We start from the raw sequence: 115,343 nt of genomic DNA on the forward strand, positions 1-115,343 counted from the left end.
TCAGAGGGATGTCAAGACCTGGTAAGGTTCTTCGCGTTGCTTCGAATTAAACCACATACTCCACTGCTTGTGCGGGTCCCCGTCAATTCCTTTGAGTTTCAGTCTTGCGACCGTACTCCCCAGGCGGAATGCTTAATGTGTTAACTTCGGCACCAAGGGTATCGAAACCCCTAACACCTAGCATTCATCGTTTACGGCGTGGACTACCAGGGTATCTAATCCTGTTTGCTCCCCACGCTTTCGCGCCTCAGCGTCAGTTACAGCCCAGAGAGTCGCCTTCGCCACTGGTGTTCCTCCACATCTCTACGCATTTCACCGCTACACGTGGAATTCCACTCTCCTCTTCTGCACTCAAGCTCCCCAGTTTCCAGTGCGACCCGAAGTTGAGCCTCGGGATTAAACACCAGACTTAAAGAGCCGCCTGCGCGCGCTTTACGCCCAATAATTCCGGACAACGCTTGCCCCCTACGTATTACCGCGGCTGCTGGCACGTAGTTAGCCGGGGCTTTCTTCTCAGGTACCGTCACTCTTGTAGCAGTTACTCTACAAGACGTTCTTCCCTGGCAACAGAGCTTTACGATCCGAAAACCTTCATCACTCACGCGGCGTTGCTCCGTCAGGCTTTCGCCCATTGCGGAAGATTCCCTACTGCTGCCTCCCGTAGGAGTCTGGGCCGTGTCTCAGTCCCAGTGTGGCCGATCACCCTCTCAGGTCGGCTACGCATCGTCGCCTTGGTAGGCCTTTACCCCACCAACTAGCTAATGCGCCGCAGGCCCATCCACAAGTGACAGATTGCTCCGTCTTTCCTCCTTCTCCCATGCAGGAAAAGGATGTATCGGGTATTAGCTACCGTTTCCGGTAGTTATCCCTGTCTTGTGGGCAGGTTGCCTACGTGTTACTCACCCGTCCGCCGCTAGGTTATGTAGAAGCAAGCTTCTACATAACCCCGCTCGACTTGCATGTATTAGGCACGCCGCCAGCGTTCGTCCTGAGCCAGGATCAAACTCTCCATTAAAGACCAACCGAAGTTAGTTTATAGAAAGAGCGATGAGCTCATGTTGAAACTGACGAGATAAAAATATCTCTTGTTTGATTTTGCAAGCAAAATCGTTTTACTCACTCGTTGTTCAGTTTTCAAAGATCAAACATTCATTGTCCGCCTCGGCGTTTCTTTCAACCCCTCAGCAACTTTTATAGTGTATCATATTTCCTAGAGTTATGTCAACACTTTTTTTTCAAAAGTGTTTTTCGCTCTTTTTGATAACACTTGAAGCGACAAGAAATAATATATCATACTTTCTTTATATTGTGCAACTGTTTTTTTAAAATACTTAGTTAAGTAACAATACACTCGATATAAAGCTCTCTTTGCAGCATTAGGTTAATGATTTCCCCATCCACTTGAATCAACGGACGAGTCGGATGATCTCGATCAGCAAATATAATTTCCCCTGTACGGTTATCATTGAGGCGCACCTTGGTTCCATTATTGAATTGGGTTAGCTTATGAATAAAAACTTGTACGACACTTGGGTCCAGCTTTCCAAATGATTCTGACTTGATTTGCTCTAGAACCAGATACGGTGATTGGGCAGGCCGGTATGTTTTCTCTAGAGTCATAGCATGGAATACATCAGCCACTCCAACGATTTTAGCGTAGATGTGGATTTGTTCCCCTTTAAGACGCAGTGGATATCCAGTACCGTCCACTTTCTCATGATGCTGAAGAGCTGCCAAACGCACACCTTCGTTAATAGCTTTCACATTTTTAAGTAGCTGGTATCCTAGTGATGTATGACTACGTATTTCTTCTTGCTCTTCCCACGTTAGTTTGGAGGGCTTGTACAGAATGGCCGGGTCCATTTTAGCGTTTCCTATGTCATGAAGCAATCCAGCAAAAGCCACCTGCATCCAATCCTTTTGAGGTAATCCGATCCATTGTGCAATGGAGTAGGAAGTAAGGGAGGTTAGCACGGCGTTGTGAAAAATATAGTCCACTTCGATCATGGCAGGCGGAGTATAGGTCATTACATTATAGCGCTGAATGTGCACCAGTAAGGACTCCAATTGTCCTCGCAGTTCATATATAGATAGATTAGAGACGAGTACCGATTGAAATGCGTTCTTAACGAGCATCACCATTTTGTCATACTCATCCTGAAATTGTTCAGATTCATCTCGCCCATCTAACGAAGGTCCTTGCGATTCAGATATTCCAGATCGAACAGTCGTAGACTCGCCACTGGATTTTGTAAGATCATCCGTTCCTACCTCAACTTGCTGGATCAGGAACGCCTGTAAAATCTCCAAGTCACGCGGTAGCAGAATGCGCCCTTTTGGTAGCAGCAAGCTGCCCATTTCTGTAAATACATCGCTTTGCAATCTAAGTCCTGCTTTTAATTCGGGTACGGGTACAGTTGTCATGGTCAACCTCTCTGTTCTCACAACAGCTGCTCCAGCTGCCAGTTATGATGTCATTATATTACTTGGGATTGATCCTGTACATTCATTTTATGCCACTTAAAGCATACTTGTCTGAATTCGTTAGCCAGAAAAAGAAAAAGGCTCCCCGACCAAATAGTCAGAGAGTCTCTTCCATCTAAAATTTAATAACTATTGTTGTTTCCATATGCAGGCTCTTATTCGCCCTCAGAAGATTCTGGGTCGTTACCTTCCGTATCTTCTGTATTCATTTCGAGAGTTGGTTCAACAGATGATAGAGAGGAGCCCTCTCCAGCTTCCCCATCCTCTAATAATTCTTCAAGCAGTTCATCCTGCTCCTCATTCTTGTTTGCTCGACAAACAGTTGCAACCGAATCATCATCGCGAATATTAATCAGCCTTACCCCTTGTGTATTCCGACCCATCGTGGAGATTTCCCCCATGCTAGTCCGAATCAAGGTGCCACTAGCTGTAATGATCATCAGATCCTCTTCGGTTTTTACAACCTTGAGACCGACAACCGGACCATTTTTATCCGTAACATTAATCGTCTTGATCCCCTTACCTCCACGGCTTTGGATACGATAATCCACAACAGGGGTACGCTTGCCATAACCTTTGGCCGTTACAATCAGGATATCCAGGCTGGTGTCTACAATATCCATACCTATTACAGCATCACTCTCATCAAGGTTGATCCCTTTAACCCCTGTAGCACTACGGCCCATAGACCGTACATCACTTTCAGGGAAACGGATAGACATGCCTTGTGCTGTACCAATAATCATTTCCTGCTGTCCGTCCGTCAGCTTCACTTCGATCAGGGCGTCATCTTCACGCAAGTTAATGGCAATCAAGCCACCTTTGCGGATATTTGCATAGTCGTCAAGAGGTGTCTTCTTTATAATTCCATGCTGGGTCGCAAAGAATAGATAGCTATCCTCCACAAATTCCTCGATTGGAATTACCGCATTGATCGACTCACCCTGTTCAATCTGAATCAGGTTAATAATCGGTGTCCCCCGGGCAGTCCGGCTTAGATCAGGAATCTCATAGGCCTTAATCCGATATACCTTACCCTTGTCGGTAAAGAATAACAAATGATGATGTGAATTCGTAATGAACAGATGCTCTACGAAATCCTCATCTTTGGTATCCATACCCACTACACCACGACCACCGCGTTTTTGACTGCGATAAGTAGTAACAGGAAGGCGTTTGATATATCCTGTATGGGTTACAGTAATAATAACATCTTCACGCGGAATGAGATCCTCATCCAGAATACTCTCTTCACCCACTGTAATTTCAGTGCGACGTTCATCAGCGAAACGTTCTTTAAGTTCATTCAGCTCTTCGCTAATAATATTGAGTACCAGATGCTCGTTCGCCAAAATCTCACGATATTCCGCAATCTTTTGTATTAGCTCGTTATATTCGTTCTCGATCTTCTCACGTTCCAAACCGGTTAAGCGTTGCAGACGCATATCTAGAATAGCCTGAGACTGTTCAAGAGTGAGCGAGAAACGCTCAATCAGTCCTTCACGAGCTGCTTCTGCAGTTTGGGAAGAACGAATCAAGGCAATAACTTCGTCCAGATGGTCAAGGGCAATGCGCAAGCCTTCCAGAATGTGTGCTCTAGCTTCGGCTTTTTTCAGATCAAATTCTGTCCGGCGACGAATAACCTCGACCTGATGTTTGAGATAATGATACAAGACATCCTTCAGGTTCAAAATCTTCGGTTCGTTGTTTACAATGGCAAGCATATTAATACCAAAATTCGACTGCATGGCCGTATGTTTAAACAAATTATTCAGAACGACATTCGGGTTCACGTCTCTACGCAACTCAATAACAACACGCATACCCGTACGGTCCGATTCATCCCGAAGATCCGTAATGCCTTCAATACGTTTGTCACGTACTAATTCGGCAATTTTCTCGACCAGACGAGCCTTATTCACTTGGTAAGGCAGCTCATGCACGATAATCCGTGCTTTATTGCCAATCTCTTCTATGGTGGTCTTCGCACGCATGGTCACAGATCCGCGGCCAGTCTGGTACGCCTGACGAATACCAGAGCGTCCTAAAATATAACCTGCTGTCGGGAAATCCGGCCCTTGAATATAATCCATAAGTTCCATCGGCGTAATGTCAGGATTTTCGATTAGTGCTTGTACACCATCGATAACCTCTCCCAAGTTATGCGGAGGAATATTGGTAGCCATCCCGACTGCAATTCCGCCGACGCCATTCACCAGCAAGTTAGGATAACGTGCAGGTAATACAACGGGCTCGCTCTCTTCACCATCGTAGTTCGGCATAAAATCAACGGTCTCTTTGTTCAAATCACGTAGCATTTCCATGGCAATCTTGGACAACCGTGCTTCGGTGTAACGCATCGCAGCCGCCATATCTCCATCCACGGAGCCAAAGTTACCGTGTCCATCCACCAACATATAACGCAAGGAAAAATCCTGCGCCATCCGCACCATCGTATCATATACAGCCGTATCACCATGAGGGTGATATTTACCGATAACTTCGCCGACAATTCTTGCCGATTTTTTGTAAGGCTTATCTGGCGACATGCCTAGCTCGGACATCGCATACAAAATACGACGGTGTACCGGCTTCAGTCCGTCCCGCACATCAGGCAAGGCACGGCTAACAATAATACTCATGGCATAATCCATAAAGGATTCGCGCATTTCCACTCCGATATCCCTATTGATGATTTGCGAGTTATTTTGATCCGCCATGCTGGTCCTCCTTCTTATCCTTCAATACAATGCTCTCTATGTGAAAAGCCTAACAAGATACTGCCTATACACTCCGCTCTCTGCGCAGGATTTTGGCTGAAATCCTCATCTGTGTAATTATATTACTTTCACAAAAAGAGCACAATTAAACGCATCTGTCCTCTTTACAGCGTAAATCCCTCGTCATTCTCTTTCTGCGAGTAGCAGATTGCTATCTCTTGTACAACTCACAAGCCCTGATTATAACAAATTCCCCAGAGCTGGGGATTAGCCCCCACCCTAAGGGCCTTTTCCACATACAATACGTATACGGTCAGGGTTCACTTAGCAAAATTCCGAAAAACGCCGTATTTCTCTATTATATCATTGTTTTACGCGCTTGTCCTTTAGTTTCCCTTGTTTTGTCAAAGTGTTGCGGATTCCAAGTACATGACTCATATTTCGAAAAGAAAGGGATGAGATTACTTGTCTATTCAGCGAGTATCCAGTAAGTGGACCAAAACAAATGCCATTCTCCCCAATCCGACATTGGCCGCTTATGTACCGGAAACACGGTTGTACACATTTGATCACTTGAACGAAATGTTGGCTGTGTATGGTACTGTCTATATTAAGCCGGATAACGGTACTTATGGAAAAGGGGTTATGCGGGCAGAGAGGCTGACAGAGCCGCTTCCACCGACAGAAGAAGGAATTATCGAAGATAGAACTTGGTATGTGCTTCGCTATGAAGTAGATACCTTCACCTTCGAAAGTCTAGAAGATCTGCATAAAGTGGTTTCTTCCCGCATACGAAAACGTCCATATCTGATCCAGCGTGGAATTCCACTTCTTCAGCATGAAGCACGCCCTTTCGATCTGAGGGTATTAACCCAGATGAATTTGAGACACCAATGGGAAACAACGCTTATTGTAGGACGCGTAGCTGCTCCTGACAAAGTCGTCACCAATCATCACAGCGGTGGGACAACGCGCTTTTTCAATGAGCTAGTCGCTCCATACATGGATGTAAAGGAAGCTGTACGACTGGAGCAAAAATTATCAAAAATGGGCGAACGGGTAGCCTGGCAGTTGCAAAAAAAATACCCACGTTTAAGGGAAATTGGATTAGATGTGGGACTGGATCAACAAAATTATCCGTGGATTCTGGAGGTTAATACGAGACCAGCAATTAAGGTGTTCTCTTCCCTTCCCAACAAAAGCCTCTATCATAAAATATTCAGATATGCAGTAGGCTACGGCCGGTACTCTTCATCCACGGGTAAAACCATACGCTCTAAGAAAAAAGCCTAAAACAATGAGTTCAAATATTCAAATACACCCGGGCTGGTTAATGAGAAGAAAAGGGACGCCCATTTGGGCGCCCCTTGGAACTCCTACAAAATACTACCTAATGAGCACGTAAAACAGCCACTAGGAAGGAACATCACACATTAAAAATCAAGATTTTTCACGTACTTCGCATGTTCTTGGATAAAGTCACGACGGGGTTCTACATTATCACCCATCAAGGTATTGAACAGTGTATCAGCCAGCATCGCGTCACTGACAGTTACCTGAAGCATAGTACGACTCTCAGGGTCCATTGTAGTTTCCCAAAGTTGGGTCGCATTCATCTCACCCAAACCTTTATAGCGCTGTACATTGTATTTCGCGTTTTCTCCAAATTCCCTGATGATCTCATCACGTTCCGCCTCGGAGTTCGCATAACGTACAACTTTGTTACGCTCCACTTTGAATAGTGGTGGCTGAGCTATATAAATATAGCCTGCATCAATGATTTTACGCATGTACCGATAGAAGAACGTCAGCAACAACGTACGAATATGGGCACCATCGACATCCGCATCAGTCATGATAATGACCTTGTGATAACGGGCTTTGGCGATGTCAAAGTCGTCTCCGATCCCTGTACCCATTGCTGTTACCATAGACCGAATTTCATCACTGGACAAAATACGGTCCAAGCGTGCCTTTTCAACATTCAGGATTTTACCGCGAATCGGCAAAATAGCTTGAAAGTGACGATCACGACCCTGCTTGGCCGATCCTCCTGCTGAGTCACCTTCGACGATGTACAGTTCACTAATCGAAGCATCCTTAGAGGAGCAATCCGCCAGTTTGCCTGGGAGCGAACTGATTTCCAGCGCACTTTTACGACGTGTAAGCTCACGCGCTTTACGCGCTGCTTCCCGGGCACGTGCTGCTTGTAAGGATTTATCAACCACCCGGCGGGAAACAGACGGATTTTCCTCTAGGAATTCCTGGAGTTTCTCTGCGAATAGGGATTCGACAATCCCTCGCACCTCACTGTTACCCAGCTTTGTCTTGGTCTGACCCTCAAACTGTGGTTCTGGAATTTTGACGGAGATAATCGCCGTCAATCCTTCACGCACATCGTCACCAGTCAAGTTGGCGTTGTTGTCCTTAATCAAGCCATTTTTACGTGCATAATCGTTAATAATCCGGGTTAATGCACTCTTGAAACCTGATTCGTGAGTTCCGCCCTCATGGGTGTTGATGTTGTTGGCAAAAGAATAAATATTCTCGGTATAGCTGTCGTTATATTGCAATGCCACTTCGACTTGAATCATATCACGCGAGCCTTCGACATAAATCGGCTGTTCATGCAGCGCTTCTCTTTTTTGATTCAAAAATTGCACATATTCACTGATTCCGCCCTCGTAGTGAAATGTATCGCTGGCGCCCGTCCGTTCATCAGTCAAGCTGATTGCAATACCTTTGTTCAGGAAAGCCAACTCACGAATCCGCGTCTGGAGCGTATCATAGTCATATACGGTCGTTTCTGTAAAGATTTGATCGTCAGGATAAAAAGTCGTTTGGGTACCCGTCTCGTCTGTGTCACCGATGACTCTGACATCATACTGCGGAGCACCACGATGATATTCCTGCTCATACAGATGTCCGTCCCGTTTAACATGCACGATCATTTTACTGGAGAGGGCATTTACTACGGATACACCAACCCCGTGCAGACCACCGGATACCTTGTACCCTCCGCCTCCAAATTTACCACCTGCGTGAAGCACGGTCATAACGACTTCCAGCGCAGATTTTTTCATTTTGGCGTGTTCACTTACTGGAATACCGCGACCGTTATCTGTAACGGTAATGCTATTGTCTTCGTGAACGACAACTTGAATGCTGTCACAGTAACCCGCCAGCGCTTCGTCAATGCTGTTGTCCACAACTTCCCAGACCAAATGATGGAGACCTTTGGCGCTCGTGGAGCCAATATACATCCCGGGACGTTTCCGAACCGCTTCCAGGCCCTCAAGGACCTGAATCTCGCCCGCATCATAAGACGGTTGATTCATAGACATGCCTTTCACCTACTTCTATAGATTCTATGGTTAAGCATTGGCAACAAACTGGTTTGCCCGCTTTTTGAGTGTTGTTGAGGAGATGGGGGAATAATACACCGTATTCTGAGTCACTACGATGGACTTGGCTTCCTCTTCGCCAATCATCTCGACATGCTTTTGCTGTTGGGCGTGGTTCACGTATTGCTTGGAGATTTTAGAGGATTTTTCAATCGAGATATCGAAAATAGCCACAAGCTCTGAAGAGCGGATGATTTTTTCTCCACCCAGATGAATATACATAGCGGTCACTCACTCCTTAGTGTTCCACATGCCCGTCGTGGACGTGATAAATATTGGCATCCTTGAGTCGTTCTGCGTTCAAAGTCTCAACCCCGGTTGCCGTGATAAAGGTCTGTACCTTGCTTTGGAAAGTCTCGATCAGCTGAGTCTGACGATAGGGGTCCAGCTCGGACAAAACATCATCCAGCAGCAGGACAGGATATTCACCAATTTCTTCATGAATTAACTCTATTTCGGCCAGCTTCAAGGACAGGGCCGTCGTCCGCTGCTGCCCCTGCGAGCCATACGTATGCACTTCTCTGCCGTTAATGGCAAAGGCCAAATCATCACGATGGGGTCCCGCCAAAGTCATGCCACGGCGGATTTCCTGTTCCCTCATTTGGGATAACTTTATCATAAATCGCTCCAATAAGACAGCTTCATCTTCTTCCTCTGGCTCACTGAAGGAGGGAACATAGGTTAATTTTAACTCTTCTGTCCCACCTGCAATCCCTTCATGAATGGCCTGAGCCCACTTTTGTAGCTTTGTTATAAATTGTTTCCGCTTTTTAACAATTTTAACACCATGCTCAACAAGTTGCTCATTCCATACCTCCAGCATCAGCTGTACTGAAGCCATATCCTTACCCCAAGCTTGCTTGAGCAGGTTATTTCGCTGCACCAATACTTTCTGGTATTGCTGCAAATGATACAGATATCCTGGCGCAACCTGTCCAATTTCCATGTCAAGAAACCGGCGGCGAACCCCCGGTGTTCCTTTGACGATTTCGAGATCCTCAGGTGCAAACATGACCACATTTAACGAACCGATAAAATCGCTCAGTTTTCGCTGCTCCAGTCCGTTGATCTTTGCTTTTTTGCCTTGTGTGGATAACGCGAGATCCAGTCTGATTTTCCCGTATTTTTTATCCACATCCGCAGCTAGGTGAGTGGAAGTAGCCCCGAAAGAGATTAACTCTTTGTCGCGGGACGTTCGATGACTTTTGGTTAAAGCCAGTACAAAAATCGCCTCTACCAGATTCGTTTTGCCCTGCGCATTTTGTCCGATCAGCAAATTAACGGGCCCAAATTCATTCAGCTCCAGCTGTTCATAGTTCCGGTACTGCTGCAAAACAATGTTGTTCACAAACACATAGGGTCCCCCTTGTTACTCCGTACCTAAAAGGAGTCCTTGCCACCCAGGCGATCATGCTCCTGCTGTAACTTCGAAACTTCCGTTGTCCTCTACTTCTACGGTATCACCCGGGTACAGTTTTCTTCCACGACGTTCTTCCGGTTCACCATTCACACGGACTTGTCCCTCTTGCAGCAGGGCTTTAGCCATGCCTCCTGTGGATACACAATCGGCTAATTTTAAAAATTGATCGAGCTTGATGTATTCGGTCTGTATAGATATCTGTTTCAAGGCTTGTTCATCCTTTCGCTTGTCCTCGGGTGGGTTAAAGCTAAACGTCAGTTGGTTGTGCGATATGGCAGGATGATATACAGCGCATTGCTGGAATCTGCCGGTTTTAAAATAATGGGACTCATAATGCCGGTAAAAGCAATCGTCAGCTGCTCGCTATCAATCACCTTGAGCACGTCGAGCATGTATTTGGAGTTGAACGAAATTTTGAGCGGCTCTCCCTCAAATTTGGACACAGTTACTTCCTCACGCACTTTGCCAAGCTCAGAGGAACTAGAGGAAATTTCCAAGCCGCCATTTTCCAGCGACTGCATTTTTACAATATTCGTTTTTTCCTCACGGGACAGCAAATAAGCACGGTCAATTGACTCACTTAAACTTTTTGTATCCACAATCAGTTCTGTTTTGTAGGAGGTCGGAATAATTCTAGAAGTATCAGGATAGGTGCCGTCCAAGATGCGGGAATAAAATAGCACCCGATCTACTTTGAATAATACCTGATTGTCCGCTACTACGATATCCACAAGCATATTTTGGTCTGGAATAATTCTGCTCAGCTCATTCAGCGTTTTGCCCGCAATGACAACATTGCTAAAGCGCAAGCCTTCAGACGTCTCCAAATGAGCGCTGCGGGTGGCAAGGCGGTGGCGGTCCGTTGCTACAAACTTCAGTTCCCCCTCAGCCAGATTCCACAACACGCCGGTTAAAATCGGTGTCGTTTCGTGGGTGGAAATGGAGAACACCGTCTGTTTAATCATATTTTTAAGTAAATCTCCTGGCACAGAGATGACTTGATTTTCTTCAATGTTGGGAAGCACCGGGAATTCTTCAGGGTCCAAGCCAACAATCTGAATTTCAGTTGCACCCGACGAGATAAAGGTTTGGAATTGGTCTTTTACCTCCATACGGATTTCCTGAGACGGCAACTTTTTGATAATTTCGACAAAGAATTTGGCTGGCAGCACAACACTACCGGGTTGTTCGACCTGAACGACAGTTTGGTCACCATCCTCCATCGGAATAAAGGATTGAATGGAGATGTCTGTATCGCTGGCGGTCAGCGTTACTCCCTGGTGATTCACATCCAGCTTAATACCGCTCAGAATTGGAATCGTAGTCCGACTTGATATCGCTTTGGATACATGTTGTATAGCCTCGTTCAAAACATTTTTCAGAATGCTGATCTTCATAAGTTCCTCCTACGGGTTTTAATCCTTCAAGCACGCGTTGACGCGGGCCTTATTTAGGTGATGTATATCTTTAAAATATATTAGTAATAGTAATAGGCGCACTGAATATGTGGATAAGTCACTGTAACCCTAATAAAATCAAGCCTATCCACATGTGTATAAATTGTGTATAGGCTCTGAACTTGTTCAGGTTGGATTTTTGATTTTTTCTATTAGGTTGTTGATAACTTTAAACAGATCCTGATCCACTTGAATGGATTTGGAGATTTTTTCGTGCGCATGAATGACAGTCGTGTGATCACGCCCACCGAAAGCTTCGCCGATTTTCGGCAAAGAATAGTCGGTTAGCTCACGAGACAGGTACATGGCAATTTGTCGTGGAAAAGCTACAGCCTTCGTCCGCTTACGCGCTTTAAAATCCTCCAGCCGTAAATTGTAAAATTCCCCGACTTGATGCTGTATATCCTGAATCGTGATCATTTTTGGACGGCTGGACGGGATAATGTCCTTCAACGCTTCAGCCGCAAGATGACTTGTTACATCCTGATTTGTTAAGGAAGAATAGGCGACAACGCGTATTAGCGCCCCTTCCAGTTCACGGATGTTCGTATCAATTTGATTAGCGATATACATCATGGCCTCATTGGGAATATCCAGGTTTTCCGCCCGCGCCTTTTTCCGAAGAATAGCAATTCTCGTCTCCAGATCCGGCGGTTGAATATCCGTAATAAGTCCCCATTCGAAGCGAGAGCGCAACCGTTCTTCCAGCGTTGGAATTTCTTTAGGCGGCCGATCGCTTGAGATTATAATCTGCTTGCGTTCCTCATGAAGCGCGTTGAACGTGTGAAAAAATTCCTCCTGCGTCGATTCCTTGCCCGCAATGAATTGAATATCATCAATGAGCAAAATATCAATGTTGCGATATTTATTCCGGAAACTTTCCCCGCGGTTGTCCCGGATGGCATTAATGAATTCATTCGTAAACTTCTCCGACGATAAATAAACGACCTTGCTGGTCGGATTGTGCTCCAAAATATAGTGCCCGATAGCGTGCATCAGATGCGTTTTCCCCAGCCCCACACCACCGTATAAAAACAGCGGATTGTAAGCTTTGGCCGGCGCCTCGGCGACGGCCAGCGATGCCGCATGGGCAAAACGGTTCCCCGATCCGATGACGAATGTATCGAATGTATATTTGGGATTCAGCATATGGGACACAGCTTCTTCATGAACGACCGGCTGCTGCTGAGGTTGTTGCTGAAGGTCGACCTCGGCGGGCTTGTTCTCTTCAATAACGAACTTGACCTCTAGCTGTTTGCCCAAAATTTCATAAACCGTTGCTCCGACTAGCTTGGTATAGCGGCTTTCAAGCCATTCCACGGCAAAAGTTGTCGGTGCAGAAATCACAATGGAGTGGTCATTTAGTTTCGCTGCCTTGGTAGCCTTAAACCAAGTGTCGTAACTCGGCTTACTCAGCTTGGTTTGTATAATGGATAGAATTTGCTGCCATAGTTCAGAGGTATGGCTGTCCACAGACGTCACTCCTTTTAAATCCTGACATTTTACCGAATTAAGCTGCAGAGAGCTGCTCTCGGCGCTTCGGCAAAACGCCTAAAATCCCAAAAATGTTGTTGAAGGCCATAAAAAGACATACCGCCGCCTAAATCATGCGGCAGTGTGGTGAGAGAACGCAGCACAAAATGACCCTGAAAAATAGCTAATGGAAATTCCGCTGCTGATCAGCAGAAGAGAGGCGATATTTCTCAGGAGGGAATGTGCGGCACGATCCGTTCTCTTGATCCCGAAGGCCAAAACGGGACTGCAATATGTCGAAATCAAATGAAAAATGTAGAATATATCCCCAGAATCCCAAATCCGCACAAAAATAAAAAGATGGATAAATTGAACTTGTTCACAACTTTATCCACAGGGTGTTGATAATATGGAGGGTAAAACAACATATTCACATTCAAAAGTAATATCATCATAGCAAAAGAAGCCTTGTATTTCAATGACTGGTGGTTATTTATCCACAAATTCAATCTGTTGTGTACAATTTTTATTCACAACACAAGATATTGTTTATAATTTGTTCAGTTTTCGACAATAACTCTTTTTTACTCTAAAATGTTATGCACAGGTTATGACCATTTAAATCACAATTCAGTTCTTTTTGTGGATCTGTGTATAACAGCTGTTGCCTTTTGGTCACAGAGGCTTATTTTTCTGTTGAAAATTTCCGGTAACGTTTCCGACATTATTTTTGAACGAACCCGATAACGTCGATCTGAAAATAGGATGGATTCAAGTCACAGAATGAAGAAATGTAAAAAGAGCAGTTTTTGGAGGAGTGAAAACTACAAATAGAATGCTGATAACGGAGGAGAGGCGAAAGAAATTTTATGAAATAAGGGAATAAAAGAGTGAGGTGAGTGAGCGGGGGAAGGGGAGGAGGCTTCCTGAATGCGAAAAAGAGGGAGAGGATTCACAAGTACATTGACTTTGGCCGCTATTTGTGGTTAAATGTACAAAGGTGTTTTTTGTGGAGATTGCTACGTTAGGTATATTCCATATAAAACGTATTCCTTGTAAGGAGGTGCAGCACAATGAGACCGACTTTCAGACCGAATGTCAGCAAACGTAAAAAAGTTCACGGCTTCCGTAAAAGAATGAGCACGAAGAATGGCCGTAAAGTTTTGGCAGCTCGTCGCCAAAAAGGTAGAAAAGTATTGAGTGCGTAATGCGTGCATAAAGACCACTACGGTGGTCTTTTTTTTCATAATTGAGGTATTCAGGGATCGGCCCCCTTCTTCTATTGTTGTGAAAATGTAGCGAAAGTAGAGGGAGAAGTCCAGCATCCTGTCCTATATTAGATGAAGCTTTTAAAAACGGATATAAAATAAGCGAGATTACCATGTTGGAATGTTGTCCATACTTCTTACTATATAAAAGGTAAAGGTAAGCTTACCGACATGTGTAAAAGAGATGAGCAAGGAGAAGCGCCGTGCAAAAAAAATTGCGTCTACGAAACCGGGCGGACTTTGGGCGCGTATACCGCCATGGCAAATCTTTTGCCAACCATCAGTTTGTGGTGTACTGGTTCCGCCGCAGAGAGGTAGAGCAGTTCCGCGTCGGAATTTCGGCCAGCAAGAAGATCGGCAATGCAGTAGTTCGCAACCGGATGCGTAGAATCGTTAAGGAAATTGTGCGCCATCATGAACATGAATTGGTGGAGCAGATTGACCTGATTTTTATCGTTCGTAAAGGTGCGGTTACAATGTCGTATCAAGAGCTGGAGAAAAGCGTGCTGCACGTTCTACGCAAAGCCTCGCTGCTCAAGTCTTCACGCCGATAGTCAGTATCTTTGTCCTACAGGATATGGTATGATTTACGTTGGAATGGATTGGTTAAGAAAGGGGTTATGAAGTGTCGCGTTTGAAGACTCAACGGGGAAAATGGTTCCTCCTGATTGCCTTATTGGCACTTGTTGCTGTGCTGTCCGGATGTGCCCAGACGGCCCACAATTCTTACACGACGGCAGACTTGGCCAATGGATCAGTTTGGCAAAGATATGTCGTTTACTGGTTTTCGTATGCGCTAGATACATTTGCCCAATGGTTCTCTGGAGAGTATGGCCTGGCCGTACTGGTTCTGGTGATTATCGTGCGAACCATTATTTTGCCGCTTACACTCAAGCAAGTACGTAGTTCCAAAGCTATGCAGGCCATTCAGCCGCAATTAAAAGAAATCCAAGCGAAGTACAAGGATACGCCTGAAAAAGTCCAGCAAGAGACGATGAAGTTGTTCCAGGAAAATAAAGTCAACCCGATGGCTGGCTGTCTTCCTTTGGTAGTACAGATGCCCATTTTCATCGCGCTTTATAATGCCATTTATTATAATTCGGCATTGCGGGATCATGACTTCTTGTGGCTCCAGTTAGGTAAACCGGATCACTTGTTTATCCTGCCGATTTTGGCAGCGATTACGACATTTGTCCAAACTTGGATGATGATGAAAATGAATCCGACGCCGCAGCAGGGACCGATGCAATTTTTGCTGTACGTCTATCCGGTGCTGATTCTGTTCATGTCGTACAACTTCCCATCCGCTTTGCCGTTGTACTGGTTCTACAGTAATATTTACACGATCATTCAAAACTATTTCCTTTATCGGAATAAGGATAAAGAAGCAGCACTTGCGAATGTGAAAACAGCCAGTCTCGCGAAAACTGGTTCCTCCAATAGTAAGAAAAAAGGTGGTAAAAACACGAAGGGGGCTAAAAAGTCGAGATGACGAAAGTCGTGACATCAGGAAAAACCGTTGAAGATGCTGTAAGACAAGGACTCTCCCAGCTGGGAGTAAGCCGTGAACGGGTAACCGTAAGCGTGTTGGAACAGCCGTCAAAAGGATTCCTGGGGTGGCTCGGGGTCAAGAAGGCGAAGGTGGAGCTTACGCTGCTCTCTGAGCCGTCTCCTGAAACCACACACGCGGCTGAACTTCATGTATCGGCTCAAGCACCTTCTAGCGTGGGACAGGCTTTATCAAAAGAAACTAGGCCTGTTGCACAGGAAGCACAGATGAACACGGAAGCACCCTCGGGACATATAGATGCTTATGAAGAGGCGGTGCGTTTCATCCGTGAAACAGCAGCAGGAATGGGACTGGACGTTAAAGTCGATGTCCGCCACCGCAAGGATGAAAGTACACTGGATATCTCCGGTCCGTCGCTCGGTATGTTGATCGGCCGCAGAGGACAGACGTTGGATGCATTGCAGTACCTGACGAATATCGTTGCCAACCGTCATTCTGACAAGTTCATCCGAATTGTGCTGGATGCCGAGCAATTTCGTGCACGTCGGCAAAAAACGCTGGAGGATTTGGCAGATCGGTTGGCGAACCAGGCTATTCGTTATGGCAAGGAAGTGGTACTGGAGCCAATGCCGTCACAGGAGCGGAAGCTGATTCATGCCAAGCTCCAACAGCATGCGCTGGTTAGAACATACAGCAAGGGGGACGAGCCCAATCGGCGCGTCATCATTGCTAAAAAATAATCCGACGCAATGGCTCTCTGCAAGATGCAGAAGCCATTGCTTTTTTTCTTATATTTCTCGCTGAAACGGCTGCCGTCCTTGATGAAGGACGGCAATGTCGTTTCTACTTGATAGGAGGTAGAAACTTTATGCTGAGTGATACTATAGCTGCCATTGCAACGGCTGTCGGCGAGGGCGGCATTGCGGTTGTACGAGTCAGCGGTCCAGAAGCGGTCACAGAAGTGGAGGCTTTGTTCCGTAGTAAAACACCTCTAAGCAAGGCTCCAACTCACACAGTACATTATGGACATATTATAGATCCTCAAAGCCAGGAAAAGGTGGAGGAAGTTTTAGTTACAGTGATGCGGGCGCCACGCTCTTTTACGACAGAAGATGTCGTAGAAATCAGCACTCATGGCGGGGTCGTAGCCGTCAAACGGGTGATGGATTTACTATTACTGCAAAATATACGTCTGGCTGAGCCAGGTGAATTTACGAAACGTGCTTTTCTGAATGGTCGTATTGATCTGAGTCAGGCGGAGGGCGTCATTGACTTAATCCGCTCCAAATCAGATAAAGCTTTTTCGGTGGCTTTGAAGCAGGTAGATGGACAACTGTCCCAGAATATTCGTCGTCTGCGTCATGTCTTGGTGGAGACACTTGCTCATATTGAAGTGAACATTGATTATCCTGAGCATGATGTTGAATCTTTTACATCTGACTTAATCAAGGATAAAAGCAGTCAGGTTATGACGGAAATTGATCGGCTGCTGCATACGGCGGAGCAGGGAAAGATTTTGCGCGAAGGGCTGACTACAGCGATTGTTGGAAGGCCAAATGTGGGCAAATCGTCACTGCTGAACACATTGGCTCAGGGCGAGCGGGCCATTGTGACCGATATTCCGGGCACAACTCGTGACGTTATTGAGGAATATGTGACGATTAATAGTATTCCGCTCAAGTTGCTGGATACAGCAGGGATTCGTGAAACGATGGATGTAGTGGAACGGATCGGAGTAGAACGTTCGAGAACGGCGGTTAGTGAAGCGGATCTGCTGCTCATCGTTATTAACGCCAACGAACCACTGCATGAGGATGAAATGGCATTAATGGAACAAATCCGCGGTAGACAAGCGATCGTCATTATGAATAAAATGGACTTACCGGCCCAAGTAGACCGGGATTTGTTGCTGCGTTATGTTCCCGAAGAGCTTATCGTACCGATGTCTGTGAAGGAAAATGAGGGAGCGGACCGACTGGAGCAGGCGATATCCAAGTTATTCTTTAGTGGCAAGCTGGAATCAGCGGATATGACATATGTCAGCAACGTACGGCATATTGCTTTGTTGAAGAAGGCGCGCCAATCGCTGGTAGATGCCTATGAAGCAGCTGATCAATTTGTACCGATCGACATGATCCAGATTGATGTAAGACTGGCATGGGAGCATTTGGGTGAGATTGTAGGCGATACTGCGCATGATGCGTTGATAGATCAAATATTTTCACAATTTTGTCTGGGCAAATAGAACATTCAAGTATGGCTGGTATAAGCCTGCTATCGTTATAGATATACAAGAGCATATTCGGCGTGAAGACCGGAATGTATAAGGAGGTAAGAAAGGTATGGGTTACCAAGGAGGCGACTATGACGTAATTGTCGTAGGCGCGGGCCATGCGGGTGTAGAATCAGCCTTGGCAGCAGCACGGATGGGCTGTCGCACGTTGATGATCACAATTAACCTGGATATGGTCGCGTTCATGCCCTGCAACCCGTCTATTGGCGGTCCTGCAAAAGGGCACGTGGTGCGAGAAATTGATGCACTGGGCGGCGAAATGGGTCGGAATATCGATAAGACATTTATTCAAATGAGAATGTTAAATACTGGTAAAGGTCCGGCGGTTCATGCATTGCGTGCACAAGCAGACAAGTTCTCTTATCAGCATGCGATGAAGGAAACGATGGAAAAGGAACCGAATCTCACCTTACGCCAAGGTATGGTTGAAGAGCTGATTATGGAAGACGGCCATTGCGTAGGTGTAATTACGAAGACGGGCACAGAGTATCGAAGTAAAGCAGTTGTCCTAACCACAGGCACTTATCTGCGCGGAAAAATCATTATGGGCGAGCTGATGTATGAGAGTGGTCCGAACAATCAACAGCCTTCGTTGAGATTGTCTGAGCATTTGAGAGAGCTGGGTTTTGATCTGGTTCGATTTAAGACAGGAACGCCACCACGTGTGCACAAGGACACGATTGATTTTAGCAAAACGGAAATACAACCGGGTGATGATCAACCGAAGTTCTTCTCCTATGAAACGAAGTCTTCGGATAATGAACAGCTTCCTTGCTGGCTGACATATACTTCAGTAGAAACGCATCAGATTATTAATGATAACTTGCACCGTGCGCCCATGTTCTCTGGTCTGATTGAAGGAACGGGACCACGTTATTGCCCATCTATTGAAGATAAAGTGGTACGTTTCAGTGATAAGCCTAAGCACCAAATCTTTTTGGAGCCTGAAGGTAAAAACACATCTGAATACTATGTCCAGGGCTTGTCGACCAGCTTGCCAGAGGATGTGCAATTAGCTGTGCTGCGTTCGATTCCGGGGATGGAAAAGGTAGAGATGATGCGCAATGGCTATGCTATTGAATATGATGCAATGGTACCTACGCAGTTATGGCCTACTTTGGAAACGAAGAAAGTTCCTGGCTTGTTCACAGCAGGCCAGATTAACGGTACCTCCGGTTACGAAGAAGCTGCGGGTCAAGGGATTATGGCGGGGATTAACGCAGCTCGCAAGGTGCAGGGCAAAGAGCCCGTCGTACTGGACCGTTCGCAAGGCTACATCGGGGTTCTGATCGACGATCTGGTGACGAAGGGTACGAATGAGCCTTATCGCTTGCTGACGTCGCGTGCAGAATATCGTCTGTTGTTGCGTCATGATAACGCGGACCTGCGATTGACTCCGATCGGGCATGATATTGGCCTAATTACGGATGAACGATACGAGCGCTTTTTGGATAAAAAGCAAAAGGTAGAGCAAGAGATTGAACGTTTGCGCTTGGCGAAGGTTCGTCCGGTTGATATAAATGAGATGCTGGAGCAAGGCGGATCTGCACCAATACAGGATGGCAGTAATTTGTTAACGGTGCTACGTCGACCAGAGATCAGTTATGCGCAAGTAGCACAAATCTCACCTTCACCTATAGCTCTTACTGAGGAAGAACAGGAGCAGGTGGAAATCCAGATTAAGTATGCGGGCTACATTGAAAAGCAATTGATGCATGTGGAACGTCTGCAAAAGATGGAGAAGAAGAAGCTCCCAGAGGATATTGTATACAATGAAGTTCAAGGACTGGCCATTGAAGCCAAGCAGAAGCTTGAAAAGATCCGTCCGATGTCGATTGGCCAAGCATCCCGTATTTCGGGTGTAACTCCTGCGGATATTTCCATTTTGCTGGTTTATCTGGAGCATTATAACCGCGTAACGGCAGCAAGGGGATCATAATGGACGCGATACAACAGCAATTTAAGCAGCGGCTGGCAGAGCATAGTATTGTGATTAATGACAGTCAGTTAGAGCAGTTTGAAACATATTACCGTGTGCTGGTTGAGTGGAATGAAAAAATGAACCTGACGGGTATTACTGAGCGCGATGCAGTGTACACCAAGCATTTTTATGATTCTCTTTCCCTGGCCTTTTATGTTCCGTTAAATGATGTGGGAAGCTTGGCTGATATTGGATCAGGTGCAGGTTTTCCAGGCATTCCTTTGAAAATATGCTTTCCGCAGATTCAGTTGACTATTGTAGATTCATTGAACAAACGTATACAATTCTTGGCCCATGTGGTAGAACAGTTGGGTTTGGAAAATGTTGAACTGATTCACAGCAGGGCAGAGGAATTGGGGCGTAAACCAGGATACCGCGATAGCTATGATCTAGTGACAGCCAGAGCGGTTGCTCGTCTCGCTGTATTGAATGAATTTTGTCTGCCGTTTGTCCGTGAAGGGGGACACTTTGCCGCGATGAAGGGTAGTGATCCTACGGAGGAAATCAAGGAAGCTTCCTACAGTTTGAAAGAGCTAAAGGGAAAAATCAAACATGTTCAGGCTTTCCAGCTACCCGTTGAAGATGCAGCCAGACATATGATTATTATTGAGAAAAAAGCGGCTACACCACGGAAATATCCACGTAAGCCGGGTACTCCTTTGAAGACGCCGTTAGTGTAATTGTTTGAAAGAAAGTGAATGTTTCACGTGAAACATTCACTTTCTTTATGGCTGACAGACTCTTTACATAAAAGACACTTTGCTAACATGCGTTCTTGCTTACATGGGGGAAGAAGATGGATAGATAGTTGTCAAAGAGGATGCATAATTTATTATCTGATCCTTCCGAAAAGCTGATAGAGACGATAGGATTATGGCTGGAAAAGTGATAGAATAGAGATAATCGTTTTAATGTAAGTTGACTGCTCCCGTACCCATGAATTCAGATATACATATAGGGCAGTGGGACAACAAATGTCAGGGGTGTACGTGGAGTGTACCCGCTTACGGCGCTGTTTCATATAAAAGGGTCTACGATCCGCGTAAGGAACTGTTTTTCACGAAGCGCTGTTAGTATGGTGCTATTATGAAATTAGGTGGTATTATACGGAATGAAAGAACAATTTTCCAAGCTATTTGGTTTGACGGAGCGATCTACTGGGGACGAAATAAAACAAATTCCAGTTCGGGATATTGTCAGCAGTCCTTATCAGCCCCGTACCATATTTGACGACGAGAAGATTGATGAGCTATGCCAGACCATTAAGACGCATGGTGTAATTCAACCGATTGTCGTTCGTTTCCGTAATGGACAATATGAGATTATAGCAGGGGAACGTCGTTGGAGAGCTGTCACCAAGCTGGGTATGGAAACTATTCCAGCCATTGTTCGTGAGTTTAATGATTCACAAGCTGCATCCATCGCGTTGATTGAAAATCTTCAACGGGAAGGGTTAACTGCGATTGAAGAGGCTGTAGCTTACCAAAAGCTGATTGATCTACATCAGCTCACCCAGGAAAGCCTCGCTCAACGACTTGGCAAAAGCCAATCCACTATTGCTAACAAGATACGGTTGCTTCATCTGCCGGAGAGAGTGAAAGAGGCTCTAATGGAACGGAAGGTGTCCGAGCGTCATGCTCGTGCATTATTGTCATTAGAGACTGAAGAACTACAGTACAAGGTTTTAGATGAAGTCATTGCCAAGGAACTCAATGTGAAGCAGACAGAGGCACGAGTTGCCTTTTATAAACAAGTATCCACCAATAAGAAATCGAAGCGGATTTCCTTTACCAAGGATGTCCGGCTTGCGCTGAATACGATTCGTCAATCCATTGATATGGTGTCTGGCTCAGGCTTGGATATCAAGACCAAGGAATCTGATCATGAGGATCACTATGAGATTGTCATTCAAATTCCCAAACGTAAGTAAGGGATGAAGCGTACAGGCGGCAGCAATTGCCGCTTTTTCTGTCTAACGCCGAATAAAACCGCAGCATACTCAATTCTATTCTGAAATTGCCGTTATCCGTAAGTTAAGGACTAAGTAACGTCTCCATAGAGCGCTTTGTAGTTATGGAGTGTAGCAGGATTCCGATTAAATTATGAGGTGAATGAAGTGTCAAAAATAATAGCCGTAGCCAATCAAAAGGGCGGAGTAGGCAAAACAACTACTTCCGTTAATTTGGGCGCCGGACTTGCTTCCCTCGGCAAAAGGGTATTGCTCGTGGATATCGACCCGCAAGGTAATACAACCAGCGGTGTGGGTATCAATAAGGCGGACGTGGCAAATTGCATTTATGATGTACTCATTAACGAGGTTGATCCTAGCGAAGCTATTATGAGTACACAGGTTGAGGGATTGGATATTATTCCGGCAACCATTCAGTTAGCAGGCGCGGAAATTGAACTGGTGCCGACCATTTCTCGCGAATTGAGATTAAAAAGATCGCTTCAACTCGTTAAGCATAATTATGATTATATATTAATTGATTGCCCGCCATCGCTGGGTATTTTGACGCTTAATTCATTGACGGCTTCCGATTCAGTCATTATTCCAATCCAGTGTGAATATTACGCATTAGAAGGATTAAGTCAATTGTTGAATACCGTGCGATTAGTGCAAAAACATCTGAACACCTCACTGCAAATTGAAGGTGTGTTGTTAACCATGTTTGATGCCCGCACGAACTTGGGTATTCAGGTGATTGAAGAAGTGAAAAAGTATTTTCAAAGCAAGGTTTATCAGACGATTATTCCACGCAATGTGAGACTCAGCGAAGCACCATCACATGGCCAGTCCATTATTACGTATGATCCCCGTTCCCGTGGGGCAGAGGTATATATTGAGTTGGCAAAGGAAGTGGTATCTTATGAGTAAACGGTTGGGAAAAGGACTTGATGCACTCATTCCCTCCCTTATGGTCAATGAAGAAGATAAGGTTGTTGACATTCCGCTCAGCCAGTTGCGTGCAAACCCGTACCAGCCTCGAAAAACGTTTGATGAAGAGTCCATTAAGGAATTAGCCGAATCCATACGTCAACACGGTGTTATCCAACCTATTATTGCACGTAGTGTATTGCGAGGATACGAAATCATAGCCGGGGAAAGACGTTTTCGGGCGTCTCAATTTTGTGGGAATCCGACTATACCTGTAGTTGTTCGCAATTTTACGGATCAGCAGGTGATGGAAATTGCCCTGATTGAGAATTTGCAGCGTGAGAATTTGAATGCTATGGAAGTAGCAGTAGCTTATCAGGGATTGATGGATCAATTTTCTTTAACTCAGGAAGAGTTGTCCATGAAAGTGGGAAAATCACGTTCTCATATTGCCAATTTCCTTCGTTTGCTCGCATTGCCTGAAGAAGTTAAAGATCATGTTTCACGTGGAACATTGTCTATGGGACACGCTAGAGCTATTGTTGGGCTCAAAGATCCAGACATGGTAAAACAGTTAGCACAGCAATGTATTGAACAGCAGTGGAGTGTTCGCGAACTGGAGGAAGCTGTACAGCAGTTGGATCATAAACCTGGTGAGGCGAAAGCCAAAGCAAAGGTACGAAAAAAGGACCCCTATATTGACCATATGGAAGAGTCCCTGCGTGAACGCTTTAAAACAACTGTAAAGATCAAGCACAATAAGGATAAAGGCAAAATTGAATTGAATTATTACAGCCAGCAGGATTTGGAAAGATTACTGGAGCTATTACAGTAGTTTGTTGAAATATGGACATGTCTCCTTGAGCAAAATGGAAAGTGAGATATGTCTTTGCTTTGTCTGGAATTGCAGGAATTAGAATGGTTTTGATGGATAAACTAATAGCCTTGTGTTATTTGTTTCGCTGTTCTCAAACGTATAAAATATAAGTATGCAGGTACATGATTTTTGAGGTAGAGGAGTAGAAGCAAGCATATGGCTGAATTGAATGGACTAATCATGGAACAGCTTGCCGGAATCGTTGCAGGGATCGTGCTTATTTTGCTCATCCTGTTGATTGTTATTATCGTGCAGGGTGCAAAGCTGAAGAAGATGCGGCGAAAGTATGAAACCATGATGGCAGGCAGCGGTGTCGAGAATTTGGAAACGCTGCTGATTGATTTGAAGGTACAGATGGATTCGATTGAGGATGAGCAGGAAACCCATCGTGCAAGTATGAAATCACTACGCAGCAAACTGACTGGCTTGAAGGGACATATAGGCATTAAACGCTATAATGCCTTTGGTGAGAGAGGAAGTGATTTAAGCTTCTCTCTGGCTATTGTAGACGACAATCAGGATGGTATGGTATTAACCGGCATTTATAACCGAGATGGTTCATATGTGTATGCCAAGCCTCTAGAAGCGGGACAATCCACCTATTCCTTATCACCTGAAGAAAAAGAAGCCGTTACTCTTGCGCAGCAAGCAGGACAGAACGGTAATGCCACTCCTTAATCGCGGAGTATAGGCTACCAGCAATGATATCTGATAATTTCATTACCAAATTTAGTCTTGTATTTTGTAGCACGAAGTATTCCATGAAGCCGCCGACGTTAACGATACCAGTCAAATGGATATCGCCGACCGGCGGTAATTCTTTATTTACACCTGCTCCTGGCTTGAGAGGGCCTTCTGAAACCTGAATGCATCCAACACTGGAGGTTTGTCCAAGACATGCATCTATACCAATGATATAAGGCTGTTCATACCGGTCTTGTATACTGTTTAGCGTCGTTTGCAGGTTCATGGCATGTACAGGCTCCTCTAATGTACCGTATAGGTTAAACAGAGGGCTTTTGTAGCGTGCTAAATGCGTACCTACGAGCGGACCCAGGCAATCTCCAGTAGAACGGTCGGTGCCGATGCAAATAATGACGATATTTTGCAGACTCGGTGCCTGGTGCAGATGGAACAGCAGACGATGGATGATGGCTGATTGGATCCCGGGGTCTGTGTGTGATATTTTTAAGCTTAGGGGTTCTTGCCCCGGAATGAAGTCAGATGGATGAGTCATGGAATCTTCCTTTCGCTCTGTAATGGAGTGTGCGGGTTACGCTCGCTGTACCTTGGAGAATAACAATTAGCCTGCGGGTAACATTTATGCTCAAGATAGTAGCTAGTATATGGATAAACTTGTGCTTTTATACTCGAAGGAAGTAGATTATTCATAGCCATATGTTTAAAGTCAGTAGATAAGCTTATATAGTAGGAAATAGAATTCGGGAAGCAGGAAGAGTAGTTCCCTTGTTTAAGGAGGAGTACAGCATGACCTTAATACATTGGTTGGCCGGTAATGTAGGTACGGATGACGTAGTGAAAGATGCGATTCAATGGAAGGATGCTGTATGGAAATGGCTCACTGATAGTACGATGTGGTCGACCCTTTTGTTTGTGATTTTGAAAATAGCGATTATTTTTATCATCACACGTATCTTTATTCGAGTTATTAATAAAATTATAGATAAGTCGATGCAACAAAAGGGAGATAACGGCAGGTTCCGATTGAATACAAGACGATTAACGACTGTTGGGGAACTGTTGAAAAATGTAACTAATATTGTATTTAATTTCATTTTGATTATGCTGGTGCTATCGCAAATGGGTATTAATCTCGGCCCTCTGATTGCTGGAGCTGGAGTGCTTGGATTGGCTGTTGGTTTTGGGGCACAGAGTTTGGTTAAGGATGTAATTACCGGATTCTTTATTATTTTTGAAGATCAATTTGCCGTAGGAGATGTCATTCAGACAGGTACTTTCAAGGGTACAGTAGAAATGATCGGGCTGCGTACAACCAGACTAGTGAGCTGGAAAGGTGAGGTGTACATTTTACCAAACGGCTCAATTACAACGGTAACGAACTTCTCCATGTCCAACGCGTTAGCGGTAGTGGATGTGCCAATGAAGGCCGAGCGTAGCCTAGAGGAAGCAGTTGGTTTGGTAAAACAGGCAATCCAAGGTATTGAAGAGTCCAACGTACAGATACTTAATATACCGGATGTGTTAGGGGTTCAGTCCATGACCACCTCAGAGTATATTGTGCGTGTTGTGGCAGAATGTATGCCGAATACAGGGGCCGTGGTAGAGCGTGATATTCAGAATAACATCAAGAAGGCCCTAGAGGATGAGGAACATCGTCAGGCAGCCTTGGAGACAGCGATAACCCTAGAAAAAGAAGATGAACAAGGAAGAAAAGGGGGAGAGAAGGGTGGAGCGTAAGTCATTTGAACTAGGGGACATTGTACAGATGAAGAAGCCTCATCCGTGTGGAACAAATGAAATGGAAATTATCCGCATGGGGATGGATATTCGAATCAAATGTGTCGGTTGCCAGCATAGTGTGCTGATTCCGCGTGCCAAGTTCGAAAAGAATATGAAGAAAGTGCTGCGATCAAAGGCTAATGCCGACGAGCAAAACACAGAAGCAAATTGAGCCAAGAAAGATGAATGGCGATGAACTAGAATCAGCTTGCGTCACAGTTGCAATGATGATATAATTATCCTTGCTGCGGAAAGGTACCCAAGAGGTCTAAGGGGGCTGACTCGAAATCAGTTAGGCGTCGCAAGGCGTGCGTGGGTTCGACTCCCACTCTTTCCGCCACTAACTTCATTAAATAAACCAATCTCTTACGTCTGTGACGTAGGAGATTTTTTGTTTGTGGAATAAAAGGTCAACAGAGTGTGATAAAGTGAAAAGCACTAAGATAAACCATGAGGGTAAGATGGAAGAAACGATTACAAATCTATTGGGGAATGAATAAGGCGTTATAGCAAAAAAATGCTCCTGACAGCAGAGAAACATTGCCGTTAGGAGCACTTTTTTGTTATAGCTGGTTAGGCGGGTAATGATAGCGTTTTGTTTTTTTTGAGCCAGAGATCATCAGAAGGATCGCTGCAATCAAATGGAGAGCCCAGCCTACAAAGGGTATCCAGGCCAGCAAAGAAGTGAGTACTCCCCATACGGAGCCGTAGATCGCCTCCTGATTGCGTAACGACAGGATAAGTGTTACTGCGTGTAGGACAAGCATAAATCCCAGAGCCGAGTAGCCGGTCCCCATGACAATAGCTCCCCCCACAATCGGTACGGCAAGCACCAATTCGAATATACCTGATATCCACTTTAATATTCGAGAATAGCTCATCTTTAAACCTCCGTAGATAGTAGGTCTTTGTACTTGGATATATTCTAGCAGAAGGAGCTGAATTAATCTGCATTTTACCAGGATATGCAAAAAGTCCGATAATGCAACAAAGGAGGACCACAAAGGTCCTCCATCGTAGGCGATACATTTTTAACAGGATACGATCTGTCCAATCACATCATGAAACTCGGTGTACTGACAAGCAATACCGTGTTGAAAAGACAGTGTCCTTTTACACAAACCTAATGCTTCTAATGCCCGGAATGGATCTCCTAACAGTTTGTCCGGCTACGTCATCCAACGGAACCACACCTCTCTGTTGTATCGCCTAATCATAATATGGCCAGGATTTCGAGGAAATATACATTAGTGGACACGAGCTTTCGTTTTTTTCTTCCATTTGCGATTATGGTTGGCGGTCTCGGGAAAAGAATCGCCTCTTTCCAGCGTTACTTGCTGTGGGTTTTGGATTTCAGTATGGAAGCTCTTTTCTCCGACCTCCATGTATACGCCGTCGTTTGGGGCCTTATCCCCTGGTTCGAACTCAGTCTTTTCACCCATACGGTGGTGCCTCCTTAGATAAATGAATTTGAACTGCAACGGTTATTGTGCGCTGTCTTGAACAGAAACATGCGAAATCGGGTATACAGATAGTGAGTGAATTAAAGGATTTCCTTTATATATGCGAAATTTTTGATGTTCTATAAAATTGTATAAAGCTAATGATATGCAGTGTATTTAGCCGTGTTAGGCTTGTGTATTGAATTTGTAGGTTGCATTCAGTTGCTCGATTTGGTAAACTGTTTTAGTGCGAGCTTAGGCTCGTTCCTTGCTCTCAACTGAGATTGAGGGCCTTATGTCCATAAGGAGGTGTAAAGAATGCGCAAATATGAAGCGATGTATATTATTCGTCCTGACATTGAACAAGAAGCTGTTCAAGCGACAGTCGATAAATTCCAAGGTATCATCTCTAACGGCGGTGGCGAAATTACGAGTCACGATGTAACTAAACGCCGTCTTGCGTATGAGATCAAGAAATTCCGTGATGGTTCTTTCGTTCTGGTAAACTTCACAGCAGAACCTGCTGTTGTTACTGAGCTTGAGCGTATCATGAAAATTTCTGACGAAGTAATTCGTTATCTCATTACGAACGACGTAGCTTAATTATTGTACGTGATTATGTAATGAACAACGCTCAAAGGAGGGGATTGGATTGTTGAACCGTGTCATTCTGATCGGTCGTTTGACCAAAGATCCAGAGCTGCGCTATACACCGTCTGGTGTAGCAGTAACCCAGTTCACCCTGGCTGTAGACCGTCCGTTTACGAGTCAAGGCGGCGAACGGGAAGCGGATTTCTTGCCGATCGTAACCTGGCGTCAGCTTGCTGAAACATGCGCTAACTATCTTCGCAAAGGTCGTTTAACGGCTGTTGAAGGCCGTGTCCAGGTGCGTAATTATGAGAACAATGAAGGAAAACGTGTATACGTGACTGAAATTGTAGCTGATAATGTGCGTTTCTTGGAATCTAACCGCGATGGCGGTAACGGTGGCGGCAATAGCGGTGGAGCTGCGCGTGAGGAGTCTCCTTTCGGAGGCGGTAACAGCAATAGTGGACGCGGGAATAATAACTCGCGAAACAATCAGGATCCTTTTTCCGATGACGGAAAACCGATCGATATTTCGGATGATGATTTACCATTTTAATTGGGAAAGGACTGACAAAGAATGGGCTTCAGACAAAGAGAAGGCGGAGACGATAACAAAAGACCAGCTCGTCGTGGTGGTCGCAACAAACGTCGTAAAGTATGTTTCTTCACTGTGAACAAAATTACTCACATTGACTATAAAGATACAGACCTGCTTAAAAAATTCATCAGCGAACGTGGAAAAATTCTTCCTCGTCGTGTGACTGGAACAAGCGCGAAATATCAACGTATGTTGACAATCGCTGTTAAACGTTCCCGTCAAATCGCATTGCTTCCTTACACTACTGAATAGTAGTGGGTGGAAAAAAGAGACGTTCCCGATCCCGGGAATGTCTTTTTTTGTGATCTTTTATATTGACAACAAGTGCCATCTATTGTAACTTACTAATAATACAATCCATGTTTACCCATAAACTATAGTATACCTTTTAATGGCTTGTGAAATTGCAAGCTCCTCAACTCGCCAGAGTAAACATTTCGGCCTTCCGGAATGTTATTTTATATTACATGCAATCTTATTTTTTGTCATTTTCCACAAGTGAAATTCATAAAGTTTACATAAATAGATATTTTGCATTTTTATATTACATAAAAAAAGATATTGACGTGATATTATTTTACACTTAAGATAAACCTTAATAAAAATGTAATGGTTGTTAACGCACAAAATTGACCAGAGGTCTAAAACACGTGTTTACGTTATTAAAGAGAGTAAGGAGGATGTGCAAACTTCATTTTCAAACCTCAAGCTTTAACGAATCACCGCAGGAATGAGACAGGCTGTTAAATAAAGAACCGACTAAGGGGGATTAACAGGATGATGCAGACGAAGAAATGGGTTTCTTTGCTTATGATGCTTACGATCGTTGGTGTTCTGTTTGCAGGATGTAGCGGAGGTGCCAATGAGGCACAGCCACAGCAAGGCAATGCGGGCAATAAAACAGAGGGAAATGAAGCAAGTGCACCTGTTACGGAGGGCGTTATTAAAGCAACTGATCTGTCGCAAAACCCTCCGGGAGCGACTAATCGGAAAGATAACATTGTAGTAGGTATGACATCACCAAAAGGGGTATTCAACCCGCTATTCTGGCAAACGACTTACGATTTATATGTAGTCAGAACAGTATTTGATTCCTTCTTACAGGTGAAGGCGGATGGTACATATGAAAATAGTTTGGCTGAAAAGGTTGATGTATCGCCGGATGGTCTAAAATACACATTCCATCTGAAACCAGGTGTGAAGTATAGTGACGGCACTCCAGTAACCGTGAAGGATTATGCTTTTGTACTCAAAGTGCTGCATGATCCGAATTATGATGGAGAAACCGATGTATTGTCTTTTAAAATTAAAGGCGGTAAAGAATATCACGATGGCAAAGCAAATGATATCTCGGGGATCAAGGTCATTGATGATAATACAGTAGAGGTCACCGTTACAGAAGCAACAGCGTATACAAAGGATTTTCTGGGTGAGCAATACTTCATGCCAGAAGCTTATTATGGAAAAGGGTTCAAAAAGGGTAACCTGGACAGCATCAAGGCGCTTAATAATAAGCCGATCGGCTCTGGTCAGTATGTACTGAAGAGCTTCTCCCCAGGTCAACAAGTCGTATTGGATGCGAATCCAAACTACTTTAAAGGCGCACCTAAGGTGAAATCGGTTATTTTCAAAACAACAACGGAAGAAACGAACCTGTCTATGCTACAAACGGGCGAAACGGACATGGACAACATCACAGTTACGGAAGACAATGTAGAGGAATTAAAGGCTCTAGGCTTCTTGGACGTGAATATTATGCCGACAAATGGCTATGGATATATAGCGTTTAATCACAAGGAAAAGAAATTTCAGGACCCTAAAGTACGTCAGGCTTTAACTATTGGGTTAAACCGCAAGGAGATTGTGCAGGGCGTGTATGGTCCATATGCGAATGTTATTAACATTCCACAATCTACAGAATCTTGGTCTTATACGGATGAAGGTATCAACAAATATGAATTTGATACAGCTAAGGCGAAGGCTTTGCTGGATGAGGCAGGCTGGAAGGTTGGTGCTGACGGAATCCGTGAGAAGGACGGCGAAAAGCTGACCATCAACTTCTCTGCGACTGCTGATAATCCAGTAGTAGAGGCCTTGCTACCGATCATGTCCAATAACTATAAGGAGCTAGGCATCAAGCTGACTTCCGAAACTTTAGATTTTAACGCCATTATGGATAAAAAGGATACAGGCAAGTTTGATATGTTCTTCGCGGCTTGGGGCTTAACTCCAGACCCGGATACAACGACTTTTATTACGAATGGTGCACAAAATGATATCGGCTATTCCAATAAGAAGGTCGATGAACTAACGCTTGCTGGTAAGCATGAGCTGGATCAAGAGAAACGCAAACAGATTTACAAACAGCTCTATCAAGAGTTGAACAAGGATCTGCCAACTATTTTTATGTACCAACGCAGAGATATGTGGCCAGTTAATGGACGTGTAACCGGCTTGGAAATTACACCATACAAAGATTTTGAGTTCACTCTGCATAACGCTCAGATCGCTCAATAAGGGTTGCCAATCGTATGCTCAGCTCTCACGAGCTGGGCATATCACTTTATTCGTCTGGAGGAATGAATATGAAGCAGTACATTATTCGAAGACTGCTGCAACTCATCCCCACACTTATTGGCATATCCATTATCGTATTTGCGATTTCAGCCATGGTGCCGGGTGATTATATTACAGCCAAGCAGAACCCGAATATGACGGCCGAAAAGGCGCAGCAGCTACGACATATCTACGGGCTGGATAAACCAGAATACCAACGCTATTTTATATGGGCCGGTAATATGTTAAAGGGGAATATGGGGGATTCATTGCAGCATAAGCAGCCGGTAACGAAGGTCATTGGCAATTATGTATGGAACTCATTTATTATCGCTTTTTTTAGTCTTATTTTTAGCTGGTTGATTGCGGTTATTGCAGGGGTATTTTCAGCCAAGTTCCAATATTCGTTATTCGATAAGTTTGTCACATTATTCATTTTCTTATGTATGTCGCTACCTTCATTTTTTATTGGTCTATTGGTCATCAAAATATTTGCCCTGGAGTGGGGAATTCTCCCGGTTGGGGGCATGACCACAGCAGGGATGGAGCCAGGTTCATGGGCTTATATGGTAGATGTCCTCAAGCATATGTTCCTGCCGACACTCGTACTTACGATGCTGAGCACAGGAAGCCTGACCCGGTATTTCCGTACAGGCATGTTGGAGGTCATTCGTCAGGATTACATTCGTACCGCACGCGCCAAAGGCCTGAAGGAACGTACGGTTATTTTCAAGCACGCACTGCGCAATGCACTGATTCCAGCCATCACACTACTCGGCTTCGAGCTTCCGGCCTTATTTGGTGGAGCGATGATTCTGGAGAAGGTATTTGTGTGGCCGGGTGTGGGTCAGGTCTATCTGGAGTCGATCAGTATGCGGGATTATCCGTTTATGTTGGGCTTCACGATTTTCCTAGCGGTACTTACGCTTATCGGTAATTTGCTCTCTGATGTATTGTATGGCATGGCAGATCCAAGAATTCGCTTGAAGTAGGAGGGATACTATTGTCCGCAGAAACAGTCACGATTGAAACGAATCAAAAGGCGGCGATCCGTCCTGAAGCGTCTCCATGGAGAATCGCCGTTCGCCGTTTTAACCAAAACCGTCTGGCTTTGGCTGGTCTCGTTATATTAATTCTGATGGTTACCATTTGTATATTTGGACCGATGATTTCACCTTATCATTTAGATGATTACAAGCTAGCTGACAAAAATTTATCGCCTAATGCTAAGTACTGGCTTGGGACGGATAAGTTTGGTAGAGATATTTTGCTGCGTACGATGCTGGCCGGCCGTATTTCCTTGACGGTGGGGCTAGTTGCCACGTTTATTTCGGTCATGATCGGAGCGACGTTGGGTGCGTTGGCGGGATTTTATCGTAAAGGCGTGGATACGGTTATTATGCGGATTGCCGATATTTTTATGGCACTCCCTACATTACCGCTGCTTATTATTTTAGGTGCTGTTCTGTCGGATTTGAAGGTCGATCCGTCGAATCGCATTTATTTTCTGATGCTCATTATCGGGATTCTGAGCTGGACGAGCTTGTCCCGTCTGGTCAGGGGGCAGATTCTTACGCTGCGTGAACAGGAGTTTATGCAGGCGACGGAAGCGCTAGGTTTGAGAGACCGCCGCAAAATATTCCGACATTTGCTGCCGAACACGATTCCTACCATTATTGTTACGGCTACGCTTGGAGTAGCGGGTGCGATTATTACAGAATCTGCGCTCAGTTACTTGGGGATTGGCGTTGTGCCGCCCACACCTTCGTGGGGAAACATGATATCAGCTGCGAATAACCTGATTGACTTCCGCAAACGGCCTTGGATATGGGTCCCACCGGGAATGTGTATTCTCATTACCGTTGTAGCGATTAACCTGATTGGCGACGGTTTGCGTGACGCGCTGGACCCTAAAATGAAGAAGTAGGAGACGAACGTTTATGGAAAATGCTTTGATTGAATTTCGTAACCTGAAAACCCACTTTCATACCTCTAACGGAACTGTCAAAGCGGTCAATGACGTCAGTTTTAAAATTCGTGAGGGTGAAACGCTCTGTGTGGTAGGAGAATCAGGCTGCGGTAAGAGTGTAACAGCGATGACGATGATGCGGTTGATTGATTCTCCCCACACCTCAGACGGACAAATCTGGTTTGAGGGCAAGGACCTCCTAAAACTCAATAAAGGTCAAATGCAGCAGATTCGCGGCAATGACATCTCGATTATTTTTCAAGAGCCCATGTCTTCTCTGAATCCCGTGCTTACGATTGGGGAACAGATCACGGAGCCATTGCTGATGCACACATTAATGAGTAAAAAAGAAGCACATGCTCGGGCAATTGAGCTGATTAATTTGGTGGGGATTTCACGTTCAGAGGAAATATTTCATTCCTATCCTCATGAATTGAGTGGCGGTATGCGCCAGCGGATCATGATTGCCATCGCATTAAGCTGTAATCCGAAGCTATTGATTGCGGATGAACCAACAACGGCACTGGATGTTACGATTCAGGCACAGATTCTGGATTTAATGCGGGATTTGAAGGATAAGCTTAAAACGTCCATTATGCTCATCACGCACGACTTGGGCGTCGTGGCAGAAATGGCTGATTATGTAGTTGTTATGTATGCTGGAAACGTCATTGAAGAGGCGCCTGTCATTGAGCTGTTTAAAAATCCGCAACATCCATATACTCAAGGCTTATTAAAGGCGAAGCCCGTCATTAATCAGAAAATGGACCGACTCTATTCCATCCCAGGACAGGTTCCAAACCCAATTGAGCTGGGAGAAAATTGTCATTTTCATGATCGGTGCGCCCATTGTATGCAAATTTGCAAGGATCAGGCTCCTCCCTTGAATGAAAAGGAGAATGGTCATAAGGTTGCCTGCTGGCTATATGAGAAAGAAGGAGGGCAACGGATATGAACGAGCCTTTGATTCAAGTGGAAGGGCTGAAAAAGTATTTCCCGATCACAGGCGGAATTTTTCAGCGTACTGTCGGACATGTGAAAGCAGTCGATGACGTATCCTTTAACATTCATAAGGGTGAATCCTTCGGTCTGGTAGGAGAATCGGGTTGCGGCAAAAGTACGATTGGACGTACGATTCTCAGATTGATGGATAAGACAGAGGGATCGGTACGATATAAAGGCGAAGACTTGCACGCGTTAAACAAAGAGCAGATCCGTGCGCTTCGTCCGAAGTTGCAAATCGTCTTTCAGGACCCTTTTAGCTCACTGAATCCGAGAATTAAGGTCGGTGAAGCCATTGGAGAGGCGTTGCTGGATCACGGGTTGATTGATCGTAGTGAGCTGCGGAAGAAGGTCAATGAAACGCTGAACATTTGCGGGCTGTCCTCGTATCATTATGATCGGTATCCGCATGAGTTCTCTGGCGGTCAGCGCCAGCGGATCGGGATTGCACGGGCTTTGATTTTGAATCCTGATTTTATTGTGGCTGACGAGCCGGTATCTGCTCTGGATGTGTCTATTCAGGCCCAGATCATTAACTTGTTAAGTGATTTGCAGCAGGAACGCCAACTGACCTATCTGTTCATCTCGCATGATCTAAGTGTAGTCGAGCATCTGTGTAGCCGGATTGGTGTGATGTATCTGGGTTCAATGGTAGAGCTTTCCTCCAAGGAGGAACTGTTCAGTAATCCGCTTCATCCGTACACGAAGGCGCTGCTATCGGCAGTACCGATTCCCGATCCCACGATCAAGAGACAACGGATTGTGTTGAAAGGAGACATCCCATCTCCGGCCAATCCGCCTTCAGGATGCAAGTTTCATACACGTTGTCCTATGGCAGAAGCACGTTGTAAAACAGAGACTCCGGTATACCGCGATGCGGGCGATCAGCATTTTGTAGCCTGTCACTTTGCCTAAAATATAATAATTAGGAAGCAAAATATCCGTCATTCTGAAAGCATAATTGACGGATATTTTGGCGTGGAATAAAAAAGGTAAAAAAATTGTATCTTTTTTTCGAAAAATTGCAGACAAAATGGATTTTTCATCGTCTAATAAAGTATGGAGGTTATTACGATGATGAAAAAACATTGGTTACGTTGGGCTATTGTCGTCCCGGTACTTATTATATTGATTTTTATTACGCTTGGGCCCCGCCTGTTGATCGGAAAGCCGAATGTGGATGCAGAGGCTGCGGTGCTGATGGACATGCATACTGGGGAATTGCTGATGGATGTGAATGGTGATACGCCTATGCCTTCCGCAAATATGTCCAAGCTCATGACTGAGCTATTGGTGCTGGAGGATATTCGGGCCGGACGGTTAGGCTGGAATGATGAAGTGCGAATTAGCCGTTACGCCAGTACAGTAGGCGGTGTGAATTTGTCCCTCCGGTATGGTGAAAGGATGACCGTATCCGAATTGTTCCAGAGTATGGTTGTGTATTCAGCGAATGATGCCGCTGTCGCGTTAGCGGAGCGTTCAGCAGGGAACGAATCAGCTTTTGTGAAGCGTATGAATGGGAAAGCTGCCCAAATCGGGTTGTCATCCGATAGTCGCTTTAGCAATGCGTCTGGGGCAGGTCAGAGTGAACTGGGGCCGAATCACCCTGAGGATATTCAGGGAGAAACGAAAATGACAGCAAGCGACACGGCAAAGTTGGCCTCCTATTTAATTACGTCACACCCGGAGATTTTAAGAACGTCCAGTCGTACGCAAATGGAGTTGAAGGATAAAGGCATCTACATTAGTAATACGAACTGGATGCTGCCTTCCTTGGCTGGACCGTACTCTTACGCGGGAACGGACGGACTGAAAGCAGGGTACACAAGCGATGCTGGATACTGCTTCACGGGCACAGCTGAGCAGCATGGAAGACGGCTAGTTGCCGTGGTGCTGGGTGCACCGAGCAAGGAAGAGCGTTTTGAGCAGACACGGAAGTTGTTCGATTATGGTTTTTCCCTGTCGACTTCTTTCCCGGTGAGACTGCAAAATTTGGTGAAACTGGCTCCACATTAAGGCAAAAATGACTTTGAAAGCTACATAGGATACGGATACAAACATGAATTGGGGCTTTGACCGTGAGGTCGAAGCCTTTTTTGGTATGAATTCGAGGAGCTGACCACGCCATGACACTTTTGACAACAAGGTAGTAGACCTTTTATGCTTTGAGGGGAAGTTTCAGCTTCATGTGGGACCAATTTGGTTTAATGAAGAGATGGGATTTGTGACGGAAAGAAGGAAGGTACCTGTTATGGAGAGAAGACATAAGAGAAGGACCAGTGGAAAGCCCAAAAAGAAAAAGAGGTTTACCGCTCTATATATTTCATGTATTGTTTTATTTTTGATTGCAGTGGGAGGCTACCTGTTCCGCAAACAGCTGACACTGGTGGCTTTTGATTGGTTTGTATCACCGACGTTGGAAAGCAAGCTGGAGAAATCCTATCAGCCGCGACAATCCGGGGAACAGCAGCAGCAAGAGACAGTAGCTTACCGTAAGGAACCCTTTTCGGTGTTGTTACTGGGTACAGATCAAAGGCCAAATGAAAAGGCGCGTGGTCGTTCGGATACGGTTATGTATGCAGTAGTACGGCCCGCGGAATCGCGTGTGCTTTTGGTTTCCATTCCAAGGGATACGTACGTACAGATTGCCGGACATGATCCGAATCGCGATGGCGAGGATGATTTTGATAAGTTGGGGCATGCTTATGCGTTCGGAGGCGAAGATATGTCCATGGCTACAGTAGAGAAGTTGATGGAGCATAAGGCCGATTATTATGCTACGATTAATTTCCAGGGTATTCAGGAGGCGGTGAATGCAGTGGGTGGAGTTGTGCTTCCAATCGACAAGCCCATTGAGAATAAGAACCCGCTGCATATCAAGTTCCGTATTGAGGCGGGCAAGCCGCTTTATAATGGTGAAGAAGCCATGTATTATGTTAGATATCGGGAAGATAGTGACTTCAACCGTACAAAACGGCAGCAAATATTTTTGAACGCTATGGCGGATAAGCTGCTGAATATCAACGGAATTACCAAGATCCCGGAGCTGCTCGATATTATGGGAGCCAATTTTAAAACCGATATGGAACCTACTTTTATTACTGGGCTTGGCAAGCAAGCTATTTCGCAGGGGAATCCACAAATTTCAAGTTTTACGATTACGGGGGAAGGGTTCAAGAAGAAGGGCCTGTATTATGACCGGGCTAATGAACAGGAACTTGAATATGCCAGACTAATCATTGCCAACTGGCTAGATTCCGATACAACCCCGCAGACGCTGAGGCTTCCCGACAAGCAGGACATTCAGTGAATAATCAATGGATTTATATTTGATTTTGAGGGGGATTCGTTTCTCATGAATATCGCTTTTTTCTTGCTTCCCAAACAGGAAGTTGCTTGTGTAACGGCGGATGCTACTTTACGGCAAACGTTGGAACGGATGGAATATCACCGTTTTACAGCGGTTCCTATTTTGGATAAAGAAGGTAGATATACAGGTACGGTTACAGAAGGTGATCTGTTGTGGCATATGAAAGAGTCTGAGGGGAAAATCACCTTTGAAAACGCTTCTAAGTTCATGCTTAAGGACGTTCCGTTGCGGGTTACGATGAAGCCCGTATCCATTGACGCGAACATGGAGGATTTAATTAATTTGGCGAAGGTGCAGAACTTTGTGCCCGTTGTAGATGATATGGAACGGTTTATTGGCATTGTACGTCGCAGCCAGATTATTGAGTATTGTGAAAAATTTGTGTCCAGGGAATCGCTAAATACTTCAAGCTAAAATAAGCAGCAAAGCTGGTCCGAAAATAACGATTTACCCTATGGGGTAACAGTTATTTTCAGAATAGGATATGCTATAATGGAGAATAAAGCTTTTTCAGAGGGGTGTGACTCTTCATCATATGCCTAAAGAAATGGATGTAGTTAAACGAGCCAAGGTTATTGAATGGCTTAAAACAGAGGTGCTTGACCAAGTCTCCCGTCTGTTTAAGGCGATGTGGGAAGGCAGTACAGCCCGCATCGGTGATTGTTTGGCGAGTTTGGTGATGAGCAGTTATATTTTGGGGAGGCGCCTTGGAGTGTCTTACCGTGAATTGGATGATCTACTCATCGACAAGCTAAGAAAGCACAGAAAAGAAGGACACCAGCTGGAGGATTGGTATCAGGACATTTCCGCACTGGAAGAACATATGCGTAAGAGGTGAAAACGTTGAAATTCCGCTTGGCAACTGTAGCATGGAGCATCATTTATTTGCTTCTGCTGCTGACTCTATTGACACCATTAAGAATCATTACCGTATTTTTGCTGATTGTGCCTGGCGCTGTATTGTTTTCATCGCTGCCTTTCAAAGGATTTCTGGTCCACGTCATACCGGTGCTGTTAATTATAGCGCTACTCGATGTGTATTCGCTGCTCCCTGCGATTTATTTTCTGATTCCTTCAATAATGATGGGACGGATTTATAAAAAGGGAGGACCTGCTTTTCAAGCGTTGATGACCGGAATGGGCATTATTTTAGCCGAGTTGTTGGTTGTTCTGTTTATCGCTACGTATTCCTTTGGATTTGATCTTTCGCAGTACCTTCGTGATCAGGCTGCGATATCGGCAAGTATTGTACAGCAGGTTTTGAGTACTAATCCGATGTTTTCAAACATGAATTGGACGGCAGAGGATACGCAGAAACTCGGCACAATGCTGATTGGAAAAATTCCGTATGTGCTGATCGTGACCTCGTTCATATTGGCGGTAATTACGCATGCTTTGGCACGTCCGGCATTGAGCAGTCTCGACGTACCGGTACGCAAAATGAAGCCTGCCCGCGAGTGGAGGCTACCGCGCGCGCTGATCTGGTATTATCTGCTGGCAATTGTAATTGAATGGATAGCAGGGTCTTCCGATAGCAGCTGGATTCAAATGGTTTCCATTAGTATGCTACCGCTGATTCATGCATGTTTTATTATCCAGACGATTGGTTTTGTATACTTCTGGACGCATAGCCGTAAAATGAGCCCGGTGATTGCGTTGCTGCTGTCGCTCGTCGTTCTGGTGTTCCAGCCGCTCCGCATTATAGGTATTATTGATTTGGCCTTTCCGCTGCGTGAAGCTATTACAAGATCAAAGAAATAGGGTGAACAGTCATGCCTAAATTTCTACAAAAACGCTGGCACGGCTATCAGACGGTTTGGGCGTTTTTACTGCTGCTGGTGCTTGTCATATGTATTTCCATGTACAACTGGGAACTGGGTGTGATAGGACTGCTGCTGTCATTCTTGCTCGGCGGGCTGATGCTGAAGACGGAATTGGATTTTCGTCGGGAACTGAATCAATATATCAGCGGTCTTTCCTTCCGGATCAAGCGGGTGGAAGGGGAAGCGATTAGTGCATTGCCGTTCGGCATCATTTTATACAGTGAAAATCGAACGGTAGAATGGCACAATCGGTTTGCCGGGGAGATGTTCGAGGAGCAATCACTGATTGGTGAATCTCTTCAAGATTTGTTTCCTCAACTCGCAGGTGCTCTAAGCACCAAGAAGGAAACAAAGGAGCCTGCTCGTGAGCTGAAGGTGGAGCTACAGCATGATGAGCGTCATTATCAGTTTCTGATTGTGCCCGATGAGCGTCTGATATATTTGTATGAAGTCACGGAGTTGGCGGTGCTACGCAAGCAGTATGAAAACGAGCGGTTGGCGCTCGGTATTGTCATGCTCGATAATATGGACGAAGCTGCTCAGGGGATGGACGATCAGCAGCGCACCGCGCTTATTGCGAAGGTGTCAAGCGAGATTACATCCTGGGCTAATCAGTACAATATTTATTTGCGTCGATTATCTTCTGAGCGTTATCTCATTATGCTAAATCATAAAGCGCTTCAGGAGCTGGAGCAAAGTCGATTCGTCATTCTGGATACCGTAAGGGAAATGACAGCGGATTTGAAAGTACCGATGACACTGAGTATTGGCTTATCCTTCGGTGCAGAGAGCATCAAGGAGCTAGGGGAGCTGGCCCAATCCAGTCTAGATATGGCGCTTGGGCGTGGAGGCGATCAGGCAGCAGTGAAGGCGGGACAACGCCTATCCTTTTACGGAGGCAAGTCCAATGCTGTCGAGAAGCGGACCAGAGTGCGTGCCCGAGTCATTGCACATGCGCTGCGTGATCTGATGCAGGAGAGCGACCGCGTGCTGATTATGGGACACAAAATACCGGACATGGATGCAGTGGGAGCGGCCATCGGTGTGTGGAAGGCTGCGGCGCTTTACAATGTAGAGGCACATATCGTACTGGATAAATCCAATCCGTCTATCGACCGAATGATGGAGCAGGTAAACAAGGATGAGAAGTTATCGCAAGCGCTCCTGACGCCAGAGCAGTCGCTCCAGCTAATGACTGAGCACAGTCTGCTGGTCGTGGTGGACACGCACAAGGCCTCCATGACGATTGAGCCGCGTCTAGTGCAGACGGCCAGTCGGGTGGTGGTTGTCGACCATCATCGTCGGGGTGAGGAATTTATTAACGATTCGGTTCTGATCTACTTGGAGCCCTATGCGTCATCGGCCTGTGAGCTGGTGACCGAGCTGCTGCAATATATCCATGAGAAGGTCCAACTGACACCGCTGGAGGCAACATCACTGTTGGCAGGGATTACGGTGGATACTAAGCATTTTTCCCTGCATACAGGCTCGCGTACATTTGAGGCAGCCGGCTTTTTACGGCGTAGCGGGGCAGATACAGTTATGATCCAGCGCATGTTAAAAGAGGACCTGGATGAATATATTGCTAAGGCGGAAATTATTAAGCATGCTAAAATGATATATGGGCATATCGCAATTGCGGTAACTGAGCCCGGACAGAAAATACCGCAGCTCCTGATTGCTCAGGTGGCGGATTCATTACTCAATATGACGGATGTACTGGCCTCCTTTGTGGTCAGTGAACGTCCTGACGGCCTGGTGGGGATCAGCGCCCGTTCACTCGGACGCATGAACGTACAGGTCGTCATGGAACGGCTAGGCGGCGGAGGACATCTGACGAATGCGGCGGTTCAGCTGGATTGCCCGCTGGAGGAAGCTAAGCGCAGAGTGGTCGACGTGCTGGCCGAAATTGATGGGGAAGAGGGGTTATTTGAATGAAAGTGATATTCATTAAAGATATGAAGGGCCAAGGGAAGAAGGGGCAAATTAAGGAAGTGTCGGACGGTTATGCAGCGAATTTCCTGTTGCCGCGTGGTGTTGCCCGCCCAGCGACAGAAGGAAATATGAAGACGCTGGAAAATCAGAATGCTGCGGAGGAAAAGCGTAAGCAAGAGGAAAAGGAAGAGGCGCAAGTGCTCGGCAAAAAGCTGGAAGAGACAACGGTTCAGCTCAAGGCGAAGGCTGGTGAAGGTGGACGGCTGTTCGGCGCGATTACAAGCAAGCAAATCGCGGAGGCAGTAGCTAAAACTGGCATCAAGCTGGACAAACGCAAAATTGAGCTGGAAGAACCGATTCGTACGTTGGGCGTGACTCAAATGACCGTTAAGCTTCATCCTGAGGTCAAAGCTACGCTGAAAGTACAGGTGACTGAAGAATAATTATGGGCGGCGAATTTTTTGATCGGATTCCTCCGCAAAATCTGGAGGCTGAACAGGCGGTTATCGGGTCTATTTTGCTCCAGTCTGAAGCACTGATTACCGCAATGGAGCGGGTGCAGACCGAGGACTTTTATGATAAGGCTCATCAGATGATTTACGAAGCAATGATTGAGCTGGGTGAATCCGGACAGCCGATTGACTTGGTTACGCTGACCTCGAAAATTCAGGACAAGGGACAGCTAGAGGATATCGGCGGTGTCAGTTATCTGGCGAAGCTGGCTCACGGGGTGCCAACAGCGGCTAACGTGGATTACTATGCCCAGATCATTGAAGAAAAAGCGATGCTTCGTCGCTTGATTCGTGCAGCTACACAGATTGTGAGCGAAGGCTATAGCAGTGGCGAGGATGTCGCTGGTATGCTGAGCGATGCTGAGCGCAAGATTATGGAGATATCCAACGGGCGCTCAGGTAGTGGCTTTATTGCCATCCGCGATGTCGTGATGGAAGTGTTTGACCGCGTTGAATTGCTGCATCAGAACAAGGGCAATACGACCGGAATTCCGTCTGGATTTGTTGATTTGGACAAGATGACGGCGGGTTTCCAGCGCAATGACTTGATCATTGTGGCCGCCCGTCCATCCGTAGGTAAAACAGCGTTCGCTCTGAATATTGCGCAAAACGTTGCAGTTCGGGCAAAAGAGACAGTAGCCATCTTCAGTCTGGAGATGTCGGCCGCTCAGCTCGTGCAGCGGATGATTTGCGCCGAGGCCAATCTAGACGCGAACGTCATGCGGACAGGTGAATTTAAAGGCGACGACGATTGGGCGAAGCTGACGATGGGCATTGCAGCCTTGTCAGAGGCAGAAATCTATATCGATGATACACCCGGCATCACTGTGGCTGATATCCGTGCCAAATGCCGCCGTCTTAAGGCGGAAAAGGGACTGGGTATGATCGTAATCGACTACTTGCAGCTGATCCACGGACGAGGCAAAGCAGGCGAGAACCGGCAGCAGGAGGTATCGGAAATTTCACGGACATTGAAACAAATCGCTCGTGAGCTTGAAGTGCCTGTAATTGCCCTCTCCCAGCTGAGTCGGGGTGTGGAGCAGCGTCAAGACAAGCGGCCGATGATGAGTGACTTGCGGGAATCGGGTTCTATCGAGCAGGATGCTGATATCGTGGCGTTTCTGTACCGGGATGATTACTATAATCAGGAAACAGAAAAGAAGAATATTATTGAGATTATCATTGCCAAGCAGCGTAACGGCCCGGTCGGTACGGTAGAGTTGGTCTTTCTCAAAAATTATAATAAATTCGCTAATTACGAGCGTGCCCATTCGGATGCGTTCGCCGGATAACATATTAGTATCATTAGAAAAGGCTCTTTCGACGCGGATTTCGCGATCTCGAAAGGGTCTTTTTTTATATAATTCACGTATTTTCATATAAGGAATGAAACTCTCAATTACGAACAATAATATTTTCATGTAATATAATGTTCGCTTTTTATTTGACTTTAAAAAATGGTGCTGTTACACTTATAGTGCTGCTTCAACGCAGTGGGGAGATCATTACGCCCGGGGCTTTCCGAACCTACGGAATGTCTGCGACGGACGTTTTTTCCTGCTGTCCGAGAACGCTCCATATCTGCTCGCTCAGGCGGTTGAAGTCGGATATGCGTAGTGTGTCAGCTCAAAATCAGAGTGTCTGTGGGCACTCCACGGAGGAATGAAACATGTCAACTGTAGTCGTTGTGGGAACACAATGGGGAGACGAAGGCAAAGGTAAAATCACGGACTATCTGGCGGAAAGCGCTGAAGTGGTGGCCCGTTACCAAGGCGGAAACAATGCTGGTCATACGATTCTCATTGACGGTAAAAAGTACAAGCTGAGCCTGATTCCATCCGGCGTTTTTTATGAAGATAAAAAGTGTGTTATTGGCAACGGCATGGTAGTCAATCCAGCCGCTCTTATTGAAGAAATTACTTACATTCATGATAATGGCTTTTCTACGAAAAATTTGGTCATTAGTGACCGTGCACATGTGATTATGCCGTACCATATGACGCTGGATGTGCTGGAAGAAGACCGCAAAGGTCCTAACAAAATTGGTACTACCCGTAAAGGGATTGGCCCTGCTTATATGGATAAAGCTGCACGTAACGGTATTCGTATTGCTGATTTGCTGGATGCAGAGGAATTCGAAAAGAAGCTGCGCCATCAAACGAAAGAAAAAAACCAAGTGATTGAACAAGTATATGGCGGCGAGCCATTGGATGTAGAAGCAATACTGAAACAGTATCTGGAATATGCTGAATTTATCCGTCCTTATGTAGGCGATACGTCTGTCGTGTTGAATGATGCGATTGACGCAAATCAAAAGGTACTGTTTGAAGGTGCGCAAGGCGTTATGCTCGATATCGACCAAGGTACGTATCCATACGTTACGTCCTCCAACCCGTCGGCTGGCGGCGTATGTATTGGTTCCGGTGTGGGACCATCCAAGATTCAACAAGTCATCGGTGTAGCTAAATCGTACACAACTCGTGTAGGTGATGGACCCTTCCCAACTGAGCTGAACGATGAAGTCGGCGATTACATTCGTGAAACAGGTCATGAGTACGGTACGGTTACAGGTCGTGCTCGTCGTGTTGGCTGGTTTGACAGCGTCGTTGTGCGTCATGCCCGTCGTGTCAGTGGGTTAACGGGTCTTTCCCTGAACTCGCTGGACGTATTGACTGGCCTGAAAACGGTGAAAATTTGCACAGGTTACAAGTACCGCGGTGAGGTGATTACGCATTATCCGGCTAGCCTGAAAATGCTGGCGGAATGCGAAGCGGTATATGAAGAAATGCCAGGTTGGAGCGAAGACATCACTGGCGTGAAAACGCTGGAGGAACTGCCTGAGACTACACGCAATTACGTACAACGCGTGTCTGATCTGACAGGTATCCCAATTGCTATTTTCTCGGTTGGGCGTAATCGCGATCAAACGAATCAGGTGCTTCCGATTTATTTGTAGGACAAGAATAATATAGCTATTGATATACGTTCAAAGAGAGAGGCTGTTAGCAGCCTCTCTCTTTTTTTATTCTGTGAAGTGTTAAATGGTTCCTTCCCCTTTACATAATCTTATCTTCCTTGTCGATTTGTGATAACAAACCCTCTCTATAATCCAAATAGAAAAGAGATTCGGACGTCTAGACGTCTTGAGAGGGATGAATTATGAACTGGTATCTTCGCTCACTCGGCACACGCAAAATTGTGGAGTTCATTGTGCTTATCATTTTCGTCATTTTTTTCCTAGGTCCTCTGACCAATCTTCTCCTTTTGGCGGTTTCGGGAAAATGGCAGTATCCTGCACCGCTCCCGCAGAGCTTGTCACTGGAATGGTGGAAGTTTGTACTTACCCAGGATGATGTACTCAGCTCGATTTCTCTATCCTTCCTGATTGCGATTACCGTTACGGTCTGCTCCATTATCGTATGTATTCCTGCTGCTTATGCCTTTGCACGAATTTCTTTCCCGTTCAGTAAATGGTTCCTTTTCTCATTCCTGCTTACGCATGCTTTTCCGAAAATGGGTTTGTATGTGTCTATTGCCGTACTATTCTACCAATTCGGGTTGATGAACACCTTTGCAGGCATTGTGCTTATCCATATGGTAAACACGCTCATGTATATGACCTGGATTCCATCCTCTGCCTTCCGCAGCGTACATCGTGCACAAGAGGAGTCAGCGCGGGATGCTGGAGCCGGACCATTTCGGGTGTTTTGGAAAATCACATTTCCTATGGCGCTGCCCGGCATTGTGGTCGCCTCCATTTTTACCTTTCTTGCTTCACTGGATGAAGCACAGGGGACACTCCTTGTCGGAACGCCGGACTATAAAACAATGCCAGTCATCATGTATTCCATCATTGCTGATTATCCGAGCACAACGGGTGCTGTTTTCTCAGTCATTCTTACCCTGCCAACAATCATTCTGCTATTGGCAGCCAAGCGTTTTGTAAGTGCGGATGTCCTGGCAGGCGGATTTCAGGTGAAATAACGTAATTGGTCAAAAGAGGAGTTTGTAAAATCCTGAAAAAGGAGCCTAAGCTAATGCCCATTCAATTATCCATTCAAGAGTTAACCAAGCGCTTCAAGACAGGAGACGGAGTCAAAGGCATTTCACTTGACGTGATGAAGGGAGAGCTGGTGACACTGCTGGGACCTTCCGGCTGTGGTAAAACAACCGTGCTTCGCTCCATTGGCGGCTTTTTGGACCCGGACAGTGGCGACATTCAGATTCAGGGTAAAAGTGTACTCAAGCTGCCGCCCGAAAAGCGTCCGACAGCTATGGTGTTCCAAAGCTATAATTTGTGGCCGCATATGACCGTGTATGACAACCTGGCTTTCGGGTTGAAGATTCGAAAGGTGAAGAAGACAGAGATTGACCGTCAGGTGAAGGAAGCGCTAGCGCTGGTTCGGCTAGAGAGCGCAGAGCGTAAAACGCCGGGACAGCTCTCGGGCGGTCAGCAGCAGCGGGTAGCACTCGCTCGGGCTCTGCTGCTAAAGCCTGATGTATTGCTGCTGGACGAGCCCTTTTCCGCGCTTGATGCCAAATTGCGTATGGAGATGAGAGAGGAGCTGCGCGATATCCAGACCCAGACAGGGATGACGATGGTGTTCGTCACCCATGATCAGGAGGAGGCGCTGTCCATTTCCGACCGCATCGTCGTTATGAATGCGGGCCGAATTGAGCAGCTCTCTTCACCGCAGGAGATCTATGACAAGCCACAGTCACTTTTTGTAGCAGGTTTTATTGGCCGGATCAATTTATTAAAGGGGGTGAGTACAGGTCGCAGTGTCTCTGTGAGCGGAATACCGTTTGCACAAGAGCATGAATACACGGGTAAATCCATGGTTGGTGTAAGGCCAGAGGATATTGTTCTGACGACGGAAGAAAAAGGTTCTCTAGCCGGAACGATCAGACAAGTGATGATTCTCGGGCATTATGCGGAAGTTTCGCTTGATAGCGGTACCCATCATCTGAAAATGTTTGTGCCGCGTGAACGAGCGACCGAGCTGCGCAGTGGAGAGCACATCAGATTCAGCTTCAGTAAAATTGTTACTTTTCCAGCAGCACAGTGAAGATTCACGATCAACCTCTATATCGCATCAATGTCCATCACGAACGCATCATCTGGTGATGCTGCGAACTTGTGCAACTATCTAAAGGAGGCAACAACGTGTTTGGGAAAAAGAATATGGGTCTGGTTTTGGCAGGGGTACTTAGTTTATCGTTGTTGGCTGGCTGTGGAAACGGCGGTAATGCCGCTACGGCTATAGGGGAAGCCAAGTCTACCAAAGCGGGAGCCGCTACCGGAACGACGGAAATCTCCCTGTACACTGGAGGGTCTCTGAACGTTAAAGAGCTGTGGGAAACGTTAATCAAGGACTTTGAAGCTAAAAATGATCACGTTAAGGTCAAACTGGTGTATTTGCCAGCAGGAACCGGAGGTGCATCTACACTGGACCGTCTGATCGCAGCCAAGAAAAGCGGACAAACCGATACAGATATCGACCTGTACGAAGGCAGTCTGGATGACATCACTAAAGGGGTAGGCGAGAAACTGTGGGAAACGGTGGACGCTGCCAAAGTTCCAAATTTGAAGAATGTGGATGAAACGTATCTCAAGCAAGTGAATAATCAGGCCATTCCATACCGTGCCTCTTCGGTTGTCCTTGCCTATAATAGTGCAAAAGTAGCGACACCTCCGAAAACAGCCGACGAGCTGTACACGTGGATTCGCCAGCATCCGGGCAAGTTCGCCTATAATGATCCGTCCACGGGTGGATCAGGCAGCTCGTTTGTGAACACGGTTATCTATAATTTCCTTCCGCCAGAGGCGATGAACAGTGATGATCCGGCAAATATGAAAAAATGGGATCAAGGTTTCTCACTGCTCAAGGAACTGGGCCCTTCAATGTACCAAAAAGGAGTCTATCCTAAGAAGAACCAAGGTACGCTTGATATTTTAGCAAGTGGAGAGGTTGACATGGTTCCAGCTTGGTCTGATATGGCGCTCGAACAACTGGCTAAAGGGCTGCTTCCAGACACGGTGAAGCTGACACAGATCGACCCTGCTTTTACAGGTGGACCCTCTTATCTGATGGTTCCTTCGCTTTCCTCCAAAAAAGAAGCAACTCAGGAATTCTTGAATTATATACTGACGCCTGAAGCGCAAACGGTGGTTATTAATAAAATGTACGGCTATCCGGGGATTAAGTGGAATCTGATGCCAACGGAACTGCAAGAGAAATTCAACAGTGTATCTTCTGGATACCGCAGCTTTAATAGCGGAGAGCTTCAGCAGGAAATCTACAAACGCTGGCAAAGTGAAGTAGCGGGCGGTTGAGCATGAGTTCATTGTCCAAAAGGGGGATGCTGGGGCTTGCTCTGGTCATCCCGTCTTTTCTCATTTTGCTGGTCGTCGTTATTATTCCGATTCTTTATGCCGTGAAGGAAAGCTTGATTGATCAATATGGAACGGGCTACGGTCTGGCCAATTATATTCGGCTGTTCACGGAACCTGCCATGCGTAGAAATATCATGTATACGATTAATGTCACGTTAGTCTCGACGGCCCTTACTCTGGTCATCAGCTATGCTTTGGCGATTTATCTGAGATTCGGCAAAGGAGTTGTCGTGAAGTGGATAGGCCGCTTGTATTTTATTCCGATGTTTGTTCCCGGTGTAATTGCAACGTATGCGATCATTACCATGTATGGCAATCACGGTTGGGCTGCACGTCTTTTGCTGCCGCTCGGCATTGAGACGATTCCGAGGATTATTTATGACTACAAAGGGCTGGTGCTGGCTAATTTGTGGTTCAACATTCCGTTCGCAACCATGCTGCTCAGCTCGGCACTTGCCAGCATTCCAAACGCCGTCGTCGAAAGCGCCAGAGATGCCGGAGCCAGCACGATGCAGCTGTTTGGGCGCTTTATTTTACCCCTTTCCTACAAAACGATGTGGGTTGCGGTGACCTTCATTTTCATGGGAATCATGGGAAGCTTTACGGCTCCCTTCCTGATCGGTGCCAACTCACCACAAGTGCTGGGTGTTGCGATGCAGCAGGTGTTTTCCAGCTATCAGGAGACGCATACGGCCAGTGCAATGGCGGTGTTTATGTTTTTACTGTGTTCTTTTATGGGCTACTTTTATATTCGGACAATGGTGAAGGATGCGGATGCTAGCTAGACCGCCGTTATACACTAAGGAGGTTACAGGGATGAACAGCCAAGCAGAGGTGCAAATTACCGGGTTTAGTGGGCGAGTGTGGGAAAAGGATCTGCTGGATTGCGGTTATCGGATTGCCTTACACAAGGCGGAGGTTGAGCTCAGCCCGGGAAACGGGTTCCGGTTTAGGTTCTCCATGCCAGAAGACGGATACGCGGAGCTTGATCTGTTCGCCAGATCAGACAGTGACTGGGCTGCGACAGATCGAGAATCTGCCTTCGTACGCCTCTACCTGAATGAAGCCTATAATCAAGATGTCATTTTGTACTATGGCAGCAGTCAGGGAGTGTATACCCGTTTGTTGGGACATCTAAAAGAAGGCGATTATGAGGTCTATGCTGAATTTCGCGAACTGGAATCGGCTCCGCTTGTATCTCGAGCATGGATCGATGGGGTTGAACTGCGCTGCGTGGCTGATTCCTCTCCAAGATCGCTGATTTATCGCCATACCCCGCTTTTATATGGCCGCAATCTCTCACATCCCTATGAGAATCGCTTTACGGATACACCGCTTGTTTTGTTCTATTCCGTGGAAGGGAATGAGGAGAAGACAGTCATCGAATATCAGATGATGTTCAGCCATGAAGATGAGGGAACGCCCGCGCCGCTGCTTATGAGCAAATGGGGAAGAACGACCGATATCGAATGGATGTACCGCGTCGAGCTGGATGCGGAAGGCAATGTTCTGGAAGCTGTTTTCCAGGGGGCACATCATATTACGACTGCGTTTAATGGCAATTATGATCTGGGTGGGCATCCTGTTCTCCAATCCGCAACAACTAACGGAAACTTTAAGGATGACATCACATCGGACTATCGTTTTATGCTGCCGCCTGCTTTCCAGTGGAAACCAGAGGAAGAGCCACGTGAGGCGGTCATGAGCCGTTTTCCTTTTGCCTATCAGGTCACTGGGTGGGAGATGGAACGTCAGCAGGAGCTGGAAATACCGTCACAAGCCTCTTCCATTACACTTGCACACCAGCGTAGCTATGTGTTTATCCAGACTTCCAAACGCCCCTTACGGGATTCAGACAGAGAATTGTCTCCAGGGTTCAAGCCTGGCTTCAATCGGCGCGAGGAAGATGCCTGTGTCGATGTCCAGCTTCGCCTTCACGGCTCGGAGCAGTGGTATTCATCGTGCCATCATGATCTGAGACTCGGGGATTTTAGAGCCGCTTATGAGGGGGCAGAGTCACATTTTTCTACCACGATCAAGCTGTCTGGAGAGGCTGTGCTCGAGGATATAGCTGAAATCAGAGCCGTATTGCTGGAAGGCGGTGCGGACAGCATGGAAGTAGCCGGCCTGTGTGCTTTTACGTTAAACGAGGATAATCTCCCGCAGTTCCCGGGTATTCGTACAGACCGGGTGATTAAGCTGACGCGGCTTCAACCCGTGGGTGTTTTATGGGCGGCAGACAAAGACATGTCGGGTGATGAAGAACATCCTGTGAATGATATGGTAAAGCATGTTGTGGATGAACTGTCTAGCCAGGATGGGGAGTCATGAGCAGACTGCTGTATGTGGAGGGAACGGTCGACAGAACCTGCACCCAGAGCCATATTACGTACTCCTTCCATATTCCACAGCCGACTGAAACGATTCGTATTCACTTCTCTTACACGCCTAAGTTATTGGAGGATCAAGAGCAAGCACGAGGAATCATTGAGGAAAGCATGTGCAAATACGGATACGACGAGCCGGGGCATTCATCCGATCTGTGGAAGAAGTATATCCCGCTGCAAAATTTATTAACGCTGTCTGTCGATGATCCTCTCCGTCACCGTGGAAATGCGCACCTTCCCGAGATGCAGCAGGAGCATTGGCTCGGTTCGTCTACGGCTTCGCCGGGATTCCTCGCAGGAGATAATCCGGCGGGCATGTGGCGGATTACGGTCAGTCTGCATGCCGTTGTAACCGAGACGCTTGCCTACCAAATTCATGTATTGGGGGAGGAAGCAGCATATGCTTAAATGGATTCCAGCTGAGCTTCACACCCATACGCTTCACAGCGACGGAAAGCAAACGCTGGAGGAGCTTGTTCAAAGCGCAGTGGATCTGGGACTTGAGTGCATCGCTATGACGGATCACAACACGCAATCGGCACTTGCGGATCAGGAACAGGTTCAGCGGCAGTTTGGTCTCCCGATCATTTCAGGGATGGAGTGGACGACCTTTTACGGGCATATGCTGACGCTTGGGGTTGACCGCTTTATCGACTGGCGTGTGCTGGGACCAGATGACATCCATGAGGGGATTCGGCAGGTGCATGAGCAGGGAGGCATTGCAGGGATTGCCCATCCGTTCAGGATTGGAAGTCCGATCTGTACGGGGTGCTTTTGGGAATACACGATTCAGGATTGGTATGAGGTGGATTATATAGAAGTCTGGTCAACGCTTATGCCATCTATTAAGCGGGATAGCCAGCGGGCGTTTGCCATGTGGACCGATTTGTTGAATCAGGGGTATCGCATCACTGCGGTAAGCGGTCGGGACTGGCATGTATCTAAACCGGATGATGCGCTTCCGGCTGTTACGTATCTGGGGGTTCATGATGAAGCAGAAGAGCGAGAAGGCTTAGCAGACCGGGCAGTTGAGGCGATTCGCCACGGTTCAGTGTCAGTTACGATGGGACCGTTACTGACGATGTGGGCACAGATTAAGGGCAGAGAACATCGTTATCCCATCGGCGAATGCATAGAGCTGACTGTAGAAGATTCACTATCTGTGACGGTTCAATTGGATGTGGAAGCAAGAGCAGCCCATTACAACCTCAAGCCTCAGAATCTTCGTCTTCTGCTGACAAGTAGTCACGGAATATGCTCCGAGATTCAGATCCCTGCTCACACAGGAGAATATACGCTGTCATTGCAAGATCCTCTAGGTAAGGGCTGGATACGAGCTGAGCTTTACGGCTGCATGGAAGACTGCGTGATGATGATTGCTTTTACGAATCCGATTTATATGGCTTAACACAATAGAAAGGCTGGGCTTCGGACGGTGTCAACAAAACAAGAGAACATAAAGCAGCTTATAGAAGAATATATGAAGGTTAATCAAATGGGTCCGGGGGATCGGCTGCCGTCGGAAACTGCACTTTCCCAATCGTTTCGTGTCTCGCGTACGACGCTACGGGGAGCTATTCGCCAACTGGAATCGGAAGGTAAGCTGCTTGTAAAACACGGGAGTGGCACGTTTGCGACTTGCCCGCTGCCGAGTATTCCAAGCTCCCTCGACCGCCTGTACAGCATCGGGGACATGATTCGTTCGGCAGGGTTACGGGAAGACGAGCAGCTAGAATCCATTCAGAGAATCTCGGTTTGTCCTCCTGATATTGCCGAACAGATGAGATTTTCCGAGAATGAGCCCATGATTGCTCTAGAGCGTACACGCACTGCCAACGGAGAGGCTGTAGCCCACTCTATCAACTGGATGCCAGAGAAATTAGCCGGACCCATTCTGGAAGGAGACTCTTTTTCAGGCTCGCTTTTTCAGAATCTTGAGTTCAAGGCGGGGGTGCGAATCGTCGGAGCGTATTCCGAGCTTACCGTTCCCAACTATGACGATGCACATATGACGCGTCTGTTGAAGCATCCACAGGCCACGGTATTATTATTAAAGCAGCTTCACTATGATGAAATGAACAGGCAGGTGCTGTATTCTCTGGATTATGTCCGCAGTGACATTTTCCGTTTCTGGGTGCGTCGTACGCGCTGATTCAATCAGAAGGTGGCATCTTCTATTGAATTGTGCTAGTTTTACATATTCCATGGGTTAAAAATCGTCATATCTCGTCAATACTGATCTATATGCACTTCATGATGATACACACATGGCAGGATGCGTATAAGGAGGTAACGGGATATGAGGTGGCTTGGATGGCTGCTCAAAAAAGGAATGACAGTCGTGTTGGTTAGCGCACTAACGCTGGCAGTGACAGGTGTAGTCGTTAATGCTTATGTTCAATCGCTGCTGCGGCAGTTTAACATTCAGCTTGATCATCAGCCCATATGGGGATTGGGTTGGCTAAAGGGCAGTGCGGGTACGGACCAAAGCACAGACACGGGGAAGAACAAGACGACAGGAAGTGGCTCGGGAAGTGTAACACCGCCTGATGATGCGTTGCCTGTCATGGGACAGGGCTTAGAAGAAAGCGGAAGTGAGGCTGGTGGCGCAGCCAATGGCAAGGCATCTCAGGAGGGTGCCACGTCGGCGGGAACATCAGGAAATGAGTCTCGGAAGCAGGCAGAAGGTACAACAGCTACACCTGAAACAAGTATTGAAGGCCATGATTTGGTTATTACGCCCGACCATTTGACGGAGAAGAAGAACAATTTACCAGCGGCACAGAAGCAGGAGATTTTTGCGATTCTGATGAATAAGCTGCCGCCGGAGGAGATGCAGAAAATATCAGCTGCGATGGAAGGCGGTCTCACCGAGCAGGAGCTTCAGGATATTCAGCAGGTGCTTGCAAAGTATTTGACCAAAGAGGAATATAACAAGTTGATGGATTTGCTTAAATGAGTATTTTGCAAAATCCTGAATAAATAACGTTGAATTCAGGGGCAATGTGTATGCTCAAAATAGGACTGTAGAATCCGCGCCATGCGCGGATTTTTTTGCGTGCCAGGAAGGAATTGGAGTGTAGTTGAATTCTTTGTAAAGGCTATGTTAAAGTAAACAGTGTTGTAAAAAGGTTAAATTTTTGAAACCTTTTACGCAACTATGCAATGGTAGATAGCGACTAATATCATAGATGCTTGTGAATACAGGCTAAATTCATAGTGTGAAAGACCAATAACGAACGCATTTATATAGAGATAAGATATGCTGAAAAGGAGAGAGTCATGAAGGTTTTGAAGGAGCAGGATTCACCAGACAGCAGGAATGCAGATTCAAACGTTGCAGACAAGCCTGCTGTGGAAGCGGGGAAAATAGCAAAGTGGTGGAGCGGTCGGAGAAAATGGTTGAGCTGGACGGCAGGCGGTGTGGTGATTGCAGGCAGTCTTATTTTTGCGAGTAATCAGTATGTCGGAGCTAACACAGTTCCTTATTATAAAGTGTATGTAAAAGGCGTCGAGGTCGGAAATATCTTGAATGAGCAACAACTTAAACAGCTGTACGCAACGAAGAGCAAACAGTATAAGGATAAGTATCCCGGCGTCGATATGGTGCTCAATACGAGCGCGGTAACGACAGACATTGAGAAGGCATATAAAGCGGATATCGACAGCGCAGCCACGCTGAAGAAGCTGGATGGTATGCTGACAGCGTATGCCAAAGGGGTAGAAGTGAAGGTCAACGGACAGACGGTTGGCATTGTAAAGGATAAAGCGACTGCACAGGCGGCTTTAAAGCAAGTACAGAAGAAGTACACACCTGTGGGTGAGGGTACATCTACAGGCATCAAGGGGCTGGTTCGCAAAACATCCGTGGGCAGCAGCCATGCGAGTGCTAGTACTAAAACCCCTAAGGCATGGCTGGAGTCTGCCAGTATCCGTGAGAAAATCGCGTATGAGCCTGTGAAAGCAGACCCGAACAAGGTGCTGACAGAGGCTGAAGCAGTCAAAGTGTTGACTGAGGGGCGTGAGGCTCCTATCACGTATACAGTGCAAGAAGGCGATTCTTTGTCGTCGATTGCAACTAAATTTAATATGACCGCTTGGGAGATTAAGCAGAACAATCCCGGCTCGCGTGAGCTATATTTGCAAATTGGAGACGAATTGAAGCTCACTGCTCCTAAGGCTCCGGTTACCGTGCGAACAGTAGAGAAGGTCGTCGAACAGATTGCCATCGAGCCTGAGGTTGAGATTCGCCAGAGCGATGAACTGAAGGCAGGAGTTACCAAAGTGGTCAGACCGGGACAAGCAGGTCTTAAAGAGATGGACTATCGTTTGACCAAGGAGAACGGTGAGGTTGTGCAAGAGGAATGGCTCGGTCAAAAGGTGCTGCAGCCGTCTGTTACTGAGGTGGTTCTTAGAGGAACGAAGGTCGTGGGAGAAGGCTCAGGACAGTTCGCTTGGCCGGTGTCCGGCGCATCGATGTCGAGTAGCTTTGGCGCACGCTGGGGACGTATGCATGAGGGTGTCGATTTGGTCGGTAGCGCTGACATTCACGCATCAGATGAAGGTGTGGTAACATTTGCAGGTCAGCAGAATGGATACGGCAATGTCATTATGATCGATCATCGCAACGGCTACCAAACCGTGTACGGGCATTTGAGCAGCATTGGCGTTCATGTAGGACAGGTGGTTCAGCAAGGCGAGTCGATCGGGGTCATGGGGAACACAGGACGCTCGACCGGAACGCATTTGCATTTTGAAATTCGTAAAGATAATACGCCACGCAATCCAATGACGTATTTAAGATAGGCTGGATGTTTATATCGAGAGTTACATGATTTATGAGGATCAAGGGGAAAGGCCATGTTTTTCTGCATGCTTAACAGTAGGTGCAGGCATGGTTTTTTTCTGCGTAAAGAAAAGGGTCTGGAGAAGTAAGGGAATGGCGCACGGGTATGATAGAATAGAATAAACATCTTATAGGTACTGACAAACGAAAGTTAATTATAGATTATGATCCGTGAAGAGAGGTGAACGCTATATGCAGGGAACGATTCTGGTAGTGGATGATGAACAGCCCATCGCTGATATTTTGAAATTTAATTTAGAAAAAGAGGGCTACCAGGTGATTTGCGCCTTCGATGGAATCAGCGCGGTGGATATCGCGGTCAAGCAGCAGCCTGACCTGATTCTGCTGGATCTGATGCTGCCGGGCATGGATGGCATGGACGTATGCCGCGAGGTGCGCGGGCATCAGCTCCAGACGCCGATTATTATGCTGACCGCCAAGGACGGCGAAATCGACAAAGTGCTGGGGCTGGAGCTGGGCGCGGACGATTATGTGACAAAGCCGTTCAGCACACGGGAATTGCTGGCACGGGTGAAGGCACAGATGCGCAGACAGCAACGCGGCGGGGCGGGCACGTCGGAAAGCCGACCGCAGGAGGATAAGCAGGGGCTGCGCGTGGGTGACCTCTTTTTTGACACGGATATGTATACAGCTTACAAAAACGGAACACCGCTTGATCTGACGCACCGCGAATATGAGCTATTGTACTATATGGCGAAGAATGCCGGAAAAGTCATGACGCGGGAGCATTTGCTCCAGGCGGTATGGGGCTTCGAATACTACGGGGATGTACGGACAGTAGATGTGACCATTCGGAGGTTGCGCGAGAAGATTGAGGAGAACCCGAGCAAGCCGGAGACCATCCTGACGCGCCGTGGTCTTGGATATATCGTTAGCGGGGGCAAAGGTGGCCTGCGGGCATGAGATGGCTGTCTTTCTTTCGTACCATTCATGCAAAGCTGATTATTATCTATGTGCTGCTTATCTTGGTGGCTATGCAGCTGATTGGGGTCTATTTTGTCAGCTCGATGAAGAACTCTCTCACGAGTAATTTTACGCAGGATTTGCAAGCACGGGCGGAGATGCTGTCCGTGCTGGCGGAGCAGGATCTGAGTGGCAGTGACGGTAAAATGGAAGAAGACAGCGTGGAAAGCCTGCGTGCACGCGTAAATAATTTGTTTGATTTCAGCGGCGCGGAAATTCAGGTGCTGGATGCCAGCGGCAAAGTGTTAATTACTTCCCAAGGTTCACACGCCGATTATGTTGGACGCAAAAATACGCAGACAGTGGTCAGCCGCGCACTCCAAGGTATCCGTGATAACGAGGAATACATGGTGGACGAAGATAATGTCCGTAAGAAGGTCGTCGCCAAGCCTGTTATCAGCCAAGGCAAGATTGTCGGCGCGGTGTACATCGCCGCTTCGATGACCGAGCTCTACGATACGATGAAACGCATTAACAATGTGTTTCTCTCAGGTATGCTCATTGCGCTGGCGCTAACGGCTGTGCTGGGCGTGGTATTGGCCCACACGATTACGCACCCGATTAAGGTGATGACACGTCATGCAACAGAGGTTGCCGAGGGCAAATTCGATCAGCGGATGCCTGTATTTGGGGATGATGAGATCGGCAGGCTCAGCGTGGCCTTTAACTATATGACAGGCCGTCTGCGTGAGGCACTGTCTCAAAATGAAGAGGAGAAGGAGAAGCTCTCCTCCATCTTGACCAATATGAGTGACGGTGTGGTCGCTACTGATGACAACGGCCGGGTCATTCTGGTCAACCGTCGGGCCAGCGCCATGCTGGGCGTAAACGAGAACGAAATGACCGGCAGGCATATCGCGGTACTGCTGGGGATCGACCCGGAGGAAACCGAGGCCCTGTATAGCGGATCTTCGGCCTCCACGCTCTTGCAGCTGGAGCCAGCCGGTCAGGATGAACCCATCGTCATCCGTGTGACATTCACGCCGATTCATCGGCGGGAATTTGGCATTACGGGAACGATTGCCGTGCTCCAGGACGTGACGGAGCAGGAGGAGATGGAGACGACACGGCGGGAATTCGTAGCGAATGTATCACATGAGCTGCGCACTCCGTTGACGACCATCCGCAGCTATGCTGAGGCGCTGGATGACGGCGCGATGGCTGAACCGCAGCTCGCGGAGCGTTTTGTAGGCGTGATCCGCAATGAGACAGAGCGTATGATCCGGTTGGTTACGGATTTGCTGCATCTGTCACGGCTCGATTCCAATGAGGCACCTTTGCGGATGCAGCCTGCAGATGTGATGGAGATGCTGGACGAGGTCGCAGATCGGTTTTCTTTTCAAATGAAGCAAAAGCACATTCGCTCAGGGATGTTCGTAGAGCAGGGAATCGGTAAGGTCGTGATCGACCGGGATCAAATTGAGCAGGTGTTGGACAACCTGATGTCCAATGCATTGAAATATACGCCAGATGGCGGGAGTATTCAGATCGAAGCTCGCCGCAACAGTGAGGGGATGCTATCCATTTCGGTACAAGACACCGGAATTGGTATTCCCAAAAAAGATCTGGACCGGATTTTTGAACGGTTTTATCGTGTAGACAAGGCGAGATCGCGCAATATGGGTGGCACGGGACTGGGGCTGTCGATTGCCCGGGAAATTGTAAAGGCGCATGGGGGCCAGATTTTTCTGGAATCGGAATACGGTCAGGGAACCTGTACGACCTTTACGCTACCCATGTCGAGTGAAGGGAGGGAAGCACAGTGAAGGAACGTTTGAAGTCCTGGACGCTTATTTTGCTGGTTGCTTCCAGCCTGGTACAGACTTATTTTTTGATTTACCGCCTTCCAGGCAGTGATTCTGTACTCACTTCAGAAACGAACTATGTCAAAACCGAAAGCATGGGGCAGGAGAAAAAGATTGAGAACCTTGTGTTTCCTGATAAAATGCTCATTCATCAAGGTGAGAAGAAGCATACCGTTTTTTATCCGGGTGTTACTTTTTACGATTTAATTTATACACGGCTGGAAAGCCGGAGCTTTAACAACTTCCAACGTCGAAGTATCCAATCGGCGGACTGGGCGCAGATTCGCAGCGAAAATGAAGGCATCGAATTATCCTTTTCAGGCGGAGTCCCGGTTTCATTACTGGAACGGGTCATGCGTCTGACGCCGGATTCGGTGTTTCAGGGAGAGACGATTAACCGCATTTGGATCTATATAGACGAAAAAAATGCCAAGCCACACGCGCTCTTTTTCAGTGCCAGAGGCGATGTGGTGTATGAGGCGAACCAGTTCGATATGACGGTAGAGGATATTCGGCAGCATGTGAATTTCGGTGAAAATGCCCCGTTGTACGAGCTGGTGGATAATCAGTACTACATTCCCGTGAATGACCTGGAAACAGTGCAGCCTGTGGTGTATGCTGGGTTGTTTACGACGGAGCAAATGCAGCGGAACTTGTTCTTCGATCCGGGGATTACGCGCAATATTCAGGAGAAGGACGGCTCACAAATTTACACGGACAGCAAGCGTAGTCTGCAAATCAAGCAGGAGCAACGATGGATGAGCTATACCGATCCCAGTGCGCCAGGGGCAAGTGGAAGCAGTCCAATTAGGGATGTACTGGCCGCAGTTGATTTTGTGAATCAGCATGGCGGTTGGGATGCTTCATATCAGCTGAAATTGAGAAGCAGTGATGAAAATCGTACGACTGTGATGTTTCAGCAGTATTATGGTGCTTATCCGGTGCTGGACACACCATCGTTCCGCTTTGGTACAATTTCGCTGCAAATCCAGCAAGAAACGGCTTCTGTCTATGAACGTTCGTTGCTGTACCTCAAGGGAGGAGAGCAATCCTCGAAGAAGGTTATGCTGCTGGGTGGCGAGCCCTTGAAGAAGCAACTGGAGACTGTAGCAAAAGGGAAGACGATTCGTGATCTGACTCCCGTGTATCAACCGGAGCTGACCAATGATGGATTGAAGCTTGCTCCTGAGTGGCGCGTTACGCTCAGTGACGGTTCTGTTGCAGAAATTCATGCTGTCCCTGTAACGACAGCATCCAACACAACACAAACGAAGCCAGACCGAGAGACAAAGAGATGACAGGAAGGGGGAACGGGAATGGATTGGAGCCGCGCCAAGAACGTATTGATTTGTACATTTTTGCTGCTCAATGTGGTATTGGGTTACCAATTGTGGCATGATGCGCAGGAAACAGCAGGGCCGAATCTGGATTTTACTTCATTGGATGAAAATACGCAGCGTTTAATGGAAGAGAAAAGCATTCAGGTGTTGGCTCCGATTCCCGGCGATACCCCGCAGCTGCCTAAACTTTCTTACACATACGTTCATAGTGGAGAAAAGGATGATCGTGTGCAGCTGGTGAAGCCGGTGGACAGCAAACTGGTATTTACCCATGACGCGCTAGTTGAGGCATTGGAGCCACAAATCAAGGATATCGATAACTTTCAGTATGATCCGCTGGATGTTCAGGAGGAATTGGCATCCGGACAAGCAGATGCTTTTGTACTTCATCCGCTGGTTCAAGGCAAATGGCCGCTATTTAATGTGAAGCTGGCTCTGTTTTACAGCAATCAGAAGATTACAGGGTATCGCAAAATTAAGGTCGATCTCCAGCCTTCGGATGAGGCAAAGAAAATGCTGCCTGCGTCCAAAGCACTGGCAAGGCTGATCGATGGCTATTTGCCGCGTGATACGATTGTGAAGGATATCCGGCTCGGTTATTACGGACAGACCTTTAACTCCGATAGCCAGGTGGCTGCCCCCGTGTGGCGGTTTATGCTGGACAACGGGAAAGGTGTGTATTATGTGCAGATGAACGGAGATGTCATTAGTCCAAAGACAGAACATACAGAAGGGTCTTGAACAGATATGGGGATTTCATTTACCGTGCTGTCGAGCGGTTCGACCGGCAACGCTACCGTTGTGCGGAACGAAGACACGACATTGCTCATCGACGCAGGTCTCAGCGCGAAGCGTATTGACGAATTGCTGAAAGAACGCGATCTGAGCGGAGAAGAGTTGGATGGTATTTTGGTCACGCATGAGCATTCAGATCATGTTAAAGGACTAGGCGCCATGGCGCGTAAATATAATTTACCTATATATGCTAACGAGAAGACATGGTTTGCCATCAGCAATGCTGTTGGGCAAATCGCAGACGATAACCGCAGAATATTGGAGACAGGCGCAACGCGGGAATTTGAATCATTACGCGTGGAGTCTTTTGGCATATCCCATGATGCGGCTGAGCCTGTAGGGTATAGCTTTTATGATGGGGCAGAGAAACTCAGTGTAGCGACCGATCTCGGCTATGTCAGCGACAAAGTGAAACAGGCGATATCAGACGCAGACGTATTGGTACTGGAGTCTAATCATGATGTGGAAATGCTGCGTATGGGGCGTTATCCGTGGAACATCAAGCGCCGTATTCTCAGCGATATCGGTCATTTATCCAATGAGATGGCGGGTGCGATTCTTAGCGAGCTGCTGACAGGCCGTACGAAGCGAACGTATTTGGCACATTTGAGCCGCGACCACAATATGATGGAACTTGCGAAGCTGACTGTACGTGGGGCGATGGAAGACCGCGGCTGTTTTTACAAGGACAGTGAGTTTCGATTGTGCGATACGTACTATGATCGTCCTACACCTTGGGATAAGGTAAGTGAGCCATAAAGCTGTCCAGCTCGGCGGCTTTGCGTTCTACCTCTTCACGGGTCACTACGCCTTTGTCCACCAGTAGTTCAATCAATGTACTTAGCGCCAGTGTATTGCGGTAATGCTCGTCTTTCAAATCCGCAAGCTTGGCAGCCATGCGAACTTCATCCATAGCCGAACGATGTGAATTCATCATATATTCCTCCTGTAAAAATATTTTAGAAATGGCGTGCAATGAGCTTGGTTCTGCCTGTGGTTTTGCTGGGTGCTGTGATACAATAAAGCTAACAACGGAAAGCTTTCTGAAGGAAGGCTCTCATCGAAAGTATAGGCAGCTTTAAGCGGACGGGAACAGGCCAGAACGTCTCTATGAGACGATCATTTTGTAATAGAATAGAAGACTTGTTACTATTGTAGTCCATTGGTTTGGAAATCATTCCTCTTTTTTCCTCTATTCGGAGTCAGATTCGGCGTGTATGCTAATTTATGAGATTCGGTTGCTTAGGAAGGCACCATTTGTGGTGATTAATAAGTAGGCCGGAACGATTGGTTGCTGGATTCCGATGATAAGGGATATTCAATCCATTTGAGATGTTCAACGGAGCAGGTTCTCTGTAGCATAGGTTGGCGCAAGCCCGAATAGCCCTAATTTTTTAGTGAGTGTCGGTGCATGACAACGAAGGGGAGAGGATTAGCATGGGCTTGTTTGAGGACGATTTTTATTCAACGAAGGTATCCACACGTGCGGCTAAAAAAATGGCATTTAAGGCGCGCCGTGGAGGACGGGGACGTTGGCCACACAGGAAGCGTGGAGTAAGTCCGGTGCAAGCTGCTGTCATTAGCGGTGCAGTCAGTGCAGTGGTTGCTGTGCTTCTGTTCAGCTTTATTACAGGTCTGCCCTCCACTACAGCGGTAACCGGAGCCAGTCACTATCCCTTGCGGCAAGCAGCGGGTGATCCGTATGACCGGATTGTGCAGGCGGCTGCCAAGGTGCGCCCAGCCGTCGTCAGCATCGTAAACCTGAAAGGGGAAGACGGTAACAGCACGGAACAATCAGCGCTTGGATCGGGTGTCATTTTCCGAGTCAGTTCAGGCAAAGCCTTCATTATGACGAACAACCATGTGATCGAAGGATCGGATGATTTGGATATTGTAACGGTGGACGGTGTCAGAAAAGAGGCAAAGCTGGTCGGAAAGGATCGCATTAGTGATATCGCTGTACTCGCAGTGGACGATAAAGGCATTAGCACGGTAGCGGATATCGGTGATTCCAGCAAACTTCGTCTGGGTGAAACGGTCATTGCTATTGGCAATCCGCTCGGCTTGGGAGACACGCTTACCTCCGGTATTGTGAGCTATACGAATCGCATCATTCCAATTTCCATTAACCAGGATGGCGTATATGACTGGGAGCAGCATGTCATCCAGACCGATGCGGCGATTAATGAGGGAAACAGCGGCGGCGCGCTGGTTGATCTCGACGGACGTGTGATTGGCATCAATACGATGAAAATCGCTGATACAGGTGTTGAGGGACTTGGCTTCGCCATTCCCGCCAATGAGGTGATGAAGACGGTGGATGAACTGGTTGAGGACGGCAAGATCACCCGCCCTTATCTGGGGGTATACACGGTCGATCTCAATAATGAATATGCACCGCTGGATGAAACTCAGCGCAAGGAGCTCAAGCTGCCGGACAGCGTGAAAAATGGGGCAGTCGTTCTGGAAGCCCACGGTCCTGCCAAGGAAGCTGGCTTGAAGCTGAACGATGTCATTACAGCGTTTGATAGCGAACCGATTAACTCTACGCTTGATTTGCGTCGCTACTTGTACGATAACAAGAAGATTGGCGATGAGCTGAAAGTTACTTTTTACCGGGCAGGCAAGGAAGAAACGGTGACGTTAAAATTAACAGATAAGCCGGAAGGCTAAGGTATGATTATAGGTTTAACTATAAAAAGGCGCTCTCCGGCTTATTCCCGGGAACGCCTTTTTCGATTTTTTGCTGCGCCTTAGATTAAGATGTCGTCCCCGTCACACGGGTTCCGCTCTTGGTGATCTTGTATGTCACCACATCGCCACTCCAGAAGTGGAACTTCAGCGTGACGTCACCATCTTTTACACTATTAAAAAATTCAGGTAGCAGCTTGATGCCATTGGCATCATAGGCAGGGGCAAAGGTATTTCCAAATTCCTTATAAGGTGTCCAATCCTGTGGACCGGCATTGCCACCATTCGTATAAACGGCTTCCATCGTGGCAAGCTGGCTGCCGCGGAAGTCCGTTGGAATGGTAAAGGCTTGTGTAGTCCCCTCGACAGCACTTAATTTCGGTGTATCATACACGACTACTTTGAAATTCCAGTCAGCCCCCTTGTTGAACTTGGCGGTAATCACTGCATGCTTACCATATTTATCGAAAGTAGTTAGACTGGTGAGCAAGCTGGCTTTCAAGGTTAATGTGTCTCCGCTCAGCGTATAGTCGGTGCCCTGTTTCAGTTGCTTGCTGTTAACACTGAGTGTGTTCAACTGGTTGCCGTTCAGGTTTAAAGTGACCTTGGCGTCCTGAACAGGAGTGCCTATCTTCAAGTGAATGAGGTCACTGGCTGCATTGGAAGAACGTCCCTTCAGGCTGGCCTTAATGACATTAAAGAGTTCAGGATCAGACCACTTGTACGTTGTGCGGTTAAAATGCTGGCCGTTATCCCAGAGCATGCCTGTTATTTTCTTCTCTTTCATATAATAGGTCAGAAATTCAAAGAATTTCAGCTTTTCACCTTGTTCAATCACACCTGTATTTTTATCGAAGCCGAGCAGGCCGTATTCACCGACAATGACCGGGATGCCCTTGGCTACAAAGGTGTTATAGACGTTATCAAAGGTTTGGATGATATCGTTTTTAGTATCTTTATCAAAAGTAGTATGACCCGCAATATTTACACTGAAAGGCCAATAACCATAATAGTGGACGGTTGCAATCAGATTGGGATCGTTCAGCTTGGTTATCGTGTTGTACAGCACGTTGATTTTGGCCTGAGCAGGTGATGTATCCAAGCCAGGCAGAACAAGGGGGCGAGTGGCATTTTTACCGCCGGAGGCGCGGACGATTTTGTGGAAGGATACATTCAGTTCTTGGAGCATCTGATTCATTTTCGCTTCATCCGTTGTCCCCCCTTCAGAGAAACGGGGTTCGTTAATACTTTCGAACATCAGCTTGTTAGGTTGTTCTTTAAAGCGCTGGGCAATTTGTGTCCATAATGCGTTATAACGAGCTAGTACTTCATCATGCTTGGGCTCCATGCTGCTTACCCACGTCCATGAATCATGATGGACATTGATCATGACGTACAGATTGGCATCCAGTGCCCAGCGAACAACATCTTCTACACGATTCATGTAGGCAGACTCAACGGTATAGTTCGGTGCTGCTCCAATGTGTTTATCCCAGGTGACCGGGATGCGTATGCTTTTGTACCCTTGGGCAGAAATTTGCTGGATCAACGCCTGGGTAATGCGCGGATTGCCCCAGGCTGTCTCATCCGCTCCGACAGCATCCAGCGAGTTTCCTAAATTCCATCCGGGCTGCATGGCTTCCACATACGATTGCATGCTGCTCGCAGCCGCAGCTTGCGGTGCTTGTCCGTCAGATTCGGCAGCAGCGGCAACAGATGCGAACGTAGATAACAATAGGGTGATGGCAAGCGTCAACGACAGCAATGAAACGGGTCTTCGTTTTAACATAACAGGCCCCTTTACAAAGTTATTTTTATGAAAGCGATTTCTAATAAACACTACCATACTATTTGAATATGGAATACCTGTATAATTCATGTAAAAATCATGTATTTATTAGATGTTTTAAATTTGTAAGCGTTATTATTGAAAAAATATAGAAATGAGTGTAGAATCTATGGCCCTACCAATTCCTCAATTACAAAAGAAAGAAGGAGATGAATATGAATAAGTGGGACACGGAAGAGGCCATTCGACGCTGGGATATGCATGCAGAAAACTTTACCGCCAAGTACACGGAGGAAGGGGATCGGTCTCGCGAAGTCCTGCTGAATCCGGCATTGCAAGCTTGTATGGAACCCCTAGAGGGCAAAAAAGTGCTGGATGCCGGCTGTGGCGAAGGTTATCTGAGCCGGAAAATGGTCAAGGCGGGTGCATCGGTGGAAGCCGTCGATTACTCGACAGAGATGCTGAAGCTTGCAAGAGAGCGCACGCCGTCAGCGTTGGGAATTACATACCACCACGGTAATCTGGAGAAGCTGGAGATGTTCGGGAACCAGAGCTTTGATCTGATCGTGTCCAATATGGTCATCCAGGACTTGGCCCTTTATGAGCAGGCGATTGCCGAAATGCAGCGGTTATTAGTTCCAGGGGGCCGCTTTATTTTTTCTATTCTGCATCCATGCTTTCAGACACCGCAGAGTGGTTGGGTGAAGGATGAGACAGGAAAAAAGCTGTATTGGAAAGTGGATCAATATTTCAACGAAGGCCCATTGGAGCAAGATATGCCTTATGATCAGGAAGAAAAGTTTTTGTACTTTCACCGTACGCTGGGCAGCTATGTACAGACCATTATTGAGGCAGGTTTACTGTTGGAAGGGATGATCGAACCCAAGCCGTCTGCCGAAATGTTGGAGAAATATCCCTATTTTCACGAGGACCTGAATGTCAGTAATTTTCTTATTTTTACACCCAGACGATCGGGGTAAAAAGCAAGCCCTTTTCTTTCCGCGTCAAGTGTGGTAGAACAAAAGAAGGCGATTTTGGCACACCTACAACAGGAAGAGCTTCAAACGGAAAGGGATGCAACTGGAATGTACGTGGTATGTAAAGAGCATGTGGAACTGGCAATTGATATGTTCGTCGATGAATACGAGGATGCACCGGATGTCGTCGATCTCAAGGAAACGAAATTTTCGGATTGGGACCCTCCAGTGAAGTGCAAGGAATGTGAGAAGAAAGCAGAGTTTTTGGTCGTCTAAAAAACAAGCACGGGCGTTTCGGGGAGAAACGTCCTTTTTGTATACCAGGATTTATTGCAAAAATACCCCATACATAGAGCTATATTTATTCCCACCTACGTGCTGAGACAGGAGTGAACGATGGATGGACCCTTTGCTGCATTCACTATTTCGTCCGCTTCAAGTCAATGGAAGTGATCTATCCACGTATTATATCGAACAAAAGCCGTCTGCTGCGCTAGAAGCCTACGTAGCCTGTTATTGGGAGTCCAGTCCGGCTAATAGGGTGGTAGAGGGAAATCTAGCAGCTTCGTACGGAGACACCGCTTCGTTAAGCCTGCCGCAGGAAGAAACCATGGATCGGGTATTACCTGACGGCTGTACGGATATTCTATTAGAATACGATCCGGTGAATAAGCGTCAGGAACTCTCGTACTGCGGGACATTTACGCAACCGTTTGTGTCTGCCAGACAAGCAGGGTCCGAGACACGTATTTTTGCCGTTCGATTTTTTCCGGGCGGGGCGCATTATTTTCACGGGATGCCGACTCACTTGTTTACAGGCGGTAATTATCGCTTGGAAGATCTCTGGCCCGAAAGCATCGCCGTCATAGGTGAGAGCATTATGGAAGCACAGAATTTCAATGAACGGGTGCGCATAATGGATGAGTATCTTAACCAGCTTCTGCTGCGCCAACGTACGAACGATTGTGACCTGATGAAAAACCTGCTGCATCGCATCTTTGTGAGCGGTGGGAGTGTGGGGATTAAGGAGCTTGCGGACTGTGAGGCGATCAGTGAAAGGCAGATCAATCGTAAGTTTGGACAATGGATCGGAATCAGCCCTAAAAAGTTCAGTGAAGTCGTCCGCTTCCAGAGCGTTCTTCACAGTATCCAAAGCGGCGGGGGTCTGGATTGGACGGAGCTGGCATTGAAGCACAGCTTTTTCGACCAAGCGCATTTAATCCGTGATTTTCGCAGGTTTTATGGAGATTCTCCGCTTACTGCGGCTAAGGATTTACGGAAGTTGTCCGATTTTTACAATACACGCCCAGAGGCTTTGGCTATACTCAAAATATAAAGAAGAATGGCAAAGGAGAGATGTGAATATGAGTGGAACGCTGCAAGTTCGAGATCATCTGCTAAATGAGCTGGAGACGGGAGTACGGACGGGGGAAGCATTGATCCGTAAAATACGCCCAGAGGATTGGAACTTTCGTCCGCAAGAAAATTTCCGCTCACTACTGGAGTTAGTACATCACTTTGTACTTATTCCAGCTTCGGATCTTGCGATAATGCAGGAGAAGTCTGAGGGTGAAGTGGGAAGCATTGAAACCAGCCTATCCGGGGTGGAAGATCCCGAGCGCTTGGCTGCGACTTTCAGGCAGAATTTTGAAGCTTATAAGGCTTACATTCTTTCGCTTAGCGAGGAAGATTATCTAAATCGTTCGACGAAGGCCTTTTATATGGAACACGGACATCTACAGGTTCAATGGCAGATTGAGACTGTGACCCATGTGTTCCATCATCGTTCGCAGATTTATAATTATCTGAAGCAACTGGGACATGAAGTGAGCTTTTTTATGTTGTACGCTTGAGTATTTTTATAAAAGGTTTGAAGGGCACCTGTGCGGTGCTCTTTTTTGGTTTTATTTAAGGCTTTTTAGGATGGCATGACTTACTTGAACGCTCGTGAAACTTCTTTACTAACTCGTCTGAGAATGCCGATTTGCTCCTCATTCAATCTGCTGGTCAACGCAACAAACTCATCTATCGCCTCTTGCCGAATAGTTTCGTCTTCAGTCATATGTTCTTTGGAAAACATTAATTCACTGATAGACACGTTTAAGGCAGTTAACACTTTCTCCAAGGTATCAATCGAAAAGTTTCTTTCGCCACGCTCTACCGATCCAATATATGCATCATCTAATCCTGAAAGTTCTGCAAGTTGTTGCTGTGTTAATCCCTTAGCCTTCCGGATCGTTCTAATTCTTTCTCCAACCGAATTCCGTAATTTTGTCATATTAACCACCTCTCCTAAAGGTTAGGAGAGTATCGATGTAATTAGCAGAGACATAAAGGCGGTAAAATATATTGAAAAAACTGCGATTAAGTACTATATTAAATTTATTGTACTACTTATTTGGAGTTTCACAAAGGAATATATTAAGAGCGAGTGCTTTTTATTCTAGTCATTTTGAAGGAGGAACCCTCTTTGCGAACTTCTATCCTGAAATCACTCAAACCGGACATCATTGTTGAAATGTTAGAGATGGCTGTGGCTTTTGAAAATTGGAAAAGGGTGATGGAGACGGCAGATATTTTGTACCAATGTGTACAGCGTATCTATGAAGAACGGCAGTATCATAAAGCAATGAAATTATCTATCCCGCATGTCAATTTAGAACGTCCGTTGGTATATTATTTTGGATTCAGTCACCTGATGTGTGGAATGGCTCACCAGAACCAGGGTGCATATGAGCAGGCAAGGGAGTGCATCTATAAGTATGCTGAGCTGGGGTGGATGGAGGATTTAAAGGAAGAAGACAATCAGGTTGTGGAGGAATTCAGGTTTTTAGCCAAAACTAATTTATATACAGTAGATATTTTGTCTGGAAATATAGAGCTTGTCGAGGAGTACGTAGCCTTTTTGCAGGATAATCTAGAGGAAATATTACCGGGGCTGAATACCATATTACAGGCAGCGCTTATGTATCATTTGGATGTAGGAGATATTTTACATACGTTTGCAGAGCAGATTGATGAATTCGGGAGTTATGAAGACTCAGAGAACGTATCTTACTATTATAGCTACTGCTATCATTTGGCTTTGTACTATCGGAAGTATGATAAATTACAGGATGCAGTGAGGCTTACTTTACAGGCGATGCAACTAGCTGATCAGTCGGGTAACGATCGTAATTTCAAGAAATGTACAGCATTGTTCGAATCATTGCGGGAGTCAGCGACAGCGGAACAAATCAGCAAATATCGGCAGCTGCTAATGCAGTGTCTTGATGAATACGAAACGGATAGCATTTCATTGTGAAGAGCGTAAATGAATGATCCGCTATGATCTGAACAGGGAATAGACTCGTAGTGGAGAGGAAATAGATAGGTAAGAGACGTTTCAGGTGCTAAAATAACTATGTTAAAGGTATCTTTCATGTATGGGCTCGTAAATGCGATTTTACATTATCATTCGACATAGATAGGGGTATGGAATTTGTTTATTCAGCTTATAGGTGTGGGGAAGTTAAAAGAGAAGTATTTGGTCATGGGCATTCAAGAATACGCTAAACGGCTGGGCCCATACATTAAGTTTCAAATGATCGAAGTAGCGGATGAAAAGGCTCCCGATACACTGAGCGAGGCGGAGGTTCGACAGGTCAAGGAGCGAGAGGGCGAGCGTATTCTTGCCCATGTGAAAAGTGAAGCACATGTTATTGTGCTCGCCATCGACGGCAAACTGTGGAGCTCGGAAGAACTCGCAGAGGAATTGGACAAGCTCGGCACCTACGGCACAAGCCATGTTGTCTTCGTCATTGGCGGCAGTCACGGCCTTTCTGACGAAGTCCTCCGTCGCGCCCAGCAGAAGCTGAGCTTCGGAAGGATGACCTTGCCACATCAGCTGATGCGATTGGTGCTGGTGGAACAGATTTACCGAGCGGTGAAGATTAATCGAGGGGAACCGTATCATAAGTAAATGAGGTTTTAAGGGTAGTCCATAGAGGGCTACCCTTAAATTTGATTTATTAAATAAATTCTGTTGCTTTAATTACTTTTTAAACTTATAATAAACTCATTAAAACTTTATGAAACTGTTTAAAGGTTTGGTGAGATATGTATAAATACAGTGATAAAGAATTTATGGAGAAGGTTAATGACAAGATTGGGAATGTGAGAGCTTTTAAAAAACACTTAAGAGAAAAGGGGGCTATTGGTAATAGGCAGCAATTTTCGAATGAACACATTAAATTATTCGAAAGCATTAGAGATTTTAAAAACACTAATCATACTACATGGGAAGTTGCTTTTGTGAAGGGAATAAATACATTATCTAAAAAGGAAAATAGAGGTGAGTTTTCTAATAGGGTTGTTATAGCCGAACAAACTCCGAGTAATTTAGAGGAAACACTTTATGAAATTTTAAAAACACTAAAAAATATTGAAGCAAAACTTTAATTGGAATTGGATAATTTAGGTTAACAGACCTCAGTTACTAAATGAATTTAATTATGTTATTCTAAAAAGAATGAGCTTTACAAGGAGACAAATAATGAAGAATTCAGTTGAAGTAAGAAAAGGTCTGTCCGGCACATTTGCACTTAATAAACAAGAGCCTATTCATAGATGGTATAAATATGATGAAGGCTATTCTAGCGAGTTAATATTGAACGAATTTAATAGACTTCCAATTGATGTAGAGTCAATTTTTGAACCTTTTGCAGGTTCTGGTACAACTCCTTTGGTTGCAGCACAATTGGGTATAGAATCATATTTTACAGAAATCAATCCGTTCATGGCATATATAACAGAAACAAAAATAAATACTGTAAGAGACGCCTCTAATAACCAAGATGAAGTTGTGAAGAATCTAGCTGAGCTTAAATCAATAATATTAGATTTTCAAACAAATGTTAAATATGAGCATTCTCACTATGATTATCAAGGTTTTGAAAAATATTATGATGAAATGGTGTTAAATAACATCTCTAAAGTGAAGTGGTGTATCGAAAATATAAAAGACCCAATTTCAAAGAAATTAGCAAGGGTAGCTCTTTCTGCAATTGCTGTCAAAACATCAAAAATGATAAAAAGAGGTGACTTAAGGTACGCAAAAGAAAATGAAAAAAACATATTAAGTTCAGATGTTTTTCTTCATTTTTTAGATAAACTAAATGAAATAACACTTGATATAACCAATTTTTCTAAAAGTGTACAAGCCTCTACTCAATACGTCCATTCGGATGCTAGACAAGCAACATTACCGAAAGAGGTTGATTGTGTAATTACATCACCTCCTTATTTAAACGGAACAAATTATATTAGGAATACTAAATTAGAGCTTCAGTTATTAAATTTTATCAATAGCGAAAATGATTTACCCTTACTACATTCTAACGGGATAATGGCTGGAATAAACAGTGTTTCAAGAAGAAGAAGTATTCCTTATATCTTTGAGGAAGTAAAGCCTTACGTTGAACGCTTAGAAGCAGTTGCCTATGACAAAAGAATTCCAATAATGGTTGGTGGGTATTTTTACGATATGCACAATGTATTTCAAAAATTAAAAGAGGTAATCAGAAACAATGGGGTTTTTGTTTTAGACATAGGAGATTCACAATTTGCTGGTGTTCATATACCAACAGACATACTTTTATCAGAAATCGCAAAGAAAAATGGATTTGAGCTTTATGATGAAGAAACTTTGAGAACAAGACGGTCAAAGAATCAAATGTTATTATCTCAAAAAGTTTTACGGTACCGTTTAAAGAAGTGAGGTGAAGAGATGAATGTGTTAAAAGAAGATGTGTCTACTGATATATATAAGTTATTTGAGAAAAAAGCTAGTCAATTTATGAAAAATCTCCCTTATCAAAAACCTCCATATAACGGAAGGAATTGGGGGCATGCCTGGCACTCTTTATGCTCCTACCACGGTAAGTTAAAACCATCAATTGCTCATCACCTTATTAAGGATTTTACTAAAGAAGGAGAAGTTGTACTAGACCCAATGAGTGGTGTAGGAACTATACCTCTTGAAGCATCACTCCAAGGTAGAGTTGGAGTGGGTAATGACTTAAATGAATTAGCGTATTGCGTTACAAAAGCTAAGTTAGAAATTTCTAATAAAGAAGAAGTAGACAAAATCTTAAATGAGCTTGATGTCTTTGTGGAAGCTTTTAAACAGAATTATGCTGAAAATGAAATACCATATAGTGATTTTGGATTTAATAATAAATTACCAAATTATTTTCATAAAGATACTTATTCAGAAATAATTGCAGCTAGAAGGTTTTTTCAGCATAGAATTTCAAAGTTATCAACTGAAGAATCATTAGTATTTTCTTGTTTTTTACATGTACTACATGGAAATCGTCCATATGCCTTATCGAGAAATTCTCATCCTCTAACCCCGTATGCTCCTACAGGTGATTTTATTTATAAAAACGTTGTTGTGCATATCAAAAAGAAGGTTGAATTATCATTTAAAAAAGGAGAATGGGGGAAATTCACAAAAGGACAAGCGATTTTGGGTGATTTATTTGACCTAGGGAATAAATTTAATAGTAATCAACAAGTCGATGCAATAATAACTTCACCACCATTTTTTGATTCTATTAGATTTTATAGTAGTAATTGGATGAGACTCTGGTTAGCAGGTTGGGAACCAGAAGATTTTAAAAGGGCTGACGAAGTATTCTTAGAAGGTAAGCAAAAGAGAGAATTGTCGATATATAAAGAGTTTTTTCGAGTATGTAGTAACTTGCTTAAACCGGACGGAATAGCTATTTTACATTTAGGGAAATCAAAGAAGTGTGATATGGCAACAGAACTATCACACTTCTCCAATGAATATTTCCATACAGTATTTGTAGGGAATGAAAACGTAGAAAATATAGAAAAGCATGGAATAAAAGATAAAGGTTCAACAACTGACCATCAATTTTTATTCCTACTAAAAAAATAATGGTTTATAAAGGAGCTGCCCAAATCAGCTTCTTTTTTATCTGTTGTACTTTTGTTCGAACTGCTGATTAGCAGCTTTGACCCATGTTTCAGATATACTTGTTGAATAGTCGAAAAAGTCAAGACCTGTGTCATTCTTAATTCTGTTTCTTAACTTTATTAACTCATCAATATACCTGCTGTATTTGTGTAAAATTGAATCCACTACTGTTTTATCTTTAAGTTTAGATAGGGCTTCCTCGTTATACTTAGGTTTACCCTCCATTAACTCATAAGGAATACCAGTTAAAATTGATAGCTTCTTTAATTCGCTTTCAGTATAAAATTCACTTGGCCAACTTCCGGATTTTTCCCCGTTGCACGCTCTACACAATAATGTTGCATTCTCAGTACTAAGAGAGTAGAGGTAATATACCGGTAAAGTATGGTCGAGATTCCTTTCAATCGTTTCTACGCCACTTAAATCTTCATTACACTTAAAACAGTGGTGATTAAAACGATTATAAACCTTCTCACTATCTAGCTTAGATTGACCAGATAAATCAGTATAAAGCCTTCTTTTTTGAGCTGATTCTCGATGTTGGTCAGAAGTCCTACTTTGATTTTTTATTTGGTTATATTTATTTTTGCATACTCTACATTCACCTTGTCTCCCAGTTTTCCTAGGTTTATGGTGACCGAAAGCAGTCAGAGGTTTTAATGCGTTACATACAATACAATACTTGTATTCTAATGCTTCTGCTATATATTCATCATGATACACTATGAATTGTCCGTCTTCTATTAGAGATTCTTCTCCATCTTGTGTAAGCACAAGTTCATAATCGTAAAAAACAGATTCTCCACCTTCGTACATAATAAAACCACATTCACTACAAGTAACTTCAAGTTCTTTCTCATAATCTTCTTTCTTAATCGTAATAAAATGTGTACATTCTGGATTTAAACACTGAAAACCCAGAAAAGATACATCTCCCATACCTTTGACATGGTCTGTTCTAATCTGATTTTGTTTTTTAACCGTACTGTATTTTGTTCGTCTTGCCATATTAACCCCTCCCTTTATCCTAGTTTGAATGATACTTTAATTTGATAATATTGCCAAGTTCCTGTAATAAACTACGTTTTAAATATATATTATTAGAATAATTTAAGGAGGAATTATATGAAACATGCAAAAAGAATAAATATCGTTTCAATAAAATTAGTGAAAGAATCCAGTATGCTATATACTACGAGAGGATTTAATGCAGTATTTAGAGGAGGAGTTGGAGTTTTACGTTTTTTATGAGTATCTAAGTAATGGTGAACAGGTGGATGAAGTTGTATTAGTAACCCATCAAGATATGATATTATTGGAAGAAAAGGGAGAATGGTATAACCTTTTAAGCAATCCTTTAGAGTTGGAATTTCAGGAGGAAGTTAACCTGAAAAATTCCAGGGTTTTAAGAATTGGAGAATTCGTGCTGAAGATATACAGCTTTGTTATGCATTGAAGTAATTCGGTTATTTTAAGGATGGATTTAAATTTGCTTAACAACCGCATTATTCCATACTACTATTAACTTGCTTTATTAATTATTTATCGCAAGGTATTTGAAAAGCCAAACTATTACTATAAAATAAAGATAGGAATATTTAACCATATTGGAGGGGGAATAATGCAAAAAGTATCGTTAGGTGAGTTCAAAACTGAATGGTTAGAGGATATTACAGAAGGAAATCCAACAACTATAAAACTGGGTAATAGATTTGCACAAAAAATAATAAACCAGTGGCTCGAGCTGGACGAGTATTCCGATGATATTATTATATGTGATGGTACTGGTGATGGTGGGATTGATATTGCCTACTTGCAAAAAGGTGAGGTTAATGGAAATGGAGAGCAAGAAGGAGACGTATGGTATATTGTTCAAAGTAAGTTTGGTTCGGCATTCCAAGGGACAAGTACATTATTAGCTGAAGCTACTAAGTTTTTTGATACATTGACTGGTCATAGACCAAGACTATCTTCCTTAGCAGAAGGGGTAACAGAAAGGCTTAAAACTTTTGTTCAGAATTCTTCTGATAAAGATAAACTAGTTTTAGTTTTTGCTACGTCAGTCACAATGAGTGATGAGGAAAAAAGAATTGTTGAAGATATTAAGATATTGGGGAAAAACAAGATTGGTCAAATCTTTGATGTGGAAATGGTTAGCATCGAGACAATCTACAACAGAATAAGTGAAAAAGAAGAAGAAAGTGAAGAAAAATTACGTGTGAAATTTAATGGACAACTTGTTTCTTCGGGGAATGAATTACTAGTTGGTTCTATAAAATTAGTAGATTTGTATAAATTCCTAAAGGAGTATAAGGCCGCCACAGGTGATTTAGATTTGATTTATGAAAAAAATGTAAGGAAATTCCTTGGGAGTAGACGTAAGGTCAATAAAGGGATTGAAAAGACTTTGTTAGAAAAACCAGAGCGATTTGGTTTATATAATAATGGAATTACAATTGTAGTAAATGATTTTAGTGAAGAAGATGAAACCTTTTATCTTACAGAACCCTATATTGTTAATGGTTGTCAAACAACTAAATCGATATGGGGAGTACTTGTTAAGAAACTGGAGAGTGGCGGAACCGGATACAGTGAAGAATTAGAAGCCTATAAGAGTAAGTTAGAAGAGGGAATTGTTGTTGTTAAGGTTGTAAAGGTAGGTGCTCAGGGAGAAGATTTACTGATAGAGACTACTCGATATACAAACAGCCAAAACTCTGTTACGGAAAAGGATTTCTTAGCTTTGGAAAGGGATTTCCGAAATTGGGCAGACCAAATGGCAGCCAAATATAACGTTTACTTAGAAATTCAAAGAGGCGGATGGGAATCTAGAAAGGCACTTCAAAAACAGAATCCGTCAATCACACCATTCTTTGAAGAACACGTAAACTGTTTCGACTTATTAAAAGTGTATTCATCAGGATGGCTTGGTGAAGCAGGATTAGCCTTTGGTAAAAACCCACCATTTTCTCCAGGAGGGACTATTTTTAAACAGATTGTAAACGATAAGCAATTTGGTCTTAATGATTTATATGCTGCTTATATAATAAGTAAAGAAGCAGAAAGGTTCAAATTTGGAAAAGGTGCCGAAAAATCAACAAGACGGCAGACAAGATACTTATATTTCATGGTATTTATTGAATTATTAAAAGACGTAATTTTGAAGGCTGAGTTAAACGAAAGTTATAATGACAAGCACTATTATACAAAATGTATTTTAAACTTCTATACACCTGAAAATAAAGGTGTTTTCAAAGAACTACAAGAAAATGCAATACAAGTAATTGATGAGTACATGATATCTGGAGGAGAAAATTCCTATACAAAGGAACCTAAGTTTTTAAGTAGTGGTGATATAAATTCCTTCTTGAAATGGGAACAGTTAGGAAAAGAAGATTCAACTCCTGTCCTAAAAAGTTTAATTGGGGATTATAAGAGATTCTTGATAAGAACGCCAAGCTATAAAGATATAGTTAAGTGTGTTAAAGAGTCAAAGAATATTGATTAATCAATCTAGGCATGTCTTTACTTAATAAGGCATGCTTTTATATTAATGCATTACTTAATCCGAATGGAGGTAAAAGATAAAACCTCATTTAGATGCACCACGGAGAACCGTATCATAAGTAGGGCGAAACTTGAAATTGCGAAATTTATCAGGACTATAAAAAGCGGCAGTCTTTGATTTTTTTGTTGACTGCCGTCTTTCTTTTACATTACTAATGCAGATTTAAATAGTATAGATTCGTTGCCTTTAAAGAATGCATTCGAGATGATTCTCCGAAATCGCTCAACATAAATGTAACTCGTTGCTTTTATCTTCTATCTATGAAAAAAGGCCCTCTCTCAAAACCAACTCCTACCCACTATCCCGATTTCTATGCTTTAATAAAATGAGCAGTATTAACAAGAAGCGTTGAAAGTGGGATTCTATGAAGCGACTAACGATTGGCCTGTTCGCCCATGTGGATGCAGGTAAGACAACTTTTGCGGAACAGCTGCTGTACCATACGAACAGTATCCGGTCGCGGGGGCGGGTGGATCATCAGGATGCGTTTCTGGACAGCCACGACATCGAGCGGGCAAGGGGCATTACGGTGTTCGCAGATCAGGCGGTAATAGAATATAAAGGAGACAGCTATTATTTAATAGACACGCCCGGACACGTCGATTTCTCCCCGGAGATGGAGCGGGCGGTTCAGGTCATTGATTATGCCATCCTGATTGTAAGTGCAGTTGAAGGTGTCCAGGGCCATACGGAGACGGTCTGGCAGCTGCTGCGCAAGCATCGGATTCCGACGTTCTTCTTTATCAACAAGACGGATCGGATCGGCGCGGATGTAGGCAGAACCGAGGCGGATATCCGTCAGCAGTTGACGGGGGAAGTATGCTGCATTACACAGAGCTTCGCTGACGGCATAGTCGGCGAGCCGCTGCGGGAGACCATGGCGGAGCGGGACGAAGCCTTGCTGGAAGCATTCCTGGAGGGGAGAGAGGATTGCGGCTTCTGGCTGGAGGCTTTGCAGAGGATGATAGTTGCGGGTCTTCTCTTCCCCTGTGCTTACGGCTCTGCGCTTCAGGATGCAGGCGTCATTGAATTTCTGGATCAGCTGCATCTGCTGACGACAACCACTTATGACGAGAATGCTTCGTTCCAGGGGCGGGTTTATAAAATTCGGCACGATGCAGGCGGAGCGAGACTCACGTTCATTAAGGCGCTGGGTGGTCGGCTAAAGGTGAGAGAACAGCTTAGTTACGAGAGCGGCGGGGTTCAATATGACGAAAAAGTTACGCGGCTCTTCTTGTTTAACGGCCTTAAATCGCAGCCGGTGGAACAAGTGGAAGCTGGCGATTTGTTTGCGGCTGCCGGCTTGTCCGCCGCCGAAGCTGGACAAGGCCTGGGGACGATATCAGACAAGTTAGCTTACGACTCGGAGCCGACGTTACAATCGAAGGTATTATTTGATAATTCGATACATGTACAGAAGGTGCTTGGTGCTTTTCGCACGCTGGAGGCAGAGGAGCCTTCTCTGAACGTCGTTTGGGATGAGAAATTGCAGGAGATTTCTATCCGCGTCATGGGATTGATTCAACTGGAAGTGCTGGAGCAGCTTGTTAGAGAGCGGTTTGGCTTTGCTATCTCTTTTGGACAACCGGAAATCTTGTATAAGGAAACGATTCAATCGGCTGTGAAAGGGTACGGCCACTTCGAACCGCTCAGGCATTATGCGGAAGTGCATTTGCTGATTGAACCGGGAGCAAGAGGCAACGGCATCATGTTCGATAGCAGATGTCATGCCGATGATCTGAATGTCAGTTATCAGAATCTGATTCGGAATCATCTCTATGAACGGGAGCATCACGGACTGCTGACCGGCATGCCAGTCACCGACGTGAACATTACGCTGCTGAGGGGCCGCGCGCACAAAGAACATACCCATGGCGGCGATTTTCGTGAGGCTACCTTTCGAGCACTACGGCAGGGTCTGGAGAAGGCGGACAACGTGCTGCTGGAGCCTTTTTACGATTTTAAAATTAAGGTCGCTATCGATGAAATGGGCAGGGTGCTGTCCGATATTCAGCGTGCTTCAGGTATTTTTAATCCACCGCAGACAACCGGAACGCAAGCGGTGGTCACGGGCAGGGTGCCTGTGTCGACTTTCATGAACTACAGTGCCGAATTTGCATCCTTTACGCATGGACGAGGCAGTATCCGCTGCGTGTTCAGCGGCTACGACCGCTGCCATAATTCGGAGGAAGTCATAGAGCGGATGGGCTACCGCAAAGGGGCGGACCCGCTGTATACATCCTCCTCCATCTTTTGCGCCAAGGGGGCGGGTTACTCGGTGCCATGGGATGAGGCGGAAGCCAAGATGCACCTTGAATTAGAACCTGAATGAGCTTGCTCTAATGGAGATGAAACTCCAGGTAGGAGAGCAAAAAACCATACCTCAAGTGACGGTAAAAATGTTGTAGTGAATGCAAAATAGTTCAAAAGAGGGCGTCTCAAAGCCGAAAAATAACGGAGAGACATCCTCTTTTATCATGAGGGAGTGAATCGTCCATATTTCCAGGATTCAGGTAGAAAGAAGGTAGATTTAGGACAAACAATTTTTATAATGGAAATAAGATATATATTTTATAGGGCTAAGGGGCGAATGTCATGAAACCGACGCAAGGAATAGAGGCGCTGGCGGCAGAGATTGCCGATGTGGCTAGGACGTCCTTTCGCACTCTTTTTGAAAATGGCGAACGTTACTATTACTGCACGCTATTTACTACTTGAGAGGGACATGCGCCAAGCATCCCCGCCTGGTCATGGGAGGCCTTGGAGAGGGAAGCGGCCAGGCAAGGAGAAGAAAGTGACATGCCGGGGTCAACGATTGCGGAACTCACCAAATGGTCCTATGCCGATTCACCCTATTGTTGTTTCAGGGATGAGGACTTCGATGATGTTAAACAATTGTTTATGAGGCGTCCTTCTATTGCGGAGCTTGAAGCTGACGAATGGAATCGTGAATTTGATTCGAGGCTGAAGGCCATGGAGCTGGCGATGCAAATGCTCGATGATGAAGGCGTGTTTGCCTTGAATCAACCGCGAGAGGCTGTATGCGTCCTTGTCGAGGTCATGCCGCCGGATGAGATCAATACCGAAATCGCCTTACGTTTGAATCGGGCGGAGTCTCCGGCTATGCAAGCATGGCTGGTGGAAGCAGCGGAGTAAGGGCATTCGCGTTTCTTGAGGGAGAGTTGTAAAATGCCTAATCATCAAGCGATTTTTGGCGTGCGTATGTCCTATTCGCACAAGCAGGCAGCCCGCCCCTGGCGTAAACTGAATTATAATCAGTGAGCGAGGTGAACTTCCATGGCACAATCGAAGGAGATGCGTGCACGGGCTAAGAAATTTCAAGGCCGTCCGGTCTGTGTCACCCTGCACAGCGGAGAGACCTACGTCGGCTACATCACCGACGTTAATCGCGGCGGGTTGATACTTGCCAGTGCTGGAGCTCCTCCACGCGCTTCTTCCGGGAGGCAAAATTCCCGATCTCTCAAACGCAGAGCCAGTTCGCATGCCCCGGGCGTCCGTCTCGGCAACCGGAAAAGCTGCGCACGTAAACCGTCTGGCCGTTCGCGCTCCCGCAAGCCGGACGCCAAGGTGTCGGCATTCCTGCCGATGATGGGCTCGCTGTTAGGCGGCCTTGGCGGCTCTACTGCAGGCGCAGGAGGGCTTGGCGGTATGCTCGGCGGCGGCTTGCGGCTGTTCGGCATGATCCAGAAATTTGTCCCGGTCGTGAAGATGGGCTACGGCATGATCAAGTCCATTCGCCCGTTTCTCGGCGCCGTTAAAGGCTTGATGCCCCCGGCCAGTCCGGCCACGCCGGATAACGAATAATCGTATATCTGTGAACTTTAAGCTCCCTTTGAGTGGTCAAAGGGGGCTAGTCCACAAACCATTATCACTACCACTGTCTAATCCAAATCGGTTTTAACTCGGAATAGCCCATTTCCTTTAGTAAATCCCAGGCATTATCCAGAACGTGAGGCTTCCCCTGGACCCAAAGTTCTTGTCGTTTTGCCATCAAGTAAGAGATGATTTCAGCAATATGCTTGGGTTTACCCAGATGGATGACAGTTTCCATTTCAATATTTTGGGCTGAAATGTCATAAAAGGACCAAAAAGTATGAGACTCTTCTTCAGGAGGATTGGCCTGAAAGATGAGCGTGATTTTGATGTTTTTATTCTCTTTGGGAGATAGGTTTAGGATGAAGCGAGACTCGCCTGAGTACCAATAAACGAAGGCATAACCGTCGACCGTAATATTTCTTAATTGGCTTTTCATTATTTTCTCCCTCACTATATGTTGTTTAAAATGAGCTGCGTTTGATGAGTTTGGTTAAATAATTATGTCGTTAATTTCCATGAAATGAGGAGTGGCTTACATGAATAACAAGGTGATTATAGTCTAATCCACATATAGGTTCCAATCATATGGATTTTTCCTGTGGTGCTCTAGATACATATCATTTTAAAGAGGTACGACCCATAGAAAAAATAATAAAATTGCTGGATAAGCAAACAAAGGAAACCTGGCTATGGTCAACAGGAGGGTTCAATATGTGGTTTAGGAAGAAAGAAACGCAACTGGATCGAATAAAAAACAAACTGAGTCAAGCTATGCACAAAGACGCCGATTTCTTAGTGTTTGGAGCATCCTCACATCAATATAGGGTTAAAGAGAAGCTTACAGCAAAAGAGCTGGCGGACTGGCAAGTCCGCAATCAGGTTACACTTCCTGAGCCTTACGCGCTGTTTTTAACGAAAGTCGGCAACGGAGGCGCCGGACCCTATTATGGAATCTATTCAATTGGAAAGGCAACTTCCTACACCGAGCGCCAGGCGCTCCTTGCAAAATCCGTTCTGTATCCCGGGATGACCAAAGAGGAATGGAACCATCTGATTGAGCCCCTGACCAAGGACGAGGACATTCCCGATGAGGAATACGACGCCACCCGTAATAAGGTGTTGGGCGGCATGTTGTGCATAGGCACCCAAGGCTGCGAATACGATATGTATCTCGTACTTGAAGGGAAATACAGGGGGAGAATTGTGTACACCTCCGATTTTCATCCCGATCATCCTTTTTTCTTTGTCTATGAAGACAGCTTTCTGGACTGGTACGAGCGCTGGCTGGATGAAATTATTCTGGATTATGATATCGGGTGGTTTGGCAGTCGAATGCCGGGTGATGAGAATGCGCTGATCCAGACTTATCAGAGCGCTCCAAACGAAGAAATCCAAGCCAAAGCGCTTAATGGAATGTTCAAGTTTAAGAAAGTCTCTCAGCCAACCCTTGCTTTTTTGAAACATATTGCAGAGCAAAGCCCAAAAAATCAGACTACAGCCATTTGGCTCATTTGCAAAACTTCTTTTGACGCGGGTAGAAAATATCTTCTGGAGCTGTTGCAATCGAATGGACATGAGAGTTTTCTGCAATCCTTACAGATTCTGCACGCTTCCAGTAAAACTGAGGATTTAACGGATTTTATTCCAGTGATCTTGCAAAGGCTTGACAGGATTCACGACCCGGAAACGTTGCGTTATGCAGGATACATCTTGGAAGATTACGGTGCGATTACGCTCCAGAACTTCGCGCCTTTTTTGTGTCACGCCGACCCTAAAATGCAAGCCACTGCGATCTATGCCGCGCGCAGTTGCGAAAACAAGCTGGGAAGCTGGGAGATCATTGAACAGATGTTGATGGGGGGCGGCGCGGAGGTTCTGAATAACTCGATTTTATACTGGGGCATTATTCCACATGAGAAGTTGCTGCCTCACTATAAGGAGGTATGGCCGCAATACAAAAGCAATCCGAATTTCAGAGAAAAATTTATCGGTTGTTTGCGAGAGCTGCATTTGCCAGATGATTATTTTGACAAAGACGAATGGTGAAGAAGGTGTACATGGATTATCCAGCTCACCTTCGATTTAATTTGACGTGGCGGAGCCTGAACATTCCGAAATCGGATTTACGAGGAAACCAAAAAATGAAAAAAAGCTACTGACATCCCGTTGTCAGTAGCTTTTTTGTACATTAGGAGTATGCGAATAGCGCAGTGTTTGGAGATGGGGCGACCTTTCTCAAAATCTTATCATAGAGGTGGAATTTATTTATGAGCAATATCAATTGGGAAGTGGATCCGGACCACAGTTCCGTCGAGTTTTCGGTGACGCATTTAATGATTAGTAGAATTAAAGGAGTATTCGAGCATTTCCAAGCGATCTTGAGTTTTGACCCCAACGATTTAACAACCATGGGTGTTCAGGCCTCCATAGATGCAAATAGTATCACAACTCGCCAATCGCAACGAGATGAACACCTGAAGAGCGACGACTTCCTTCATGCAGCCAAGTATCCAACCATTACGTTTCAAAGCACCAGCTGCGTCCTTGCTAGCGAAAGGCAATATGAACTTACGGGCAATCTAACTCTGCATGGAGTAACCAAACCCGTCACTTTTCATACTATTTTTGAAGGACTTAACAAGGACCCTCGCGGCCGGGAACGTGTAGGATTTCATTCAACAGCCAGTATCGAACGCAATGAATTTGGCTTGACATTCAACTCTCCTCTGGAAAAAGGTGGGGTTGTTGTCGGAAATGAAGTGAGAATCGAGCTTTATATCGAGGCAATTAGAATAGATTAGCGTTCCTCAAGGCCATCCTTTTAGCGGGGTGGTCTTTAAACTTGCCGTTACATGTAGGTTGGTGAACCGTATCACAAATAAGGGCGAAAATGTTGAAAATTGGAGAGGTAATCATGGGAAATACGGATAAGTTTGAAATGATAGCTAATATATATGACACTTCTGAAAGAATTCAAATTGCAAAGGTATCATCTGATGCCATTCGTGAATATGTAGTTGACGCTAATAGTAAGAATGCTATTGATTTTGGGTGTGGAACGGGTCTTGTCGGAATGAGCTTGTTAAATGATTTTAATTCTATGCTTTTTCTGGATACTTCACAAAACATGATTAATCAAATAAAGCAAAAAATTACTGATCTTCATATTCAGAATGCAGATACATTATGTTTTGATTTTGAAAAGGAAGGTCTAACGGATTTACATGCTGACTATATTTTTATGGCTCAGGTTCTACTCCATATTCATGATGTTGAATTCGTTTTATCAAGGCTATTTGATGTTCTAAATGAAGGAGGACATTTACTAATCGTAGATTTTAATAAAAATGAAAAAGTAGTTTCAGATATAGTTCATAACGGATTTAATCAAGAAGAGCTGACTGACATTATGACTAAAATAGGATATAGAGATATTCAGTCGAAAACTTTTTTTAACGGAAGTAAAATATTCATGGGACAAGATGCATCTATGTTTATTCTTGATTCTCAAAAATAAAACTTTTAGGCAGAAATCAGCTCTCCTTATAGTCGGGGTGCTAAGGTACAACGAAATAAAGGCCGCCCCTTATGAGACAGCCTCATGCTTCTTGCAAGGTTTTTAACTTATGATTCAATCTGTGCCTAGTAATGAATCAACTATGTTCAGGTGGCTTTTTTATAAACCAACCCAGCACCAGAATAAGTATTGCAAGAATAAATTCAATCCAAAAAACCGTTTGTAGACCGGAAGCCATGCTTTGTGTCTTCTCATGCATCGCAGTGGGATTGAGCGAATGGTGAAGATAACGATTGGCCCCAGACGACATGATGCCGACGAACAATGCGATGCCAATCCCTCCTGCAATCTGTTGGAGCGTATTGTATATGGCTGTGCCATGAGGGATCAGGTGACGTGGAAGTTGATTCAATCCTGTCGTCTGAGCCGGCATGACGACGAACGACATGCCTAAGAATAAGAGGATATGATTGAACAGAACGGAACCTTGTGTTGTATCACTGTCGATGCCGGTAAACAGCCACAACGATATGACGATCAGGAGCAGTCCGGGCACAATTACGAGTCTCGGCCCGAATTTATCGAGTAATTTCCCCGATACTGGCATCAGCATCCCGTTCAAAATGCTACCTGGCATTAGAAGTAAGCCTGTCGCGAATGCTGTCAACTTCATCACATCCTGCATATAGAACGGCAGCAATGTTGTTGTGGCGAATAGAACCATCATCAGAATTACAATCAATACCGCAACCAGAGAAAAAGTGGAATGCCGGAATACGGAAAGATCGATCAACGGCTCTTTGATCTTAAGCTGGCGCCATACAAGCAAGAGCAAGAAAAGGCTACCTATTGCAATTGATCCGTAACCTTCTGGCTCAAGAGAGACACTTGTTTGGCTGAAGCCATAGGTGACGCAGCCGAAACCGACGGTTGACATCACAATGGATACAAGATCGACCCTTGGCTTGGTCAGTTCTGTCACATTCTTTAAGTACATGAATGCATAAATCATCGAAAACAGTGCGACAGGAATCACCATGTAAAACAGCCATCGCCATTGAAAGAAATCGATAATCAAGCCAGACAAAGCCGGCCCGATGACAGGGGCGACCATGATGACCAGCCCCATGAGACCCATGGCGGCACCCCGGCGTTCTGGAGGATAGAGGGCGAGAATCGTATTCATCATCAACGGAATCAATAATCCTGTCCCGCAAGCCTGAACAACCCTGCCCATCAGCAAGATTCCGAATCCCGGGGATACTGCACACAAGCAGGTACCGGCCAAAAATAACGCCATCGCAGACATAAACATCTGGCGAGTCGTGAACCATTGCTGTAGTAATGCGGTCACCGGCACCAGTACGCCGACCACAAGCATATAACCCGTCGATAACCATTGTATGGTCGAAGCCGCAACGTTAAATTCTCTCATCAATGCAGGAAACGCATTGGTAAGTAAATTTTCGTTAAGAAACGCGACAAATGTACCGATGAGTAGAGCGGTTAATATTTCTCCTCTCTTCATTCCTCTTGCATCTTGAGCCTGATTGTCCATCTTCTACCTCCCGATTGTTCATTACGTTCCGTCCATTGTTTGTATATCACTTATCCCGCAACGCCTGAAGATCATTCTACGTGAGGTGGGATGAATTGGAAAAAGCGAAATTGTCCATCATACTCGGAAATTCATTCATATTTCGAAAGCATAAGGGGGGCTCCCCCGCGATGTCGCTCATTCGCGCATTATTTCTTGACAAGATGAGGTTAGGGGATTATGATAACGTGCCGGTCAACTCTACAAGGCAAATAAAATCAAAAAGGCTGATTTTTCGTAGTGCCTTGGCACCGGAATCGTCAGCCTATCGTGCAGATTATCCTACACCATCACTTTCTAACAAAGAATAAAAATTATCACGGTCTTCGTTATCAAATTTGCCAAGTGTCCGTATCTTAACAAATTCGTGTTGGCCATACATGTCTATTTCCTCACCGTACCTATTGTAGAGCGCGATCATATTTCCATCCTGATTCAACTCCATGTACCCGTAACATTTTGCTTCAGGCGCTTCACCGTAAAAGAGCATAAATTTTATTTTGACCACTCTGTGCATGCAGATCCTCCTTTTCTGTCTTTCATATTGGCTTTGAATATATACAGTATTTTCCATGAAGTGTCAACAGATGAGGTTTCCACGTGATGTGAAAACAAAGTAATTATTAATATGATGGATTAAAATTTTTGTATGTATAACTAAGATCGAACGGTTTTTACTTTCTCTGGAGCTCATTTTATTCCACTATGTGTTCCAGCACAGAAACTTGAAGGATTCGTTGTCCAAGAATATAAAATTTCTTGGGAAATATCTGAGGAGAAAGGATATATGGATAGTGTTAATTTCAAGCTTCTAAGTCTTTCCGCCTTGTGTCATATGACATTATGGCACTGGCCGATTTGACATCAAGAGCCGTAGGATACGACTACTACTTGTAAAGGATGTGGGCTCTTTGATGACAAGAACCGTCGTCAGCTTTATTCAAAATGGCTATTTCCTACTGCTTACTTTCGCTACCGGATTGTTTTACTTTTGCTTTTATCTGGTCGCTCTTACATTAGGCTTGAGTCTTTCGTTTACCGTCGTGGGTGTTCCTCTGATTACTCGCATTTTGCGAACTACATACGCCTTCCTGCAATTTGAACGCATACAGACCAAGATCTATACGGATATTACCACCGAGCTTTACGTTAAACCAATAAACACCGATGCCTCTATCTGGCTTCAAGCAAGGAAGGAGCTGCTAAATCGGCGCAACTGGATTGCTATCGGCTGGCTGATGCTGAAGCTTCCGGTGGGGATTTTTAGCCTCATTAGTGCGGCCTTGCTTTATATAACTCCACTCGTGATGATTGCGACCCCGCTCCTCTTTCCGTTATTTAATTATTATTTTATGGGTTTGCTTGTAGATACTGTGATAAAATCCATGCTGGTTTCGGCCTCAGGAGTCGTATTCACTATGGTGAGCTATAGGCTTGCGAACAGCTTGACGCGTATGCTAGGCGGCTACACCCGTCTTATGATCAAGAGTGTGAACCGTTAACCGGAATGTCCCGGTCTGGATTTAAAAGTATTGTTGGATGATGTTCTGCTCTATAATAGTTACGTAATGTCATACTGATAGTTTTTAGGGGTTGATGGTTTTGTTCGATATGGTAAAGCAGTGGTTCTGGTACGACTGGTTCATGCTTATGATCCGCCTGATTTGCAGTACTTCTCTCCTGCTCACTATCATAGAGCGGCAAGCTCATTTCACGCTGCCGCTTTGGGTTCTTGTGTTTTGGCAGCTTATTGCTTTTTCCGTTCCCTGGCTGTGCTTGCAGCTCAATTATAGATACTACCTGCTTACCGAGATTGTGATCCCGGGCGGGCTGTGCTTGTATTTAGCTTCGTTTTTTCCGGAAGCCTACCTCACATTCCTGTTGTATCCATTTTTAATTGCCGCTAACAGCAAACAAAGAACATATCTTTGGTCAGGTCCTTTATCGGTATTGCTCCTACCCACTATAATTAAGCTGCTTGTAGAGCAGACTGATTTTTGGGTTATGACCATTCAATTCGGGACGGCTTATGCATTCGGATTTTCCTTCCATTTATTGATGGTCAATCATCGTCAAAGCGAAATTATACGCGAGCAAAATGCGGTGCTGGAGCAGTACTTGTCCCAAATCGAACACATCACGCTGGCCGAAGAGCGGAATCGGCTCTCTAAAGAGCTCCATGATACCGTCGGTCATGCGTACACTTCCCTCATTATGGGGTTGGAAACCTTGCGCCCCGAGCTAGAGACGGATACAGGAACGAAACGGCTCGATTCCCTATTGAACCTGGCCCGGAAGAATATGGACGAAGTGAGAGGCTATGTACATCAAATCGAATCGCCGCATGAAGAACTCCCACTGCTTCAGTCTTTGCGGAAGCTGGCAGAGGAGTTTCAGGAGCATGCTAAGGTGTCGGTTCGTTTCCAGGCCTTCGGAGAGGAATACCCTGTAACGAAGCAAGCGAAGATAGCGCTGTATCGCTGCTTGCAAGAATCATTGACGAATGCCGTGCGTCATGGACACTCGACGGAGATTACGGTTTTGGTGCAATTTGAGCCTCAGCAGACGAGGCTCGAAATTAAGGATAACGGCCGCGGGATGGAACATGGACGGGATGGTTTCGGCTTGAACGCCATGAAAGAGCGAGCGATGAATTTGCAAGGTCATGTTGGCGTCTATACCCAACCGGGCGAAGGCACCCTCGTTACCTGCACCCTGCCACGACAAACGGAGCTTAAGGATGAAGTCATCCGTCTGTTGGTCGTCGATGACCAGCCTTTTATCCGTGAAAGTCTGCGGACTCTTCTCGAGGAGCAGCAAGATTTGCAAGTCGTAGGGGTGGCAGAAGATGGCGAGCAAGCCATCGAACTGTGCAGGCAGGTTCAGCCTCAGCTGGTGCTCATGGATTTGGACATGCCGAACCTGGACGGAATCTCCGCATCCCGTACCATAAAACAAACGTGGCCCCACATCCGCATCTTGATTCTCACCACGTTCGAAGATACTGGACAGGCTCTGGAAGCGCTGCGAAGCGGAGCCGACGGATACTTATTGAAGTCGATGAAGCCAGTAGAGCTCGCCGAAACAATACGCACGGTCTATCGCGGAGGCACGCTGATCGATCAGGAGATGTCGCACAAATTGTTTGCACAGCTGGAAGCCGCCAAGAGCGGGGAAGATCCGTCGACAACCCAAGTGGCCGCGACCTATGACTTAACTCCACGGGAGCTTGAAATTTTACAGTTCGTGTCGAAAGGACTGCGATATAAAACCATTGCCTCCAAATTGTATTTATCTGATGGTACGGTTAGAAACTATGCGTCATCAGTCTATCTGAAGCTGGGGGTTCGCAACCGGGAGGAAGCGGTGCAAAAAGCCCGGGAGGCAGGGCTTCTGGAATAAACCTTAAGGCTCTATGCGGATTTCCATTGGATATGGAGAAAACTAAGAAACAAGCGGCAGCATCAGCAGCCGCTTGTTTCTTATTGTACAAGAAAACCCCCAGTTTGATCGGGGGTTCAGGAAACCTTATATAAAGTATCATTATCTACTTTTTCTGGTTAACCTTTTGAATTAGTGACTGATTGGCAACGTATAGTAATTAAATGCTTGATCTAATAAGGCACTGGCTTCTTGACGCTTCAAAAGCTGTTTGGAGCGGAAGTTTATGGAGCCGTCTGAGTTGATCTTGGTATCCGGGTCCATGATACCTTGGGAAACAAGAGCTGTGACTGCTTTAACTGCCCAAGCATCCGTTTCGCCACTCCATTTAACCTTAGTTCCAGGCTCAACCTGTTTCAGGTTCTGGATCATTACCGCCGCCATTTGTCTAGTGATAGGAGAATTAGGCTGATAATTACGTAGTCCGGCCATCATCTGCTTCTTATTCGGTTCAATCATGAAGGGTTGTTTATACCATCCATGGGCGCGCAGCAGCACTTCTGAGAATTCTCCCTGAGTCATCGTTCCTTTCGGATCGAAGAGGTTGGCTGACTTTCCGCTCATGACTTTCAAAGCATTAAGATTGTTTATATATGAAATATATTTACTGTCCGCAGGTACATCAGAAAATGGTGAATCAATGTTTATTTTTTGCGCATAAGCAACAAGGTCTGGGAGCTGCATGTAATACAAATATGCAATATGGCCTGCTTCATTTTTATTAAACGTCAATTTATTACCTGATTCATCTTCAAATAATAAAGGGTGGATCATTTTTAGTGTATGTTTGCCTGATGTTCCTGTCTCCATTATTAATTTCCCGTCCGAATACGAAACCTTCGTCCTTAAGGCAGCGATACGCGTATTTTGGTATAATCCCACGTAGTTTTGGGCCTGCTGCTCACTTATTGCCGCGTAGGTCGACTTTGGAACTTCTGCTTTTCTCGGATAATAATGATTCATAAATTCTTCATACACGTCAAGACTCATCATGGAGTCGTTATTGTAGGACATATACATCGCTGTATTCTTCTCAGGCAGAATAACAATCAAGGAAGAATGGCCTGTAACATTTCCTCCTTTTAGAATCACATGCTGATTATTCATCTTCTCTTTGAAGTAGCCTTCGAATCCAATTGTTGTAACCGGGAACTCCTTGTCAGGGAATAATTGGTATGTGTGCATTTGCTCTATGCTCTTTGGACTCACCACTTCTTTACCTTTGTACTTTCCTTTGTTCAGGTGCATCATGAGGTACTTCGCCATGTCATCTGCTGTTGAAACCATACCGCCTTCAGGTTTTTCTGTTGGTTTAAACCCGTCCAAAGGTATCAGTTCACCTGTTGGTCCATAGTGAGCAGCCATTCTGCTTAACAATTGGGGGGTAAACCGCACATTCGTCGAAGTCATGCCTAACGGTTTGAAAATATTCTTTTCCATATATCGGGAATATGACATGCCCGTTACGTTTGCTACTGCATATCCGGCTAGCATGAAACCAAAATTGTCATAAGTGTACGCTTCTCCTGGAGGCCTGACAACAGTTGGCATATTTGATGCAATGTACTTCTTCATTGGAAAATATTTGTCCGCGTATTCTGGATGCATTTCCATGAGAATATCTGGTTCATCAAATCCACTTGAATATGTAAGTAGATCAAACATCGTCAGTTTTTTTCCTGTTTTATTCGGAACCTTTATTCCTCCTAAATACTCTTGGATATCGTGTTTTAAATCCATTTTCCCCTTATCGACTAACTGCATAGCTGCCAATGCAGTGAATGACTTTGTAACAGAGCCGATTTGGAAAACGGTATTTTTATCAACAGGAATTCTTTTTTCCCTGTCGGCATAACCGTAACCTTTGCTTAGCATCACTTTCCCACCCGTGACGACCACAAAATTAGAACCAACTGTATTAAACTTCTTCATCTTGTCTGCAAAAACACCATCTGCAAAAGCTTCTAGTTCCTTGGCATTTCGCGGCCCCTCCAAGCTAGCCTTTTCAGATGCAACTGGTGCGTTAACGGGTGCGGCAACTGACGCGCCGTTGGGTGCCATACAGGCGGTAGTTATCGTAGCAGATAACAGTAGAACCGCGAGATTGGTGTGAATCATTTTTTTCATGAATGATTTCTCCTTGAAATGTATTTTTGCCTCATAGCGTCCGGCAAAACCAAGTATGGCAAAGGACTTGTCATACCAACAAGTTACATTTCGTCACCGACCCATACCAGTCACTTCAAAGTGTCATATGACAATTAGGCACTAGGTGCCTAGTGTTCAATGGTAATATCGTTTTTGGGTGTGTCCATTTGATTGTCTACAATGAATGTTGGACCCCTTCACTTCAGTTTCTTCTTTACCGTCTCTCCTTCAATTAACACAGGTTGATAATAGGTGTGGTTGCGTAGGTCCTTCTTTCCTTGCAGTTTCTTAATAACCCAATCGGCGGCATCACGTCCCATTTGTTCCTGTGGGTGTGTTAATGTCGTTAGTTTGATGTTTGCATTCTTGGAAATATAGGAATTATCTTGACCAATAATGGATATGTCTTCAGGAACAGATATACCAAGTTGTCTGCATACATGTACAACTTCTAATCCTACCTCGTCGTTATAGCAGACAATTGCGGATAACCCGTCTCTTTGTTCGGTTAGGAATTTTTTTAAGTTGGTGGACAGGTCTTGCTTCGTCTCTGTATAGAATGAGAGCACTTGCTCTGGGTAAAACCGTAATTTGGCTTCTCCAAGCGCCTTGATATAGCCCTTCATTCGATGCTTTCCTTGTAAATCGTCCATTTTGGCAATGATACCAATGTGTGTGTGTCCGTTAGCAATCAATTCTTTTGTTGCCAGATAGCTGGATTGTACGTCATCGAGACAAAAGAATGGAACCTCCAACTCTTCATAATAAGCATTAATCATGATGAACGGAACATCCTGCTCCTTGAACGTCAGATAGTAAGAGATATTGGGATTATATAGATTGCTCTTCGTAGGCTCAATAATCAAGCCATCCACACCAAAGGACAACATCATCTCCAAAGCTTTCTTTTCCTGTGCGACATCATTATTTGTACTAGCTAATAGCAATGAATAATTATCTTCATTCAATCTGGCTTCAATCCCGCGAATAATAGAAGGGAAGATGTAATCGGAAATGTAGGTTGTGATGACTCCGATGGTTTTATTACTGGAATTCCCGCCGTTTTTTGATCGAAATTGGTTACTGACATAAGTGCCCGATCCTTTTTCACTTCTTAAAAAACCTTCGTTGGATAGTTCTAAAATTGCCTTACGTACCGTCTGGCGGCTAACTTTATACATATCCTGCAAAGCCGATTCCGTTGGAATTTGTTCTCCTACGCTGTATGCTCCTGATAGAATGTTGCTCTTTATATCCTCAAGGATGACCTGATACTTTGGTTTCACTTTATTCCTTCTTTCCTGGTTGTCCTAATACTAATTTACCTACCCATAATATTTGTATGTACATATCTTAGCATAATTATGAACTATTATAATCCATAGCCTAACATGCATAAATACTGAAGGCCAAGTGGGGCAAGTTGTACCCGAAGGAGATGCGGTCCTGGGTTTGCCAACGATGTTTTATATCAGAAGCTGCTTGAAGCCCATATTACGTTATTGTCACACACCTAATAAACCTAAAAGGCGAAAAAAAGTTGAGCAGATTTCATCTTGCTCAACCTACATTCATAAATACAAATTCCTATTAACAAAAACTGAAAAAACATTAAAAAACAATGGTAGGCATTTGTATAATATGCTTTTCAAAGAGCGGAATTGCTAATCACCGCTTTAACACAAGTGGCAAGAATACTTCGTCGACAATCTCAGCAATCGTCTGACACCTCTCCTCGGTCAACGGCTCGTTGTAGCACTAATAATCGGTTCATGAGAATATTTGTAGGTATAACTATGTATTATCGTTGACAAATGTACGAACAAAAAATATACTAAGGTTGTAAATTAAAGAAAGCGCCTTCTTTCAATTATTGCGATTATAACAGTTGTTCAGAGAGAGGAGTAACGTGAGCATGGATCAAGACATTAAACAAGCGATTACTAAGGGAGAAACCTCACTTGGTATCGAATTTGGATCCACACGTATCAAGGCAGTGCTGATTGATCATCATTTTGAAACCATCGCATCTGGAAGCTATGAGTGGGAAAATCTCTTGGTAGACGGATATTGGACGTACAACTTAGAGAGTATTATTACGGGTCTGCAAGAGGCTTATAGTGAAATGAAGCAAGAGGTTGAACAAAAATATGGGATCACCCTTCGTACCGTTGGTTCTATAGGATTCTCTGCAATGATGCACGGCTATATGGCTTTTGACAGCAAGGGCGAGTTGCTTGTTCCGTTCCGGACTTGGCGGAATGCGACAACCGGTGCTGCCGCAAAAGTGTTAACTGATAAATTCCAATTCAACATCCCTGAGCGATGGAGTATTGCTCACCTGTATCAAGCTATATTGAACGAAGAGCAACATGTCCCTCAGATTGATTTTATGACGACGTTAGCTGGATATATTCACTGGCTGCTGACTGGCAATAAGGCTATTGGCGTCGGGGATGCTTCGGGCATATTCCCAATTGATGAGACTACACATGATTATAACCAATCGATGGTTAAGCAGTTCGATGAACTCATTGCAGCCAAAGGTTACGATTGGAAGCTAGAAGGAATTCTCCCTAAAGTTTATATTTCAGGCGAGCAGGCAGGTGTACTAACCGCCGCGGGAGCTAAAATCTTAGATAAATCCGAAGATTTACAACCAGGTATTCCGCTTTGTCCTCCAGAAGGTGATGCGGGAACAGGGATGGTCGCTACGAATAGTGTGAGAAAACGGACTGGCAACGTCTCTGTGGGAACCTCGGTTTTTGCCATGCTTGTATTAGAGAAGGACCTTTCAGCGGTATATCCGGAAATTGATCTGGTGACTACACCGAATGGTAATCCGGTCGGAATGGTTCATGCCAACAACTGTTCAAGTGATATCAATGCTTGGCTGGGATTGTTCCGTGAATTCTCTGAGGCAATGGGGCAAAAGGCGGATCCGAATCAATTGTTCAGTGTGCTGCTGAACAAGGCTTTGGAAGCAGATCCAGATGGCGGCGGTTTACTCAGCTATGGCTATTTGTCAGGGGAGAATATCACCGGAATAGAGAAAGGCCGGCCATTGTTTGTCCGCTCTCCTGAAAGCCGTTTCAATTTGGCCAATTTTATGCGGACTCATCTTTTCACTGCGTTTGCTGCTTTGAAAATCGGAATGGATATTTTGACAAAGAAAGAAAATGTCGCAATTGACAGCATTCTGGCTCACGGTGGTTTATTTAAAACCCCTATCGTCGGACAAAAAATTGTTGCGGCTGCCATGAATGTCCCGGTATCAGTGATGTCAACAGCCGGAGAAGGCGGGGCGTGGGGGATTGCTATTCTGGCTTCTTACATGATGAACAAGGATCAACAAGAAAGTCTGGAAGACTTCCTCGACCAAAAAGTATTTAGAGATGTTGAGGGGCAAGAAATTTCTCCCGACAGTTCCGACGTTAAGGGATTTGAAGCATTCATGGAACGCTACACACAAGGCCTGGCGATTGAACAGGCTGCTGTAGATAATCTAGTGGAAAACTGGAGGAATTGACGTGTTAGAGCAACTGAAAGAAGAAGTATATCAAGCCAATCTGGATTTGCCTAAACATGGACTCGTGAAATACACCTGGGGTAACGTAAGCGCTGTTGATCGTGAGAGCCGCTTATTCGTTATCAAACCAAGTGGTGTTAGTTATGACACGATGAAACCTAGCGATATGGTGGTTGTTGATTTTGATGGCAATGTTGTTGAAGGAGAAATGAGACCTTCATCAGATACACCGACTCACGCCGTACTTTATAAGCATTATGCAGAGATCGGCGGTATTGTACACACGCATTCGACTTGGGCGACCATTTGGGCTCAAGCAGGCTTGGATGTACCTGTAATGGGGACTACTCATGCAGACACCTTCTATGGTTCTGTTCCTTGTGCCCGTTTCTTGACACAAGAGGAGATTGATCGTGGTTACGAAGCGGAAACCGGCCGTGTCATCATCGAAACTTTTGAGCAGCGCGGGCTGGATATTTTAACAGTGCCGGGTGTTCTGCTTAAGGGTCATGCTCCCTTCACTTGGGGCAAAGATGCAAAATCGGCAGTCATGAATAGTGTCGTGTTGGAAGAAGTTTCGAAAATGAATTTATTCGCACGAGAATTGAATCATTTTGCCGAAGAATTGCCGCAGCGCATTCTAGATAAACACTATTTACGCAAACATGGGAAAGACGCGTACTACGGGCAAAAGTAATATAAATTAAAAAATTAAGAAAAGAGGATGAATGATGTCAACAGTAGGTACAAAACAGTTCTGGTTTGTCGTAGGTTCACAACATCTGTATGGAGAAGAAGCATTAGCAGAAGTTAAAGCACACGCACAAGAAATGACCGATGCCTTAAATAAGAGTGGCGTTCTGCCTTATCCGCTTGTATTGCAGGATCTGGCGGTTAGTGCAGACAAAATCACCAATCTCATGAAAGAAGTCAACTATCGTGACGAGGTTGCTGGTGTCATCACTTGGATGCATACCTTCTCGCCTGCAAAAATGTGGATTCGTGGTACTAAATTGCTGCAAAAGCCGCTACTTCATTTGGCTACACAGTATAATGAAAGCATTCCTTGGGCTACGATTGATATGGACTTCATGAACCTCAATCAGGCAGCTCATGGTGACCGTGAATATGGATTTATCAATGCTCGCCTGAAGAAACAGAATAAAGTGGTCGTAGGTTACTGGGAACGTGCAGAAGTGCAAAAGCAAATCGCAGAGTGGATGGATGTAGCGGTTGCTTATAACGAAAGCTTCAATATCAAAGTTGCCCGCTTTGGCGACAATATGCGTAACGTTGGCGTTACGGAAGGCGATAAGGTCGAAGCTCAAATTCAATTTGGATGGACCGTTGACTACTTCGGAATTGGCGACCTTGTTCAGTACGTCAATGCTGTGAAAGAAGAAGAGATTGATGCTTTGTTCGCGGAATACGCCGAACTCTATGAACTTGATTATGGTACTTATAGCAAGGAAGCTTGGGAAGCCAGCGTAAGAGTGCAAGCAAGCTATGAAATTGCCCTTAAACGATTCCTGGATGATGGCGGTTATACTGCCTTCACTACAAACTTTGAAGACCTCTATGGTATGAAACAGCTTCCTGGTCTTGCCGTTCAACGTTTGATGGCACAAGGATATGGCTTTGCTGGTGAAGGAGACTGGAAGACTGCAGCGCTCGATCGTCTGCTTAAAGTCATGAGCCATAACCAATCCACTGGCTTTATGGAAGACTACACCTATGAATTAGCGGCTGGTCAGGAATCGATCCTTCAATCGCATATGCTTGAAGTTGATCCAACGTTGGCAAGCAACAAGCCTAAAATCATCGTTTCTCCGTTAGGTATCGGCGATCGTGAAGATCCAGCTCGTCTGGTGTTTGACGGCAAGGCAGGAGACGGTGTAGTTGTTTCCATGGCTGACTTTGGCACGCATTATAAACTGTTGATCAATGAGGTTGCTGCATTTGAACCGACAGTTCCTGCTCCAAATCTTCCAGTGGCCCGTGTACTGTGGAATGTGAAGCCAAACTTCCAAGATGGGGTTAAAGCATGGATTGAGAACGGCGGTGGTCACCATACCGTGGTTTCCTTGAATCTAACCACAGACCAAATTGTTACTTATGCAAAACTGGTTAACCTGGACTACGTAATTATTAAGTAACTAGAAGATAGTCATCTACTAAAAGCATTGGGTCAGTCCTCAGGACCCAGTGCTTTTTATTGGTTTTCTAAGGATGTCGAGATATGGGAAGTTGAAGTGGGCAGGGTAGGGAGGCGAAAGTTTGATTCATGAGAGTAAGTTTAAGCGGCTTGAAAGTGTTCGTGGTCTTGTTCATGAAATGCTTGTTACTACAGAGAATAATTCCATGAAACAGGAGGCTTGGGCTCATCTTTTCGGAGTATCCAATTTTGCTTCAATGCTTGCTATGAGAAGAGGACAAGATGTGGAGATCGCTGCAATCGCGGGGGTGCTCCACGGTTTTTATTTCTATAAAACCGGAATTAAGGACTTCCCTGGTCCCAACAGTGCAGATGCTGTAAGACCTATACTACGTAACACCCAACTTTTTACCGACGAAGAGCAGCTTGTCATTCTCCGCTCGATCTTTTATCAAGGAGACAGACATCAAGGACATGGACCATACGAAGAAATAATTAAAGATGCTATTTTATTGCAGATGTACTTACAGAGTGCAGGTAACCATTCATTTAAGACGGATATACGTAGACTGCAAAATGTGTTTGTTGAATTGGGGATTCCGGTGGAGCTTGTAGAAGTGGAATTCAACGCAGATACGGAAACGAAAAACAGTAACGCTGAAGACAGACGTCTTATGCTGGCTGATTTTGCAGAAACGTTTGCAGGGCAAAACATTGTTGGCGTCCCGGAAGATGAACGTTATCGGGAAATTTGCAAGTATTGGCCGGACTCTGATATTTATAAAGTACTGGAAGGCAATTGGTGCGCTGCGTTTATATACTACTGTTGTATGCAAGTTGGAATTCTACTGCCCATCCGGTATCCGAACTGTATGTATCGATTAGCTGGGGTTGGTGCGTGGTTGGATTGGGCCCAGCTGCCTGAAACAGGATTTTTTTATCACGATAAGCAAGATGGATTTAAGCCGGCACGTGGTGATATTGTGGTTTATGAGAAGCTTCTATCGGATGATTCCCACGATCACATCGGAATTGTTTTAGGTTGTGATGACAACAAAATTTTGGTCGCAGAAGGTAACAAAGACAATAAGAATTACTCCAGTGTTTTATACAGGGATAGAGGTCATTGTATTCTCGGATATATCCGCATAGACAACGGCTATCATTTTCATTTCAGTGGGGAATATACACCGATCCGTTAAATATAATGGGCGATATAACGAGACAATAGGATTTTCCTTAAGGTAATCATTTAATTCATAAGGATGTGATACTATGGCCAATTTACCAGCTACGAAAACGAAACTGATTATCGTTGAGGGTATACCTGGCTCTGGCAAATCCACATTATCTAGACACATACATGACATGTTAAACACACATCCAATAGAATCGGAACTATTTTTAGAAGGGAACTTACGACATCCCGCTGATTATGAATCGGTTGCATGTATGCCGAACGAAGAACTTGATTGGCTCCGATCTATCTATTCCGAGGTGTTTCATTACATTGATCCGTTTGTATCTGTGAATGGCAACGACTCTTTAATCGCATATGCACTTGCGCAGCAATCAGCTCCAAATGGAATCCCTTCTAGTTTATATGAGGAAATCCGGCGTTATGAAATTTACGATGGAGTACCCGTAGAAAAGCACTGCGAGTTGATGATTCAACGTTGGAAGTCTTTTGTTAAAGATCAGCGAGAAAAAGAAAAGTTGATAATACTCGAATGCTGTTTTTTACAGAACCCGGGGTGTGCACTACTCGCCCGACATAACGCTGGAGAAGATCATTTTATTCAGCATGTATTACAGATTGCGGAGCAAATTCAGGAGTTAAATCCAATTTTGTTCTATTTGAAGCAACCGAATGTGCATGAGACGATTGAGCGAGTTAAAACAATGAGATCCCAAGAATGGTTAGATTTCGCGATTTGGTACCATACCGAGCAAGATTATGGAAAGAACAAGGGGCTTTACGGATATGAGGGATATATTCAGTTCCTTGAACATCGACGAGAGCTAGAATTACAAATTATTGAGCAACTCCCTTTTCAATCGTTTATTATGAATAACTCCGATTATGATTGGGGGAATCAACAACAGACCGTTTCGAATATCATAATGAAGTATTTATAAGGGCCTATCCCGTAAAGACATATTTTACCGAATTATTCATATACATGGACTGTTGATTCAATCATTGGAAATTTGTTACTCTACATCATTTGCTTCTAAACGCTTTTTTGGTGTCTGTTATGACTGCTAGTAAGTAAAGCCCAAATAATACAGCGTGTTGAGATCCATTCTTATTATTTCTGCAAAGAAAATTCTCACTTTTTAGCAGAAATGATTTATAATTATCAGATAATAGACAATATAATTTTTAAAAGATTATATTTTAGTTATAATAGAGACAGAAAAGATATGTTCCTGAGTGGAGCCTTGCTTCTTGTATCACCTAAGCAGGAGGGCCTGCTCTTTTTTGCAAATATAAGAGATAAGGAAGGTTTTTATGAATAGCATTCAGAAAAAAACAGACATTATCTTAATTGGTGCCGGAGTCATGAGCGCGACTCTGGGATCATTGCTGAAAGAGTTAGCACCAGAATGGGAAATCAAAGTGTTTGAGAAACTCGCAAACGCGGGAGAAGAAAGCTCTAACGAATGGAATAATGCAGGTACAGGCCATGCTGCACTGTGCGAACTGAACTATACATCCGAGAAAGCTGATGGATCTATAGATATTCGTAAAGCTGTAGACATTAATGAGCAGTTTCAGCTTTCAAGACAGTTTTGGTCTTTTCTTGTAAACAGCAATTTGATTCGTAATCCACAGGACTTTATCAAACCAATACCTCATATGAGCTTGGTAACAGGAGAGAAAAATGTATCTTTTTTGAAAAAAAGGTTTAAAGCGCTTTCAACTATTCCTCTGTTTCAAGGCATGGAATTTTCCGTCGACCCTGAAAAGCTGAAGGAATGGATTCCGCTGATTATGGAAGGCCGTACATTGAATGAACCCATCGCGGCAACCAAAATCGACTCTGGAACAGATGTCAACTTCGGTGCTTTAACACGCATGTTGTTTGAGCATTTAAAAAGTAAAAACGTCGAGATTAATTACAAACATAGTGTAAAGGATATTAAACGTGCGAGCGACGGCTCGTGGAAGGTCAAGGTCCATAATCTGGATAACGGTAAAATCGAATACCATAATGCCAAATTTGTCTTTATCGGTGGTGGGGGTGGAAGTCTACCTTTGCTACAAAGAACCGGTATTCCTGAGTCCAAATATATCGGGGGATTCCCGGTAAGTGGGCTATTTATGGTATGTAACAATCCTAAGGTTGTCGCCCAACATCATGCAAAAGTATATGGTAAAGCTAAGGTTGGTGCTCCTCCCATGTCTGTTCCGCATCTGGATACAAGATATATCGGTAACCAAAAAGCACTGCTATTTGGACCGTTTGCCGGCTTCTCACCGAAATTCTTGAAAACGGGCTCAAATTTGGATTTGATCGGTTCTGTAAAACCTAATAATCTCATCACGATGTTGGCCGCAGGCGCAAAAGAGATGGCATTGACTAAATATCTGATCCAGCAAGTGATGTTATCGAATGAAAAGCGTCTGGAAGAATTACGCGAGTTTATTCCGAACGCCAAAATCGAGGACTGGGGGATCGTGGTAGCAGGCCAACGTGTGCAGGTGATCAAAGATACGGAGGGTGGAAAAGGAACACTTCAATTTGGTACGGAAGTGGTTAGTGCCGCTGATGGTTCGGTAGCTGCACTGCTCGGCGCTTCTCCGGGTGCTTCTACTGCTGTTCACGTTATGCTGGAAGTATTGGAAAAATGCTTCCCACAACATATGGAAGAGTGGGAACCAAAAATCAAAGAGATGATTCCTTCTTATGGGGTGTCACTAGCGGAAAACCCAGAGCTTTACCAAGAAATTTACAATTCCACAACGGAGGTGCTGGGTCTGGGCGAAAAAGAACCGCTTCATCGTTAATTTTTGCATGGCTGGTAACTGGATCATCCCACTACTGTACAGTAATCTTACGATATATTTCAAAGTCGAATAAGCAACAACACCAAGCGGTGGGAAGCCCCCACTGCTAAAATGCTTGCTTAACAATACAAAATTTTGCAATCCTTGGGGTGGGAATAATTACTTAACGACCGTTCCCAATATGATAGGATGAAGCCAGACAGAAAAGAAAGCAGCACTATAGGCTCTATTCAGTTCCAGTTGTCCAATGAACTGGTGCAGCGGATTGCTACCCCGGCTTGGTTAAAACGCAGATGGGCGGGGAAAAGGCAGAGCTGTCGGTGGAGGATGGAGCGAAAACGGCGGTCCGACTGGCGACCCTCTCGGAGGATGGTCCAACGGGCGGATTCTATTACATGGATGAACAGCTTCCATGGTAAAGCTTTATGCTAAATAGATAGGGACGCACTCACAAGAGGAGGTGCCCCTATCTATTTATATTACATTTGTGCGGTTGGACGGATTACGATTTCGTTCACATCAATATCGGCCGGTTGTTCAATTGCGAATCCAATTGCACGGGCTATCGCGTCAGGTGTCATGGCTAGTTTATCCCGAATGGCAGCGAGTTGATCTCTCAATGCTGGATTGGTCATACCCTCTGTGAAATTTGTCTGCACAATACCAGGCGAAATGATGGTCACGCGCAGCTTGTCGCCAGCCTCCTGGCGCAATCCCTCTGAGATGGCGCGCACGGCGAACTTCGTACCGGAGTAGACCGACTGGTTCGGCACAGTCTTATGTCCTGCTACAGAAGCGATGTTCACGAAATGTCCGGAACCCTGCTTGCGAAAAATAGGCAACGCTGCGGCTATACCGTACAAAACGCCTTTAATGTTGACATCAATCATATCCTCCCAGTCCTCGACACACAGATCTTCGAGAGGGGAAATAGGCATAACGCCAGCGTTGCTGACGAGAACATCCAGCTTCCCGTACCGTTCGCAAGCCAAATTAACGAGATTGCACAGATCCTCGCGCCGTCTCACGTCAGTGCGTGCATAAACAGCTTCGCCACCTCCATTGGAAATGCGTGTCGCCAGCGCTTCAAGGCGCTCCGCTCCGCGTGCTCCAAGTACGACTTTTGCTCCACGCTCGGCAAGCAACAGTGCTGTTGCTTCTCCAATTCCGCTGCTTGCACCTGTAATCACGACGACTTTGTTCTCTATTCTTCCTTCCAAATGCATAGCCCAATCCTTCTTCCTTTGATCTATTTGCCTTAGGCCCTCTGTTGGCCTTGCAAGTAAATTTTAAGTAGAATTCGATTGAGACAGGTAGACCGATCAAGTCCAATTCTTGCCTAATCCTATTCGGCGCGCATATAATTAGCACATCAATATTAGCGTTCAACGGAAAGGAAGGTGAAGCATGAATGATTTCGTCTCCTCCCCCCTCTGATATTTCTACGAATCTACAAGAACTGATTCATCTAATTGATCAACATGCGTCTTCGGATGGTACGTTTGTCTCGTCTGTGCCAGGACTTTATTTCAGACGTGCAAGCCATGTGTCCGAGCTGAATCATACGGTCCATATGCCCTCCCTGTACGTGGTTGCACAAGGCTCAAAGACAGCAATGCTGGCTGGAGAAAACTATGTGTACGATCCAACAACCTACATGGTCACATCAGTTCAACTTCCCGTAATTGGTAAAATAACTCAAGCCTCGTCGGAGCTTCCTTATCTAAGTCTTCAATTATCCATTAGTCCAGACGTCATCCTGGACATTATCAAGAAGAGTCCTTCTCAAGGTACCGTAAAGACTGGACGCGGCATACTAGTGAGCCAATTTGACCCTCTGCTGCTTGATGCGCTGCTTCGGCTTGTCAGACTTTCGGATACGCCTGCGGATATTCAGTTTCTTGCGCCGCTTATCACGCACGAGATCCTTTATCGTGTATTACAAGGTGAGCAGGGGGCTTTAATCAGGCAATTTGCCGTAGTTGGTAGCTATGCACATAGCATCTCCCAAGCGATCCATCTGATAACCCGCGATTACTCTAAGCCTCTTGTGATTGAAGAATTGGCGAAGGAAGTAAACATGAGCCCTTCTTCCTTACACAAGCATTTTAAAAAGGTAACGGCTATAAGTCCTCTGCAGTATCAGAAGGCCATTCGACTGCAGACTGCACGCCGCTTGCTGCTCTCGGAGGGATTGGAAGCCGCCAATGCAGGCTTTCGCGTTGGCTATGAGAGCCCTTCACAGTTCAGCCGGGAATATGGACGCATGTTTGGGCGTCCACCGATGAGTGATGTTAAACATTTGCGCAATTCCCTTAGTGTCTCAGTTGATTGAGAGATTCTTCGGGTGATCTGTGGAGGAGGCCCAGAGCAAGTTGTCTTTGGTCTGGTCAAAGAGGATATATCACACCAACGGAAGTTCGTCGAGCCGCTCGTAAATCAACAATCCTTTCTCTTTCGCCACCCTTACCATTTCATCGGCACCCTGAGAGGGTCCTCCAACCCGAAGCACGGCGTTACAGTAATCAAGCAGGCGAATGGAAGACGGGTGAAAGATTTTGTTAAAGGTCTCATCTCCCAGAGCAGTGGAACCGGCTGTCGCGATAAGGGGCAAAGCATACCACTCTCCCAGCACCGGCATGTGACCAGCCTCGTAAACTTGAAGAGCAATTTCATTCATGTAGTTGACGTTCTTCTCGATTAATACATGATCATCATTCGTTCCAGATCGATAAGGGCCTGCGATAAGGATATGAAGCGGTTTCGATTTCACTTTCAAGAGGCCCTGGATCTGAGCGTATTGGAGCAGCATTATCGTCTTGGCGTCACGAATCTCGCCGCTTTCGACCATGTCTAGCGCTTGAGCAAACGGAAGTTCTATCACTTCAATGTTTTCCTGTTCCTCCTCAAGGCCACCACCGCCACCCGTTGTCATATCTTCACTATACTCGGCTACATAGAAGTGCAGGATTTCGGTAACGGAGCCCGGTGACATATAGACCTCGCCAACTTTCTGCACCCGGTCGATACGGTATCCCGTCGTGGAACATGCCGTAATAGTTTGTGAGGAAAAGGTATAAGGACTAATCTCCAAAAAGAGACCACTCTTAAAAAAGGATGGTCTCTCTTCAAAGCTTTTCTTTTATAGCTATTGCGGTGAACCGTTAAGCAAATCCTCGGCTATTTTTACCAGGTCTTCTTTGCTCAGCGGGCTGTCCTGGTTATCAGATATGTTGTAGTGTAAACGCCTTTTTTCATCGAGCCATCCCAGTCGATTTTTCCCTACCTCCAAGGGCGTGCTTGTTTCGCTTGCCCTGATGTAATAGGCCTTGGTTCCTTTGATCATCAGTTCCTCAGCCGAATCCTGTTCATTTTGCATCACGGTCGTCTTTGTGACTTCGGGAGCGTACTTGGTGACGGTGATGTTTACATAGTCATTTCCTCTTGCATACCGTGCGAGGGAGGAGCCTGACTTGTTCCAGCTTAGCTTCTGAATAAATAGATTTTCACCTTTCGGTGCAGTTTTGGCTTGATGCATCAGTTTATCCGTTAAAGCCTGGTATTCCTTTTTGTCCATCATCTCAGGATATGCAGCGACTGGATAGACGTATCCGAAATCAAATCGGTAGCCATTCGGCAGATGAGTAGGATTGTGGAATAGTGGGGCTTCTGTACGCTTGATTTCATCCTGCAGACTGCTGAAGCTAGAAAGTTCAGTCGGTTTGTATGCAAACAGGACAGGATTAGACGAATTTCTTGGATTCATAGAATCGTCCTTAACGTAATAGGCCGCATACTCTCCAGGCTGTAGACGGTCTCTCACCTTTTCGTTCCACTGTGTGTAGGTGGTTGTATACGTTTGGGAAGCGTCCGTTTCGGCAGGTGTTTTGGCGGTATTTAATACGACATCGCCTTTGCCGTTACGTAATTCCAGATATTGCGAAGCGGCGTACCCAGTCACAGAGGCGCCCAATACAAAAAGTAAGATCATAATAGGAGCGGTGATGCGCGGTTGAAGACGCATTTTTACGATGAGTCCCTTTTTGGGTTTCGCCTTTTGGTAGACCTGTTCCATCACTTTGTCAGAGACGTCAAAGGCTTGTATTTTTAAGGCGTTCTCTGGCTCCGTCAACATGTCCATATTTTTTAGGCCTTTGTCTTTCAGATCGGTGTATTTCAGACCTTGTTCCTGAGTTCTGTCTTGTAATTCACGCATTTTGGGTCCTCCTTTATGGGCTCCATCATTTTTTTGAGCTTTGTTTTTGTTCTGCCGTATTTTTTCTTGATAGCTTCCTCGCTTTTGTTCATAATTTCCCCGATTTCTCCAAACGATTTTTCTTCAAAAATGCGTAGCACCAGCAGGTTTCTTTCTTCTGCATTCAGTTGGCCCAATGCCCGGCTTAGCGGTTCACTGAAAAGCTGACGTTCCATAACCTGCGCGGCGCTGTCTGAAGTCATGTTAGTTGAGTTAAACAGGGTGATTTTAAATTTGCGCTGTAGATTTTTCCTGCGAATCAGGTTCAGGCAGTGATGATAAGCCATTTTATACAGCCAGGAGGAGAAGCCCACTGTGGGCTTGTACATACTGATTTTCTCGAAAGCACTAACGAAAATATCCTGTACAGCCTCTTCCGCTTCCTGCTCACTTCCCAATATCCGCCAGCAGTACACAAAAATCTGACGCTGATACTCCTTTACAATGTAGGCGTAATCCTGGATCTCGCCGGCCTGGACCCGTTTGATTCTGTATTCGATTTCCTCACTCAAAGATGTAGGCACCTCCTCTGATCACAAAGAAAACTATATCTATATAACAAATGAAGATGACCGAAAGGGACATCTTTTCTAAAATTTTTTAAGTATTAAATCAACCCTCTAAGAGAATACGATAAAGCAGAACAATTATCACCAACGTTGTTGATTTCATAGAGCTTGGATTTTTATTGTGAAAATAAATAAAATAATAAATATACCTATCAAAAAATTAAAAAATAGATTGTAAAGAAAAAGGGGATGGGAAATGAAGTTTTATGATAATAGGGGAGTCCAGATGGTGGTTGCACTTTTATATCCTGTTATAACATTTGTTATATTAAGTAATGGTCATACGATAGGTTCATGGACTGTTCCGGCCATTATTGCAATTTTGTTTTGTCTGTTATGGAAAAATACTTTTTATGTAATCATCTCTAATGTCTTGGTGTGGATTATATCCGTACCTATGTGGTGGCTGCTAGTTGAACGTGTGAAAACAGACCAGGGCGCTGAAATTTTCATTTCGTCATTACCATTCATTATATTGTTATACATATTTGCTGTATTGATTAAACAATCAAGAGATAAACTCGGCAATCCCGCCCGTATAGCTAACGAAAACCATCGGCTATGCTGGGCGGGATTGCCTCACCCTCTTTAGTGCAGCGTATCTTCTACTTATTCCCTTTACGTACCTTTAACAGCTTACCCTTTACGGTTGTATTCTTCATAATCTCAAGCACCAGTGGACCTTTACCATTCAGAATCTCAACATCTGTCGCATAATCCAGAATCGTAATAATCCCGATATCATCTGCGGTGACCCCGTCAAGCTTAGCGATGGTCCCCACGAAGTCGACAGCTCTAAGTTTTTTCTTCTTACCGCCGTTAAAGTTCAGCTTCATAATCTGTTGGTTTAGTTGCTCGCGCTTATCTTTTTTGAGTGCGGTTTTTACATGCAGTTTCTGCCCAAAATCTTCTCTACGGAGGTCAACAGCCTCTTCCGAGGGAGCCTTTACCTGCGGAATCGCGAACCCAATATATGCTTCAATATCAGCTAATCTTCGGCCATCCTTAGGAGTGATGAGGGAAATGGCTTTACCCGTTTTGCCAGCACGTCCCGTACGTCCTGTGCGGTGAACATAGCTTTCCTTCTCAAGGGGAATATCGTAGTTAATGACATGGGTGATATTCGTGATATCAATTCCTCTGGCGGCAACATCTGTCGCGATCAAGTAACGGAATTGACCCCTTCTAAATGCATTCATTACCTCAAATCGCTCGTCTTGCTCCATGCCACCATGAATGCGATCACATGGATATTCAAGATCAGCCAATGCTCTGAATAATGTATCTACATTCTCCTGCGTACGACAGAAAATAATGCAGCTGTCAGGATTCTCAACAATCAGCAGATCTTGCAGTAGTGCCAGCTTGTCTGACTCCTTCACCTGAATAAGAGAGTGATCAATTGTAGCGGTCGTTATACCGGCTGCTTTTATTTCAATTTCAACAGGATCGTTCATATACTTGTGTGACAGTCTGGCTACATCCTCAGGAAAAGTAGCGGAGAATAACATGGTAACCCGGTCACTAGGCAGGGCCTGAATGATCGACTGAACTTGCTCGATAAAGCCCATATTCAGCATCTCGTCAGCTTCATCAATCACGAGGTAGGCCATTCGATCTAACGATAGCGTGCCTCGTTCAATATGGTCCAGTACACGTCCTGGCGTACCTACAGCCATATGTGTTCTTTGTTTTAACTCGGCCTTTTGGATATGAAAAGGATGTTTTCCATAAAGGGGCGTCGCTTTTATCCGCTTAAAGCGTCCAATATTCGTGATGTCCTCGGTGACCTGTAATGCAAGTTCACGGGTTGGCGTCAGGATTAAAGCTTGGGGCTTATTCTCATTCCAATCTACTAGCTCACAAAGTGGAATACCGTATGCCGCTGTTTTGCCGCTACCTGTTTGCGATTTGGCAACAAGGTCCTTCTTCTCAAGCGCAACTGGAATGACTTCCGTCTGAATCTCTGTTGGCGTCTCATAGCCCAAGCTATTCAGCGCTCTTACAATTTCTTCACTTAATGCGTAATCTGTAAAATGCTTCTGACTCATTTTCAACCTCTTCTGCGCTGTATTTGAATACCATTACATATATAATGTCATCGTGTATCGAACTTATACTCATATAGTATACTCTATATCCAGGTTCACTCTAATACATATCAGCGGTTTACAATTTCATACAGAATTAATCTTTTTGTCTTGCTGTTTTCCAGTAAGGCAACTATACTTTTTCTGGGACGAAAAAACACAGTCTGGTTGGTAGTCCAGACGCATGAATGACTCTCAGATTCCAAGAGTACCATGTCAGTAACCTTCCCCCCTCGGGATGTCCATCGTTTCGATTTAAAATGAGGGGGATTAAAATGAAGCTTACAGTTTATCATGATGGACAGTATTGGGTTGGAGTCGTGGAGGAGCAGGACCAAGGGAAATTGAAGGCAGCTAGGCACATCTTTGGTACAGAGCCTAAGGACGAGGAAATTCTCCATTTTATCCGTGAGGAAATGTGGGAACTTGTTGGTCGGCTCTCACAAGAGGTGGCTATAAAGTGGTCTGAAACGAAGAAGGTCAATCCGAAGCGGCTAGCAAGACAGGCAGCGTATGAATTAAGGCAGAAGGGGGTCTCTTCCAACGCACAAGAGGCCTTAAAGTTAGAGTATGAGAAGCGCAAGTTGGAGAAACATGCTTACTCTAAACAGCAAAGGGAATCCATGAAGGCACGGATAAGGGAATTAAAGGAGAAAAAAGCGAAAGAAAAACATCGCGGGCATTAATAAAACTTCCATCCTTATCCGCAATTGTTACGCATGTTTTATACCAGCATATGTGAAAACATGTGTTACGCACAAAGGGCACCCGATTGGGTGCCCTTTAAACTGTCGTATAGTGATTCCCATTCGTAAAAATTGAATTCAATCCGAATTACTTAAGCAGTGTAAGTGTCACTTCTATCGTGTTATCAATAAATGATCGTTCTGGCTAGATTTTAATCGAAACGATGTGTTAAAGGAGCACCAGGGTGTTCAGTCACCCCGCAATGATGTAAAGTTTTTCGGGTAAAATCTTTACTTTTACATGTAGCGGACAATAACCTTTCATTCTTATAATTGGAAATGTAAGCGATTTATTTAGAGATAGGAATATTAAAAACTATACGTATGAGGAGGAGATTTTATGTCGAAATTTAAAGTGGGCAAGTTGGTAAGCAGCTTGGCGTTGGCGGGTGTGTTGTTATCATCAGTTCTGATAAACCCGGCTAGTGCCAGTATGGCGAACGGTGGCAAATTCCTGGGGAATATCATTGCTGGAAGTGTCCCTGCAAGTTTCGGAACATACTGGAACCAGGTGACGCCAGAGAATTCGACCAAATGGGGGTCGGTTGAAGGCAGCCGTAACAACATGAACTGGTCGCAGGCGGATACCGCTTATAATTATGCCCGTAACAATGGCTTCCCGTTCAAGTTCCATACATTGGTATGGGGTGCTCAGGAGCCAGGTTGGATTAGCGGACTGTCGGCTGCTGATCAGAAGGCGGAAGTGACCCAGTGGATTAAAGCAGCAGGTCAACGCTATCCGAATGCGGAGTTTATAGATGTGGTGAATGAGCCCCTGCATCAGAAGCCATCCTTCCGCAATGCCATAGGCGGTGACGGGTCGACCGGATGGGATTGGGTCATATGGTCGTTCCAACAGGCAAGACAAGCTTTTCCAAATGCCAAGCTGATGATTAATGAATATGGAATTATCAACGATCCCTCGTTAACCGACCAATATGTCTATATTATTAATCAGCTCAAGAGCAGAGGCCTGATTGACGGAATTGGTATTCAATGCCACCAGTTTAGCATGGACACTGTTTCAGTTAACACAATGAACACTGTACTGAACAAGCTGGCGGCAACAGGATTGCCAATCTATGTGTCGGAACTGGATATAACTGGAGACGATAACACCCAGCTTGCCAGATACAAGGAGAAATTTCCGGTATTATGGAAGCATTCTGCGGTGAAGGGAGTTACGCTCTGGGGGTATATCCAGGGACAAACTTGGAAGCCGAACACACATCTGCTGAATTCTAACGGCACGGAACGTCCCGCGCTCCAATGGCTGAGACAATATGTGCAGAGTTAAACTATAGGTGGCACTTAAAACCCAACAGATGCGAACTTTTACCAAATGTCTGGGCTGGGTAGATGTTTATTTGACGAAGTCTTGGCTGAAATGTTATACGCCCAAGGCTTCTTTTTATTTAGCTTAAACCTAACGTATCAAAACCTAATCCAACTCAATTAGGCTTACATACCCAATCCATAACTTTAACCCACTTGAAATAAAACCGTCTGGACGGTATAGTAAAGAGGGGTGATCAATATGAATACAACTAAAAAAGCATTAAAAAGAGAATTAATTCTTAAAGCGGCCTCGATGATTGTGCATGAAGAAGGAGTAGAGAAATTAACGTTAGAAGCGGTGGCTAAGAAAGCGGGAATAAGTAAAGGAGGATTGCTTTACCATTTTCCGAATAAAGATGAATTGATTTTGGGAATGGTTGAACAACTATCGACCAGCTTTGTCTCCGAATTTAATGAGAGAGCAGAAAACGATATGCATTCCAAAGGAAGATGGACTCGCGCGTATATGAATACATCATTTTCTGGCGATCGGAATGCAAGTGACCTGTATACCGCTCTCTCAGCAGCACAGTTTACGAACCCTCACATGTTAAAATTACTTCAGGACGAGTATGAGGATATCCAAAATAAAATTGAAAACGACCAATTGGACCCCGTTCGTTCCACGATAGTCCGATTAGCTATAGACGGTTTGTGGTTTGCTGAAATGTTTGGGCTTGCTCCTCCCAATGAAGAAATGAGGCAAAAAATGATGGGAGAATTGAAAACATATATAAAGGAGAATGAATAATGGCTTATCTTTTCTTGGCAATCTCTATTGTTGGTGAACTTGTTGGAACTTCAATGCTTAAAGCTTCAGAAGGTTTCACCAGACTGTATCCGACTTTATTCACAATTGTGGCGTTCGTGATCTCTTTCTTCTTTATCTCCTTATCCCTTAAGACGCTCCCCTTAAATATGACTTATGCCATCTGGTCAGGTGTAGGAACTGTTGCTACAACGCTTATTTCAGTATTGATTTGGAAAGAAAAAATCAATACAGGAAGTATCGCAGGTATTGCTTTAATTGTTATTGGCGTGGTGGTACTGAACCTATTTGGTACAGGACATGGTGAGGCAAAAGGTACGACAGAAGCAACGAGTTCGATCGTTCAAAAATGAGATGAAATAGCATAGACACTGGAGATTTACTACCACTATCGATCACTGCCAGTTTGTGTGAAAGGACCCTGCTGCATCACTTCGTTCATAAGTATGGGCACCAAAATAATCCCTTTGTGCTTGCAAAAGGTTAGCATTCGAAATGCCTGTCCGGTAACTATCATAATAAGTAAGTGAAGCACTTAAACATGGAAACGAAGTGCCAGAATTAATACCCTCACAGACAACTTTTCGTAATCCTTTTTGATACTCTTTAACTTTTTCAGCAAAATACGAGGCGATTAATAGATTAGCCAAATTCGGCTGTTCTTGATATGTTTCGCTTATTACGTTTAAGAATTCAGCACGAATGATGCAACCACCACGGAAAATAAGGGCTATATCCTGTAAAGGTAAATTCCATCCGTAAAGTTCAGAAGTCATTTTATATTGTATAAATCCTTGCGCGTAGGCACAAATCTTACCCATATAAAAAGCTTGTCTAATGTACTCAATCCACACATCTTTATCTAAACTTCGCTGATCAATCCCTGGTCCTGTTAGAATATTTTCTGCATAAACTCGTTCTTCTTTTAAAGAGGAGATGTAACGGGCAAACAATGACTCTGTAATAATGGATGATGGGATCCCATTGTCAATTGCTTGAATGCTTGTCCATTTACCTGTGCCCTTTTGCCCTGTTTTATCAAGAATCACATCGATTAGTGGTAAGCCTGTTACATCATCCTTTTTCCGTAAAATCTCTGCTGTGATTTGGATTAAATAACTTTTCAGTTCCCCTTGATTCCATATTTCAAAGATATCAGCAATTTCATTCACAGATAAACGTAACCTTTTTCTTAAAAATGTATAGGTTTCTGCGATTAACTGCATATCTGCATACTCGATTCCGTTATGTACCATTTTTACAAAGTGACCGGACCCTTTTGGACCCATATAAACACAGCAAGGGTCTCCGTCCACTTGGGCTGCTATTTTTGTTAGAATAGGAGCTGCTTTTTCATATACGTTTTTATCTCCACCAGGCATGATTGAAGGTCCATTTAAAGCCCCGACTTCGCCGCCGGAGATACCGATTCCCAAATAACCGATTCCTTTTGACTCCAATTCATCATATCTACGTTCCGTATCTTTGTAATGGGAGTTACCACCGTCCATGATCACATCGCCTGCTTCAAGAAAGGGTACTAATGTACCTATTACCGAATCGACCGGTTTGCCCGCTGTTACCATAAGGAAGATTTTCCTTGGAGTTTTTAAGGAGTAAACAAAATCTTGAATTTCGTAGTAGGGATGGATGGAGTGACCTTCACTTTTTTTAACAAGATCATCCGTTAAATCCCTCGTATAATTATAGACAGCGACTTGCTCACCCTTACCAGCCATGTTTAAAGCGATATTACGGCCCATTACCCCTAAACCAATGACACCAATTGTGTTGGACATTTTTTCTGCTCCTTTTATTTGAAATGAATAGGCCGTAGATCCTCACTTATAGGCTTAGAAGATTCTAAGAAAAATAAGTGGGGATCTACCGCCCGGGAATCATGATTTATACGAATAAACTTAGTACTAAAATAAATCCTAATCCAGCTACAGAAATGATGGTCTCAAGCAATGTCCATGTTGCAAATGTTTCTTTCATGCTTAAACCAAAATATTCTTTAAACATCCAGAAACCAGCATCGTTAACATGTGAAGCTATTAAACTACCCGCTCCCGTTGCAAGCACAACTAAAGCAAGATTAACGTCGGATTGTCCTAACATCGGAATAACTAAACCAGCGGTTGTTAAAGCTGCAACAGTTGCAGAACCTAAGGAAATACGTAATATTGCAGCGATAATCCAGGCAAGTAAGATGGGTGATAATGTAGTTCCATTGAATAATTCAGCCACATAGTCACCTACGCCGCCATTAATCAGTACTTGTTTGAAGGCTCCGCCACCCCCAATGATTAAGAGCATCATCCCAATATGAGTAATAGCCGTTGTACAAGATGCCATTACATTTTTGATTGGAATTTTTCGTGCTATTCCCATGGTGTAGACAGCTACCAGTAAGGAAATTAACATGGAAGTTGATGCATCACCAATAAAACGGATCGCTGCTAGTAAACTGCTATCTTCAAATCCCATTGTTTTTTGAAGCAAAGTAATAACCGTAGCAATAGACATTAAAATAACAGGAAGCATTGCAGTAAATACACTGATACCAAATCCCGGAGTTTCCTCGGATTTAAATACTTTTTGTTCACCTAAAGAGGCGATATTACCGGTTTTCGTAAATGATGCAGGTACGAGTTTTTTGGCAAGCTTAGTAAATACAGGTCCAGCTAAAATAACGGTTGGAATGGCAATAATGAAACCGTAAAGTAAAACCTCACCAAGGTTCGCGCCATATTCACCAGCAATAACTGTTGGCCCTGGATGTGGAGGTAAGAAACCATGTGTTACGGATAAAGCTGCAACCATCGGAATCCCGAGATATAAAATAGAAACTTTTAATTCTTTTGAAATGGCAAATATGATTGGAATTAACAATACTAATCCTACTTCAAAAAATAACGCCACACCGATAATGAATGAAGCAGCTACGACTGCCCATTGGATATTTTTTTCACCAAATTTGTCTACGAGGGTCATGGCAATTCGTTGAGCACCACCAGAATCAGCGATCAACTTACCTAACATCGCTCCAAGTCCAAAGATTAACGCTAAGTGACCAAGAGTTCCGCCTAATCCGGCTTCGATGGTTTTGACAATTTCCTCTAATGGCATTCCAAGTGCTAAAGCGACGCCGAACGATACAATGATTAATGAAATAAAGGTATTCAATTTGAAGCCCATTATTAAAACTAATAATGCTAAAATTCCAATCGCTACGATAACTAATGGCATTGTAATTACCCCCTGCTTTTTATCTTTTTAGTGTTTAATTAAGCTTCTTTGATAATTGGAAATCCGTGTATAATCATCTTCTAATACTCTGGATAGGTTAATGAAAATCGGCAGCAATTTCCTATATTCCTTGGTCGCTTCTTCTTTTGGTGTATGTTTGTTGGTACTGCCAATCATTTCAGAAACGACTTCAAAGGACTGGATTTGTCCGGTGGCATACAAGCCTAAAATACAAGCTCCTAGACAAGAACTTTCGTAGCTTTCTGGAACGACGACTTCAGATGAGAATATGTCAGACATCATTTGCCGCCAAACATCTGATCTTGCGAAGCCTCCAGTAGCTTGAATTCGGGTCACAGGACCGTCCATACATTCGGTTAATGCTAAAAATACGGTGTACAAATTGTAAATGACTCCTTCTAGGGCTGCGCGAATCATATGTTCTTTCTTATGTGACATCGTTAAACCGAAGAATGAGCCACGTACGTCTGGGTTCCATAATGGCGCACGTTCACCAGCCAGGTATGGATGGAATAACAATCCGTCAGATCCTGGTCTTACACGTTCAGCAATCTTGGTTAGTACATCATATGGATCAATTCCTAGTCTTTTCGCTGTTTCTACTTCTGATGAGGCAAGTTCGTCACGGATCCAGCGAAGGACCATCCCGCCATTGTTCACCGGCCCCCCAATAACCCAGTGCTTTTCTGTTAAGGCATAACAAAATATTCTTCCCTTTTCGTCTGTTTGAGGCTTGTCTATAATGGTTCGAATAGCTCCGCTTGTCCCGATTGTAACGGCAACTTCACCTTTTCGTATCGCATTTACACCTAGATTAGAAAGGACTCCATCGCTAGCTCCAATGACAAACGATGTTTGTGGATCGATCCCCATCTTTTTTGCTAAATCTGAATTACAGTTGGTAAATATCCTGGTTGTTGGCACAAGCTCAGATAATTGAGAAGGGGTTATACCAGCAATTTTTAATGCCCCTTCATCCCAATCTAATTTTTCTAGATTCATCATACCCATGGCAGAAGCTAGGGAATAATCCACTACATATTGATCAAAGAACTTTTTAAAAATATATTCTTTAATTCCGATATACTTTTTAGCCTTGACAGCGGTTTCAGGAAGGTCATTCACAATCCAAGCTATTTTTGTTAAGGGTGACATGGGGTGAATGGGTGTTCCTGTTCGTCTATAGACTTCATGGCCATTCAGCTCATCTTTTATTTTATGTGCCCATGCTTCACTTCGATTATCTGCCCAAGTGATACAAGACGTCAGTGGGCGGTCATTTTCATCCATGGCAATGACACTATGCATGGCACTGCTAAATGAAACAAACGATAGCTTTTTTTGTGAGTGATGTTTCATGATATTCGAAGTGGCTTGCAGGACAGCCTGAAAAATCTCTTCTGGGTTTTGTTCAGCTGTCGCTATATCCGGTGTATAAAGCGGGTATCCAATATTC

General features: G+C 44.8%; 107 protein-coding genes, 1 tRNA gene, 1 rRNA gene and 1 pseudogene (1 of these 110 running past the window's edge). 81 read left to right on the top strand and 29 right to left on the bottom strand.

Features of this window, described 5'->3' with window-relative positions; translation table 11 throughout:
* The 3 genes from NLX78_RS04815 to gyrA form a co-directional block, all read right to left on the bottom strand.
* Nucleotides 1-1,015 (bottom strand): 16S ribosomal RNA (locus NLX78_RS04815); the annotation flags it as partial.
* Between the two features lie 320 nt (nucleotides 1,016-1,335).
* Nucleotides 1,336-2,424: an HD-GYP domain-containing protein gene (locus NLX78_RS04820; RefSeq protein WP_061830448.1), complete on the bottom strand. Its 1,089-nt coding sequence runs from the start codon at nucleotides 2,422-2,424 to the stop codon at nucleotides 1,336-1,338.
* A gap of 215 nt (nucleotides 2,425-2,639) precedes the next feature.
* Nucleotides 2,640-5,204, bottom strand: coding sequence for a DNA gyrase subunit A (gene gyrA / locus NLX78_RS04825; RefSeq protein ID WP_061830447.1), 2,565 nt, complete (start codon nucleotides 5,202-5,204; stop codon nucleotides 2,640-2,642).
* Nucleotides 5,205-5,669: 465 nt separating this feature from the next.
* Here gyrA and NLX78_RS04830 point away from each other — a divergent pair, with 465 nt between their 5' ends.
* Nucleotides 5,670-6,497, top strand: a complete 828-nt coding sequence (locus NLX78_RS04830; protein WP_254349765.1) for a YheC/YheD family protein — start codon at nucleotides 5,670-5,672, stop codon at nucleotides 6,495-6,497.
* A gap of 140 nt (nucleotides 6,498-6,637) precedes the next feature.
* On the opposite strand, the gene gyrB is transcribed toward NLX78_RS04830, so the two are convergent.
* The 6 genes from gyrB to dnaA all read right to left on the bottom strand — a co-directional run bounded on the left by gyrB (nucleotide 6,638) and on the right by dnaA (nucleotide 12,958).
* Entirely contained in the window at nucleotides 6,638-8,548 is a 1,911-nt protein-coding gene (gene gyrB / locus NLX78_RS04835; protein WP_061830445.1) for a DNA topoisomerase (ATP-hydrolyzing) subunit B, read from the bottom strand.
* A gap of 30 nt (nucleotides 8,549-8,578) precedes the next feature.
* Nucleotides 8,579-8,830 carry an extracellular matrix regulator RemB gene (gene remB, locus NLX78_RS04840; protein WP_007433255.1) on the bottom strand — a complete coding sequence of 84 codons (252 nt, stop codon included), beginning with the start codon at nucleotides 8,828-8,830 and terminating at the stop codon, nucleotides 8,579-8,581.
* A gap of 16 nt (nucleotides 8,831-8,846) precedes the next feature.
* Nucleotides 8,847-9,962 (bottom strand): DNA replication/repair protein RecF, encoded by a 1,116-nt coding sequence (gene recF / locus NLX78_RS04845; protein ID WP_013308098.1) that lies wholly within the window; start codon nucleotides 9,960-9,962, stop codon nucleotides 8,847-8,849.
* Between the two features lie 54 nt (nucleotides 9,963-10,016).
* A complete protein-coding gene (gene yaaA / locus NLX78_RS04850) occupies nucleotides 10,017-10,235 on the bottom strand; it encodes a S4 domain-containing protein YaaA (RefSeq protein WP_023986416.1) in 219 nt (72 codons plus the stop codon).
* A 47-nt stretch (nucleotides 10,236-10,282) separates the two neighbouring features.
* Nucleotides 10,283-11,425, bottom strand: coding sequence for a DNA polymerase III subunit beta (dnaN, locus tag NLX78_RS04855; protein WP_029518977.1), 1,143 nt, complete (start codon nucleotides 11,423-11,425; stop codon nucleotides 10,283-10,285).
* A gap of 186 nt (nucleotides 11,426-11,611) precedes the next feature.
* Nucleotides 11,612-12,958, bottom strand: coding sequence for a chromosomal replication initiator protein DnaA (gene dnaA / locus NLX78_RS04860; RefSeq protein WP_103049703.1), 1,347 nt, complete (start codon nucleotides 12,956-12,958; stop codon nucleotides 11,612-11,614).
* A gap of 1,073 nt (nucleotides 12,959-14,031) precedes the next feature.
* Between dnaA and rpmH the strand changes: the two genes are divergently transcribed.
* From rpmH to NLX78_RS04915, 11 genes are all read left to right on the top strand, one after another.
* Nucleotides 14,032-14,166 (top strand): 50S ribosomal protein L34, encoded by a 135-nt coding sequence (gene rpmH / locus NLX78_RS04865; protein ID WP_007433250.1) that lies wholly within the window; start codon nucleotides 14,032-14,034, stop codon nucleotides 14,164-14,166.
* A 263-nt stretch (nucleotides 14,167-14,429) separates the two neighbouring features.
* On the top strand, nucleotides 14,430-14,780 hold the full coding sequence (rnpA, locus tag NLX78_RS04870; RefSeq protein ID WP_013312817.1) for a ribonuclease P protein component: 351 nt from the start codon (nucleotides 14,430-14,432) through the stop codon (nucleotides 14,778-14,780).
* Nucleotides 14,781-14,851: 71 nt separating this feature from the next.
* The gene (locus NLX78_RS04875) at nucleotides 14,852-15,718 is read left to right on the top strand and encodes a YidC/Oxa1 family membrane protein insertase (RefSeq protein ID WP_029518972.1); all 867 of its coding nucleotides are present in this window, start codon (nucleotides 14,852-14,854) and stop codon (nucleotides 15,716-15,718) included.
* Entirely contained in the window at nucleotides 15,715-16,476 is a 762-nt protein-coding gene (gene jag, locus NLX78_RS04880; RefSeq protein ID WP_069290743.1) for an RNA-binding cell elongation regulator Jag/EloR, read from the top strand. The genes NLX78_RS04875 and jag overlap by 4 nt, the downstream gene beginning before the upstream one ends.
* Nucleotides 16,477-16,604: 128 nt before the next feature.
* Nucleotides 16,605-17,981 carry a tRNA uridine-5-carboxymethylaminomethyl(34) synthesis GTPase MnmE gene (gene mnmE, locus NLX78_RS04885; RefSeq protein WP_039272137.1) on the top strand — a complete coding sequence of 459 codons (1,377 nt, stop codon included), beginning with the start codon at nucleotides 16,605-16,607 and terminating at the stop codon, nucleotides 17,979-17,981.
* 97 nt (nucleotides 17,982-18,078) lie between these two features.
* Nucleotides 18,079-19,968, top strand: coding sequence for a tRNA uridine-5-carboxymethylaminomethyl(34) synthesis enzyme MnmG (gene mnmG, locus NLX78_RS04890; protein WP_103049706.1), 1,890 nt, complete (start codon nucleotides 18,079-18,081; stop codon nucleotides 19,966-19,968).
* The gene (rsmG, locus tag NLX78_RS04895) at nucleotides 19,968-20,690 is read left to right on the top strand and encodes a 16S rRNA (guanine(527)-N(7))-methyltransferase RsmG (protein WP_254349766.1); all 723 of its coding nucleotides are present in this window, start codon (nucleotides 19,968-19,970) and stop codon (nucleotides 20,688-20,690) included. Before mnmG ends, rsmG begins: the two co-directional genes overlap by 1 nt.
* Before the next feature lie 431 nt (nucleotides 20,691-21,121).
* Entirely contained in the window at nucleotides 21,122-21,940 is an 819-nt protein-coding gene (gene noc, locus NLX78_RS04900; RefSeq protein WP_013312811.1) for a nucleoid occlusion protein, read from the top strand.
* Between the two features lie 186 nt (nucleotides 21,941-22,126).
* The gene (locus NLX78_RS04905; RefSeq protein ID WP_013312810.1) at nucleotides 22,127-22,888 is read left to right on the top strand and encodes a ParA family protein; all 762 of its coding nucleotides are present in this window, start codon (nucleotides 22,127-22,129) and stop codon (nucleotides 22,886-22,888) included.
* Nucleotides 22,881-23,723, top strand: coding sequence for a ParB/RepB/Spo0J family partition protein (locus NLX78_RS04910; RefSeq protein WP_039272130.1), 843 nt, complete (start codon nucleotides 22,881-22,883; stop codon nucleotides 23,721-23,723). The genes NLX78_RS04905 and NLX78_RS04910 overlap by 8 nt, the downstream gene beginning before the upstream one ends.
* Nucleotides 23,724-23,921: 198 nt before the next feature.
* Entirely contained in the window at nucleotides 23,922-24,443 is a 522-nt protein-coding gene (locus NLX78_RS04915) for a DUF4446 family protein (RefSeq protein WP_061830444.1), read from the top strand.
* Here the strand turns inward: NLX78_RS04915 and yyaC are convergent.
* Entirely contained in the window at nucleotides 24,397-25,002 is a 606-nt protein-coding gene (yyaC, locus tag NLX78_RS04920) for a spore protease YyaC (RefSeq protein WP_254327999.1), read from the bottom strand. The genes NLX78_RS04915 and yyaC overlap by 47 nt on opposite strands.
* 251 nt (nucleotides 25,003-25,253) lie before the next feature.
* On the opposite strand from yyaC, the gene NLX78_RS04925 reads away from it, so the two are divergent.
* The 3 genes from NLX78_RS04925 to NLX78_RS04935 all read left to right on the top strand — a co-directional run bounded on the left by NLX78_RS04925 (nucleotide 25,254) and on the right by NLX78_RS04935 (nucleotide 26,586).
* On the top strand, nucleotides 25,254-26,204 hold the full coding sequence (locus NLX78_RS04925) for a mechanosensitive ion channel family protein (protein WP_235306825.1): 951 nt from the start codon (nucleotides 25,254-25,256) through the stop codon (nucleotides 26,202-26,204).
* On the top strand, nucleotides 26,194-26,418 hold the full coding sequence (locus tag NLX78_RS04930; RefSeq protein ID WP_025723137.1) for a DUF951 domain-containing protein: 225 nt from the start codon (nucleotides 26,194-26,196) through the stop codon (nucleotides 26,416-26,418). Before NLX78_RS04925 ends, NLX78_RS04930 begins: the two co-directional genes overlap by 11 nt.
* A 77-nt stretch (nucleotides 26,419-26,495) precedes the next feature.
* A tRNA-Ser gene (locus tag NLX78_RS04935) sits at nucleotides 26,496-26,586 on the top strand.
* A gap of 223 nt (nucleotides 26,587-26,809) precedes the next feature.
* Here the strand turns inward: NLX78_RS04935 and NLX78_RS04940 are convergent.
* Both NLX78_RS04940 and NLX78_RS04945 read right to left on the bottom strand, forming a co-directional pair.
* Nucleotides 26,810-27,127 carry a hypothetical protein gene (locus NLX78_RS04940; protein WP_013312804.1) on the bottom strand — a complete coding sequence of 106 codons (318 nt, stop codon included), beginning with the start codon at nucleotides 27,125-27,127 and terminating at the stop codon, nucleotides 26,810-26,812.
* Between the two features lie 366 nt (nucleotides 27,128-27,493).
* Nucleotides 27,494-27,688, bottom strand: a complete 195-nt coding sequence (locus NLX78_RS04945) for a YjzC family protein (protein ID WP_254349767.1) — start codon at nucleotides 27,686-27,688, stop codon at nucleotides 27,494-27,496.
* A gap of 318 nt (nucleotides 27,689-28,006) precedes the next feature.
* On the opposite strand from NLX78_RS04945, the gene rpsF reads away from it, so the two are divergent.
* The 32 genes from rpsF to NLX78_RS05105 all read left to right on the top strand — a co-directional run bounded on the left by rpsF (nucleotide 28,007) and on the right by NLX78_RS05105 (nucleotide 61,354).
* Nucleotides 28,007-28,291, top strand: a complete 285-nt coding sequence (rpsF, locus tag NLX78_RS04950) for a 30S ribosomal protein S6 (protein WP_013312802.1) — start codon at nucleotides 28,007-28,009, stop codon at nucleotides 28,289-28,291.
* A gap of 49 nt (nucleotides 28,292-28,340) precedes the next feature.
* Nucleotides 28,341-28,832: a single-stranded DNA-binding protein gene (gene ssb / locus NLX78_RS04955; protein ID WP_013312801.1), complete on the top strand. Its 492-nt coding sequence runs from the start codon at nucleotides 28,341-28,343 to the stop codon at nucleotides 28,830-28,832.
* A 21-nt stretch (nucleotides 28,833-28,853) separates the two neighbouring features.
* Nucleotides 28,854-29,126 carry a 30S ribosomal protein S18 gene (rpsR, locus tag NLX78_RS04960; protein ID WP_013312800.1) on the top strand — a complete coding sequence of 91 codons (273 nt, stop codon included), beginning with the start codon at nucleotides 28,854-28,856 and terminating at the stop codon, nucleotides 29,124-29,126.
* A gap of 525 nt (nucleotides 29,127-29,651) precedes the next feature.
* The gene (locus tag NLX78_RS04965; RefSeq protein ID WP_165178321.1) at nucleotides 29,652-31,391 is read left to right on the top strand and encodes an ABC transporter substrate-binding protein; all 1,740 of its coding nucleotides are present in this window, start codon (nucleotides 29,652-29,654) and stop codon (nucleotides 31,389-31,391) included.
* Between the two features lie 68 nt (nucleotides 31,392-31,459).
* Nucleotides 31,460-32,422 (top strand): ABC transporter permease, encoded by a 963-nt coding sequence (locus tag NLX78_RS04970; protein WP_061830440.1) that lies wholly within the window; start codon nucleotides 31,460-31,462, stop codon nucleotides 32,420-32,422.
* Between the two features lie 11 nt (nucleotides 32,423-32,433).
* Entirely contained in the window at nucleotides 32,434-33,357 is a 924-nt protein-coding gene (gene opp4C, locus NLX78_RS04975) for an oligopeptide ABC transporter permease (protein WP_061830439.1), read from the top strand.
* Between the two features lie 13 nt (nucleotides 33,358-33,370).
* Nucleotides 33,371-34,354, top strand: coding sequence for an ABC transporter ATP-binding protein (locus NLX78_RS04980; protein ID WP_149034876.1), 984 nt, complete (start codon nucleotides 33,371-33,373; stop codon nucleotides 34,352-34,354).
* Nucleotides 34,351-35,316 carry an ABC transporter ATP-binding protein gene (locus NLX78_RS04985; protein WP_250259981.1) on the top strand — a complete coding sequence of 322 codons (966 nt, stop codon included), beginning with the start codon at nucleotides 34,351-34,353 and terminating at the stop codon, nucleotides 35,314-35,316. The genes NLX78_RS04980 and NLX78_RS04985 overlap by 4 nt, the downstream gene beginning before the upstream one ends.
* 159 nt (nucleotides 35,317-35,475) lie before the next feature.
* Nucleotides 35,476-36,417 carry a D-alanyl-D-alanine carboxypeptidase family protein gene (locus tag NLX78_RS04990; protein WP_061830438.1) on the top strand — a complete coding sequence of 314 codons (942 nt, stop codon included), beginning with the start codon at nucleotides 35,476-35,478 and terminating at the stop codon, nucleotides 36,415-36,417.
* Nucleotides 36,418-36,652: 235 nt separating this feature from the next.
* A complete protein-coding gene (locus NLX78_RS04995) occupies nucleotides 36,653-37,711 on the top strand; it encodes an LCP family protein (protein ID WP_061830437.1) in 1,059 nt (352 codons plus the stop codon).
* Between the two features lie 45 nt (nucleotides 37,712-37,756).
* Nucleotides 37,757-38,185, top strand: coding sequence for a CBS domain-containing protein (locus NLX78_RS05000; RefSeq protein ID WP_013312792.1), 429 nt, complete (start codon nucleotides 37,757-37,759; stop codon nucleotides 38,183-38,185).
* 121 nt (nucleotides 38,186-38,306) lie between these two features.
* Entirely contained in the window at nucleotides 38,307-38,609 is a 303-nt protein-coding gene (locus NLX78_RS05005) for a MazG-like family protein (protein ID WP_013312791.1), read from the top strand.
* 5 nt (nucleotides 38,610-38,614) lie between these two features.
* Complete coding sequence (locus NLX78_RS05010) at nucleotides 38,615-39,532, top strand: DUF2232 domain-containing protein (protein ID WP_061830436.1); 918 nt, start codon at nucleotides 38,615-38,617, stop codon at nucleotides 39,530-39,532.
* Nucleotides 39,533-39,543: 11 nt separating this feature from the next.
* On the top strand, nucleotides 39,544-41,532 hold the full coding sequence (locus NLX78_RS05015) for a DHH family phosphoesterase (RefSeq protein ID WP_039272108.1): 1,989 nt from the start codon (nucleotides 39,544-39,546) through the stop codon (nucleotides 41,530-41,532).
* The gene (gene rplI, locus NLX78_RS05020) at nucleotides 41,529-41,972 is read left to right on the top strand and encodes a 50S ribosomal protein L9 (RefSeq protein ID WP_254349769.1); all 444 of its coding nucleotides are present in this window, start codon (nucleotides 41,529-41,531) and stop codon (nucleotides 41,970-41,972) included. Before NLX78_RS05015 ends, rplI begins: the two co-directional genes overlap by 4 nt.
* Nucleotides 41,973-41,974: 2 nt before the next feature.
* Entirely contained in the window at nucleotides 41,975-43,333 is a 1,359-nt protein-coding gene (dnaB, locus tag NLX78_RS05025; protein WP_013373892.1) for a replicative DNA helicase, read from the top strand.
* A 377-nt stretch (nucleotides 43,334-43,710) separates the two neighbouring features.
* A complete protein-coding gene (locus NLX78_RS05030) occupies nucleotides 43,711-44,997 on the top strand; it encodes an adenylosuccinate synthase (protein ID WP_029518946.1) in 1,287 nt (428 codons plus the stop codon).
* Nucleotides 44,998-45,200: 203 nt separating this feature from the next.
* Nucleotides 45,201-46,025 (top strand): ABC transporter permease, encoded by an 825-nt coding sequence (locus NLX78_RS05035; protein ID WP_039272106.1) that lies wholly within the window; start codon nucleotides 45,201-45,203, stop codon nucleotides 46,023-46,025.
* 53 nt (nucleotides 46,026-46,078) lie between these two features.
* Nucleotides 46,079-47,110: an ABC transporter ATP-binding protein gene (locus NLX78_RS05040; protein WP_254349770.1), complete on the top strand. Its 1,032-nt coding sequence runs from the start codon at nucleotides 46,079-46,081 to the stop codon at nucleotides 47,108-47,110.
* A gap of 98 nt (nucleotides 47,111-47,208) precedes the next feature.
* Nucleotides 47,209-48,378 carry an extracellular solute-binding protein gene (locus tag NLX78_RS05045; RefSeq protein ID WP_254349771.1) on the top strand — a complete coding sequence of 390 codons (1,170 nt, stop codon included), beginning with the start codon at nucleotides 47,209-47,211 and terminating at the stop codon, nucleotides 48,376-48,378.
* A 2-nt stretch (nucleotides 48,379-48,380) separates the two neighbouring features.
* Nucleotides 48,381-49,223, top strand: a complete 843-nt coding sequence (locus NLX78_RS05050) for an ABC transporter permease (RefSeq protein WP_165178318.1) — start codon at nucleotides 48,381-48,383, stop codon at nucleotides 49,221-49,223.
* Nucleotides 49,224-49,254: 31 nt separating this feature from the next.
* Nucleotides 49,255-50,769, top strand: coding sequence for a hypothetical protein (locus NLX78_RS05055; protein WP_039272099.1), 1,515 nt, complete (start codon nucleotides 49,255-49,257; stop codon nucleotides 50,767-50,769).
* Nucleotides 50,766-51,233, top strand: coding sequence for a hypothetical protein (locus NLX78_RS05060; RefSeq protein ID WP_254349772.1), 468 nt, complete (start codon nucleotides 50,766-50,768; stop codon nucleotides 51,231-51,233). Before NLX78_RS05055 ends, NLX78_RS05060 begins: the two co-directional genes overlap by 4 nt.
* Nucleotides 51,226-52,233, top strand: coding sequence for a CehA/McbA family metallohydrolase (locus NLX78_RS05065; RefSeq protein WP_254349773.1), 1,008 nt, complete (start codon nucleotides 51,226-51,228; stop codon nucleotides 52,231-52,233). Before NLX78_RS05060 ends, NLX78_RS05065 begins: the two co-directional genes overlap by 8 nt.
* 27 nt (nucleotides 52,234-52,260) lie before the next feature.
* Nucleotides 52,261-52,977, top strand: a complete 717-nt coding sequence (locus tag NLX78_RS26690) for a GntR family transcriptional regulator (RefSeq protein WP_254349774.1) — start codon at nucleotides 52,261-52,263, stop codon at nucleotides 52,975-52,977.
* 147 nt (nucleotides 52,978-53,124) lie between these two features.
* Nucleotides 53,125-53,784 (top strand): hypothetical protein, encoded by a 660-nt coding sequence (locus tag NLX78_RS05075; protein ID WP_254349775.1) that lies wholly within the window; start codon nucleotides 53,125-53,127, stop codon nucleotides 53,782-53,784.
* A 323-nt stretch (nucleotides 53,785-54,107) separates the two neighbouring features.
* Nucleotides 54,108-55,631 (top strand): M23 family metallopeptidase, encoded by a 1,524-nt coding sequence (locus tag NLX78_RS05080; RefSeq protein WP_235306811.1) that lies wholly within the window; start codon nucleotides 54,108-54,110, stop codon nucleotides 55,629-55,631.
* Between the two features lie 232 nt (nucleotides 55,632-55,863).
* Nucleotides 55,864-56,595: a response regulator YycF gene (gene yycF, locus NLX78_RS05085; protein WP_254349776.1), complete on the top strand. Its 732-nt coding sequence runs from the start codon at nucleotides 55,864-55,866 to the stop codon at nucleotides 56,593-56,595.
* Nucleotides 56,596-56,666: 71 nt separating this feature from the next.
* A complete protein-coding gene (gene walK, locus NLX78_RS05090) occupies nucleotides 56,667-58,421 on the top strand; it encodes a cell wall metabolism sensor histidine kinase WalK (protein WP_483311672.1) in 1,755 nt (584 codons plus the stop codon).
* Entirely contained in the window at nucleotides 58,418-59,758 is a 1,341-nt protein-coding gene (locus NLX78_RS05095; protein WP_254349778.1) for a YycH family regulatory protein, read from the top strand. The genes walK and NLX78_RS05095 overlap by 4 nt, the downstream gene beginning before the upstream one ends.
* Before the next feature lie 18 nt (nucleotides 59,759-59,776).
* Nucleotides 59,777-60,541, top strand: coding sequence for a two-component system regulatory protein YycI (gene yycI, locus NLX78_RS05100; RefSeq protein ID WP_028540969.1), 765 nt, complete (start codon nucleotides 59,777-59,779; stop codon nucleotides 60,539-60,541).
* Between the two features lie 6 nt (nucleotides 60,542-60,547).
* A complete protein-coding gene (locus tag NLX78_RS05105) occupies nucleotides 60,548-61,354 on the top strand; it encodes an MBL fold metallo-hydrolase (RefSeq protein ID WP_023991120.1) in 807 nt (268 codons plus the stop codon).
* On the opposite strand, the gene NLX78_RS05110 is transcribed toward NLX78_RS05105, so the two are convergent.
* Nucleotides 61,323-61,529, bottom strand: coding sequence for a hypothetical protein (locus tag NLX78_RS05110; RefSeq protein WP_025723164.1), 207 nt, complete (start codon nucleotides 61,527-61,529; stop codon nucleotides 61,323-61,325). The two genes, NLX78_RS05105 and NLX78_RS05110, sit on opposite strands and share 32 nt — an antisense overlap.
* Before the next feature lie 503 nt (nucleotides 61,530-62,032).
* On the opposite strand from NLX78_RS05110, the gene NLX78_RS05115 reads away from it, so the two are divergent.
* The gene (locus NLX78_RS05115; RefSeq protein WP_254349779.1) at nucleotides 62,033-63,268 is read left to right on the top strand and encodes a S1C family serine protease; all 1,236 of its coding nucleotides are present in this window, start codon (nucleotides 62,033-62,035) and stop codon (nucleotides 63,266-63,268) included.
* A gap of 85 nt (nucleotides 63,269-63,353) precedes the next feature.
* Here NLX78_RS05115 and NLX78_RS05120 read toward each other — a convergent pair whose 3' ends face one another.
* Nucleotides 63,354-65,075, bottom strand: a complete 1,722-nt coding sequence (locus tag NLX78_RS05120; RefSeq protein ID WP_254349780.1) for a cellulase family glycosylhydrolase — start codon at nucleotides 65,073-65,075, stop codon at nucleotides 63,354-63,356.
* Between the two features lie 215 nt (nucleotides 65,076-65,290).
* Here NLX78_RS05120 and NLX78_RS05125 point away from each other — a divergent pair, with 215 nt between their 5' ends.
* From NLX78_RS05125 to NLX78_RS05140, 4 genes are all read left to right on the top strand, one after another.
* A complete protein-coding gene (locus NLX78_RS05125; protein WP_254349781.1) occupies nucleotides 65,291-66,055 on the top strand; it encodes a class I SAM-dependent methyltransferase in 765 nt (254 codons plus the stop codon).
* Between the two features lie 105 nt (nucleotides 66,056-66,160).
* The gene (locus tag NLX78_RS05130; protein WP_013373879.1) at nucleotides 66,161-66,328 is read left to right on the top strand and encodes a CxxH/CxxC protein; all 168 of its coding nucleotides are present in this window, start codon (nucleotides 66,161-66,163) and stop codon (nucleotides 66,326-66,328) included.
* Between the two features lie 124 nt (nucleotides 66,329-66,452).
* On the top strand, nucleotides 66,453-67,388 hold the full coding sequence (locus NLX78_RS05135; RefSeq protein WP_254349782.1) for an AraC family transcriptional regulator: 936 nt from the start codon (nucleotides 66,453-66,455) through the stop codon (nucleotides 67,386-67,388).
* Nucleotides 67,389-67,416: 28 nt separating this feature from the next.
* A complete protein-coding gene (locus tag NLX78_RS05140; protein ID WP_254349783.1) occupies nucleotides 67,417-67,905 on the top strand; it encodes a DinB family protein in 489 nt (162 codons plus the stop codon).
* A gap of 80 nt (nucleotides 67,906-67,985) precedes the next feature.
* Here the strand turns inward: NLX78_RS05140 and NLX78_RS05145 are convergent, their stop codons facing one another.
* Nucleotides 67,986-68,330: a helix-turn-helix domain-containing protein gene (locus NLX78_RS05145; protein ID WP_069080183.1), complete on the bottom strand. Its 345-nt coding sequence runs from the start codon at nucleotides 68,328-68,330 to the stop codon at nucleotides 67,986-67,988.
* A gap of 192 nt (nucleotides 68,331-68,522) precedes the next feature.
* Between NLX78_RS05145 and NLX78_RS05150 the strand changes: the two genes are divergently transcribed.
* The 5 genes from NLX78_RS05150 to NLX78_RS05170 all read left to right on the top strand — a co-directional run bounded on the left by NLX78_RS05150 (nucleotide 68,523) and on the right by NLX78_RS05170 (nucleotide 73,001).
* Nucleotides 68,523-69,356: a DNA-binding protein gene (locus tag NLX78_RS05150; protein ID WP_254349784.1), complete on the top strand. Its 834-nt coding sequence runs from the start codon at nucleotides 68,523-68,525 to the stop codon at nucleotides 69,354-69,356.
* Nucleotides 69,357-69,533: 177 nt separating this feature from the next.
* Nucleotides 69,534-70,013, top strand: a complete 480-nt coding sequence (rlmH, locus tag NLX78_RS05155) for a 23S rRNA (pseudouridine(1915)-N(3))-methyltransferase RlmH (RefSeq protein ID WP_013312768.1) — start codon at nucleotides 69,534-69,536, stop codon at nucleotides 70,011-70,013.
* A gap of 194 nt (nucleotides 70,014-70,207) precedes the next feature.
* Complete coding sequence (locus NLX78_RS05160) at nucleotides 70,208-70,492, top strand: hypothetical protein (RefSeq protein WP_254349785.1); 285 nt, start codon at nucleotides 70,208-70,210, stop codon at nucleotides 70,490-70,492.
* Nucleotides 70,493-70,586: 94 nt separating this feature from the next.
* Nucleotides 70,587-71,810, top strand: coding sequence for a site-specific DNA-methyltransferase (locus tag NLX78_RS05165; RefSeq protein ID WP_254349786.1), 1,224 nt, complete (start codon nucleotides 70,587-70,589; stop codon nucleotides 71,808-71,810).
* Nucleotides 71,811-71,825: 15 nt separating this feature from the next.
* Complete coding sequence (locus tag NLX78_RS05170; RefSeq protein ID WP_254349787.1) at nucleotides 71,826-73,001, top strand: DNA methyltransferase; 1,176 nt, start codon at nucleotides 71,826-71,828, stop codon at nucleotides 72,999-73,001.
* Between the two features lie 36 nt (nucleotides 73,002-73,037).
* On the opposite strand, the gene NLX78_RS05175 is transcribed toward NLX78_RS05170, so the two are convergent.
* Nucleotides 73,038-74,048, bottom strand: coding sequence for an HNH endonuclease (locus tag NLX78_RS05175; RefSeq protein ID WP_254349788.1), 1,011 nt, complete (start codon nucleotides 74,046-74,048; stop codon nucleotides 73,038-73,040).
* Nucleotides 74,049-74,247: 199 nt separating this feature from the next.
* On the opposite strand from NLX78_RS05175, the gene NLX78_RS05180 reads away from it, so the two are divergent.
* The 6 genes and pseudogenes from NLX78_RS05180 (at nucleotide 74,248) to NLX78_RS05200 (ending at nucleotide 80,433) form a co-directional block, all read left to right on the top strand.
* On the top strand, nucleotides 74,248-74,496 hold the full coding sequence (locus NLX78_RS05180) for a hypothetical protein (RefSeq protein ID WP_254349789.1): 249 nt from the start codon (nucleotides 74,248-74,250) through the stop codon (nucleotides 74,494-74,496).
* 165 nt (nucleotides 74,497-74,661) lie between these two features.
* Nucleotides 74,662-76,548 (top strand): AIPR family protein, encoded by a 1,887-nt coding sequence (locus NLX78_RS05185; RefSeq protein ID WP_254349790.1) that lies wholly within the window; start codon nucleotides 74,662-74,664, stop codon nucleotides 76,546-76,548.
* A 424-nt stretch (nucleotides 76,549-76,972) separates the two neighbouring features.
* Nucleotides 76,973-78,940, top strand: a complete 1,968-nt coding sequence (locus tag NLX78_RS05190) for an elongation factor G (RefSeq protein ID WP_254349791.1) — start codon at nucleotides 76,973-76,975, stop codon at nucleotides 78,938-78,940.
* Nucleotides 78,941-79,203: 263 nt separating this feature from the next.
* The gene (locus NLX78_RS26470; protein ID WP_302057279.1) at nucleotides 79,204-79,326 is read left to right on the top strand and encodes a hypothetical protein; all 123 of its coding nucleotides are present in this window, start codon (nucleotides 79,204-79,206) and stop codon (nucleotides 79,324-79,326) included.
* Between the two features lie 15 nt (nucleotides 79,327-79,341).
* Nucleotides 79,342-79,764: pseudogene (locus NLX78_RS05195) on the top strand (DUF4303 domain-containing protein); the annotation flags it as partial.
* A gap of 141 nt (nucleotides 79,765-79,905) precedes the next feature.
* The gene (locus tag NLX78_RS05200; RefSeq protein ID WP_254349793.1) at nucleotides 79,906-80,433 is read left to right on the top strand and encodes a hypothetical protein; all 528 of its coding nucleotides are present in this window, start codon (nucleotides 79,906-79,908) and stop codon (nucleotides 80,431-80,433) included.
* A gap of 67 nt (nucleotides 80,434-80,500) precedes the next feature.
* On the opposite strand, the gene NLX78_RS05205 is transcribed toward NLX78_RS05200, so the two are convergent.
* Nucleotides 80,501-80,881: a hypothetical protein gene (locus NLX78_RS05205; RefSeq protein ID WP_254349794.1), complete on the bottom strand. Its 381-nt coding sequence runs from the start codon at nucleotides 80,879-80,881 to the stop codon at nucleotides 80,501-80,503.
* Nucleotides 80,882-81,156: 275 nt separating this feature from the next.
* Here NLX78_RS05205 and NLX78_RS05210 point away from each other — a divergent pair, with 275 nt between their 5' ends.
* The 3 genes from NLX78_RS05210 (at nucleotide 81,157) to NLX78_RS05220 (ending at nucleotide 83,962) form a co-directional block, all read left to right on the top strand.
* Entirely contained in the window at nucleotides 81,157-82,491 is a 1,335-nt protein-coding gene (locus tag NLX78_RS05210) for an SMI1/KNR4 family protein (protein ID WP_254349795.1), read from the top strand.
* Nucleotides 82,492-82,712: 221 nt separating this feature from the next.
* Nucleotides 82,713-83,246, top strand: a complete 534-nt coding sequence (locus tag NLX78_RS05215) for a YceI family protein (RefSeq protein WP_254349796.1) — start codon at nucleotides 82,713-82,715, stop codon at nucleotides 83,244-83,246.
* 113 nt (nucleotides 83,247-83,359) lie between these two features.
* On the top strand, nucleotides 83,360-83,962 hold the full coding sequence (locus NLX78_RS05220; RefSeq protein ID WP_254326347.1) for a class I SAM-dependent methyltransferase: 603 nt from the start codon (nucleotides 83,360-83,362) through the stop codon (nucleotides 83,960-83,962).
* Nucleotides 83,963-84,098: 136 nt separating this feature from the next.
* Here NLX78_RS05220 and NLX78_RS05225 read toward each other — a convergent pair whose 3' ends face one another.
* Both NLX78_RS05225 and NLX78_RS05230 read right to left on the bottom strand, forming a co-directional pair.
* Nucleotides 84,099-85,520 (bottom strand): MDR family MFS transporter, encoded by a 1,422-nt coding sequence (locus NLX78_RS05225; protein WP_254349797.1) that lies wholly within the window; start codon nucleotides 85,518-85,520, stop codon nucleotides 84,099-84,101.
* Nucleotides 85,521-85,836: 316 nt separating this feature from the next.
* On the bottom strand, nucleotides 85,837-86,076 hold the full coding sequence (locus NLX78_RS05230; protein WP_254349798.1) for a hypothetical protein: 240 nt from the start codon (nucleotides 86,074-86,076) through the stop codon (nucleotides 85,837-85,839).
* A 397-nt stretch (nucleotides 86,077-86,473) separates the two neighbouring features.
* Here NLX78_RS05230 and NLX78_RS05235 point away from each other — a divergent pair, with 397 nt between their 5' ends.
* On the top strand, nucleotides 86,474-87,061 hold the full coding sequence (locus NLX78_RS05235; RefSeq protein ID WP_254349944.1) for a sensor domain-containing protein: 588 nt from the start codon (nucleotides 86,474-86,476) through the stop codon (nucleotides 87,059-87,061).
* 100 nt (nucleotides 87,062-87,161) lie between these two features.
* The gene (locus NLX78_RS05240) at nucleotides 87,162-88,961 is read left to right on the top strand and encodes a helix-turn-helix transcriptional regulator (protein ID WP_254349799.1); all 1,800 of its coding nucleotides are present in this window, start codon (nucleotides 87,162-87,164) and stop codon (nucleotides 88,959-88,961) included.
* Between the two features lie 171 nt (nucleotides 88,962-89,132).
* On the opposite strand, the gene NLX78_RS05245 is transcribed toward NLX78_RS05240, so the two are convergent.
* Together NLX78_RS05245 and NLX78_RS05250 are read right to left on the bottom strand one after the other, a co-directional pair.
* A complete protein-coding gene (locus NLX78_RS05245; RefSeq protein ID WP_250260018.1) occupies nucleotides 89,133-91,127 on the bottom strand; it encodes a serine hydrolase domain-containing protein in 1,995 nt (664 codons plus the stop codon).
* A gap of 218 nt (nucleotides 91,128-91,345) precedes the next feature.
* A complete protein-coding gene (locus NLX78_RS05250) occupies nucleotides 91,346-92,434 on the bottom strand; it encodes a GntR family transcriptional regulator (RefSeq protein ID WP_061829743.1) in 1,089 nt (362 codons plus the stop codon).
* A gap of 629 nt (nucleotides 92,435-93,063) precedes the next feature.
* Between NLX78_RS05250 and NLX78_RS05255 the strand changes: the two genes are divergently transcribed.
* The 7 genes from NLX78_RS05255 (at nucleotide 93,064) to NLX78_RS05285 (ending at nucleotide 101,266) form a co-directional block, all read left to right on the top strand.
* Entirely contained in the window at nucleotides 93,064-94,677 is a 1,614-nt protein-coding gene (locus NLX78_RS05255) for a xylulokinase (protein WP_254349800.1), read from the top strand.
* A gap of 1 nt (nucleotide 94,678) precedes the next feature.
* Entirely contained in the window at nucleotides 94,679-95,374 is a 696-nt protein-coding gene (locus NLX78_RS05260) for an L-ribulose-5-phosphate 4-epimerase (protein WP_254349801.1), read from the top strand.
* Nucleotides 95,375-95,408: 34 nt separating this feature from the next.
* Nucleotides 95,409-96,833 (top strand): L-arabinose isomerase, encoded by a 1,425-nt coding sequence (gene araA / locus NLX78_RS05265; protein WP_254349945.1) that lies wholly within the window; start codon nucleotides 95,409-95,411, stop codon nucleotides 96,831-96,833.
* Nucleotides 96,834-96,954: 121 nt separating this feature from the next.
* Nucleotides 96,955-98,034 (top strand): CHAP domain-containing protein, encoded by a 1,080-nt coding sequence (locus tag NLX78_RS05270; protein ID WP_254349802.1) that lies wholly within the window; start codon nucleotides 96,955-96,957, stop codon nucleotides 98,032-98,034.
* Nucleotides 98,035-98,107: 73 nt separating this feature from the next.
* A complete protein-coding gene (locus tag NLX78_RS05275; protein ID WP_254349803.1) occupies nucleotides 98,108-98,971 on the top strand; it encodes a P-loop NTPase family protein in 864 nt (287 codons plus the stop codon).
* 376 nt (nucleotides 98,972-99,347) lie between these two features.
* The gene (locus NLX78_RS05280) at nucleotides 99,348-100,847 is read left to right on the top strand and encodes a malate:quinone oxidoreductase (protein WP_254349804.1); all 1,500 of its coding nucleotides are present in this window, start codon (nucleotides 99,348-99,350) and stop codon (nucleotides 100,845-100,847) included.
* Between the two features lie 278 nt (nucleotides 100,848-101,125).
* Entirely contained in the window at nucleotides 101,126-101,266 is a 141-nt protein-coding gene (locus NLX78_RS05285) for a Rossmann-fold NAD(P)-binding domain-containing protein (RefSeq protein WP_231109433.1), read from the top strand.
* Between the two features lie 60 nt (nucleotides 101,267-101,326).
* Here NLX78_RS05285 and NLX78_RS05290 read toward each other — a convergent pair whose 3' ends face one another.
* Nucleotides 101,327-102,073, bottom strand: coding sequence for an SDR family oxidoreductase (locus tag NLX78_RS05290; RefSeq protein ID WP_061829749.1), 747 nt, complete (start codon nucleotides 102,071-102,073; stop codon nucleotides 101,327-101,329).
* A gap of 185 nt (nucleotides 102,074-102,258) precedes the next feature.
* On the opposite strand from NLX78_RS05290, the gene NLX78_RS05295 reads away from it, so the two are divergent.
* Nucleotides 102,259-103,182, top strand: coding sequence for an AraC family transcriptional regulator (locus NLX78_RS05295; protein ID WP_254349805.1), 924 nt, complete (start codon nucleotides 102,259-102,261; stop codon nucleotides 103,180-103,182).
* Between the two features lie 69 nt (nucleotides 103,183-103,251).
* Here NLX78_RS05295 and NLX78_RS05300 read toward each other — a convergent pair whose 3' ends face one another.
* From NLX78_RS05300 to NLX78_RS05310, 3 genes are read right to left on the bottom strand one after another with little or no spacing between them, the layout of a single operon-like run.
* Complete coding sequence (locus tag NLX78_RS05300) at nucleotides 103,252-103,941, bottom strand: NUDIX hydrolase (protein ID WP_254349806.1); 690 nt, start codon at nucleotides 103,939-103,941, stop codon at nucleotides 103,252-103,254.
* 54 nt (nucleotides 103,942-103,995) lie between these two features.
* Complete coding sequence (locus tag NLX78_RS05305; protein ID WP_254349807.1) at nucleotides 103,996-105,063, bottom strand: DUF4367 domain-containing protein; 1,068 nt, start codon at nucleotides 105,061-105,063, stop codon at nucleotides 103,996-103,998.
* Nucleotides 105,024-105,614 carry an RNA polymerase sigma factor gene (locus tag NLX78_RS05310; protein WP_254349808.1) on the bottom strand — a complete coding sequence of 197 codons (591 nt, stop codon included), beginning with the start codon at nucleotides 105,612-105,614 and terminating at the stop codon, nucleotides 105,024-105,026. Before NLX78_RS05310 ends, NLX78_RS05305 begins: the two co-directional genes overlap by 40 nt.
* A gap of 253 nt (nucleotides 105,615-105,867) precedes the next feature.
* Between NLX78_RS05310 and NLX78_RS05315 the strand changes: the two genes are divergently transcribed.
* Nucleotides 105,868-106,263 carry a hypothetical protein gene (locus NLX78_RS05315; RefSeq protein ID WP_254349809.1) on the top strand — a complete coding sequence of 132 codons (396 nt, stop codon included), beginning with the start codon at nucleotides 105,868-105,870 and terminating at the stop codon, nucleotides 106,261-106,263.
* 13 nt (nucleotides 106,264-106,276) lie between these two features.
* Here the strand turns inward: NLX78_RS05315 and NLX78_RS05320 are convergent, their stop codons facing one another.
* Entirely contained in the window at nucleotides 106,277-107,722 is a 1,446-nt protein-coding gene (locus NLX78_RS05320; protein ID WP_254349810.1) for a DEAD/DEAH box helicase, read from the bottom strand.
* Nucleotides 107,723-108,036: 314 nt separating this feature from the next.
* Between NLX78_RS05320 and NLX78_RS05325 the strand changes: the two genes are divergently transcribed.
* The 4 genes from NLX78_RS05325 (at nucleotide 108,037) to NLX78_RS05340 (ending at nucleotide 110,967) form a co-directional block, all read left to right on the top strand.
* Nucleotides 108,037-108,447, top strand: coding sequence for a YjdF family protein (locus NLX78_RS05325; RefSeq protein WP_235306775.1), 411 nt, complete (start codon nucleotides 108,037-108,039; stop codon nucleotides 108,445-108,447).
* A gap of 400 nt (nucleotides 108,448-108,847) precedes the next feature.
* Nucleotides 108,848-109,804 (top strand): endo-1,4-beta-xylanase, encoded by a 957-nt coding sequence (locus tag NLX78_RS05330; protein WP_250260033.1) that lies wholly within the window; start codon nucleotides 108,848-108,850, stop codon nucleotides 109,802-109,804.
* 240 nt (nucleotides 109,805-110,044) lie between these two features.
* Nucleotides 110,045-110,596 carry a TetR/AcrR family transcriptional regulator gene (locus tag NLX78_RS05335; RefSeq protein WP_254349811.1) on the top strand — a complete coding sequence of 184 codons (552 nt, stop codon included), beginning with the start codon at nucleotides 110,045-110,047 and terminating at the stop codon, nucleotides 110,594-110,596.
* The gene (locus NLX78_RS05340) at nucleotides 110,596-110,967 is read left to right on the top strand and encodes a DMT family transporter (RefSeq protein WP_254328044.1); all 372 of its coding nucleotides are present in this window, start codon (nucleotides 110,596-110,598) and stop codon (nucleotides 110,965-110,967) included. Before NLX78_RS05335 ends, NLX78_RS05340 begins: the two co-directional genes overlap by 1 nt.
* Before the next feature lie 42 nt (nucleotides 110,968-111,009).
* Here the strand turns inward: NLX78_RS05340 and gnd are convergent, their stop codons facing one another.
* The 3 genes from gnd to gntK all read right to left on the bottom strand — a co-directional run.
* Nucleotides 111,010-112,413 carry a decarboxylating NADP(+)-dependent phosphogluconate dehydrogenase gene (gene gnd / locus NLX78_RS05345; protein ID WP_254349812.1) on the bottom strand — a complete coding sequence of 468 codons (1,404 nt, stop codon included), beginning with the start codon at nucleotides 112,411-112,413 and terminating at the stop codon, nucleotides 111,010-111,012.
* Nucleotides 112,414-112,519: 106 nt separating this feature from the next.
* On the bottom strand, nucleotides 112,520-113,866 hold the full coding sequence (locus tag NLX78_RS05350; protein WP_023991059.1) for a GntP family permease: 1,347 nt from the start codon (nucleotides 113,864-113,866) through the stop codon (nucleotides 112,520-112,522).
* A gap of 27 nt (nucleotides 113,867-113,893) precedes the next feature.
* Nucleotides 113,894-115,343, bottom strand: the 3' portion of a protein-coding gene (gntK, locus tag NLX78_RS05355; RefSeq protein WP_254349813.1) for a gluconokinase. The gene runs 89 nt beyond the window's last position; the window shows 1,450 of its 1,539 coding nt (coding positions 90-1,539); the start codon falls outside the window, past its right edge; it ends in the stop codon at nucleotides 113,894-113,896.

This window comes from Paenibacillus sp. Lou8.1 (assembly GCF_024213565.1).
GTDB lineage: Bacteria > Bacillota > Bacilli > Paenibacillales > Paenibacillaceae > Paenibacillus > Paenibacillus polymyxa_B.

Bases quoted from the DNA above. Each gene is read 5' to 3' on its own strand.
- NLX78_RS04820 (WP_061830448.1), bottom strand. From the start codon at position 2,424: ATGACAACTGTACCCGTACCCGAATTAAAAGCAGGACTTAGATTGCAA.
- gyrA (WP_061830447.1), bottom strand. From the start codon at position 5,204: ATGGCGGATCAAAATAACTCGCAAATCATCAATAGGGATATCGGAGTG.
- gyrB (WP_061830445.1), bottom strand. From the start codon at position 8,548: ATGTCTATGAATCAACCGTCTTATGATGCGGGCGAGATTCAGGTCCTT.
- remB (WP_007433255.1), bottom strand. From the start codon at position 8,830: ATGTATATTCATCTGGGTGGAGAAAAAATCATCCGCTCTTCAGAGCTT.
- dnaN (WP_029518977.1), bottom strand. From the start codon at position 11,425: ATGAAGATCAGCATTCTGAAAAATGTTTTGAACGAGGCTATACAACAT.
- rpmH (WP_007433250.1), top strand. From the start codon at position 14,032: ATGAGACCGACTTTCAGACCGAATGTCAGCAAACGTAAAAAAGTTCAC.
- jag (WP_069290743.1), top strand. From the start codon at position 15,715: ATGACGAAAGTCGTGACATCAGGAAAAACCGTTGAAGATGCTGTAAGA.
- mnmE (WP_039272137.1), top strand. From the start codon at position 16,605: ATGCTGAGTGATACTATAGCTGCCATTGCAACGGCTGTCGGCGAGGGC.
- mnmG (WP_103049706.1), top strand. From the start codon at position 18,079: ATGGGTTACCAAGGAGGCGACTATGACGTAATTGTCGTAGGCGCGGGC.
- rsmG (WP_254349766.1), top strand. From the start codon at position 19,968: ATGGACGCGATACAACAGCAATTTAAGCAGCGGCTGGCAGAGCATAGT.
- noc (WP_013312811.1), top strand. From the start codon at position 21,122: ATGAAAGAACAATTTTCCAAGCTATTTGGTTTGACGGAGCGATCTACT.
- NLX78_RS04910 (WP_039272130.1), top strand. From the start codon at position 22,881: ATGAGTAAACGGTTGGGAAAAGGACTTGATGCACTCATTCCCTCCCTT.
- NLX78_RS04915 (WP_061830444.1), top strand. From the start codon at position 23,922: ATGGCTGAATTGAATGGACTAATCATGGAACAGCTTGCCGGAATCGTT.
- yyaC (WP_254327999.1), bottom strand. From the start codon at position 25,002: ATGACTCATCCATCTGACTTCATTCCGGGGCAAGAACCCCTAAGCTTA.
- NLX78_RS04925 (WP_235306825.1), top strand. From the start codon at position 25,254: ATGACCTTAATACATTGGTTGGCCGGTAATGTAGGTACGGATGACGTA.
- NLX78_RS04940 (WP_013312804.1), bottom strand. From the start codon at position 27,127: ATGAGCTATTCTCGAATATTAAAGTGGATATCAGGTATATTCGAATTG.
- NLX78_RS04945 (WP_254349767.1), bottom strand. From the start codon at position 27,688: ATGGGTGAAAAGACTGAGTTCGAACCAGGGGATAAGGCCCCAAACGAC.
- rpsF (WP_013312802.1), top strand. From the start codon at position 28,007: ATGCGCAAATATGAAGCGATGTATATTATTCGTCCTGACATTGAACAA.
- rpsR (WP_013312800.1), top strand. From the start codon at position 28,854: ATGGGCTTCAGACAAAGAGAAGGCGGAGACGATAACAAAAGACCAGCT.
- NLX78_RS04965 (WP_165178321.1), top strand. From the start codon at position 29,652: ATGATGCAGACGAAGAAATGGGTTTCTTTGCTTATGATGCTTACGATC.
- NLX78_RS04970 (WP_061830440.1), top strand. From the start codon at position 31,460: ATGAAGCAGTACATTATTCGAAGACTGCTGCAACTCATCCCCACACTT.
- NLX78_RS04980 (WP_149034876.1), top strand. From the start codon at position 33,371: ATGGAAAATGCTTTGATTGAATTTCGTAACCTGAAAACCCACTTTCAT.
- NLX78_RS04985 (WP_250259981.1), top strand. From the start codon at position 34,351: ATGAACGAGCCTTTGATTCAAGTGGAAGGGCTGAAAAAGTATTTCCCG.
- NLX78_RS04990 (WP_061830438.1), top strand. From the start codon at position 35,476: ATGATGAAAAAACATTGGTTACGTTGGGCTATTGTCGTCCCGGTACTT.
- NLX78_RS04995 (WP_061830437.1), top strand. From the start codon at position 36,653: ATGGAGAGAAGACATAAGAGAAGGACCAGTGGAAAGCCCAAAAAGAAA.
- NLX78_RS05000 (WP_013312792.1), top strand. From the start codon at position 37,757: ATGAATATCGCTTTTTTCTTGCTTCCCAAACAGGAAGTTGCTTGTGTA.
- NLX78_RS05005 (WP_013312791.1), top strand. From the start codon at position 38,307: ATGCCTAAAGAAATGGATGTAGTTAAACGAGCCAAGGTTATTGAATGG.
- NLX78_RS05015 (WP_039272108.1), top strand. From the start codon at position 39,544: ATGCCTAAATTTCTACAAAAACGCTGGCACGGCTATCAGACGGTTTGG.
- rplI (WP_254349769.1), top strand. From the start codon at position 41,529: ATGAAAGTGATATTCATTAAAGATATGAAGGGCCAAGGGAAGAAGGGG.
- dnaB (WP_013373892.1), top strand. From the start codon at position 41,975: ATGGGCGGCGAATTTTTTGATCGGATTCCTCCGCAAAATCTGGAGGCT.
- NLX78_RS05030 (WP_029518946.1), top strand. From the start codon at position 43,711: ATGTCAACTGTAGTCGTTGTGGGAACACAATGGGGAGACGAAGGCAAA.
- NLX78_RS05035 (WP_039272106.1), top strand. From the start codon at position 45,201: ATGAACTGGTATCTTCGCTCACTCGGCACACGCAAAATTGTGGAGTTC.
- NLX78_RS05040 (WP_254349770.1), top strand. From the start codon at position 46,079: ATGCCCATTCAATTATCCATTCAAGAGTTAACCAAGCGCTTCAAGACA.
- NLX78_RS05050 (WP_165178318.1), top strand. From the start codon at position 48,381: ATGAGTTCATTGTCCAAAAGGGGGATGCTGGGGCTTGCTCTGGTCATC.
- NLX78_RS05055 (WP_039272099.1), top strand. From the start codon at position 49,255: ATGAACAGCCAAGCAGAGGTGCAAATTACCGGGTTTAGTGGGCGAGTG.
- NLX78_RS05060 (WP_254349772.1), top strand. From the start codon at position 50,766: ATGAGCAGACTGCTGTATGTGGAGGGAACGGTCGACAGAACCTGCACC.
- NLX78_RS05065 (WP_254349773.1), top strand. From the start codon at position 51,226: ATGCTTAAATGGATTCCAGCTGAGCTTCACACCCATACGCTTCACAGC.
- NLX78_RS05075 (WP_254349775.1), top strand. From the start codon at position 53,125: ATGAGGTGGCTTGGATGGCTGCTCAAAAAAGGAATGACAGTCGTGTTG.
- NLX78_RS05080 (WP_235306811.1), top strand. From the start codon at position 54,108: ATGAAGGTTTTGAAGGAGCAGGATTCACCAGACAGCAGGAATGCAGAT.
- yycF (WP_254349776.1), top strand. From the start codon at position 55,864: ATGCAGGGAACGATTCTGGTAGTGGATGATGAACAGCCCATCGCTGAT.
- walK (WP_483311672.1), top strand. From the start codon at position 56,667: ATGCAGCTGATTGGGGTCTATTTTGTCAGCTCGATGAAGAACTCTCTC.
- yycI (WP_028540969.1), top strand. From the start codon at position 59,777: ATGGATTGGAGCCGCGCCAAGAACGTATTGATTTGTACATTTTTGCTG.
- NLX78_RS05105 (WP_023991120.1), top strand. From the start codon at position 60,548: ATGGGGATTTCATTTACCGTGCTGTCGAGCGGTTCGACCGGCAACGCT.
- NLX78_RS05110 (WP_025723164.1), bottom strand. From the start codon at position 61,529: ATGAATTCACATCGTTCGGCTATGGATGAAGTTCGCATGGCTGCCAAG.
- NLX78_RS05115 (WP_254349779.1), top strand. From the start codon at position 62,033: ATGGGCTTGTTTGAGGACGATTTTTATTCAACGAAGGTATCCACACGT.
- NLX78_RS05120 (WP_254349780.1), bottom strand. From the start codon at position 65,075: ATGTTAAAACGAAGACCCGTTTCATTGCTGTCGTTGACGCTTGCCATC.
- NLX78_RS05125 (WP_254349781.1), top strand. From the start codon at position 65,291: ATGAATAAGTGGGACACGGAAGAGGCCATTCGACGCTGGGATATGCAT.
- NLX78_RS05130 (WP_013373879.1), top strand. From the start codon at position 66,161: ATGTACGTGGTATGTAAAGAGCATGTGGAACTGGCAATTGATATGTTC.
- NLX78_RS05135 (WP_254349782.1), top strand. From the start codon at position 66,453: ATGGACCCTTTGCTGCATTCACTATTTCGTCCGCTTCAAGTCAATGGA.
- NLX78_RS05140 (WP_254349783.1), top strand. From the start codon at position 67,417: ATGAGTGGAACGCTGCAAGTTCGAGATCATCTGCTAAATGAGCTGGAG.
- NLX78_RS05145 (WP_069080183.1), bottom strand. From the start codon at position 68,330: ATGACAAAATTACGGAATTCGGTTGGAGAAAGAATTAGAACGATCCGG.
- NLX78_RS05165 (WP_254349786.1), top strand. From the start codon at position 70,587: ATGAAGAATTCAGTTGAAGTAAGAAAAGGTCTGTCCGGCACATTTGCA.
- NLX78_RS05175 (WP_254349788.1), bottom strand. From the start codon at position 74,048: ATGGCAAGACGAACAAAATACAGTACGGTTAAAAAACAAAATCAGATT.
- NLX78_RS05180 (WP_254349789.1), top strand. From the start codon at position 74,248: ATGCAGTATTTAGAGGAGGAGTTGGAGTTTTACGTTTTTTATGAGTAT.
- NLX78_RS05185 (WP_254349790.1), top strand. From the start codon at position 74,662: ATGCAAAAAGTATCGTTAGGTGAGTTCAAAACTGAATGGTTAGAGGAT.
- NLX78_RS05190 (WP_254349791.1), top strand. From the start codon at position 76,973: ATGAAGCGACTAACGATTGGCCTGTTCGCCCATGTGGATGCAGGTAAG.
- NLX78_RS26470 (WP_302057279.1), top strand. From the start codon at position 79,204: ATGAAACCGACGCAAGGAATAGAGGCGCTGGCGGCAGAGATTGCCGAT.
- NLX78_RS05200 (WP_254349793.1), top strand. From the start codon at position 79,906: ATGGCACAATCGAAGGAGATGCGTGCACGGGCTAAGAAATTTCAAGGC.
- NLX78_RS05205 (WP_254349794.1), bottom strand. From the start codon at position 80,881: ATGAAAAGCCAATTAAGAAATATTACGGTCGACGGTTATGCCTTCGTT.
- NLX78_RS05210 (WP_254349795.1), top strand. From the start codon at position 81,157: ATGTGGTTTAGGAAGAAAGAAACGCAACTGGATCGAATAAAAAACAAA.
- NLX78_RS05215 (WP_254349796.1), top strand. From the start codon at position 82,713: ATGAGCAATATCAATTGGGAAGTGGATCCGGACCACAGTTCCGTCGAG.
- NLX78_RS05220 (WP_254326347.1), top strand. From the start codon at position 83,360: ATGGGAAATACGGATAAGTTTGAAATGATAGCTAATATATATGACACT.
- NLX78_RS05225 (WP_254349797.1), bottom strand. From the start codon at position 85,520: ATGGACAATCAGGCTCAAGATGCAAGAGGAATGAAGAGAGGAGAAATA.
- NLX78_RS05230 (WP_254349798.1), bottom strand. From the start codon at position 86,076: ATGCACAGAGTGGTCAAAATAAAATTTATGCTCTTTTACGGTGAAGCG.
- NLX78_RS05235 (WP_254349944.1), top strand. From the start codon at position 86,474: ATGACAAGAACCGTCGTCAGCTTTATTCAAAATGGCTATTTCCTACTG.
- NLX78_RS05245 (WP_250260018.1), bottom strand. From the start codon at position 91,127: ATGAAAAAAATGATTCACACCAATCTCGCGGTTCTACTGTTATCTGCT.
- NLX78_RS05255 (WP_254349800.1), top strand. From the start codon at position 93,064: ATGGATCAAGACATTAAACAAGCGATTACTAAGGGAGAAACCTCACTT.
- araA (WP_254349945.1), top strand. From the start codon at position 95,409: ATGTCAACAGTAGGTACAAAACAGTTCTGGTTTGTCGTAGGTTCACAA.
- NLX78_RS05275 (WP_254349803.1), top strand. From the start codon at position 98,108: ATGGCCAATTTACCAGCTACGAAAACGAAACTGATTATCGTTGAGGGT.
- NLX78_RS05280 (WP_254349804.1), top strand. From the start codon at position 99,348: ATGAATAGCATTCAGAAAAAAACAGACATTATCTTAATTGGTGCCGGA.
- NLX78_RS05290 (WP_061829749.1), bottom strand. From the start codon at position 102,073: ATGCATTTGGAAGGAAGAATAGAGAACAAAGTCGTCGTGATTACAGGT.
- NLX78_RS05295 (WP_254349805.1), top strand. From the start codon at position 102,259: ATGATTTCGTCTCCTCCCCCCTCTGATATTTCTACGAATCTACAAGAA.
- NLX78_RS05305 (WP_254349807.1), bottom strand. From the start codon at position 105,063: ATGCGTGAATTACAAGACAGAACTCAGGAACAAGGTCTGAAATACACC.
- NLX78_RS05315 (WP_254349809.1), top strand. From the start codon at position 105,868: ATGAAGTTTTATGATAATAGGGGAGTCCAGATGGTGGTTGCACTTTTA.
- NLX78_RS05320 (WP_254349810.1), bottom strand. From the start codon at position 107,722: ATGAGTCAGAAGCATTTTACAGATTACGCATTAAGTGAAGAAATTGTA.
- NLX78_RS05325 (WP_235306775.1), top strand. From the start codon at position 108,037: ATGAAGCTTACAGTTTATCATGATGGACAGTATTGGGTTGGAGTCGTG.
- NLX78_RS05330 (WP_250260033.1), top strand. From the start codon at position 108,848: ATGTCGAAATTTAAAGTGGGCAAGTTGGTAAGCAGCTTGGCGTTGGCG.
- NLX78_RS05335 (WP_254349811.1), top strand. From the start codon at position 110,045: ATGAATACAACTAAAAAAGCATTAAAAAGAGAATTAATTCTTAAAGCG.
- NLX78_RS05340 (WP_254328044.1), top strand. From the start codon at position 110,596: ATGGCTTATCTTTTCTTGGCAATCTCTATTGTTGGTGAACTTGTTGGA.
- gnd (WP_254349812.1), bottom strand. From the start codon at position 112,413: ATGTCCAACACAATTGGTGTCATTGGTTTAGGGGTAATGGGCCGTAAT.
- NLX78_RS05350 (WP_023991059.1), bottom strand. From the start codon at position 113,866: ATGCCATTAGTTATCGTAGCGATTGGAATTTTAGCATTATTAGTTTTA.